94 protein-coding genes, 4 pseudogenes and 1 riboswitch (2 of these 99 cut by a window edge) are annotated in these 114,458 nt (G+C 74.0%); of the genes and pseudogenes, 68 read left to right on the forward strand and 30 right to left on the reverse strand.

The genetic code is table 11. From position 1 onward, the window contains the following. Positions 1 to 30, forward strand: the end of a protein-coding gene (locus IF45_RS0111835) for a ThuA domain-containing protein (RefSeq protein WP_030307245.1). It extends 3,099 nt beyond the left edge of the window; the window shows 30 of its 3,129 coding nt (coding positions 3,100–3,129); the start codon falls outside the window, past its left edge; it ends in the stop codon at positions 28 to 30. Between the two features lie 75 nt (positions 31 to 105). Here IF45_RS0111835 and IF45_RS0111840 read toward each other — a convergent pair whose 3' ends face one another. After that, a complete protein-coding gene (locus IF45_RS0111840) occupies positions 106 to 1,365 on the reverse strand; it encodes an MFS transporter (RefSeq protein WP_030307246.1) in 1,260 nt (419 codons plus the stop codon). A gap of 151 nt (positions 1,366 to 1,516) precedes the next feature. Between IF45_RS0111840 and IF45_RS0111845 the strand changes: the two genes are divergently transcribed. After that, positions 1,517 to 2,110 carry a TetR/AcrR family transcriptional regulator gene (locus tag IF45_RS0111845; RefSeq protein WP_018469829.1) on the forward strand — a complete coding sequence of 198 codons (594 nt, stop codon included), beginning with the start codon at positions 1,517 to 1,519 and terminating at the stop codon, positions 2,108 to 2,110. Here the strand turns inward: IF45_RS0111845 and IF45_RS0111850 are convergent. Continuing rightward, positions 2,086 to 3,825 carry a stealth family protein gene (locus tag IF45_RS0111850; protein ID WP_030307248.1) on the reverse strand — a complete coding sequence of 580 codons (1,740 nt, stop codon included), beginning with the start codon at positions 3,823 to 3,825 and terminating at the stop codon, positions 2,086 to 2,088. The genes IF45_RS0111845 and IF45_RS0111850 overlap by 25 nt on opposite strands. Positions 3,826 to 4,180: 355 nt before the next feature. Between IF45_RS0111850 and IF45_RS0111855 the strand changes: the two genes are divergently transcribed. Both IF45_RS0111855 and IF45_RS0111860 read left to right on the forward strand, forming a co-directional pair. Continuing rightward, positions 4,181 to 5,341, forward strand: a complete 1,161-nt coding sequence (locus IF45_RS0111855; RefSeq protein WP_030307250.1) for an alkaline phosphatase PhoX — start codon at positions 4,181 to 4,183, stop codon at positions 5,339 to 5,341. Between the two features lie 288 nt (positions 5,342 to 5,629). Further along, positions 5,630 to 7,546, forward strand: coding sequence for a right-handed parallel beta-helix repeat-containing protein (locus IF45_RS0111860; protein ID WP_030307252.1), 1,917 nt, complete (start codon positions 5,630 to 5,632; stop codon positions 7,544 to 7,546). Between the two features lie 68 nt (positions 7,547 to 7,614). On the opposite strand, the gene IF45_RS0111865 is transcribed toward IF45_RS0111860, so the two are convergent. Then, positions 7,615 to 7,803, reverse strand: a complete 189-nt coding sequence (locus IF45_RS0111865) for a hypothetical protein (RefSeq protein ID WP_010641463.1) — start codon at positions 7,801 to 7,803, stop codon at positions 7,615 to 7,617. A gap of 180 nt (positions 7,804 to 7,983) precedes the next feature. On the opposite strand from IF45_RS0111865, the gene IF45_RS0111870 reads away from it, so the two are divergent. After that, positions 7,984 to 10,248 carry a heavy metal translocating P-type ATPase gene (locus IF45_RS0111870; protein WP_030307255.1) on the forward strand — a complete coding sequence of 755 codons (2,265 nt, stop codon included), beginning with the start codon at positions 7,984 to 7,986 and terminating at the stop codon, positions 10,246 to 10,248. 76 nt (positions 10,249 to 10,324) lie between these two features. On the opposite strand, the gene IF45_RS0111875 is transcribed toward IF45_RS0111870, so the two are convergent. Continuing rightward, on the reverse strand, positions 10,325 to 12,526 hold the full coding sequence (locus tag IF45_RS0111875) for a discoidin domain-containing protein (protein WP_003951460.1): 2,202 nt from the start codon (positions 12,524 to 12,526) through the stop codon (positions 10,325 to 10,327). A 656-nt stretch (positions 12,527 to 13,182) separates the two neighbouring features. On the opposite strand from IF45_RS0111875, the gene IF45_RS0111885 reads away from it, so the two are divergent. Further along, a complete protein-coding gene (locus IF45_RS0111885) occupies positions 13,183 to 14,379 on the forward strand; it encodes an FAD-dependent oxidoreductase (RefSeq protein WP_030307258.1) in 1,197 nt (398 codons plus the stop codon). Positions 14,380 to 14,495: 116 nt separating this feature from the next. On the opposite strand, the gene IF45_RS0111890 is transcribed toward IF45_RS0111885, so the two are convergent. Further along, positions 14,496 to 15,476 carry an ArsR/SmtB family transcription factor gene (locus IF45_RS0111890; protein WP_030307260.1) on the reverse strand — a complete coding sequence of 327 codons (981 nt, stop codon included), beginning with the start codon at positions 15,474 to 15,476 and terminating at the stop codon, positions 14,496 to 14,498. A gap of 87 nt (positions 15,477 to 15,563) precedes the next feature. On the opposite strand from IF45_RS0111890, the gene IF45_RS0111895 reads away from it, so the two are divergent. The 3 genes from IF45_RS0111895 to IF45_RS0111905 all read left to right on the forward strand — a co-directional run bounded on the left by IF45_RS0111895 (position 15,564) and on the right by IF45_RS0111905 (position 20,912). After that, positions 15,564 to 16,850, forward strand: a complete 1,287-nt coding sequence (locus IF45_RS0111895) for an MFS transporter (RefSeq protein WP_030307261.1) — start codon at positions 15,564 to 15,566, stop codon at positions 16,848 to 16,850. A 139-nt stretch (positions 16,851 to 16,989) separates the two neighbouring features. Further along, a riboswitch (cobalamin riboswitch) is annotated at positions 16,990 to 17,182 on the forward strand. 175 nt (positions 17,183 to 17,357) lie between these two features. Further along, the gene (metE, locus tag IF45_RS0111900) at positions 17,358 to 19,676 is read left to right on the forward strand and encodes a 5-methyltetrahydropteroyltriglutamate--homocysteine S-methyltransferase (RefSeq protein WP_030307263.1); all 2,319 of its coding nucleotides are present in this window, start codon (positions 17,358 to 17,360) and stop codon (positions 19,674 to 19,676) included. 258 nt (positions 19,677 to 19,934) lie between these two features. Further along, entirely contained in the window at positions 19,935 to 20,912 is a 978-nt protein-coding gene (locus IF45_RS0111905) for a PRC and DUF2382 domain-containing protein (RefSeq protein ID WP_010641447.1), read from the forward strand. A 100-nt stretch (positions 20,913 to 21,012) separates the two neighbouring features. Here the strand turns inward: IF45_RS0111905 and IF45_RS0111910 are convergent, their stop codons facing one another. Next, positions 21,013 to 21,951, reverse strand: coding sequence for an oxidoreductase (locus IF45_RS0111910; protein ID WP_008414447.1), 939 nt, complete (start codon positions 21,949 to 21,951; stop codon positions 21,013 to 21,015). A gap of 193 nt (positions 21,952 to 22,144) precedes the next feature. On the opposite strand from IF45_RS0111910, the gene IF45_RS0111915 reads away from it, so the two are divergent. Both IF45_RS0111915 and IF45_RS0111920 read left to right on the forward strand, forming a co-directional pair. Next, complete coding sequence (locus IF45_RS0111915) at positions 22,145 to 22,696, forward strand: hypothetical protein (protein ID WP_030307266.1); 552 nt, start codon at positions 22,145 to 22,147, stop codon at positions 22,694 to 22,696. Positions 22,697 to 22,777: 81 nt separating this feature from the next. After that, positions 22,778 to 23,506 (forward strand): ArsR/SmtB family transcription factor, encoded by a 729-nt coding sequence (locus IF45_RS0111920; RefSeq protein WP_015506932.1) that lies wholly within the window; start codon positions 22,778 to 22,780, stop codon positions 23,504 to 23,506. A gap of 549 nt (positions 23,507 to 24,055) precedes the next feature. Here the strand turns inward: IF45_RS0111920 and IF45_RS0111925 are convergent. Further along, positions 24,056 to 24,796 (reverse strand): TioE family transcriptional regulator, encoded by a 741-nt coding sequence (locus IF45_RS0111925; RefSeq protein WP_015506931.1) that lies wholly within the window; start codon positions 24,794 to 24,796, stop codon positions 24,056 to 24,058. A gap of 69 nt (positions 24,797 to 24,865) precedes the next feature. Between IF45_RS0111925 and IF45_RS0111930 the strand changes: the two genes are divergently transcribed. The 4 genes from IF45_RS0111930 to IF45_RS0111945 all read left to right on the forward strand — a co-directional run bounded on the left by IF45_RS0111930 (position 24,866) and on the right by IF45_RS0111945 (position 28,606). Next, the gene (locus IF45_RS0111930) at positions 24,866 to 26,086 is read left to right on the forward strand and encodes an erythromycin esterase family protein (RefSeq protein ID WP_030307269.1); all 1,221 of its coding nucleotides are present in this window, start codon (positions 24,866 to 24,868) and stop codon (positions 26,084 to 26,086) included. Between the two features lie 81 nt (positions 26,087 to 26,167). Further along, positions 26,168 to 27,112, forward strand: a complete 945-nt coding sequence (locus IF45_RS0111935; protein ID WP_030307271.1) for a DMT family transporter — start codon at positions 26,168 to 26,170, stop codon at positions 27,110 to 27,112. A 108-nt stretch (positions 27,113 to 27,220) separates the two neighbouring features. Beyond that, positions 27,221 to 27,670 carry a PaaI family thioesterase gene (locus IF45_RS0111940; protein ID WP_030307273.1) on the forward strand — a complete coding sequence of 150 codons (450 nt, stop codon included), beginning with the start codon at positions 27,221 to 27,223 and terminating at the stop codon, positions 27,668 to 27,670. Between the two features lie 201 nt (positions 27,671 to 27,871). Further along, positions 27,872 to 28,606 carry a hypothetical protein gene (locus IF45_RS0111945; RefSeq protein ID WP_030307275.1) on the forward strand — a complete coding sequence of 245 codons (735 nt, stop codon included), beginning with the start codon at positions 27,872 to 27,874 and terminating at the stop codon, positions 28,604 to 28,606. 76 nt (positions 28,607 to 28,682) lie between these two features. On the opposite strand, the gene IF45_RS0111950 is transcribed toward IF45_RS0111945, so the two are convergent. From IF45_RS0111950 to IF45_RS0111960, 3 genes are all read right to left on the reverse strand, one after another. After that, positions 28,683 to 30,284 carry an alkaline phosphatase D family protein gene (locus IF45_RS0111950; RefSeq protein WP_037637943.1) on the reverse strand — a complete coding sequence of 534 codons (1,602 nt, stop codon included), beginning with the start codon at positions 30,282 to 30,284 and terminating at the stop codon, positions 28,683 to 28,685. 371 nt (positions 30,285 to 30,655) lie between these two features. Continuing rightward, positions 30,656 to 32,776 carry an SDR family NAD(P)-dependent oxidoreductase gene (locus IF45_RS34260; RefSeq protein ID WP_030307277.1) on the reverse strand — a complete coding sequence of 707 codons (2,121 nt, stop codon included), beginning with the start codon at positions 32,774 to 32,776 and terminating at the stop codon, positions 30,656 to 30,658. Positions 32,777 to 32,825: 49 nt separating this feature from the next. Further along, positions 32,826 to 33,557 (reverse strand): TetR/AcrR family transcriptional regulator, encoded by a 732-nt coding sequence (locus IF45_RS0111960; protein ID WP_015506927.1) that lies wholly within the window; start codon positions 33,555 to 33,557, stop codon positions 32,826 to 32,828. 56 nt (positions 33,558 to 33,613) lie between these two features. Between IF45_RS0111960 and IF45_RS0111965 the strand changes: the two genes are divergently transcribed. Then, positions 33,614 to 35,029 (forward strand): MFS transporter, encoded by a 1,416-nt coding sequence (locus IF45_RS0111965; RefSeq protein WP_030307279.1) that lies wholly within the window; start codon positions 33,614 to 33,616, stop codon positions 35,027 to 35,029. A 9-nt stretch (positions 35,030 to 35,038) separates the two neighbouring features. Here the strand turns inward: IF45_RS0111965 and IF45_RS0111970 are convergent, their stop codons facing one another. Together IF45_RS0111970 and IF45_RS0111975 are read right to left on the reverse strand one after the other, a co-directional pair. Further along, a complete protein-coding gene (locus tag IF45_RS0111970) occupies positions 35,039 to 37,069 on the reverse strand; it encodes a CocE/NonD family hydrolase (RefSeq protein WP_003951478.1) in 2,031 nt (676 codons plus the stop codon). Between the two features lie 59 nt (positions 37,070 to 37,128). Next, the gene (locus IF45_RS0111975; RefSeq protein WP_003951479.1) at positions 37,129 to 38,430 is read right to left on the reverse strand and encodes an ATP-grasp domain-containing protein; all 1,302 of its coding nucleotides are present in this window, start codon (positions 38,428 to 38,430) and stop codon (positions 37,129 to 37,131) included. A gap of 287 nt (positions 38,431 to 38,717) precedes the next feature. Between IF45_RS0111975 and IF45_RS0111980 the strand changes: the two genes are divergently transcribed. The 4 genes from IF45_RS0111980 (at position 38,718) to IF45_RS0111995 (ending at position 43,394) form a co-directional block, all read left to right on the forward strand. Continuing rightward, complete coding sequence (locus IF45_RS0111980; RefSeq protein ID WP_003951480.1) at positions 38,718 to 40,055, forward strand: bifunctional o-acetylhomoserine/o-acetylserine sulfhydrylase; 1,338 nt, start codon at positions 38,718 to 38,720, stop codon at positions 40,053 to 40,055. Positions 40,056 to 40,069: 14 nt separating this feature from the next. Next, positions 40,070 to 41,233, forward strand: a complete 1,164-nt coding sequence (gene metX / locus IF45_RS0111985; RefSeq protein WP_003951481.1) for a homoserine O-acetyltransferase MetX — start codon at positions 40,070 to 40,072, stop codon at positions 41,231 to 41,233. Positions 41,234 to 41,261: 28 nt separating this feature from the next. Continuing rightward, positions 41,262 to 42,533 (forward strand): sulfite oxidase, encoded by a 1,272-nt coding sequence (locus IF45_RS0111990; protein ID WP_030307281.1) that lies wholly within the window; start codon positions 41,262 to 41,264, stop codon positions 42,531 to 42,533. 90 nt (positions 42,534 to 42,623) lie between these two features. Further along, the gene (locus tag IF45_RS0111995; protein WP_030307284.1) at positions 42,624 to 43,394 is read left to right on the forward strand and encodes a class I SAM-dependent DNA methyltransferase; all 771 of its coding nucleotides are present in this window, start codon (positions 42,624 to 42,626) and stop codon (positions 43,392 to 43,394) included. A gap of 58 nt (positions 43,395 to 43,452) precedes the next feature. On the opposite strand, the gene IF45_RS0112000 is transcribed toward IF45_RS0111995, so the two are convergent. Next, a complete protein-coding gene (locus IF45_RS0112000) occupies positions 43,453 to 44,079 on the reverse strand; it encodes a TetR/AcrR family transcriptional regulator (RefSeq protein ID WP_030307285.1) in 627 nt (208 codons plus the stop codon). 133 nt (positions 44,080 to 44,212) lie between these two features. Between IF45_RS0112000 and IF45_RS0112005 the strand changes: the two genes are divergently transcribed. The 8 genes from IF45_RS0112005 (at position 44,213) to IF45_RS0112040 (ending at position 55,236) form a co-directional block, all read left to right on the forward strand. Further along, complete coding sequence (locus IF45_RS0112005; RefSeq protein WP_030307287.1) at positions 44,213 to 45,664, forward strand: amidase; 1,452 nt, start codon at positions 44,213 to 44,215, stop codon at positions 45,662 to 45,664. A 257-nt stretch (positions 45,665 to 45,921) separates the two neighbouring features. Beyond that, positions 45,922 to 47,544: an ABC transporter substrate-binding protein gene (locus tag IF45_RS0112010; protein ID WP_018469535.1), complete on the forward strand. Its 1,623-nt coding sequence runs from the start codon at positions 45,922 to 45,924 to the stop codon at positions 47,542 to 47,544. Positions 47,545 to 47,635: 91 nt separating this feature from the next. Continuing rightward, on the forward strand, positions 47,636 to 49,723 hold the full coding sequence (locus IF45_RS0112015) for an alpha/beta hydrolase family protein (protein ID WP_030307288.1): 2,088 nt from the start codon (positions 47,636 to 47,638) through the stop codon (positions 49,721 to 49,723). Next, a complete protein-coding gene (locus IF45_RS0112020; RefSeq protein WP_015506922.1) occupies positions 49,720 to 50,748 on the forward strand; it encodes an ABC transporter permease in 1,029 nt (342 codons plus the stop codon). The genes IF45_RS0112015 and IF45_RS0112020 overlap by 4 nt, the downstream gene beginning before the upstream one ends. Next, positions 50,745 to 51,575, forward strand: a complete 831-nt coding sequence (locus tag IF45_RS0112025; protein ID WP_003951488.1) for an ABC transporter permease — start codon at positions 50,745 to 50,747, stop codon at positions 51,573 to 51,575. Before IF45_RS0112020 ends, IF45_RS0112025 begins: the two co-directional genes overlap by 4 nt. Next, positions 51,575 to 53,446 carry an ABC transporter ATP-binding protein gene (locus IF45_RS0112030; RefSeq protein WP_030307291.1) on the forward strand — a complete coding sequence of 624 codons (1,872 nt, stop codon included), beginning with the start codon at positions 51,575 to 51,577 and terminating at the stop codon, positions 53,444 to 53,446. Before IF45_RS0112025 ends, IF45_RS0112030 begins: the two co-directional genes overlap by 1 nt. A 50-nt stretch (positions 53,447 to 53,496) precedes the next feature. Then, positions 53,497 to 54,096, forward strand: a complete 600-nt coding sequence (locus tag IF45_RS0112035; RefSeq protein ID WP_008413403.1) for a helix-turn-helix domain-containing protein — start codon at positions 53,497 to 53,499, stop codon at positions 54,094 to 54,096. Between the two features lie 120 nt (positions 54,097 to 54,216). After that, a complete protein-coding gene (locus IF45_RS0112040) occupies positions 54,217 to 55,236 on the forward strand; it encodes a sodium:calcium antiporter (protein WP_030307293.1) in 1,020 nt (339 codons plus the stop codon). Between the two features lie 22 nt (positions 55,237 to 55,258). On the opposite strand, the gene IF45_RS0112045 is transcribed toward IF45_RS0112040, so the two are convergent. After that, a complete protein-coding gene (locus tag IF45_RS0112045; RefSeq protein WP_010641404.1) occupies positions 55,259 to 55,687 on the reverse strand; it encodes a winged helix-turn-helix transcriptional regulator in 429 nt (142 codons plus the stop codon). Between the two features lie 410 nt (positions 55,688 to 56,097). Here IF45_RS0112045 and IF45_RS0112050 point away from each other — a divergent pair, with 410 nt between their 5' ends. The 4 genes from IF45_RS0112050 to IF45_RS0112065 are packed head-to-tail and all read left to right on the forward strand — an operon-like array spanning position 56,098 to position 60,161. Further along, positions 56,098 to 57,141: an iron-siderophore ABC transporter substrate-binding protein gene (locus tag IF45_RS0112050; RefSeq protein WP_008413408.1), complete on the forward strand. Its 1,044-nt coding sequence runs from the start codon at positions 56,098 to 56,100 to the stop codon at positions 57,139 to 57,141. Positions 57,142 to 57,157: 16 nt separating this feature from the next. Then, positions 57,158 to 58,198 carry a FecCD family ABC transporter permease gene (locus IF45_RS0112055; RefSeq protein ID WP_003951494.1) on the forward strand — a complete coding sequence of 347 codons (1,041 nt, stop codon included), beginning with the start codon at positions 57,158 to 57,160 and terminating at the stop codon, positions 58,196 to 58,198. Then, a complete protein-coding gene (locus IF45_RS0112060; RefSeq protein WP_030307296.1) occupies positions 58,195 to 59,277 on the forward strand; it encodes a FecCD family ABC transporter permease in 1,083 nt (360 codons plus the stop codon). Before IF45_RS0112055 ends, IF45_RS0112060 begins: the two co-directional genes overlap by 4 nt. After that, positions 59,274 to 60,161 carry an ABC transporter ATP-binding protein gene (locus IF45_RS0112065; protein ID WP_010641402.1) on the forward strand — a complete coding sequence of 296 codons (888 nt, stop codon included), beginning with the start codon at positions 59,274 to 59,276 and terminating at the stop codon, positions 60,159 to 60,161. Before IF45_RS0112060 ends, IF45_RS0112065 begins: the two co-directional genes overlap by 4 nt. A gap of 257 nt (positions 60,162 to 60,418) precedes the next feature. Here the strand turns inward: IF45_RS0112065 and IF45_RS0112070 are convergent, their stop codons facing one another. From IF45_RS0112070 to ctaD, 5 genes are all read right to left on the reverse strand, one after another. Continuing rightward, on the reverse strand, positions 60,419 to 62,041 hold the full coding sequence (locus tag IF45_RS0112070; RefSeq protein ID WP_051720690.1) for an MDR family MFS transporter: 1,623 nt from the start codon (positions 62,039 to 62,041) through the stop codon (positions 60,419 to 60,421). Between the two features lie 252 nt (positions 62,042 to 62,293). Then, positions 62,294 to 62,953 (reverse strand): TetR/AcrR family transcriptional regulator, encoded by a 660-nt coding sequence (locus IF45_RS0112075; protein WP_008413414.1) that lies wholly within the window; start codon positions 62,951 to 62,953, stop codon positions 62,294 to 62,296. A gap of 138 nt (positions 62,954 to 63,091) precedes the next feature. Continuing rightward, positions 63,092 to 63,256, reverse strand: a complete 165-nt coding sequence (rpmG, locus tag IF45_RS0112080) for a 50S ribosomal protein L33 (protein ID WP_030307300.1) — start codon at positions 63,254 to 63,256, stop codon at positions 63,092 to 63,094. A 25-nt stretch (positions 63,257 to 63,281) separates the two neighbouring features. Beyond that, positions 63,282 to 63,836 (reverse strand): hypothetical protein, encoded by a 555-nt coding sequence (locus IF45_RS0112085; protein WP_030307302.1) that lies wholly within the window; start codon positions 63,834 to 63,836, stop codon positions 63,282 to 63,284. A gap of 57 nt (positions 63,837 to 63,893) precedes the next feature. After that, positions 63,894 to 65,588 (reverse strand): aa3-type cytochrome oxidase subunit I, encoded by a 1,695-nt coding sequence (ctaD, locus tag IF45_RS0112090; protein ID WP_030307304.1) that lies wholly within the window; start codon positions 65,586 to 65,588, stop codon positions 63,894 to 63,896. 472 nt (positions 65,589 to 66,060) lie between these two features. On the opposite strand from ctaD, the pseudogene IF45_RS31360 reads away from it, so the two are divergent. Next, positions 66,061 to 67,878: pseudogene (locus tag IF45_RS31360) on the forward strand (sensor histidine kinase). Positions 67,879 to 67,914: 36 nt separating this feature from the next. On the opposite strand, the gene IF45_RS0112100 reads toward IF45_RS31360, so the two are convergent. Both IF45_RS0112100 and IF45_RS0112105 read right to left on the reverse strand, forming a co-directional pair. Beyond that, positions 67,915 to 68,628, reverse strand: coding sequence for a response regulator transcription factor (locus tag IF45_RS0112100; protein WP_003951502.1), 714 nt, complete (start codon positions 68,626 to 68,628; stop codon positions 67,915 to 67,917). A gap of 185 nt (positions 68,629 to 68,813) precedes the next feature. Further along, complete coding sequence (locus tag IF45_RS0112105; RefSeq protein ID WP_030307306.1) at positions 68,814 to 69,335, reverse strand: hypothetical protein; 522 nt, start codon at positions 69,333 to 69,335, stop codon at positions 68,814 to 68,816. Between the two features lie 217 nt (positions 69,336 to 69,552). Here IF45_RS0112105 and IF45_RS0112110 point away from each other — a divergent pair, with 217 nt between their 5' ends. Then, entirely contained in the window at positions 69,553 to 70,005 is a 453-nt protein-coding gene (locus IF45_RS0112110) for a pyridoxamine 5'-phosphate oxidase family protein (protein WP_030307308.1), read from the forward strand. Positions 70,006 to 70,014: 9 nt separating this feature from the next. Here IF45_RS0112110 and IF45_RS0112115 read toward each other — a convergent pair whose 3' ends face one another. The 3 genes from IF45_RS0112115 to IF45_RS0112125 form a co-directional block, all read right to left on the reverse strand. Next, positions 70,015 to 70,734, reverse strand: coding sequence for a chitinase (locus IF45_RS0112115; protein ID WP_030307309.1), 720 nt, complete (start codon positions 70,732 to 70,734; stop codon positions 70,015 to 70,017). 212 nt (positions 70,735 to 70,946) lie between these two features. After that, the gene (locus IF45_RS0112120; protein WP_030307311.1) at positions 70,947 to 71,777 is read right to left on the reverse strand and encodes an endo alpha-1,4 polygalactosaminidase; all 831 of its coding nucleotides are present in this window, start codon (positions 71,775 to 71,777) and stop codon (positions 70,947 to 70,949) included. Next, complete coding sequence (locus IF45_RS0112125) at positions 71,774 to 72,271, reverse strand: Lrp/AsnC family transcriptional regulator (RefSeq protein ID WP_010641391.1); 498 nt, start codon at positions 72,269 to 72,271, stop codon at positions 71,774 to 71,776. The genes IF45_RS0112120 and IF45_RS0112125 overlap by 4 nt, the downstream gene beginning before the upstream one ends. 199 nt (positions 72,272 to 72,470) lie before the next feature. Here IF45_RS0112125 and IF45_RS0112130 point away from each other — a divergent pair, with 199 nt between their 5' ends. Both IF45_RS0112130 and IF45_RS0112135 read left to right on the forward strand, forming a co-directional pair. Next, on the forward strand, positions 72,471 to 74,807 hold the full coding sequence (locus tag IF45_RS0112130; RefSeq protein ID WP_030307314.1) for a thiamine pyrophosphate-binding protein: 2,337 nt from the start codon (positions 72,471 to 72,473) through the stop codon (positions 74,805 to 74,807). Between the two features lie 121 nt (positions 74,808 to 74,928). Beyond that, entirely contained in the window at positions 74,929 to 75,672 is a 744-nt protein-coding gene (locus IF45_RS0112135) for a FadR/GntR family transcriptional regulator (protein WP_003951509.1), read from the forward strand. Positions 75,673 to 75,831: 159 nt separating this feature from the next. Here IF45_RS0112135 and IF45_RS0112140 read toward each other — a convergent pair whose 3' ends face one another. Then, entirely contained in the window at positions 75,832 to 77,505 is a 1,674-nt protein-coding gene (locus IF45_RS0112140; RefSeq protein WP_010641387.1) for an L-lactate permease, read from the reverse strand. A gap of 211 nt (positions 77,506 to 77,716) precedes the next feature. Here IF45_RS0112140 and IF45_RS0112145 point away from each other — a divergent pair, with 211 nt between their 5' ends. The 6 genes from IF45_RS0112145 (at position 77,717) to IF45_RS0112170 (ending at position 84,739) form a co-directional block, all read left to right on the forward strand. After that, positions 77,717 to 78,484, forward strand: coding sequence for a (Fe-S)-binding protein (locus tag IF45_RS0112145; RefSeq protein WP_010641385.1), 768 nt, complete (start codon positions 77,717 to 77,719; stop codon positions 78,482 to 78,484). After that, entirely contained in the window at positions 78,481 to 80,049 is a 1,569-nt protein-coding gene (locus tag IF45_RS0112150) for a LutB/LldF family L-lactate oxidation iron-sulfur protein (protein WP_018469517.1), read from the forward strand. The genes IF45_RS0112145 and IF45_RS0112150 overlap by 4 nt, the downstream gene beginning before the upstream one ends. Then, positions 80,046 to 80,675 carry a LutC/YkgG family protein gene (locus IF45_RS0112155; protein ID WP_030307316.1) on the forward strand — a complete coding sequence of 210 codons (630 nt, stop codon included), beginning with the start codon at positions 80,046 to 80,048 and terminating at the stop codon, positions 80,673 to 80,675. The genes IF45_RS0112150 and IF45_RS0112155 overlap by 4 nt, the downstream gene beginning before the upstream one ends. Positions 80,676 to 80,902: 227 nt before the next feature. Continuing rightward, positions 80,903 to 81,376, forward strand: coding sequence for a DUF6328 family protein (locus IF45_RS0112160; RefSeq protein WP_003951514.1), 474 nt, complete (start codon positions 80,903 to 80,905; stop codon positions 81,374 to 81,376). A 140-nt stretch (positions 81,377 to 81,516) separates the two neighbouring features. After that, positions 81,517 to 82,287, forward strand: coding sequence for an ATP-binding protein (locus IF45_RS0112165; RefSeq protein WP_030307318.1), 771 nt, complete (start codon positions 81,517 to 81,519; stop codon positions 82,285 to 82,287). A 70-nt stretch (positions 82,288 to 82,357) separates the two neighbouring features. Next, positions 82,358 to 84,739 (forward strand): phosphoketolase family protein, encoded by a 2,382-nt coding sequence (locus IF45_RS0112170; RefSeq protein ID WP_030307320.1) that lies wholly within the window; start codon positions 82,358 to 82,360, stop codon positions 84,737 to 84,739. A gap of 24 nt (positions 84,740 to 84,763) precedes the next feature. On the opposite strand, the pseudogene IF45_RS33880 reads toward IF45_RS0112170, so the two are convergent. Further along, positions 84,764 to 84,931: pseudogene (locus IF45_RS33880) on the reverse strand (plasmid stabilization protein); the annotation flags it as partial. Positions 84,932 to 85,116: 185 nt separating this feature from the next. Between IF45_RS33880 and IF45_RS0112175 the strand changes: the two are divergent. The 4 genes from IF45_RS0112175 (at position 85,117) to IF45_RS0112190 (ending at position 88,101) form a co-directional block, all read left to right on the forward strand. Beyond that, a complete protein-coding gene (locus IF45_RS0112175; RefSeq protein ID WP_010641374.1) occupies positions 85,117 to 85,503 on the forward strand; it encodes a cell division protein SepF in 387 nt (128 codons plus the stop codon). Between the two features lie 122 nt (positions 85,504 to 85,625). After that, positions 85,626 to 86,942, forward strand: coding sequence for an AAA family ATPase (locus IF45_RS0112180; RefSeq protein ID WP_030307322.1), 1,317 nt, complete (start codon positions 85,626 to 85,628; stop codon positions 86,940 to 86,942). An 11-nt stretch (positions 86,943 to 86,953) separates the two neighbouring features. Next, entirely contained in the window at positions 86,954 to 87,349 is a 396-nt protein-coding gene (locus tag IF45_RS0112185; protein WP_030307324.1) for a nucleotide pyrophosphohydrolase, read from the forward strand. A 272-nt stretch (positions 87,350 to 87,621) separates the two neighbouring features. Then, positions 87,622 to 88,101 (forward strand): DUF6099 family protein, encoded by a 480-nt coding sequence (locus IF45_RS0112190; RefSeq protein ID WP_008409669.1) that lies wholly within the window; start codon positions 87,622 to 87,624, stop codon positions 88,099 to 88,101. A gap of 86 nt (positions 88,102 to 88,187) precedes the next feature. On the opposite strand, the gene IF45_RS0112195 is transcribed toward IF45_RS0112190, so the two are convergent. Beyond that, positions 88,188 to 89,111, reverse strand: coding sequence for an LLM class F420-dependent oxidoreductase (locus tag IF45_RS0112195; RefSeq protein ID WP_008409671.1), 924 nt, complete (start codon positions 89,109 to 89,111; stop codon positions 88,188 to 88,190). Between the two features lie 133 nt (positions 89,112 to 89,244). On the opposite strand from IF45_RS0112195, the gene IF45_RS0112200 reads away from it, so the two are divergent. Continuing rightward, the gene (locus IF45_RS0112200; protein WP_008409673.1) at positions 89,245 to 89,754 is read left to right on the forward strand and encodes an NUDIX domain-containing protein; all 510 of its coding nucleotides are present in this window, start codon (positions 89,245 to 89,247) and stop codon (positions 89,752 to 89,754) included. A 65-nt stretch (positions 89,755 to 89,819) separates the two neighbouring features. Further along, a pseudogene (locus IF45_RS32280) lies at positions 89,820 to 90,146 on the forward strand (3' terminal RNA ribose 2'-O-methyltransferase Hen1); the annotation flags it as partial. On the opposite strand, the pseudogene IF45_RS0112205 reads toward IF45_RS32280, so the two are convergent. Continuing rightward, positions 90,131 to 90,370: pseudogene (locus IF45_RS0112205) on the reverse strand (ornithine cyclodeaminase family protein); the annotation flags it as partial. The pseudogenes IF45_RS32280 and IF45_RS0112205 overlap by 16 nt on opposite strands. 97 nt (positions 90,371 to 90,467) lie before the next feature. Here IF45_RS0112205 and IF45_RS0112210 point away from each other — a divergent pair. From IF45_RS0112210 to IF45_RS0112220, 3 genes are all read left to right on the forward strand, one after another. Further along, on the forward strand, positions 90,468 to 91,706 hold the full coding sequence (locus IF45_RS0112210; RefSeq protein ID WP_030307328.1) for an arginine deiminase: 1,239 nt from the start codon (positions 90,468 to 90,470) through the stop codon (positions 91,704 to 91,706). Between the two features lie 96 nt (positions 91,707 to 91,802). Then, entirely contained in the window at positions 91,803 to 92,831 is a 1,029-nt protein-coding gene (gene argF, locus IF45_RS0112215; protein ID WP_030307330.1) for an ornithine carbamoyltransferase, read from the forward strand. Between the two features lie 168 nt (positions 92,832 to 92,999). Beyond that, the gene (locus tag IF45_RS0112220) at positions 93,000 to 94,457 is read left to right on the forward strand and encodes an amino acid permease (RefSeq protein ID WP_018469506.1); all 1,458 of its coding nucleotides are present in this window, start codon (positions 93,000 to 93,002) and stop codon (positions 94,455 to 94,457) included. Here IF45_RS0112220 and IF45_RS0112225 read toward each other — a convergent pair. Continuing rightward, the gene (locus tag IF45_RS0112225) at positions 94,405 to 94,854 is read right to left on the reverse strand and encodes an ATP-binding protein (protein ID WP_018469505.1); all 450 of its coding nucleotides are present in this window, start codon (positions 94,852 to 94,854) and stop codon (positions 94,405 to 94,407) included. The genes IF45_RS0112220 and IF45_RS0112225 overlap by 53 nt on opposite strands. Positions 94,855 to 95,672: 818 nt before the next feature. Here IF45_RS0112225 and IF45_RS0112230 point away from each other — a divergent pair. From IF45_RS0112230 to mnhG, 12 genes are all read left to right on the forward strand, one after another. After that, the gene (locus IF45_RS0112230; protein WP_030307333.1) at positions 95,673 to 97,187 is read left to right on the forward strand and encodes an ATP-binding protein; all 1,515 of its coding nucleotides are present in this window, start codon (positions 95,673 to 95,675) and stop codon (positions 97,185 to 97,187) included. A gap of 2 nt (positions 97,188 to 97,189) precedes the next feature. Beyond that, on the forward strand, positions 97,190 to 97,600 hold the full coding sequence (locus IF45_RS0112235; RefSeq protein WP_010641347.1) for a roadblock/LC7 domain-containing protein: 411 nt from the start codon (positions 97,190 to 97,192) through the stop codon (positions 97,598 to 97,600). After that, entirely contained in the window at positions 97,597 to 97,959 is a 363-nt protein-coding gene (locus tag IF45_RS0112240) for a DUF742 domain-containing protein (protein WP_003951532.1), read from the forward strand. Before IF45_RS0112235 ends, IF45_RS0112240 begins: the two co-directional genes overlap by 4 nt. Further along, positions 97,937 to 98,551 (forward strand): GTP-binding protein, encoded by a 615-nt coding sequence (locus tag IF45_RS0112245; protein ID WP_010641345.1) that lies wholly within the window; start codon positions 97,937 to 97,939, stop codon positions 98,549 to 98,551. Before IF45_RS0112240 ends, IF45_RS0112245 begins: the two co-directional genes overlap by 23 nt. Continuing rightward, positions 98,548 to 99,804 carry a cytochrome P450 gene (locus IF45_RS0112250; RefSeq protein ID WP_030307335.1) on the forward strand — a complete coding sequence of 419 codons (1,257 nt, stop codon included), beginning with the start codon at positions 98,548 to 98,550 and terminating at the stop codon, positions 99,802 to 99,804. Before IF45_RS0112245 ends, IF45_RS0112250 begins: the two co-directional genes overlap by 4 nt. Next, positions 99,801 to 101,048, forward strand: a complete 1,248-nt coding sequence (locus IF45_RS0112255) for a cytochrome P450 family protein (RefSeq protein ID WP_030307339.1) — start codon at positions 99,801 to 99,803, stop codon at positions 101,046 to 101,048. The genes IF45_RS0112250 and IF45_RS0112255 overlap by 4 nt, the downstream gene beginning before the upstream one ends. A gap of 135 nt (positions 101,049 to 101,183) precedes the next feature. Then, positions 101,184 to 104,126 carry a Na+/H+ antiporter subunit A gene (locus IF45_RS0112260; protein ID WP_030307341.1) on the forward strand — a complete coding sequence of 981 codons (2,943 nt, stop codon included), beginning with the start codon at positions 101,184 to 101,186 and terminating at the stop codon, positions 104,124 to 104,126. Further along, positions 104,123 to 105,229: a Na(+)/H(+) antiporter subunit C gene (locus tag IF45_RS0112265; protein ID WP_030307342.1), complete on the forward strand. Its 1,107-nt coding sequence runs from the start codon at positions 104,123 to 104,125 to the stop codon at positions 105,227 to 105,229. The genes IF45_RS0112260 and IF45_RS0112265 overlap by 4 nt, the downstream gene beginning before the upstream one ends. Beyond that, entirely contained in the window at positions 105,226 to 106,890 is a 1,665-nt protein-coding gene (locus IF45_RS0112270) for a Na+/H+ antiporter subunit D (protein WP_030307344.1), read from the forward strand. Before IF45_RS0112265 ends, IF45_RS0112270 begins: the two co-directional genes overlap by 4 nt. After that, entirely contained in the window at positions 106,887 to 107,492 is a 606-nt protein-coding gene (locus IF45_RS0112275; RefSeq protein WP_003951538.1) for a Na+/H+ antiporter subunit E, read from the forward strand. Before IF45_RS0112270 ends, IF45_RS0112275 begins: the two co-directional genes overlap by 4 nt. Further along, on the forward strand, positions 107,489 to 107,818 hold the full coding sequence (locus IF45_RS0112280) for an MrpF/PhaF family protein (RefSeq protein ID WP_003951539.1): 330 nt from the start codon (positions 107,489 to 107,491) through the stop codon (positions 107,816 to 107,818). The genes IF45_RS0112275 and IF45_RS0112280 overlap by 4 nt, the downstream gene beginning before the upstream one ends. Further along, positions 107,815 to 108,264 (forward strand): monovalent cation/H(+) antiporter subunit G, encoded by a 450-nt coding sequence (gene mnhG / locus IF45_RS0112285; protein WP_003951540.1) that lies wholly within the window; start codon positions 107,815 to 107,817, stop codon positions 108,262 to 108,264. The genes IF45_RS0112280 and mnhG overlap by 4 nt, the downstream gene beginning before the upstream one ends. 39 nt (positions 108,265 to 108,303) lie before the next feature. On the opposite strand, the gene IF45_RS0112290 is transcribed toward mnhG, so the two are convergent. After that, positions 108,304 to 109,560, reverse strand: a complete 1,257-nt coding sequence (locus tag IF45_RS0112290; protein WP_030307346.1) for an arginine deiminase — start codon at positions 109,558 to 109,560, stop codon at positions 108,304 to 108,306. A 209-nt stretch (positions 109,561 to 109,769) separates the two neighbouring features. On the opposite strand from IF45_RS0112290, the gene IF45_RS0112295 reads away from it, so the two are divergent. From IF45_RS0112295 to IF45_RS0112315, 5 genes are all read left to right on the forward strand, one after another. Further along, a complete protein-coding gene (locus tag IF45_RS0112295; RefSeq protein ID WP_174905209.1) occupies positions 109,770 to 110,738 on the forward strand; it encodes a helix-turn-helix domain-containing protein in 969 nt (322 codons plus the stop codon). Between the two features lie 111 nt (positions 110,739 to 110,849). After that, the gene (locus IF45_RS0112300) at positions 110,850 to 111,569 is read left to right on the forward strand and encodes a GAF and ANTAR domain-containing protein (protein ID WP_030307350.1); all 720 of its coding nucleotides are present in this window, start codon (positions 110,850 to 110,852) and stop codon (positions 111,567 to 111,569) included. Between the two features lie 109 nt (positions 111,570 to 111,678). Next, the gene (locus IF45_RS0112305) at positions 111,679 to 112,812 is read left to right on the forward strand and encodes a GAF and ANTAR domain-containing protein (RefSeq protein WP_015506910.1); all 1,134 of its coding nucleotides are present in this window, start codon (positions 111,679 to 111,681) and stop codon (positions 112,810 to 112,812) included. Between the two features lie 139 nt (positions 112,813 to 112,951). Then, on the forward strand, positions 112,952 to 113,410 hold the full coding sequence (locus IF45_RS0112310; protein ID WP_015506909.1) for an STAS domain-containing protein: 459 nt from the start codon (positions 112,952 to 112,954) through the stop codon (positions 113,408 to 113,410). Between the two features lie 49 nt (positions 113,411 to 113,459). Continuing rightward, positions 113,460 to 114,458: the 5' portion of an ABC transporter substrate-binding protein gene (locus IF45_RS0112315; RefSeq protein WP_030307353.1), read on the forward strand. It continues 150 nt past the right edge of the window; the window shows 999 of its 1,149 coding nt (coding positions 1–999); its start codon is at positions 113,460 to 113,462; the stop codon falls past the right edge of the window.

Raw genomic sequence — 114,458 nt, forward strand, 5'->3', positions numbered from 1 at the left:
ATCGACTCGGTCACCTTCCACGCCCCCTGACCGGGCCGGCTCCCGCCGGCCTACGGCGGAGGGATGGGCCGTCCGTCCCCCCAGGAACGGGCGGCCCATCCTGTCTCAGGGACGGCCCGCGCCGTCGTCCACCGGGGCGGCCGTCGTGGCGTCCGGCCACGGCGGCACGGCCGTCGCGGCCACCCGGGGCCCGCGCGGCCGCAGCGCCGGGGCGAGCAGGGCGGCCACCACCAGCAGGCCCAGCACCACGCCCATCGTCGGCCGCAGCCCCACATGGTCGGCGAGGAAACCGAGCGAGGGCGGCCCCACCAGGAAGGCCAGATACCCGGCGGTGGCGACCGCGCTGACCCGGGCGGCCGCCCCCTCGGGGTCGTCGCCCGCCGCCGAGATGCTCACCGGGAAGCCGAGCGAGGCGCCGAGCCCCCACAGCACCACCGCCGCACCCGCCACCAGCGGGCTCGGCGAGAAGACCACCAGGGCGACCCCCACCGCCGCCACCGCCGCACTGGCCCGCACCACGGCCGCCCGCCCGAACCGCTCCAGGAACGGCCCGCCCGCGAACCGGCCCACCGTCATCGCGACGGCGAACGCCGTGTACGTCAGCGACCCGGCGGTGGCGCTCACCCCGTGCCCGTCGACCATCAGCAGCGGCAGCCAGTCGTTGGCGGCGCCCTCGGTGAACGCCATCACCAGCACGATCATCCCGATCAGCACCAGCCGGCCGTCCCGCCACACCCGCAGCGCCGCCAGCCGGTCCCTCGGCCCCGCCGCGGCCTCCGCCGCCGCCTCCCGGCCGGTCCCGGCGGGCACCGCACGCACCGCCCAGACCGTGGCCGCCGCCGTCAGCACCGCCACCGCCAGCAGATGGGCGCCGACGGGGAAGTGCGCCGCCGTCAGCGCCAGCCCGAGCAGCGCCCCGAGGACCGTGCCGAGGCTGAAGCAGCCGTGCAGCACCGGCAGCACCGGCCGGCCGATGCGCCGCTCGACGGCCGCGCCCTCGATGTTGACCGCCACCTCGGCGAGGCCCAGCCCCGAGCCGAACAGGGCGAGCCCCGCGAAGACCCCGCCCGCCAGCGACCACTGGGCACCGCCCGCGGTCACCGCGAGCCCGGCGGTCAGCACGGCCGCGCCGCCCCACATCACGGACCGCCCGCCGTACCGCCGCACCAGCGGCCCGGAGACCAGCACCCCCGCCATCGACCCGGTCGACAGCCCGAACAGCACCACGCCCATCCCGCCGGTACTCACCCCGAGCGCGTCCCGCACCGCCGGCGTCCGCGCCACCCAGGAAGCCATGCCGACCCCGGCGACCAGCATGAGGACGAAGAGGGCGGCACGCCAGCGGCGGGTGGCCTGGTCCAGCACGGCAGAATCCTCGGCAGACACGGGGCGGGAACGTACGGTCGTACGCCCCCGGAGTGTACGACCGTACGCCCGGCACCCGCACCCCGTCTCCGCGCCCGGCGCTACCGTGAGGCCCCGGCGGCGCACCCGCACCGCACGACCAGGAGGACCAGTGGCGACCGGAAAGACCGACCCCGACCGGCGGGAACGCATCCTCGCCGCCGTGCTGGACCTCATCGCCGAGGACGGCGTGGCCGGCGTCTCGCACCGCAAGGCGGCGGCGCGGGCCGGGGTGCCGCTGGGCTCGATGACCTACCACTTCGCCTCGATGGACGAACTGCTCCGCGAGGCGTTCACCCGCTTCTCCTCGACCATCGTCGCGGTCTTCGAGGAACGCCTGGGCGCCGCGACCACCGCCGACGAGGCCCGCGCCGCCGTGGTCGGCCTCGTCCACCACCTCTCCAGCGGCAACCAGCGCGACCTGATCCTCACCCAGGAGCTCTACACGCTGGCCGCCCGCCGCCCCGCCTACCGCGAACTGACCCGCGCCTGGATGGCCCGCAGCCGCACCATCCTGGAACGCCACTTCGACCCCGACACCTCCCGCCAGCTCGACGCCCTCATCGAGGGCCTCTCCCTCCACCGCGCCCTGGACACCGAACCCCACGAACGGGCGGTGACGGTGGAGGCGGTGGAGCGGATCACTGCCGGAGGCACCTCAGGCGGGCGCGAGGGTGCCGGTCAGGCCGGGCCGCCGCGCTCGTAGCGGCTGGGGAAGGGGAAGTACGTCTCCAGGAAGGTGTGGATCTTCCGGTTGATGGCGTCCTGCTCGTCGGCGGGGCTGTTGACGTCGTTGAGGCAGAAGAAGTCGAACCGGCGGTTGGCCACCAGCTCCTCCAGCCGCTCGCCGGCGTCCGGGCGGGCCACGTCGATGTACCGGGTCTTGTACGTGCCCGGCACGGCGCGACCGGTCAGGAACGCCTGGTGGTGGTGGAAGGAGGCGCCCATCGCGATGTCCGTCGGGGCGCGGAAGCGGGAGCGAGCGGTGCGGTCGACCTCTTCGGCGAACCGCTCCTCTATCTCCCGCATGACCGAGCGGATCTGCGGGTGCGGGGTGTGGGCGAACTTGTTGACGGTCATCCGCCCGTGTTCCTCGCGCAGCAGCCGCCGGACGTTCTTGCCCGCCGAGTTGGGCGCGGGCTCCTCCGGGTGCGGGGCGCCGAGGCCCAGCTGCGAGGGGGAGAAGGGCAGCTTGGCGATGCCGTTGCCGTGGAAGAAGTGGTTCGGGGTGACCGGGCGGCCGAGGAAGATGTCGTCGTTGAAGTACAGGTAGTGCTCGGACAGCCCGGGGATGCGGTGGAGCTGGGTGCCGATGGCGTGCGAGTTGAAGACCGGCAGGGCCTCGGGGGAGCGGAAGATGTCCTTGTGGTCGACGACGTGGACGCCCGGCGCGGAGGTGTCGAGCCAGGCCGGGGTCTGTCCGTCGGTGACGATGTAGATGTTCCGCAGGAAGGGCGCGTACATCTGCAGGGAGCGCAGTGAGTACTTGAGTTCGTCGTGGCTGGTGTAGCGGGAGGCGCCGGCCTCCCGGGAGGAGGCGCCCGGTGCGCCGCCGGTCCGGTGGGCCTCGCGCTTGGCGGCCAGGCCGGGGTCGTCGCCGTCCACCCAGGTGTAGACGACGTCGAGCGGGAAATCGACGGTGTCGATGACCGGCTCGACGAACTCGGCGAAGGTCGGGTGGCCGCTTCCGCCGATGGTGCGGACGGCGGGCGTCTGCGCCTGCGCGGGCACCACGTCGGAGACCGCGTTCTGCCGGGGACCCACGAGTGCCCCGGCCAGCAGCGCGGGCGGTGCCTGGTACCGCAGGCCCCGCAGCAGCTCCGTGGCGCGCTCGTCGCCCTCCTCCGCCCCGTCGAGCAGGTGCTGCCCGTCCCGCCAGAACTCCACGTCGCAGCCACGGACGAGCCCGGCGAGTATCTGGCCGGACGGGCCGAGCAGGATCTCCCCGAACCGGATGACGGTCCGGCGTTTCAGTTCGGCGGGCAGCGCGCCCTCGGCGTACAGCGCCGCCTCGTCCGGCCACGGGTTCCGGCCGGGCTCCGCCGCGTAGAGGGCGGTGGTCGCGAACAGCTCCCGCAGGGCACTCAGCAGAGCCTTGCGGTCCGAGAGGCGGACACCGACGACGTACCGCTGGACCGAGCGGCCCGGCACCATGAAGTAGTCGACGCCCGCGTGGCGCAGCGCCTGGGTGACCAGGCCGAGGTTGCGCTGGGCCGCCTCGGCCTCCTCCAGGCTGTGCACCCGGCGCCCCACCCAGACGCGTTCGCCGGCCTCGACCTCGGCCAGCTCCGGGTCGCCGGCCAGCAGCGCTTCGCGCCGCTTCGCCGCCTTCTGCGCCGCCTGTTCGGCCTCGTCGGCCACGGAGGCGCCGCGCCGCGTGTCACGGCGCAGACGGGAGAGGAGCGGCTTGGGCGTCGACATGAGCGTCCGATCTGATCAGGCCGACGGGGGAGGCGGTCTCTCGACCGGCCTGGCGAGGTGGCCGCTGCCTCGGCGCGTTCTCCGTACCTGCTCACACTGCCGTTCGACGGTGGACCGGCGCTACGCCCACCGGGCAAGCGTGAGGCGCCCGTGCCTCATTCGCGGCCGAAATGCATTCTTTTCCCGTACAACCTTCCGGTCCGGACCGCCATGCGGTGCTGAAAGCCGAGGTCGGACGGTGTGTCCGCTGTTCATTGGTTGTCCATGTTCGGTCAACTGCGGGGCTCTAGGGTTCCGGCCGAGCGGGACCCCCGGCCAACGGGCCGGGGGGCGGACTACACCCCACGGAGTGGCAGTGGAACGTCGAAGCTTCCTGCGCACCACGGTCGTCGGCACCTCGGCCGTCGCCCTCGGCGGCAGCCTGTGGGCCGGCACGGCCCACGCGGCCCCGGCCCAGCCCGGCCCCGGCCCCTACGGCCCGATCGGCTCCGCCGACGCCCAGGGCATCCGGCTGCCCGCCGGCTTCCGCAGCCGGGTCGTCGCCCGGACCGGCCGGCGAGTGGCGGGCACCTCGTACACCTGGCACCCCGCGCCGGACGGCGGCGCCTGCTACGCCGACGGCGGCGGCTGGATCTACGTGTCCAACTCCGAGGTGAGCCCGGACGGCGGGGCCGGGGCGATCCGCTTCTCCTCCTCCGGCGACATCACCGGCGCCCACCGCATCCTCTCCGGCACCCGCACCAACTGCGCGGGCGGCAGCACCCCGTGGCAGACCTGGCTCTCCTGCGAGGAGGTCGACCGGGGGTACGTCTACGAGACCGACCCGTGGGGCGTGAAGGCGGCGGTGCGGCGGGACGCGATGGGCCGTTTCAAGCACGAGGCCGCGGCCGCCGACCCGGTCCGCAAGGTGGTCTACCTGACCGAGGACGTCACCGACGGCTGCTTCTACCGCTTCACGCCCACCACCTGGGGCGACCTCTCCACCGGCCGCCTGGAGGTGCTGCGGATGGGCTCCGGCACCAGCGGCGCCGTCACCTGGGCCGCCGTCCCCGACCCGTCCGGCGCCGCCACCGCCACCCGGAACCAGGTCTCGGGCGCCAAGCGGTTCAACGGCGGCGAGGGGTGCCACTACGCCGACGACACCTGCTGGTTCACCACCAAGGGCGACAACCGGGTCTGGCGGTACGACGCCGTCGCCCAGCGCCTCGACCTCACCTACGACGACTCGCTGGTGACCGGCGGGGCCGCGCCCCTGACCGGCGTCGACAACGTCACCGGCAGCTCCTCCGGCGACCTGTACGTCGCCGAGGACGGCGGGTCGATGGACATCTGCGTCATCACCCCGGACGACGTGGTCACCCCGTTCCTGCGGATCGAGGGCCAGTCCGCCTCCGAGATCACCGGCCCCGCCTTCTCCCCGGACGGCACCCGCCTCTATTTCTCCAGCCAGCGGGGGACCAGCGGCAGTTCCTCCGGCGGCATCACCTACGAGGTCACCGGCCCGTTCCGCCGCTGACCCGCTCCCGCACCGCGCCTCGCCCAGGCCGTCCGGCCGCCCCGCCCCGGGGCGCCGGGCGGCCTTTCGGCGTGTGCGAACCGTTGACAGGGTCATGGCGTCGATGAAAACTCTCACTGTCCGCCCGCATGGCAGCGACTGAGCTACGCAAAAAGCTTGCATTGCTGACGTAAGAACGGGTGGATGGCTCACGTACCGCCCGTGCCGCCGGTAGCCCCCACGCCGCTCCACGCCCCCGACGTGCACGCCTGAATCGACTCTGTCGACCCCACGGAAACAGAGGACACCATGCAGTGGAAACACGTCACACGCCGTCTGGCCTGCGGGGTTCCCCTCGCCTGCCTGCTCGCGGCCGGCCTCGCCCCCAGCGCGGCCTCGGCCGCCGACCCGGAGGCGGCCCGGGGTGCGGAAGCCGCCCGGAGCGCCGCCGCCGACCGGGGCGCCGACCTGCCGTACACCGAGTACGAGGCGGAGGACGGCACGTACGAGGGGACGCTCCTCGAGGCCGACGAGAAGCGGACCTTCGGGCACACCAACTTCGGCACCGAGTCCTCCGGCCGCAAGTCGGTGCGGCTCGACTCGACCGGCGAGTTCGTCTCCTTCACCTCGACGGCGGCGGCCAACTCGATCGTGGTCCGCAACTCCATCCCCGACGCGCCCCAGGGCGGCGGCATCGACGCCACCCTCAGCCTCTACGCCGACGGTGAGTTCGTGCAGAAGCTCGAACTCTCCTCCCGGCACAGCTGGCTGTACGGCAACTCCGACGACCCGGAGTCGCTGACCAACACCCCGCAGGCCGACGCGCGCCGCCTCTTCGACGAGTCGCACGCGCTGCTGGAGCGGAGCTATCCGGCCGGCACCGAGTTCAAGCTCCAGCGGGACGCGGGTGACGACGCGGAGTTCTACGTCGTCGACCTGGTCGACCTGGAGGAGGTCGCGCCCCCGGCCGAGAAGCCCGCCGAGTGCACCTCGATCACCGAGTTCGGCGCCGTCCCCGACGACCAGGGCGACGACACCGACGCGCTCCAGGCCGCCGTCACCGCCGACCAGAACGCCGAGATCGACTGCGTCTGGGTCCCGGCCGGCCAGTGGCGCCAGGAGCGGAAGATCCTCACCGACGACCCGCAGGACCGGGGCGAGTTCAACCAGGTGGGCATCAGCGACGTCACCATCCGGGGCGCCGGGATGTGGCACTCCCAGTTCTTCACCCTGACCGAGCCGCACTTCGCCGACGGCATCAACCACCCGCACGAGGGCAACTTCGGCTTCGACATCGACGACAACGTCCAGATCTCCGACCTGGCCATCTTCGGCTCCGGCCGGATCCGCGGCGGCCCGGACGGCGCCGAGGGCGGCGTCGGCCTCAACGGCCGGTTCGGCAAGAACACCAAGATCTCGAACGTCTGGATCGAGCACGCCAACGTCGGTGTCTGGGTCGGCCGCGACCACAGCAACATCCCCGAGCTGTGGGGGCCCGGCGACGGGCTGGAGTTCACCGGCATGCGCGTCCGCAACACCTACGCGGACGGCATCAACTTCACCAACGGCACCAGCAACTCCACCGTCGCCGACTCCTCGTTCCGCAACACCGGTGACGACTCCCTCGCCGTCTGGGCCAGCCGCTACGTCAAGGACCCGGCGACCGACATCGGCAGCGACAACACCTTCACCCACAACACGATCCAGCTGCCCTGGCGCGCCAACGGCATCGCCGTCTACGGCGGCCACGGCAACACCATCGAGAACAACCTGATCTCCGACACGATGAACTACCCGGGCATCATGCTCGCCACCGACCACGACCCGCTGCCCTTCTCCGGCGAGACGCTGATCGCCGGCAACGGGCTGTACCGCACCGGCGGCGCCTTCTGGGGCGAGGCGCAGGAGTTCGGCGCCATCACCATCTTCCCGGCCGGGCAGGACATCACCGGCGTCACCATCCGCGACACCGACATCGAGGACTCCACCTACGACGGCATCCAGTTCAAGAACGGGGGCGGCGCCGCCCCCGGCGTCACCATCAGCGACGTCACCATCTCCCAGTCGAACAACGGCGCCGGCATCCTCGCCCAGGGCGGCGCCCGGGGCTCCGCCACCCTCACCGACGTCACCATCTCCGGCTCCGCCGACGGCGACGTGGTGATCGAGCCGGGCTCGCAGTTCCAGATCACCGGCGGCCCGGCAGGAGTGACGCCCCTGCGCTGACCCGGTACGGACGGACGACCGTGGCCCGGCCTTCCCGCGAGGGGGAGGCCGGGCCACGGTGTGTCCGGTCAGGAGGCCGGGGGAGCGTCGTGGTCCTGGCCGTGCTCCTCTCCCGCCCCGCCCTCCTGGTGCTCGCTGTGCTCGACCGGGGCGACCGGGGCGGGCTCCGGGCCGAACCGGTCCCCGACCCCGTACGCCGCCCCGAAGGCGACGGCCAGCCCGGCCGCGTACAGCCCGATCCGTACTCCTGTGTGCATGACCGCTCCCTCGTCCCCGCCGGTGCCGGCGCCTGCCGGGTGAAATCTGCCTCCAAGGTACCCCCTGGGGGTATCAAGTCAAGCGGTCAGAATCCCTTGCGATCGATACCGCTGGGGGGTATACCTGGCACCGAAGGGTACCCCCTGGAGGTATCCGGGACCGACGGAGAGGCAGTGGGTATGAGCGGCCGGACGACGACAGCGGGCAGCGCGGAGGTCGAACTCGCCATCGGCGGGATGACCTGCGCCTCCTGCGCCGCGCGCATCGAGAAGAAGCTCAACCGCATGGAGGGCGTCGAGGCCACCGTCAACTACGCCACCGAGAAGGCCAAGGTCTCCTACGCCGGACCGGTCGCGGTCGGCGACCTGATCGCCACCGTCGAGGCCACCGGCTACACCGCCCGCGAACCCGAACCGCCCCGCGCGGAGAGCGGACCGGCGGCCGGCGACGACGGCGACGCCCGCGCCGAGGAGGAGCTGCGGCCGCTGCGCCGGCGGCTCGTCACCGCCGTGGTGCTGGCCGTCCCGGTGATCGCCATGGCGATGATCCCGGCCCTCCAGTTCACCTACTGGCAGTGGCTCTCCCTCACCCTGGCCGCCCCCGTCGTCGTCTACGCCGCCTGGCCCTTCCACAAGGCCGCCTGGACCAACCTGCGGCACGGGGCCGCGACCATGGACACCCTGATCTCGGTCGGCACCTCGGCCGCCTTCCTCTGGTCCCTGTGGGCGCTCTTCTTCGGCACCGCCGGAACCCCGGGGATGACCCACCCCTTCGAGTTCACCGTCGCCCGCACCGACGGCGCCGGGAACATCTACCTGGAGGCCGCCGCCGGCGTCACCGCCTTCATCCTCGCCGGACGGTACTTCGAGGCCCGCTCCAAGCGCCGCGCCTCCGCCGCGCTGCGCTCCCTGATGGAGCTGGGCGCCAAGGAGGTCACCGTCCTGCGCGGCGGCCGTGAGGAGCGGATACCGGCGGGCGAGCTGCGCACCGGCGACCGCTTCGTGGTCCGCCCCGGCGAGAAGGTCGCCACCGACGGCACCGTGGTCGAGGGCTCCTCCGCCATCGACGCCTCCCTGCTCACCGGCGAGTCCGTCCCCGTCGAGGTCGGCGCGGGCGACTCGGTCACCGGCGCCACGCTCAACGCCGGAGGCCGCCTGGTCGTCGAGGCCACCCGGGTCGGCGCCGACACCCAGCTCGCCCGGATGGCCAAGCTGGTCGAGGAGGCGCAGAACGGCAAGGCCGCCGCCCAGCGGCTCGCCGACCGCATCTCCGCCGTCTTCGTGCCGGTCGTCATCGCGCTGGCCGTCGCCACCTTCGGCTTCTGGCTCGGCACCGGCTGGGGGCTGACCGCCGCCTTCACCGCCGCCGTCGCCGTACTGATCATCGCCTGCCCCTGCGCGCTGGGGCTCGCCACGCCGACCGCGCTCATGGTCGGCACCGGACGCGGCGCCCAGCTCGGCATCCTCATCAAGGGCCCCGAGGTCCTGGAGAGCACCCGCAAGGTCGACACCGTCGTCCTCGACAAGACCGGCACCGTCACCACCGGCCGGATGACCCTGCTCGCCGTGCACACCGCCGCCTCCACCACCGAGGAGGAGGCGCTCCGCCTCGCCGGAGCCCTGGAACACGCCTCCGAGCACCCCATCGCCCAGGCCGTCGCCCGCGCCGCCGCCGACCGCACCGGCCCGCTCCCCGCGCCCGAGGACTTCGCGGGCGTCGCCGGTCTCGGTGTCCAGGGCGTCGTCGAGGGCCACGCCGTCCTCGTCGGCCGGCCCCGCCTCCTCGCCGAGTGGGCGATCGAGCTCCCCGCCGGGCTGGAGCGCGCCCACGCCGGGGCCGAGGCCGCCGGGCGTACCGCCGTCGCGGTCGCCTGGGACGGGGAGGCCCGCGCGGTCCTGGAGGTGGCCGACGCCGTCAAGGAGACCAGCCCCGAGGCGATCCGCCGGCTGCGCGCGCTGGGCCTCACCCCGGTCCTGCTCACCGGCGACAACCGGGCCGCCGCCGAGTCGGTCGCCCGCGAGGTCGGCATCGACCAGGTCATCGCCGAGGTGATGCCCGAGGACAAGGCCGAGGTGGTCAAGGGGCTCCAGGCGGAGGGCCGTACGGTCGCCATGGTCGGGGACGGGGTCAACGACGCCGCCGCCCTCGCCCAGGCCGATCTCGGCCTCGCCATGGGCACCGGCACCGACGCCGCGATCGAGGCCGGGGACCTCACTCTGGTCCGGGGTGACCTGAGGGTGGCCGCCGACGCGGTGCGCCTGGCCCGGCGCACCCTCGCCACCATCAAGTCCAACCTCTTCTGGGCCTTCGCCTACAACGTGGCCGCCCTGCCGCTGGCCGCCGCCGGCCTCCTCAACCCGATGATCGCCGGCGCCGCGATGGCCTTCTCCTCGGTCTTCGTGGTCGGCAACTCGCTGCGGCTGCGCCGGTTCAAGGGGGCCTGACCCCCACCGCGTACGACGCCGGGAGCCGGCCCCCACCGCGGGGACCGGCTCCCTCTCCCTTGTGCCGCGGTGCCCGTCAGGGCAGCGGGAACTCGGTGATCGTCGACGGGATCGTGTCCGACCCCTGGGTGGGCTCGCCGACCTGGTTGATCACATGGTCGAAGTGCCCGTTGCCGCCGAGCGAGACGGTCAGCAGCCCGTGGAACTTCACCCCGGGCTTGACCGGTGCCTGGAAGCCGTGCTCCTGGCGGATGCTCGGGTCCACGTTGTAGTAGCAGTAGCTGCCGAGCCCCCATCCCTCGTGCGTCTCCACCGAGTCCTCGACCTTGTAGGCCGCGTACCCCCGGGTGTCGCCGTTCTGGATGGCCGCCTGGTTGGGCGCGTCGTACGCCTTCTCGTTCTGGAAGAAGATCGTCCGGCCGCGCTCACCGGCCCACACCACGTCGTACTTGTTGAAGTGCTCCACGAAGAGGCCGGTGGCCAGCACGTCGTCGCCATTGACCTGGACGCCGTAGTCGGCCCGGTTGGTCTCCCAGCCGACGCCCTCGCCGTGGTCGGCGCGCCAGATCCAGGTGTGGTCGATGATCGTGTCGTCGCTGTTGACGACGAGGCTGGTGGTGGCCTTGCCGGGACCGGCGCCGCCGATGCGGATGAAGACGTCCTGCACGGTCGTCGGGTTGGCCGCGTGGTCGGCGGAGGAGCCCTCCTCGCCGATCTCCACCAGCGTCTCGGAGTTCTGCGTGCCCGCGTCGATCAGGAGCCCGGCCAGCCGCACCCCGTCGACGTCGCCGACCTTCAGCGCGGTCACGCCGTTGTCCGGGATGATCGTGGCGTAGCCGAGGCCGAGGACCACGGTGTTCGCCCGGTCGACGTTGATCGCCTCGTCCACGTGGTAGATGCCCGGCGTGAACAGCAGGTGCAGCCCCTGGTCGACGGCGGCGTTGATGGTCGCCGCGGTCGCCCCCGGCTTCACCACGTAGAACTGGTCGAGCGAGAGCGACTCCCCCTGCTGGTTGCCCTCCCACGAGACGCCCCGCGCGTTGGTGCGCTTCTCGGGCACGAACACCTTGTAGTCGTCGCCGTCCAGGTACAGGAACGGCTTCTCACGGGAGATCGGCGTGGTCTCCAGCGTGGTGTACGGCGGCTCGGGGAAGCCCTGCGCCGGGGCGCCCTGCACGCCGGAGAAGACCATGTTCCAGACGCCGTTGGTCCAGCCGCCGACCGAGCTGTCGCGGGTGTACCACTGCTGCTGCGAGTAGGGGCCGACGGTGCCGTCGATCTTGGAGTCGGCGATGTAGCCGCCGCTGGCCCAGCCGTAGCCGTCGGGCGCGAGGTTGAGGCCGCCGCGGACGTGCATCCGGCGGAACGGCGCCGCCTGCGACACGGCCCAGCGGTTGGTGCCGTTGACCGGGCTGAGCGAGAGGTTCTCCGCCGAACGCCAGAAGTTCTGCGTGGCGTTGCCGTCGAACCAGCCGGCGTCGACCGTCACGTCCCCGTTGAAGTGGGTGTCGTCGGGGGAGAGGCCGAGCCCGGAGATCCCGGTGTAGAAGCCGATCTGCACATTGAGGTCGTTGTACGTGCCCGGCTTGAACATCAGGGCGTGGCGCCCCTCGCCGAACTGCGCCGACTCCTGCTCCTTGAAGATCTGGTCGACCGTGCCCTGGATGTCCGGCGTCGACGGGTCGAAGACGTGGACGTTGGGGCCGAGGTCGCCGCCGGCCTCGATGGGACCGACGCCGGTGCCCGTTTCGCCGTACACCTGGAACTCCCAGAGCGAGTAGCCGTACTGGGTGGCGCGCTCGGTGCCGGTCAGCCGGACGTACCGGGCGTCGCCGCTCAGCGGGACGGTCTCGGTGCCGCCCTTGCCGTCGGTGGTGGAGTGCGCGGTGCGCCAGCTCTCGCCGTCCTCGGAGAGCTCGATCTTGTAGCCCTTGGCGTAGGCGGCCTCCCACTGGAGGACGACCTTGGAGACGGCGGTCTTGGCCCCCAGGTCGACCTGGAGCCACTGCGCGTCGCTGTCGGCGCTGGACCAGCGCGTCGAGGTGTCGCCGTCGACTGCGAAGGTGGCGGGGGTGCCGTAGTTCTCCTGGCTGGAGGCGGTGACGTTCTTGTTCTGCGAGACGAGCGCGGGCGCCGCCTGCGCCGAGGTCGCCGGGAGCATGACCAGCGCGGTGGCGGTGAGCGCGCCCGCCACCAGCGCCGAGACGCTTCTGCGGTACCGGGCGCGGGGGCGTGGTCCGCCGCCCGGTCGTGGGGGCCGGAGGGACGTGGTGAGCATGTCGGCTCTCCTGAGCTGTCGGGGTGCGGGGGTGGACGCCCGCCGCCTCGTCCGGGCGGTGGGCGGCGGTGCGGGTGGGGCCGAGTGAGCACAGGGAAGGGCGGGAGAACGCCTGGGGAGCGCTCTCCATGGGGGCTGATGGTTCTCCCGGAAACCTGACGCGTCAAGAGTTGTCACAAGACGTGAAGGAAGTCCCGACGTGACGTCAGAAAGTGAAGCCTGTGGGGGAGTTGGGCCGGTGGAGGGTGGCGCGGGCGCCTGGCCTCCGCTTTTCCCTGGGCGGGGCGTGCGGTGACTCCGGCGTGCGCACGGCGGGTCCGGGGCGGCTGCCCGGCGAGGAGGCGTCTGCTGTGGCGAACGCGTTCGCGCTGAACTTGTTCGCAACGAACATGTTCGTTACGGTGAAGTGGTGACGGCGGGGACCCGTGCCCGGCGGCCGGGCCCGAGCCGTACGCCGCCGCCCTCGTCCCGTACGCGAACCGGTGAGGCGTCCACCTCTCCCTTCGCGACCGGCAACGCCACCGGACCGAATCTCCGGAGCCGCGCAGCCGGGGCGTGGTCAGTGTCTGCAAGGGTCTTCCGTCCCGGCCGACACCGCACCGCGCACCACCCGCACCCACCCCTTCACGCCCGCGAACATCGCCCCAGGAGCTCCCATGACCACCACGACCACAGCCATAGCCACAGGTGAGACCACGTCCACCACGCCCGTCCCCGAACACCACCCCCTCCTCGTCGTCGGCGCCGGACTCGGCGGGCTCACCCTTGCCCGGGTCCTGGCCCTGCACGGCGTCCGCTGCACCGTCCTCGACCTCGACCCCGCCCGCGACGCCCGCCCCCAGGGCGGCATGCTCGACCTGCACGAGGACGCCGCCCAGCGGGCCCTGCGCGAGGCCGGGCTGTACGAGGAGTTCCGCCGCCTGGTGCAGCCGGGCGGCGAGGCCACCCGCGTCCTGGACCGGCACGCCACCGTCCACCACGCCGACGACGCCGAGGGCGGCCGGCCCGAGGTCCACCGCGCCGCCCTGCGCGACCTGCTCCTCGACTCGCTGCCCGCCGGAACCGTCCGCTGGGGCGCCAAGGTCACCGCCGTCACCACGCTCGGCGACGGCCGCCACGAGGTCACCCTCGCCGACGGCACCCGCCTCACCACCGGCCTCCTCGTCGGCGCCGACGGAGCCTGGTCGCGCGTCCGCCCGCTGCTCTCCGACGCCGTCCCGGCCTACACCGGCATCAGCTTCGTCGAGGCCGACCTGACCGACGCCGACCGCCGCCACCCGCGCGCCGCCGCCCTCGTCGGCTCCGGGCTGCTCTTCGCCCTCGACCAGGGCAAGGGCTTCCTCGCCCACCGCGAACCGGGCGCGCGGCTGCACACCTGCGTCGCCCTGCGCTGCCCCGCCGGACTGCTGGACACCCTCGACCTCGCCGACCCGGCCGCCGCCCGCCGCCAGGTGCTCGCCCACTTCGACGGCTGGGACGCGGACCTGTGCGCCCTCCTCGCCGACGGCGACGGCCCGCTCGTCGCCCGCCCCATCCACGCCCTGCCCGCCGGCCACCGCTGGGAGCGCGTCCCCGGCGTCACCCTGCTCGGCGACGCCGCCCACCTCATGTCCCCGTTCGCCGGGGAGGGCGCCAACCTCGCCATGCTCGACGGGGCCGAACTCGCCACCGCCCTCCTCGCCCACCCGGACGACCCCGAACACGCCCTCACCACGTACGAAACGGCCCTCTTCCCCCGCAGCGAACGCTCGGCCCGCGACTCCGCCGAGAGCCTCGAACTGTGCTTCGGCCCGGACGCGGCGGGGCGGCTGGCGGCGATGATGGGCGGGGGGTGGGGGGACGGGGGTGCGTGAGGGTGTGCCGCCGCTTCCGTCCCGAGGCGCTGGGATGAGTTCCCGTCCAGGTCAGGGCGGGCGGCTTCCCACGACGTCCTGTGGGGCGACGGCGTACCCCGCGCTGTCGCCGGTTCTCAGCCCGAACCGGCGACCAGTGCCTCGCCGAGCGGGGTGCGGCGGTAGAGGACGGACCGTCCGGACCGGGCGCGCGTGAGCAACCCCGCGTCCCGCAGGACGGCGAGGTGGTCTCCGACCGCGCCGGGTGTCATGGCGAGGCTCCGGGCGAGATGGCTGGTGCTGGCCGGGGCGTCCAGCGCCGACAGCAGCCGGGCCCGGGACCGGCCGATCAAGGCGGTCAGCGCGTCCGGCCGGGGGGCTGTCTCCCGCGCACCCCACAGGGCGGCGGTGCCGCGGGCGCCGTAGATCAAGGTCCTGGGCCAGGGATCTTCCAGGTGCGTGGCGATGTTCGCGACGAAGACCGACGGGATCAGCAGGAGCCCGTCGCCGGCCAGACGGACTGTTCCGACGTCGCGGAAATGGCCGATCTCGATGCCGCCGGCTCGCCAGGCGATGCTCGGGTGCAGGCTCTCGACGGCGGTGACCCAGCCGTGTTCACCGATCACCCCCACCCGGTGTACGACGTCGCGCTCGCAGATCGCCCGCAGTTGAGGCCAGTCCGGGGCGAGCAGCTCGTGCCAGGCCAGATCCATCGCCTCGGCGATCCTGGAGACGGCGTCCGCCGAGTCCAGCACGGCGCGTACGCGGGGATCACGGGCGGACGGGCCGGTCGCGGCGGTAGAGATCTCGCGGCGGGCCGCTTCCAGTGGTGCGGCCCGGATCGTGACCAGGTCGTCCGCCCAGGTCTGGTGGAGGCCGCGTGGGGGCGGGGCGACGAAGTCCGGTCCGGATCGAGGGGTGTGCAGGGCGAGGAAAGCGTTCAGCTCGGTCTCGCGACGAAGCCGTTCAAAGGCCGGCCGGAGCCGGTCGGCCCAGGTTCGCGGCAGCGGCTGATCGCGGCCGGCGAGCGAACGGAGCAGGAAGCAGAGGTCCATCGCGGGCGACAGGGCGAAGCGGCTGCGCATCAGATTGTCGACGGAGACTTCGAAGCGGAGCACCGCGCCATGCTACGCGCGACGTTGTGCCGATTCGTCCAGCGACGAATCATTGGGGAGGGGCCCGGACGCGCGGCGAGGCTGCGCGTCATGACACCGACCGCCGGGCCCGCGCAGGGCAATCACCGTGCCACCTACCGGGAGGTGCTGGCCGAGCCACGGTTCCGGCTGCTCTTCTCGACCCGTGCCGTCTCCATCACCGCGGACGCACTGCGGATCACCACCTTCTCGGTCCTGGTCTACTCGTCCACCGGTTCCGCGCTGCTGAGCGCGGTGGCTTTCGGCACAGGCTTCCTTCCGCAGCTGTTCGGCTCGCTGCTGCTGGGCTCACTGGCCGACCGGCTGCCGCCCCGCGCGCTCATCACCGGCGGCTACGTGGTGACGTGCGCCGCCGCCCTGCTGCTCGCCCTGGTGCGGATGCCGATCGCGGCGAGCCTCGCTGTCGTGGCGCTGGTCTCCCTGGCCACGCCCGTCTTTCACGGCGCGTCGAGCCGCCTGGTCGCGCAGTCGCTGAAGGGGGACGCCTACGTCCTGGGCCGGTCACTGAACAACATCGCCGGGGCCGGCGCGCAGCTGTTCGGCCTGGCGCTGGGAGGTGCCGCGGTCGCGGCACTCGGACCACGCCGGGCACTCGCGGTCAGCGCCCTCCTCTACCTCGGCTGCGCGCTCGCTGTCCGCATCCGCCTGCCCCGGCTGCGGCCGACGGAGTGCGGCGGCACCCCCGGCGGTGCCGTGGGCGAGCGCGGGGCCGTCCGGGCAAGCCTGCAAGGCGCAGGCCTGCTGCTGCGCGGACGTACGGTGCGGCGGCTGATGCTGGCCCAGTGGCTACCGCCCGCGTTCGTGGCGGGCGCGGAAGGGCTCATCGTGGCCTACGCGGGAGAACGCCACTTCGCGCCCGGCTGGTACGCGGTGCTGATGGGCTGTCTGCCGGTCGGCATGCTCGTCGGCGACCTGCTGGTGGGGCGGCTTCTACGGCCACGCGGGCGTGAGCGACTGGTGGTCCCGTTGACCGTGCTGTCGGGGCTGCCGCTCATCGGTTTCGCCGCCCAGCCAGGGGTGGGCGTCTCGTCCTGCCTGCTCCTGCTCGCCGGTTTCGGGTACGCCTACGGCCTCGGCCTGCAACGGCCGTTCCTCGACGCCCTGCCGCCGGAAGGCCGGGGCCAGGCCTTCGGCCTGCTCGGCTCCGGCAGTATGACCCTCCAGGGCGTCGGGCCCGTCTGCCTGGGCTCGGTGGCAGCCGGCTTGGGAACAGGCGGCGCGATCGCTGTGGCAGGCGGCGCGGTGACGCTGACCGCCGGCTGGATGCTCACCTGGCACCGGGCCGGCCGCGAGCCGTCCCGCACCACCATCCCCGCCTCCACCACCGCGTCGTCCTGACGCCCACCACCCACGACGCCGCACCGGAGCCGGTGACGGTCCGGGAAGCGCACGCCACCTCCGCTCGTGGAGCCCCCGCGTCCCGCCATGTGAACACTCACCCCCGCGACCCGCCCGCCCCCCGCTAGGGTGGCCGGTGCAGCTGGTTCGCCCCGTCCGCCAGGCGGGGTGTCGTAAGAGGGAACCCGGTGGGAATCCGGGACTGCCCCGCAGCGGTGAGTGGGAACGAACGCTGTCATACGCACTGGGTCCGGGGAACGGGTCTGGGAAGCGACGGCCAGTAGGGGTCCGCCTCGGCGGATGTGCCCGCGAGTCCGAAGACCTGCCCGTTGCCCGCGCACGGCGATCCGTGTGCGGACATCCCGGTGACCTCGTGGGCGGGTCGGAGGAGCACAGAGCGGACGGACGGGGGCGCCCTCGGGCGTCGACTCGCCGTCCGGTCCGGCACCCCTTCGCGTCCGCGTCCTGTCGCCAGGATGCAGGAGACATCTCGCGAAGGAGAGTTCCGTGACAGCGAAGTCCGCAGCCGCGGCAGCACGGTCGACCGTGTACGGCTACCCCCGCCAGGGACAGCACCGGGAACTGAAGAAGGCCGTCGAGGGGTACTGGAAGGGCCGCGTCGGCGCCGACGCCCTCAAGAAGACGGCGGCAGAGCTCCGCCGCGCCAACTGGGCCCAGCTCGCCGAGGCCGGCATCGACGAGGTGCCCACCGGTGACTTCTCGTACTACGACCACGTCCTGGACACCAGCGTCATGGTCGGCGCCGTCCCGCCGCGCCACCGGGCGGCCGTCGACGCCGACCCGCTCGACGGATATTTCGCCATGGCGCGCGGCAACCAGGACGTGGCGCCGCTGGAGATGACCAAGTGGTTCGACACCAACTACCACTACCTGGTCCCCGAACTGGGCCCGGACACCGTCTTCACCGCCGACTCCGCCAAGCAGGTCGCCGAGCTGACCGAGGCGCTCGCCCTCGGCCACACCGCCCGCCCGGTCCTCGTCGGCCCCGTCACCTACCTGCTGCTCGCCAAGCCCGCCCCCGGTGTCGCCGAGGAGTTCGAGCCGCTCACCCTGCTCGACCGGCTCCTCCCGGTCTACGCCGAGGTCCTGGGCGACCTGCGGGCCGCGGGCGCCGAGTGGGTCCAGCTGGACGAGCCCGCGCTCGTCCAGGACCGCAGCCCGGCCGAGCTGAACGCCGCCGCCCGCGCCTACCGCGACCTCGGCGCCCTCACCGACCGGCCCAAGCTGCTGGTCGCCTCCTACTTCGACCGGCTCGGGGAGGCGCTGCCGGTACTGGCGAAGGCGCCGGTCGAGGGGCTGGCGCTGGACTTCACCGAGGCGGCCGCCGCCAACCTCGACGACCTCGCCGCCGTCGGCGGCCTGCCCGGCAAGCGGCTCGTCGCGGGCGTCGTCAACGGCCGCAACATCTGGATCAACGACCACGAGAAGTCGCTGGCCACCCTCGCCACCCTGCTCGGCCTCGCCGGCCGCGTCGACGTGGCCGCCTCCTGCTCCCTGCTGCACGTCCCGCTCGACACCGCGCCCGAACGCGACCTCGACCCGCGGATCCTGCGCTGGCTCGCCTTCGCCCGGCAGAAGACCGCCGAGATCGTCACCCTGGCCAAGGGCCTCGCCCAGGGCACCGGCGCCGTCGCCGCCGAGATCGCCGCCAACCGGGCCGCCCTCGCCTCGCGCGCCGACTCCCCGCTCACCCGCGACCCGGCCGTCCGCGCCAGGACCGCCGCCGTCACCGAGGCCGACGCGCGCCGCCCCCAGCCCTACCCCGAGCGGGCCGTCGCCCAGCGCGAGCGGCTGCGGCTGCCGCTGCTGCCCACCACGACCATCGGCTCGTTCCCGCAGACCGGCGAGGTGCGCGCGGCCCGCGCCGACCTGCGGGCGGGCCGGATCGACGCGGCCGGGTACGAGGAGCGCATCGCCGCCGAGATCGCCGAGGTCATCGCCTTCCAGGAGAAGGCGGGGATCGACGTCCTGGTGCACGGCGAGGCCGAGCGCAACGACATGGTCCAGTACTTCGCCGAGCAGCTCACCGGCTACCTCGCCACCCAGCACGGCTGGGTCCAGTCGTACGGCACCCGCTACGTCCGGCCGCCGGTCCTCGCGGGGGACATCTCCCGGCCCGCGCCGATGACGGTGGGCTGGACGACGTACGCCCAGTCGCTCACCGAGCGGCCGGTCAAGGGGATGCTGACCGGGCCCGTCACCATGCTGGCCTGGTCCTTCGTCCGGGACGACCAGCCGCTCGGGGAGACCGCGGCCCAGGTCGCGCTGGCCCTGCGCGACGAGGTGGCCGACCTGGAGGCGGCCGGCACCCCGGTGATCCAGGTCGACGAGCCGGCGCTGCGCGAGACGCTGCCGCTGCGCGCCGCCGACCGCCCCGCCTACCTGGAGTGGGCCACCCGCGCCTTCCGGCTCACCACCGGCGGCGTGGCGCCGGCCACCCAGATCCACACCCACATGTGCTACGCGGAGTTCGGCGACATCGTGCAGGCCATCGACGACCTCGACGCCGACGTCATCAGCCTGGAGGCGGCCCGCTCCCACATGGAGGTGGCGCACGAACTCGCCGCCCACGGCTACCCGCGCGAGGCCGGTCCCGGGGTCTACGACATCCACTCGCCGCGCGTCCCCGGCGCCGAGGAGGCCGCCGCCCTGCTCCGCGAGGGCCTGGCGGCCATCCCGGCCGAGCGGCTCTGGGTCAACCCGGACTGCGGACTGAAGACTCGCGGCTGGCCGGAGACCCGCGCCTCCCTGGAGAACCTGGTGGCCGCGGCCCGCACCGTCCGCGCCGCGCTCGACGCCTCCTGACCGGGCCGCGCCCGGGGACGTAAGGGCCATTCACCCGAATGGAGTAATGCCGTACGTCCCCGGGAGGCGGCTCCCGGCCCTCCCGGAGGCCCGCCGACGCCTTGCCGCACGCGAGGCGCGGGCCGCCGGTGGGGGAGCGCGGGCGGTCCCGGGTTGCCGCGAGGGCGTTCCGGGTGCGCGATGGAGGCGTGGGTGTGTGGGCCCATGGGGGTGCTCCCGGAATCCTCCGCCACGCGCCGTCCAAGGAGTGATCACGACATGACAGCAGGTGACAGCTTCCTCACCACCGACCAGCTGGTGGGGCTGACCGCCTACGACCGCGACGGCGCCAAGGTCGGCAGTGTCGAACAGGTCTTCCTCGACGACGCCACCGGGAAGCCCGAGTGGGTCACGGTCAAGACCGGCATGTTCGGCATGAAGGAGACCTTCGTGCCGCTGGCCGGGGCGGGCCACGACGGCGAGGGACTGCACCTCGCCTACGCCAAGGACACGATCAAGGACGCTCCGCGCGTCGACGCCGACGAACATCTCGACGCCGCCGAGGAGCGCGAGCTGTACGCCCACTACGGGGTCACCCGGGGCGGCAGCGGCAAGACCGGTGAGGAGATGAGCGGGCGGACGGACACGTCCGGCAAGGACACCGGCATGGACACCGGGACCAAGGCCGCGGCGGCGGGCACCGCCGGGGCGGCCGGGGCCGCGGGTGCGGCCGGTGCCGGTGGCCGCAGCCAGTCCGGCATGGACCGGCCCGCCGAGGACCGGCCGCTGGCCGGGGCCGGCATGAGCCGGTCCGCCGCCGAGACGGGCGACGACCGCGCCAAGTACGCCGACGAGATGGTCCGCTCCGAGGAGCAGCTGCGCGTCGGCACCGAGGAGCAGGAGGTGGGCCGCGCCCGCCTGCGCAAGGTGGTGGTGACCGAGGACGTCTCCACGACCGTCCCCGTCAGCCACGAGGAGGTGCATCTCGTCAGGGAGCCCATCGGTGAGGGCGACCGGACGCGCGGGACCGAGATCGGCGAGGCCGAGGCGGAGGTCACCCTCCACGCCGAACGCCCCGTCGTGCGCAAGGAGGCCGTCGCCGTCGAACGGGTGCGCCTGGAGACGGAGAAGGTCACCGAACAGCGCGAGGTCAGCGACACCGTCCGCAAGGAGGAGATCCAGTACGACGACGGCACCGGCAGCGCCTCCGGCGAGGAGGACGACTGGAAGGGCGGCCGCAGCGGCCCGACCCGCTGACGGCCTCCCGGAACCCGGGAGCCGTCCCGGAAGCCGGACGGCCGGCCGGACACCACCGAGGTGCCCGGCCGGCCGTCCGGCATGTCCGGGACCGGTGCGGTCAGGCCGGTTCCAGCCCCGGGTCGACACCGGTCAGCGCGGCCGAGACGTCCCACAGGCGGCGGGCGGTCACCGGGTCCTTGGCGCGCGCCGAGAGCCGGGCCGGGCCCGCGCCGCCCCGGCACTCCAGCGGTCCGGCCGGGCCGTAGTACGCGCCGCCGCGGGCCGCCGGGTCGGTGGCCGCCAGCAGCACGGGCAGCGCGCCCGACGAGGCCGGCTGGGTGAAGAGCCGGGTGGCCCGCTCCATCCGGGCCGCCCAGGAGTGGCCGGCCATCTTCGGCCCGGCCTGGCCCAGTTCGGTGGCGGCCAGCCCCGGATGGGCGGAGACGGCCGTCAGGTCGAGCCCGGCCGCCCTGGCGCGGCGGGCCAGTTCGGCGGTGAAGAGGAGATTGGCCAGCTTGGAACGCCCGTAGGCGGGCCAGGAGCCGTAGCCCCGCTCGGCGTTGAGGTTGTCGAAGTCGATGCGGCCCATCCGGTGGGCGAGCGAGGAGACCGTCACGACGCGCGCCGGGCCGTCCGTACCGAGGTACGGCAGCAGGTGGGCGGTGAGGGCGAAGTGGCCCAGGTGGTTGGTGCCGAACTGCATCTCGAAGCCGTCGGCGGTACGGCGTTCCGGCAGCGCCATCACGCCCGCGTTGTTGACCAGCAGGTCGACGCGGCCGCCGGAGGTCCTGCCGATCTCCTCGGCGGCCTCGGCGACCGAGGAGAGGTCCGCCAGGTCGAGCCCGACCAGCGGCACCTTCGCCTCCGGCACCACCCGCCGTACCGCCGCCGCCGTCCGCTCCGCCTTGGCGAGGTCGCGGCAGGCCATCACGACCCGCGCGCCGCCCTTGGCCAGCGCCAGTGTGGTCGCGGCACCGATACCGCTGTTGGCGCCGGTCACCACGGCGGTGGTGCCGGACAGGTCGGGCAGGGGGCGGGGTGTGGTGCGCGGAGCCATGGGTGTGCGTCTCCCGACAGGGGGCGTGGGCGTCAACTTGCGGTCCCCGGCCGCCTGCCCGTGGCGGGCGGCCTCACACAGGGGCGCACAGCCTACGGGGGCGGCCCCCGGGCGGGTCCGGGCGGCTGACGGAGTGTCCGGCGGGTGGGCGGCGGCTGGTGGCCCCACAGCTTCGTCGTCCATACTGCGGACCGTGGACGAGCGCATAGAGACCAAGGCCCCGCCCGTGTACGTCGCCACCACCTCACCGGCGCACATTCCGGGCATCACCGCCCCCTCGGCCGGCCCGGCGGAGAAGGACGGCGACGCCACGGGCGGCACCCCCGACGACGCGGCCCCCGCCGAGGACGCGGCTCCCGAGGAGGCGGCCCCCGAGGAGCGGGCCGCCGAGCCGGAGCCCGAGCCCGAGGCGGCCGAGGACGCCGCAGAGGAGGCCACGGAGCCCGAGGGCGGCGAGGCCCCCGCCGACGGCCCCGTCTTCGAGGCCGCCGACCGCCGCGCCGCCGTGACGGCCGACGCGGACGGCATACGGCTGCGCCTCGACGACCAGGAGGCCGAGTTCACCTGGGAGGAGGTGGCCGCCGTGGAGTCCTCGGTCTCCCGCTTCGGCCGCCGCCTCCTCGTCGCCGTCCACACCCCCGGCCCCTGGCGCTACCCCGCCGAGGTCGAGGCGGACGGCAAGGAGCAGGCCAAGGAGTGGCTGACCGCCCTGGACGCGGTCCTGGACGCCTACTTCGAGGAGTAGGAGCCGCACGCCCCCCGGCGCCCGGTGTCCGGCGGCGACGCTTCGGCGGCCGCCGAACCCCGGGCGCGGCATCCTGGTGCCATGGGAACCGAACCGGCGGCCCCCGGCTCCGCCGCCGAGCGGGTGGCCGCCCTGGCCGCCCTGCTCGCCGACGAGACCCGGGCCGTCATCTGCCTCGCCCTCCTGGACGGCCGCGCCTGGACCGCCGGGGAGCTGGCCCGCCGCGCCGGCGTCGCCGCCTCCACCGCCACCGAGCACCTCAACCGGCTGGTCGCGGGCGGCCTGCTCGCCCAGGAGCGGCAGGGCCGCCACCGGTACGTCCGGCTCGCCGACCCCGGTGCCGCCCGCCTGGTCGAGGGGCTCGCCGCCCGGGCGGCACCCGGCGGGGAGCGGCCCGTGGGCCTGCGCGCGGTCCGCGCGGGGAGCCGGCTGGCCCGGGGGCGTACCTGCTACGACCATCTCGCGGGCCGGATCGGCGTCGCCGTCACCGACGCGATGGTGGGGCGGGGCCTGCTCGCCCCGGACGCCGACCTCACCCCCACCCGTGCGGGCTGCACCTGGTTCGCCGCGCAGGGCCTGGATCTCACGCCGCCCGGGCGTCGCCCGGTCACCCGGGCCTGCCTGGACTGGACCGAACGGCGCCCCCACCTCGCCGGGCACGCCGGTGCCCTCCTGTGCCGCCACACCTTCGACCACGGGTGGTGCCGACGGGTCGGTACGGATCGGGCCGTCGAGATCACCCCCGAGGGGGAGGAGCGCCTGGGCGCTCTGCTCGGCATCGAGGCGGGAGCCTGGCGGCTGCCGGGCTGAGCCCGTCCCGGGGCCTGTTTCGGCCTCAGGCGCCGGCCGGGCTGTCTTGTGCCCGCGCTCCGGCTCGACCGTGCCGGTCAAAGATGGCCTCAAGCGCCGGCCGGGCTTGAGGGTGGCCTCAGGCGCCGGCCGGGCTCGAAGGTGGCCTCAGGCGCCGGCCGGGCTTGAAGTCAGGTGCCGGCCGGGCTTGAGGAGGGCCTCAAGCGTCGGCCGGGCTCGGAGGGGGACTCAAGGCCGGGCGGGTTCGCATGTGGGCTCAAGCGTCGGAGCAAGTTGTACGGGGCGAGGACGAGGCGTCAGGCCACCGGGGGGACCGCTCGCCGGGGATGCCGGCGGCCGGCGGCGTGATCCGGTCGGGCCCGGCGGCGGTCTCCTCAAGGTCCGGGCCGCTGTCCGGTCGCGACCACGTGGGTGCCCTCGGCTGCGAAGGCGCGGGCGGCGGTCCGGGCGGTCCCGGTGCCTGCTCCGGTCACAGCGACGACCCTGCTGCTCTGCTCCGCGGTGTGGTTCATGCCGGTGGTCGGGGAACCCTGCCGCCAGGGGCAAGGGTCAAGCGTCCCGGGCGGGCTCCTCGCGCGCCCGCAGGTACGCCTCCAGTTCCGCCGCCCCGGCCAGCAGGGCCCGGCCCCGGCCGGTGAGGCGGGCGTGCCAGGTGTGCAGGGTGTCCGCCAGGGGTTCCAGGCCGCCCGCCTCGCGTACCTGGGAGAGCAACGGTGCGATCTGGTGCAGCAGGTGGCCGCCGCGCCGGAGCTGGTGGGCCAGGCGGGCGTCGCGGACGGCGGCCTCGTCGTAGACGCGGTAGCCGGTGCGGGGGTCCCGGCGGGGGCGGACCAGGCCCGCCGCCTCCCACTTGCGCAGGGTCGCGGGGCGGACGCCGAGCTGGTGGGCGAGGGGGCCGACGAACAGGGTGCCGCCCTTCGGGGCCGGTACGGGTTCCAGGTCGCGCAGGGCCGACTCGACGGCGCGCAGGGTGCGGCGGTCCTCCAGGAGCTGGGCGTGGCTCGCGGCGATCAGGGCGAACGCCTCCTCGGGGGCGCCCCGGTGCACCGCCCGCAGGATCTCCGAGGCCGTCCGGTGGCCGTGGCCGGGCAGCAGGGCGAGGAAGGCGCCGAGGGCCGCCGCGTGCAGCGGGGTGTAGACGCGGTAGCCGCTGGGGGTGCGCCCGGCGGGCGGGAGGATGCCCGCCTCCTCGTAGTTGCGTACCGCCTGGGTGGAGAGTCCGTGGGCACGGGCCAGATCGACCGGCCGCAGCCGCTCGCCGGCCGCCCCTGTTTGAAGGTTCTGGCGCATGTACCCCAGCCTATCGGGGCCTTTCGGCGCGGAAGTTTCCACCAAAGGTTCAGCGATACGGTGAAAGCCATGCCCATCGACCTGAAGGAAATCGCCGCGCCGCTCGACGCCGCCGCCGTCTCCCGTCTGCTCCCGCACCGGCCCCGGCTCCTCGCCCTCGGCGAGCCCACCCACGGCGAGGACGCCCTGCTGCGTCTGCGCAACGCCCTCTTCCGCCGGCTCGTCGAGGAGCACGGGTACCGCACGATCACGCTGGAGACCGACTGCCTGGCCGGGCTGCTCGTGGACGCCTACGTCACCTCCGGCACCGGCACCCTCGACGCCGCCCTGGAGCACGGATTCAGCCACGGCTGGGGCGCCTCCGCCGCCAACCGGGACCTCGTCCGCTGGATGCGCGCGTACAACGCCCGCGCCGAGGAGGAGGGCCGGCCCGCCGCCGGCCGGCTCCGCTTCGCCGGGTTCGACGGCCCGCTGGAGATCACCCACGCCGCCAGCCCCCGGCCCTGCCTCACCGCCCTCCACGCCCACCTCGCGGCCCACCTGGACCCCGCGCTGCTGCCCTGCACCGCCGAGGAGCTGGACGCCCTCCTCGGCGAGGACGACCGGTGGACCGAACCGGCCGCCATGACGGACCCGGCCCGCTCCTGCGGCCGGTCCGTCGAGGCCGCGCGGCTGCGCCTGCTCGCCGACGACCTGACGGCCCTGCTCGACCAGCAGGAGCCCCACCTGCGCGCGGCCGCCCCGCCCGGCGAGCGCGAGACGGTCCGCCTGCACGCCCGCACCGCCACCGGCCTGCTCCGGTACCACCGCGCCATGGCCGACCCCTCACCCGCCCGGATGTCCCGGCTCTGCGCCCAGCGCGACCTGATGATGGCGGAGAACCTCCTCGCCCTCACCGCCCGCGGCCCGGTCCTCGCCCACGCCCAGAACGCCCACTTCCAGCGGCCGAAGAGCGCCATGCGGATGTGGCAGGGCCCCGTCGAGTGGTGGAGCGCGGGCGCGCTGGTGAGCGCCCGGCTCGGCGAGGAGTACGCCTTCCTCGCCACCGCCCTCGGCACCCTCCGCCACCAGGGCGTCGACACCCCGCCCCCGGACACCGTCGAAGGGCTGCTGTACGCCCGGCTCCCCGGGGAGAGCCACCTCGTGGACGCCCGCCGCCTCGCCGCCGTCCTCGGCGCCCCGCCGCCCGCGCCCCGGACCTCTCCCTGGTTCGGGTACGCCCCGCTCGACCCGGCCCACCTGCCGCACCTCGACGGCCTCGTCCTCCTCAAGGACGTCCCGGAGAGCTGAGCGGACCTGCCCGCAGGCCCGACGGCCCCGACGGCCTCGCTTCGGTGCCCGCCGAACGATCTTCCCGCTAGCGTCACCGCCATGAACACCTCATCCGGCACTCCCGAGCCCTGGGCCCGGTGGGCCGCGCCCGCCGCCGCCTCGGTCACCGTGGTCCTGTGGGCCTCGGCCTTCGTCTCCATCCGCAGCGCCGGCGAGGCGTACTCGCCCGGCGCGCTCGCCCTCGGGCGGCTGCTGGCCGGGGCGGCGGTGCTCGGGGCCGTCGCCGCAGTCCGCCGGATCGGGCTGCCGCCGCGCGGCGCCTGGCCGGGCATCCTGCTCTCCGGCGTCCTGTGGTTCGGTGTGTACATGGTGGTGCTCAACTGGGGCGAGCGGGAGGTCGACGCGGGCACCGCCGCGCTGCTGGTCAACATCGGGCCGCTGCTCATCGCCCTGCTCGGCGGCACCCTCCTCGGCGAAGGGCTGCCCAGGCCGCTGCTGGCCGGGGTGGCCGTCTCGTTCGCCGGTGCCGTCGTCGTCGGCCTTTCCACCTCCGGGGACGGCGGCGCCTCCGCCCTCGGCGTCGTCCTGTGCCTGCTCGCCGCCGGGTCCTACGCGGCCGGAGTGGTGGCGCAGAAGCCCGCGCTGCGCCACGCCGGGGCGCTCCAGGTCACCACGTACGGCTGCCTGGTGGGGGCCGTGGTCTGCCTGCCGTTCACCGGCACGCTCCTGACCGAGCTGCGCACCGCCCCGCTCGGCGCCACCCTCAACATGGTCTACCTCGGCGTCTTCCCGACCGCCCTCGCCTTCACCACCTGGGCGTTCGCGCTCTCCCGCACCACCGCCGGGCGGATGGGCGCCACCACCTACGCCGTGCCCGCCCTGGTCGTCCTGATGTCCTGGGCCCTGCTCGGCGAGGTGCCGGCCCCGCTCGCCCTGGCCGGCGGTGCCCTCTGCCTCGCCGGGGTCGCCGTCTCCCGGCGGCGCGGACCCGTCGCCGCCGCCCGGGCGGAGGGGCGGACGCCGGTGCCCGACGCGGCGGAGTGAGCGCGGTCACCCGGGGCGGATCTTGCCCCGGCGGTGGAGCGGGGCTTGTATGCGGGCGGGGGCGCCGGGCCCGGCATCCCCGCCCGACGACCGGAAGGACCCGCCGCCGTGACCGAGAAGAGCTCCGCCGCCACCCCCGAGGGAGCCGTCGCCGAGGGTGAACTCACCGCGCTGCTCGGCACCATGCCGTACGCGGTGTCCCTCGGCGTCGAGCTGGAGGCGGCCTCGCCCGCCGAGACCCGGGGGCACCTGCACTGGGCGCCCGAGCGGTGCACCATCGGCGGGGCGCTGCACGGCGGGGCGCTGATGTCGCTGGCCGACGCGGTCGGCGCGGTCTGTGCCTACCTCAACCTGCCGCCCGGCGCGGCCGGCACCACCACGGTCGAGTCGAAGACCAACTTCTTCCGCGCCCTGCGCGAGGGCACCGTCCGCGCCGTCGCCCGGCCCCTGCACACGGGCCGCTCGTTCGTCGTCGTCCAGACCGACCTGTACGACGACGAGGGGCGTCGACTGGGCCAGACCACCCAGACGCAGGCCGTGCTGCTGCCGCGTACCTGACCCTCTCGAACGTGTTGCCCCCTCTGGTGCGTTCGGTCGATTTGCCCGTCAGTTGGCTGAAAAGCGGTGTTGACGCGCATTGCGTCCCAATTCACCCTTAAGTCCTCGGGGATCTCCCGAGCCGCACCACGCACCATTGGGGGAACTTTGGCTTCCGTACGACGAGCGCGCACCCGGGCCGGACTGGTCGGTCTGCTGGCGATGGGTGTGCTGGCCACCTTCACACCGCAGGCGGCCGCCGACGCGCACAGCCCGTGGGGCTACTACGGCCCGGTCAAGGGCATCAAGTACAAGAACCGCGCGACCATCGCCGACAGTTCGCGGCTCTACGCGTCGACCACCGCCGCCAAGAACGGCAGCGGCAACGTCCCCTCGGGGTACCTGGGGGCACTGGCGCGCCTCTACAAGGGCAGCACGCTCTGCGCCTCGAACGGGTACTCCTACACCAGCGGCCCCGCCAACAGCCTGAGCGTCCCGACGCTCGGCAAGGGCTGCGGAAAGGGCACGTACCACAGCTACGGCGTGACGAAGGCGTACACCGGGAACGGCTACAAGGCCGTCTACACCTTCAAGTCGCCCAGCGTGAACCACCGTTCGCTCACCGCCGGGCCGGCCGCGCCCGGCCACGGCACCGCGCCCGCCTGGCCGAAGAACGCGAAGGGGGAGACGTACGGCTCCGGCCTGGAGGCGACGTCGCCGGGGAACGCGCCCGATCTGATCCGGGCCTACACGACCGGGGGCGAGGTCGGCTACGTGAAGCGGGCGGAGCTGGAGGACGAGCCGGCGCCCGCCTCGCCGCGCGAGGCCGTCGCCCTCCAGAAGCGGCTGGCCGGTGCGGACCGCCGCATCGCGGTGTACGACGCCGACGGGACCACGGTGCTCGGCGACTTCGTGGTCCGCCGCGCCCCGGCGAGCGCGCTGACCCAGGGGCGCTGACCCCGGCCCGACGCGTCAGGAGGGGAGCCGTGCCGCACCGGCGGCACGGCTCCCCTCGCGTGTGCGGCCCTCGGGGTCAGGCGGGCTTCAGGCCGGGGGAGCGGCGCTCGGTGACGAACGATCCGGCGGTGGTGAGCGGGGCGCCGGGCACGGTGACGGCGGAGACGGTGCGGAAGTCGGCGCGCGCCGACTCCTCGCCGAGGCGGACGGTGAGGTAGCCGCGGCGGCCGTTGTAGAACTTCAGGTGCGGGTTGGCCGCGTGGTACGTCTCCCAGTTGGCGGGCCGGTCGGCGCCGTCCTTGCCGCTGGCGATCGAGGTGGCGACCAGTTCGGTGCCGACGGTGCGCGAGCCCTGGTCGGCGAAGTCCCGCTTGATGTCGAAGCCGTAGCCGACGTGCACGTCCCCGGTGAGGACCATCAGGTGGTCGACGCCCGCCTGTTCGGCCCCGGCGAGGAGCCGCTCGCGGGAGGCCGGGTAGCCGTCCCAGGAGTCCATCGAGAGCTTGTAGGCGGAGCCGGTGGCGTTGCGCCGCTCGGAGAAGGTCACCTGCTGCGGGACCACGTTCCAGCGGGCCCGCGAGGTGCGCCACCCGTCGAGCAGCCACCGCTCCTGGGCCCCGCCGGTCATGGTGCGCGCGGGGTCCTCGGACTCGGGCCCCGGCGTCTTCCAGCCGTCGCCGTACGCCTGGTCGGAGCGGTACTGGCGGGTGTCGAGGATGTCGAACTGGGCCAGGTCGCCCCAGTGCAGCCGCCGGTAGAGCCGCATGTCGGGGCCGGTGGGGCGCTGCGGCAGCCGCAGCGGCTGGTTCTCCCAGTACGCGCGGTAGGCGGAGGCCCGGCGGAGCAGGAACTCCTCCGGGTCCACGTCGTTCTCCGGCTGGTCGCCCGCGTAGTTGTTCTCCGTCTCGTGGTCGTCCCAGGTGACCACGAAGGGGTGGGCGGCGTGGGCGGCGATCAGGTCCGGGTCGGATTTGTAGAGGCCGTACCGCAGCCGGTAGTCCTCCAGCGTCATGGTCTCCCGGTCGAAGACGGCCGGCAGCACCCGGTCGGTGTAGTTGCGGGCCCCTCCGGCGCCGTTCACGGCGTACTCGTAGAGGTAGTCACCGAGGTGCAGGACGACGTCGACGTCCTCGGCCGCGAGGTGGCGGTAGGCGGTGAAGTAACCGTCGTGATACGCCTGGCAGGAGACGGCGGCGAGGGCCAGTTCGCGGGTCCTGGCGCCCTGGCGGGGCGTGGTGCGGGTGCGACCGGCGGGGCTGGTGAACGCTCCGGCGCGGAAGCGGTAGTAGTAGACCCGGTCCGCGTCCAGGCCGTCCACCTGCACGTGGACGCTGTGGTGGAACTCGGGGTGGGCAGTCTCCCGGCCGCGTCTGACGACCCGGCGGAACCGCTCGTCGCGGGCCAGCTCCCACTCCACGGTGATCCGCTGCGCGGGCAGCCCGCTGTCCGGCTCGAAGGGGCGCGGCGCGAGCCGGGTCCACAGCAGCACCGAGGACGGGTGCGGGTCGCCGGAGGCCACGCCGAGGGTGAACGGGTCCTCGCGCAGCCGTCGCGCGTCGAACCCGGCGGCCTGCGCCGCCCCCGCCGCCGGCAGGTTGGTGGCGAAGGCCAGCGCGGCGGCGGCCCCGCCCAGCGTCAGCAGCCGCCGCCGGTCCAGGCCCCGGGCGGCCGCCCGCAGGGCGGCATCGTGGCGCGCGGACCGGGAGGGCGCGGCGGACGGTGCGGGAACGGTACGGGGGGTGGGGGAGTCAGGCAGGGAAGCGGTGGGCACGGGGGCACTCCTCAGCTCTCGACGGCGTGGCGCCGAAGGGAATTGGAGTGGCGGGGGACGACGCCGGAGGGGCGCGCGGGCGACCGGGGCATGGCGGGCTGATGAGGGTTGGGGGTGGCCGGATCGCGCCGGTGGGACAGGGGGCCGGGCGGGGACGGGGGACGGGCCGACGCGGACGGCGTACCCGAGGCGCGACCCTAGACCGAGAACTGACGCAGCGTCAGGCGACGCACCGGGGCGCCCGGTCATGCCCCCCGGCCGGGCGCCCCGAACCTGCCCTACCCCCGGTGCCGCCGCACCAGCCCCGCCGCCAGCGGGGCGTCGCGGAAGGCGCCGGCGGTGACCCGGGCGGCCACCGTGCGGCGGACCACGCGGTCGGCGAGGGCGGGGGCGTGGCGGGCGAAGGCCATCTCCAGGCGGCCCCGGCGCGTCGTCGCCACGTCGCGCGGGGCGCGGGGCGCGGTGGCGGCGGCCACCACCGCGTCGACGACGCCCTCGACCGGCTCGGGGCGGGAGACGCCGTCCAGGGAGAGGCCGGCGGCCCGGGTGGTGTCGTGGATGGGGCTCGCCACCATGCTCGGGTAGACCGTGGTGACGCCGACGTGGGTGCCGACCTCCAGCCGCAGCGCGTCGGCGTAGGCGGCCAGCGCCCGCTTCGACACACCGTAGGCGGCGGCCAGCGGGAGTGGCAGGACCGCCATCCGGGAGGCGATGAAGACCACCCGGCCCCGGGCCCGTTCGAGGTGCGGCAGCGCGGCGGCGGTCACCTCCCAGGCGCCGACCAGGTTGAGCCGCAGCTGGGCGTGGACCTCCTCGCCCGGCGCCTGCTCGGCGGGGGCGGGTCCGCCGCGTCCCGCGTTGTTGACCAGCAGGTCGACGCCGCCGAGCAGCCCGGCCGCCTTCGCGACGGCCGCCCGGGCCTGGTCCGGCTCGGTCAGGTCGCAGGGGACGACCGGGACGCCCAGGTCGCCCGGGTCGGTGAGGTCGAGCCCCACCACCTCGGCGCCGAGCGCCGTGAACCGGGCCGTCATCGCCCGCCCGAAGGTGCCCGCCGCCCCGGTGACCAGCACCCGGCGCCCCGCCAGCGGCCGGCCGGCGCCCGCGCGGGCCAGCTCGGCCCGGACGGTCCGCAGGTACTGGTCGATGTCGATCCGCAGGTGCGGGCGGCTCTCGCCCCACCGGGCCCGGGCGGCCCGCAGCTCCGCCAGGGCCGTCCGCCGGGCCACCGCCCGCTCCGGCAGCCGCCAGAGCCCCGCCCGGTACGCCGCCACCAGCCGGGCCTGCGCCTCCACCACGGGCAGCGCGGAACCGGTCGACTGCATCAGCCCCACGAACGACAGCGAGCCGTCCCCGGGCACGAAGACGTGCCGGTACAGCAGCAGCCGCGCCGGATCGGCCACCACGTCGCGGTCGAGGAAGGGCGTGGTCGCGCGGTAGCCGGTGCACCAGACGATGTGGTCGAACTCCTCGGTGGTCCCGTCGGTGAACCGCACCGCCCCGCCCTCGAACCGCTCGATGCCCGGCCGGGCGTCCAGGTGTCCGGCGGCGACCAGCGAGGGCACGGTGTCGCTCAGCGTCGGATGGTCCTGGAGCACCCCCCGCCGGGGCGCGGGCAGCCCGGGCCCGGCCGGGCGCCGGTCGGCCAGGCGCAGCACGGTCTGGGAGACGGTCTGCCGCACCCGCCACGGCAGGACGGCGGCGAGGGCGCCGTTGAGCTGGTCGGAGGGGCGGCCCAGCAGCCGCTTGGGCAGCACCCACACCCCGCGCCGGGTGGAGAGCGCCACCCGGCGGGCGTGGCCGGTCAGTTCGGTGGCGATGTCCATCGCCGAGTTGCCCGCGCCCACCACCAGGACCCGGTGCCCGGCGAACTCCCCGGGCACCCGGTACGCGTGGGCGTGCGACTCGGTGCCGGTGAACCGGCCCGGCGGGCGCGGCGCGGGCAGCTTCGGCGTGTGGTTGTGCCCGTTGGCCACGACCAGGTGGGCGACGCGCTCGGTGTACGGGCCGGCCGGTCCCTCCAGCTCCAGCGCCCAGCCGTCCCCGTCCCGCCGGGCCCGCACCAGGGTGGTCCCGAACCGGTAGTGCTCCGTCACCCCGAACCGCTCGGCGTACGCCTCCAGATACTCCAGGAGCTGGGCGCGGCCCGGGTAGTCCGGCCAGTCGGCGGGCATCGGGAAGTCGGAGAACTCGGTGCGCGGGCGGCTGGTGTTGAGCCGCAGCCCCTCGTAGGCGGCGGTCTCCCCGGCCAGCCGCCACAGCCCGCCCAGCGCCTCGGCCCGCTCCAGGCCGAGCACCGGCAGCCCGGCCTCGGCCAGCGCCTTCACCGCCGCGATCCCGGCGGCCCCGCCCCCGACCACCGCCGTCACGCCCGCCCGCGCCGTCCCGCTCCCGCCGCCCATGCCGCACCCTTCCCCGAATCCATCGCCTGATGGATTTACGTGGCCCGGATTATCGGCCACCGGTCCCCTCGGCGCCAGGGGCCGGGTACATCCGGTCCAGGAAGCGGTGCGCGTACGCCCGGAACTCGTACCGCTCGCGGGCCGCCGCCACCGGGTCCCGCTCGGCCGCCGCCAGCGCCGTGATGTGGCCGTGCGCCGCCCACACCAGGCTGCGCACCGTCACGTGCGGGGTCGGTTCCAGCAGCGTGCCGCCCGCCGCCGCGCCGAGCAGCACCCGCTCCACCCGCTCGTAGATCGGCAGCGCGTAGGCAGCGTCGAGCGCCGAGTCGCGGGTCGGCTCCAGCCAGCGGCGCAGCCACAGGAAGGTGGTGTGCGGATGCTCCTGGAGGAAGTCCACGAAGCCGTCGGCCAAGTGGTGCATGGCGGCCGCCACTTCCCCCCGGTCCCCGGTGGCGACGGCTGCGGCGAGCCGGTCCACCAGCGGGGCGAGGGCGCGCTGCTCCCGCTCGTAGACCCGGGCGAAACAGGCGTCGTACAGGGCCGTCTTGGTGGCGAAGTGGTGGTGGACGCTGGAGACGTCGATGCCGACCCGGGCCGCCACGTCGCGCATCGAGACGCCCTGCGGGCCGCCCCGCGCGAAGAGCGCGGTGGCCTCGGTGAGGATGCGCTCCCGGGTCGGCGGCGCGCCGTCCGCGCCGCGCGGCGGCCGGCCGGGCCGTCTCGCCCGCGCCCCGCCCGCCGCCTCGTCCCCGCCGTCCGCCCGGTCCTCGCTCTTTCTCATTCGGCCCAGTGTGGCTACGATCCGGTCCACCCGCAATCAAGCATCTGGTGGATTAGATGAGTCTGCCCGCCCCGTCCGGCGCCCCCGGGGAGCTCCCGGCCCCCGCCACGAGCCCCGGCACCCCCGCCCTGGTGCGCTACGCCCTGGGTTCGGCGGGGATGGGCGTGTACGTCACCGTCCCCGGACTGCTGCTCCTGTACTTCCTCACCGACACCCTGGGCGTCTCCCCGTGGCTGGCCGGGCTCGTCCTGCTCGTCCCGAAGGTCGTCGACGTCGTCCTCCACCCCTTCGTCGGCTTCCTCTCCGACGCCGACCGGGTCCGGCGCGGCAGCCGGCTCCGGCTGCTCGCCGCCGGCTGCGCCCTCGGCCCCGCCTTCGTCGCCCTCTTCGCCGTCCCCGGCCCGGTGGCGGACCGCCCGTGGGCCGCCGCGCTCTGGGTCGCCGGCTGGTTCGTCGTGGGCAACACCCTCTTCGCCGCGTACCAGGTGCCCTACCTCGCCACCCCCACCGACATGGACGTCGACTACGACGGCCGCACCCGGGTCCTCTCCTTCCGGATGGTCGTGCTGACCCTCGGCATCCTCGTCGGCGGCGCCGTCGCCCCGCTCCTGGTCGGCGACGGCGAGCCGACCGTCGCCGCCTACACCCTGATGGCCCTCGTCCTCGGCGCCTTCACCCTCGCCTTCCAGCTCGTCGGGGTGGGCGGCGTGCGCCGCCTGGTCCCGCCGCGCGCACCGGCCGGGCCCGCCGCCGCAGGGGAGCGGCGGGCCCGGCCGGTCCGCGACACCCTCGCCGACGTCCGCTCGGTGCTCCGCGCCAACGCGCACTTCCGCGTGCTGGCCGCCTCCTACCTGCTCGCCTCCACCACCACCCACCTCGTCCTCGCCGGACTGCCCTACTACACCCGCTACGAACTGGGCCGCCCCGGCTTCACCACCGTGCTGATGGCGGCCTTCGTGGCGCCCGCGCTCATCGCCACCCCGCTCTGGTTCCGGCTCTCCCGCCGGGCCGGCAAGCAGCGCTGCCTGCTCGCCGCCCAGTCCGGGTTCGCCCTCGGCGCGCTGGGCCTGGCGGCGGGCGACCGGCTGGGCCTCGCCCCCGTGGTCGCCGCGACGCTGCTGCTCGGTGTCTCCTTCGCCGGCATCCAGCTCTTCCCGTTCTCCATGGTCCCGGACGCCATCCGCGAGGCCGGTCCGGGCGAACTGGCCCGCACCGGCTCGTACCTGGGCGTCTGGACGGCGACCGAGGCGATCGGCTCGGCCGCCGGTCCGTACGTCTACGCCGGTGCGCTCGCCCTCGGCGGCTTCGTGGCCAGCCGCGCCGGGGACCAGGTGACACAGAGCGCCCAGGCGCACTCCGCGATCCTCACCGGCTTCACCGTGGTCCCGGCCGCGCTGATGGTCGTTTCGCTGCTCCTGCAACTCCGCTACCGCCTGGACGCGCGGGCCAGGAGCGGCCGCACGGCGGGGTGACCGCGCGGCTCAGGTGAGGTCGCGGTCGACGCTCACCTTCCAGTTCCGCGAGAAGACCCGCTCCTCGCCCTCGTAGGCGTCGAGCGTGGCGTACACGTGGAACTGCTTCTCGTCGCAGGTCAGCACGGTGTCGGTCTCGGTACGGGTGGACCAGTCGCCACGGGTGAACCGCATCGTCCAGGCGGAACGCCCGCGCACCGAGCCGAAGTCGTCGGCCACCCAGTCGTACCGCTCCACCGCCCGGCGGCCCACGTCGAGGCCGATCTCCTCGTACCGCGTGACGCCGCTGTCCTTCACGATGTCCAGCGCCGAGCGGTAGTCGACCAGGTCACGCGAGACCTTCCAGCTCTGCTCGGGCGCGGCCAGCTCCCGGGTCGCCAGGGGCTCCACCGCCTCGGGCTCCTCGAAGGAGATCCCCTCGTCGGGCTCGCCCACCGGCCGGACCGGCAGCGTCAGCGTGCTCGCCCCCGGCTCCACCGAGAGCAGCACCGGCTCCGGCGGCGGCCAGGCCAGCGGCCAGTACGAGGTGGAGAGCGAGAGGCGGACGCGGTGGCCGGGCGGGAAGGCCTGGGCAGTGCCGTTGAGCCGGACCACGGCCCGGTAGCGGCGCCCCGGGACCAGCGGTTCGGGGTCGCCTCCGTCCAGGTGGGTCAGGTTCAGCACGCCGTAGGTGACGCGGGTCGACGCGCCGTCGGGCGCCACGTCCGAGAGGCGGGCGGCGACCTGCGCGACCGGGCGGTCCACGGTGAACTCCAGCTCCACCGTGGGCGATCCGAGGATCTCGACCCGCTCCGGCAGCGGTTCGCTGTCGAAGACCAGCGAACCGCCGTCCTCCTCCCGCTGGTCGTAGGGGAGGTCCGGCGGCGCGTTGTACGAGGCCCACTTGCCGGCGAACTGCCCCACCGACAGCGGCGAGCGCACCGTCAGCGGCTCACCCGCGCCGGGCCCCTGAGGCTCCGCCTCGCCCGGATGCCCGATCCGGTGCGCGAAGAGCGGGTGCGAGACCGGCTCGATGCGCGGCGAGGGCAGCGAGGGCTCGCCGACCCAGCGGCCGGGCCGCTCCTCGTAGGAGGTGGACGGCGGCACGCTCTCCTGCATCCAGGAGCGGAGCATCGGGCCGTCCATGACCCCGTTCTCCTCGCCCTTGAGCCAGTGGTCCCACCAGCGCACCACCTCCTGGAGGTAGCCGATCGCCGGACCCGGCTCGCCCAGGTGCGGGAACTTGTGCGACCACGGGCCGATCAGTCCCTTGCGGGGCACGTCGACGTTCTCCAGCAGCCGGGTCACCGCGTTGGAGTACCCGTCGGCCCAGCCGCTGGAGGCCAGCACCGGCACCTGGAGCGCGGAGTAGTCCTCGCAGACCGAGGCGTGCCGCCAGTAGGCGTCGCGCCGCTGGTGGCGCAGCCACTCCACGACCCACGGCCCGCTGCCCTCCAGCCGCTCGTGCCACAGCTCGCGCCAGCTCTCCCCGACGACGGCCGGGTCGGGCGGGCAGGTGGCGTAGGCGAACATGGTGCCCGCCTCGGCGAGGTTGTCGGAGAGCATCGCCCCGCCCATGTAGTGCATGTCGTCGTCGTACCGGTCGTCGGTGAACGAGGCGAGCACCACCGCCTTCAGGCTCGGCGGGCGCCGGGCCGCCGTCTGGAGCGCGGCGAACGCGCCCCAGGAGATGCCCATCATGCCGGTGGCGCCGTCGCACCACGGCTGGTCGGCGATCCAGGCCAGCACCTCCTCGGCGTCCTGCTGCTCCCGCTCCAGGTACTCGTCGCGCAGCACCCCCTCCGAGTCACCGGTGCCGCGCAGGTCCACGCGGAGACAGGCGTAGCCGTGACCGGCGAGGTAGGGGTGGTGCATCGAGTCGCGGACCGAGCTGAGGTCCCGCTTGCGGTACGGGATGGCCTCCAGGACCGCCGGGACCGGATGCTCGTCGGAGGAGACCGGCCGCCAGATCCTGGCCGACAGGCGCACCCCGTCCGACATCGGGATGCGGACGTGCTCCTCCTCCTTGACGGGATGGGGCAGATTGCTGACGAAACGCATACGGGGGCAGCACCCTTCCTGTGCGGGGTCGTGCGGGCGGCGCGGGGGAGCGGCCGCGCTCAGGCGGCGTCGTCGATCACGAACTCCAGCGCCTCCACCGCGCGGTCGTACTTGGCCTCCAGCTCCTTGTCGCTGTCGGCGCCCACGTAGATGTGGGCCAGCTCGGCGCTGTAACTGTCCTGGCCGGGCATCTCGGAGAGCCGGACGCCCTCCTCGGGGACGATCTGGACCTTCACCCCCGGTATCTCACGCTCGATCCGGGCGACCTCGTCGGGCGTCGGAATACGGCGCACGACACCGTCACGGAATACCCGGTAGTACCACTTCGCGCCGTATTCGAAAGGCCCGTCGCCCCGCTTCACCCGCGGATCGCGGCCGAGTGCCAGCGAGATCATCCGGTGGTGATTGGGAACGCCGTCGACGTGCTCGAACATCTCGGCGTGCGACTGGGAATGGCGCGGATTGATTTCCAGGATGTTCACGGCGCCGGTCTCGGGGTCGTAGAAGAATTCGATGCTGAACGTCACCGATTCCATGCCCACCCGCCCGATGACGCGCCGCGAGATGTCCACGATCCGCTCCACCGTCTCCTCGGGCAGCTCCGCCGGGTACTGGTGGCGCAGGAAGCAGGCGCTGTTGGGGTACGTGTGCGAGTCCAGCACGCCGTACACCACCACCTCGCCCTGGTGCACGAACCCCTCGACGGCGACCTGTACGCCGGTCAGCGCCTCCTCGGCGAGGCAGGCGGCGCCGCCCGCCTCGGCGACCTCGTCGGGGAGGTCCAGCCGGTCCAGGATGTGCTCGAACGGGCCGCCGACGCGGTCGATCCCCTGCCTGATCTCGGCCACCGCCTCGCGGAACTCCGCTTCGTCACGGACGCCGAAGGCCAGTTCCGAGGAGAAGGACTTGACCGGCTTGAGCCACATCGGGAACGACACGCCCTCGGGCGGCCGGGGCGTCTCGGCGTTCAGGTCGACCAGGCCGAACCCCGGCACCGCCTCCGGCGCGACCTCGCGCTGGACCAGGCGGCTCCAGTACTTGTGCTCGCAGCGCACGATCGACTCCAGGGAGCTGGAGCGCAGCCCGCGCTCCTGGGCCAGGATCGGCACCAGCGTGCTCACCGGGAAGTCCCAGTAGCCGACCACCGCGTCGACGGTGCCCTCGAAGGCGTCGAGGGTGGCGCGTGCCTTGCGCAGGAGTTCCGGGAAGTCGATCTCGCCGTGCTGGAGTTCGTCCTTCGACAGCAGCGGATGGAAGGTGAATTCCTCCGCGCCCGGCACCGCGCAGAGGGTGTCGAGATTGTCCTCGTCGAGTCCGACGACGAATATGTTGAGGCCCTGGTTCTCCTGAGAAACGGTCATGGAAAAAACTCCTCCGGCAGTCGTTCGGTGATCGGCGTCTCCCTCGTGTGGGCGCCTGTTCGGCGCGGTTACCCGTGGCCTTGTCCAGCAAACTGGGGCGCGAATTCAGCGGGCGTGCGCCACGTCACCCGGCCCGACTGTTGCGCCCGCGTTGCGGGTTCGTGGCCAGTCGCCCGAACCGCTGTCGCCCCGCCCGCCAAGGCCCATAGCGTCCGGGCAGGCGGCGGGCCCGGCATGCTCCCGGCCCCCGCCGTGCCACCACCCGGACGACCCGTGCGAGGCCAGACATGAGCCAGCCCACCGACGCCACCCCCAGCACCGAACCCGCCGAGCCCGCCTGGTCGTTCGAGACCCGGCAGATCCACGCGGGGGCCGTCCCCGACCCGGCCACCGGCGCCCGGGCGGTGCCGATCTACCAGACGACCTCGTTCGTCTTCGACGACACCCGGCACGCCGCCGGGCTCTTCTCGCTCGCCGAACCGGGCAACATCTACACCCGCATCCACAACCCCACCCAGGACGTCCTGGAGCAGCGCGTCGCCGCCCTCGAAGGCGGGGTCGCCGCCGTCGCCCTCGCCTCCGGGCAGGCCGCCGAGACCCTCGCCCTGCTCACCCTGGCCGGCGCCGGCGACCACCTCGTCTCCAGCACCTCCCTGTACGGCGGCACCTACAACCTGCTCAGGCACACCCTGCCGCGCCTGGGCATCGAGGTGACCTTCGTCGACGACCCGGACGACCTCGACGCCTGGCGCGCCGCGATCCGCCCCACCACCAAGGCGGTCTTCGCCGAGAGCCTCGGCAACCCGCGCGGCAACGTCCTCGACATCCGGGGCGTCGCCGACGTCGCCCACGAGGCCGGCGTCCCCCTCGTCGTCGACAACACCGTGCCCACCCCGTACCTGCTGCGCCCCGCCGAGCACGGCGCCGACATCGTCGTCCACTCCGCCACCAAGTTCCTCGGCGGCCACGGCACCACCCTCGGCGGCGTCGTGGTGGACGCGGGCAGCTTCGACTTCGGCGCCCACCCCGAGCGCTTCCCGGACTTCACCGCGCCCGACCCCAGCTATCACGGCCTGCGGTACTGGCCCGACCTCGGCCCCGGCGCCTTCGCCGTCAAGCTCCGCGTCCAGCTGCTCCGCGACCTCGGCCCGGCCCTCTCCCCGCACAGCGCCTTCCTGCTGCTCCAGGGCATCGAGACGCTCAGCCTGCGCCTGGAGCGGCACACCGCCAACGCCCTGGCGCTCGCCGAATGGCTCCAGGCCCGCGACGAGGTGGCCGTCGTCCACCACCCGGGACTGTCCTCCAGCCCCTGGTACGAGGCCGGGCAGCGGTACCTGCCGCGCGGCGCCGGGGCCGTGGTCTCCTTCGAGCTGCGGGACGGTGTGGAGGCGGGCAAGCGGTTCGTGGACGCTGTCTCCCTCTTCAGCCACCTCGCCAACATCGGCGACGTGCGCAGCCTGATCATCCACCCCGCCTCCACCACCCACAGCCAGCTCGACGAGGAACAGCTCGCCGCCACCGGCACCGCCCCCGGCCTGGTCCGCCTCTCCGTCGGCCTGGAACACCTGGACGACCTCAAGGCCGATCTGGAGACCGGCTTCCGCGCGGCCAAGGGCGCGTCCTGACCGCCGTACCCGCCCTGCGGCCCCTCCCTCCCGCCACCGGCGCGTGGCGGGAGGGCGACCCGCCGGGCCGCCGCTCCTGGCACCACGCCGAGACCCCGCTGCCCCTGGAGAGCGGACGCCACCTGCCCGGCGTACGGATCGCCTACGAGACCTGGGGGCGCCCTGCCCCCGACCGGTCCAACGCCGTCCTGGTGCTGCACGCCCTCACCGGCGACAGCCACCTGGCCGGACCCGCCGGACCCGGCCACCCCGCCCCCGGCTGGTGGGACGCGCTCACCGGCCCCGGCCGCCCGCTCGACACCGACCGCTGGTTCCTGGTCGTCCCCAACGCCCTCGGCGGCTGCCAGGGCACCACCGGCCCCGCCTCACCCGGACCGGACGGACGGCCCTGGGGCCCGGACTTCCCGCACCTCACCATCCGCGACCAGGTCGCCGCCGAACTCCTCCTCGCCGACGCCCTCGGCATCGACCGGTGGGCCGCCGTCGTCGGCGGGTCGATGGGCGGCATGCGCGCGCTGGAGTGGGCCGTCGGCCACCCGGAACGCACCGGCGCCCTGCTCGTCCTCGCCGCGCCCGCCGCCGCCGGTGCCGACCAGATCGGCTGGAGCGCCGCCCAGGCCGCCGCGATCCGCGCCGACCGGGGCTGGCGCGGCGGCCGCTACCACGACGCCGCCCCCGGCGAGGGCCCCCACCTCGGCCTCGGCGCCGCCCGCCGCATCGCCCACCTCACCTACCGCGCCGGGCCCGGACTCGAAGCCCGCTTCGGCCGCGCCGCCCAGCCCGGCGAGGACCCCGCCGACGGCGGCCGCCACCAGATCGAGTCCTACCTCGACCATCACGCCGACAAGCTCACCCGCCGCTTCGACGCGGGCAGTTACCTCACCCTCTCCGCCGCCATGGACAGCCACGACCTCGGCCGGGGCCGGGGCGGCACCGCCGCCGCCCTCGCCCGCTACCGGGGCCCCGCCCTGATCGCGGGCGTCACCACCGACCGGCTCCACCCCCTCCACCAGCAGCGTGAACTGGCGCGTGCCCTGCCCGGCGCCGACCCGCTCGCCGAGATCGACTCACCCCACGGCCACGACGGCTTCCTGGTCGAGACCGGCCAGGTCGGCCGCCTGATCCGCGAACTCCTCGGCCGCGCCCTCGCCCAGCACCCCGCCCCGTCCGCCCCCTGACCACCCGTCACCCCGAAACGGAGACCCCATGCCGCCCCGGCCGTCCCACCCGTACCAGGCAGAGGCCACCTACGACCGCGCCCGCCTCGCCCAGTTCCTCGACGGCCGTGCCCGGGGCGCCGGGACCGACCGCCGCACCCTGCTCCGCCTCGCCGCCGCCGCGACCGCCACCGCCCCGCTGGGCGCCCTCGCCACGGCCACGGCCGCCGTGGCGGACCCGGCGCCCGGCATCGTCAAGCCGCTCCCCGCCGACCTGTTCACCGTGCGCGGCACCAACGCCGAGACCCGCTTCGCCGCCCTCGCCGGCACCGGCCACCTCACCCCCGCCGGCCACTTCTTCGTCCGCAACCACACCCGCACCCCGCGCATCGACGCCGCCACCTGGCAGCTCACCGTCCACGGCGACGGCCTCACCGGCGGCCCGCTCCGCCTCGGCCTCGACGAGCTGCGCGCCCTGCCCGCCGTCACCCGCACCGCCTTCCTGGAGTGCGCCGGCAACGGCCGCAGCCACTTCGCCACCCAGCAGGGCCAGCAGGTCAGCGGCACCGCCTGGACCCTCGGCGCGATCGGCCAGGCCCGCTGGCGCGGCGCCCGCCTCGCCGACGTGCTGCGCCGCGCCGGACTGCGTCCCGACGCTGTCGACGTGCTCCCGCGCGGCCTCGACGACGAGGTGGTCACCGACGGCGTCCCGCTCGGCCGCGTCCGCCGCCCGCTGCCCGTCGCCAAGGCACTGGACGACGTGATCCTCGCGTACGAGATGAACGGCGAGCCGCTGCCGCCCGACCACGGCCATCCGGTGCGGCTCCTGGTGCCCGGCTGGATCGGCATCTCCTCCGTCAAGTGGCTGGGCGACATCGAGGTCTCCACCCAGCCCCTCTACACGCCGTGGAACACCGACCTCTACCGCCTCTTCGGCCCCGGCCACCCCGAGGAGGGCAGCGCCCCGCTCACCCGGCAGACCCTCAAGAGCGCCTTCGAACTCGACGTGGACGCGCCCCTGCCCGCCGGCCGGATCACCGTGCTCACCGGCCGCTCCTGGTCGGGCGCGGCCCCGGTGCGCCGCGTCGAGGTCTCCACCGACGGCGGCCACCGCTGGCACCGCGCCCTGCTCCGCGACACGCCCGCCCGCAACAGCTGGGTCCGCTGGTCCTTCCCCCACCTGCCGCGCCACCGGGGCCCCGCCGAACTGCTGGCCCGCGCCACCGACGCCACCGGCCGCACCCAGCCCGCCACCACGCCCCACAACACCCAGGGCTACCTCTTCGACGCCGTCGTCCGGCACCGCGTACAGATCGTCTGAGCGGGCGGGCGGGCGGGCCGGGCTCTCGCCACCTCGCCGCGAGAAAAACCCTTCGCGCCCGGCCCCGCCCCGCCACTAACCTCGCCCGACGTGACGGAGACCACACGGCATCACCAGGAGCTCACGGACTACTTCGGCGAGCAGATCGCCGCCACCTACGACGACCCCACCTCCGAGATGTTCCAGCAGTCAACGGTCGACGCGACCGCCGCCGTACTCGCCGAACTGGCCGACGGCGGCAGGGCGCTGGAGTTCGCCGTCGGCACCGGACGGATCGCCCTCCCGCTCAGCGGGCGCGCCGTCCCCGTGCACGGCATCGACCTCTCCCGCGCCATGGTGGCCCGCCTGCGCGAGAAGCCCGGCGGCGAGGGGATCGGCGTCGAGTTCGGCGACTTCGCCACCACCCGCGTCCCCGGCGGCGAGGCCGCCTTCCACCTCGCGTACCTCGTCTTCAACACCATCGGCAACCTCACCACCCAGGACGCCCAGGTCGCCTGTTTCGCCAACGCCGCCCACCACCTCCGCCCCGGCGGCCGCTTCGTCATCGAGGTCGTCGTCCCCGAACTCCGCAAGCTCCCGCCGGGCCAGGACACGATCCTCTTCCAGCAGGGCCCCGCCGTCTGGGGCTACGACGTCTACGACACCGCCACCCAGGCGATGTCCTCCAACTACGTCACCCTCGACGGCCCCCACAGCCGCTTCCGCTCCATCCCCTTCCGCTACGTCTGGCCCGCCGAACTCGACCTGATGGCCCGCCTCGCCGGTATGCGCCTGACCCACCGCTGGTCGGACTGGAACCGCGAGCCGTTCACGGCGGAGAGCGGGAAGCACGTGTCGGTGTGGGAGAAGGAGAGCCGGTAGCGCTTCGCCGCCGCGCCGGCGGTTGAGCGCGGCGACCGACAACAAGGCCGGGAGGATGTCAGCCGACGGCCGGCCGGGGTGCGTCGAGCGGGGAGCCGTGCCGGTCCACGATCCCCTCAACGATGCTCATCAGGCGTTCCCCCGCCCGGTCGATGCTTCCGTTCTGCGTGCTGACCTGCGCGCCTTCGAGTACGAAGGTGATCTCGGCCGCGGCCTGCCCGGGGTCGGGCAGTCCGGCCTCGGCGCACATGCCCACCAGCCTGCGGGTCTGGTGGGCCTTGTGCTCCTCGATCACCTGCCGCGCGGGGTGGGAGCGGTCGGGCAGTTCGGCCAGGGAGTTGATGAACGGGCAGCCCCGGTGCGAGAGGGCCGGCAGTCCTTCGGCGATGAAGCGGGCCAGGCCCACGATCTGCTCCCTGGGCCGGCCGGGGTGTTCGGCCTCGACGCGGTCGAAGGCCGCCTGATAGTCGGCGGCGACGATCCGCATCCACTCCGCGACCAGCGCGTCCTTGGTCTCGAAGTGCCGGTAGATCGCCATTTTGGTGGTCGCGGCCTTCTCGGCGATCGCCTGGACGCTCACCCGCCGGATTCCCTCGCTCTGGAAGAGCTCTTCCGCCGCGTCGAGGATGCGCTCGCGGGGCGGCAGTCTCGCCACCCTGCCCGGCCTGCCGGCGGTCGATGTCATGGCTGCTCCGTGACGTCCGCCCGCGTGCGGGACCTCTTGCCTCATGGCCCCCACGGTACCAGTCAGGCCCATGCGATACCGTGCGGTATCGCATGAGACTCATCGGTATTGTTCCTTCCGTCAGGAGTGAGAAGTGAGAGTTGCCGAGTACGTGCACCACGACGCGGTCGGACTCGCGAAGCTGGTGGCCGACGGGGAGGTGACCGCCGCCGAACTGCGAACAGCCGCGCTCGAAGCCGCGCGGGCGGTCAATCCGCGGATCAACGCCATCGTGGAGACCTGGCCGGCCGACGGCGGGCCCGGGCCCGCCGGTGCGCCACTGGCCGGGGTCCCTTTCCTGATCAAGGACATCGGGGCCGCCATGGCCGGGCGGCGCACGGAGCTGGGCAGCCGCCTCGCGGCCGGCAACGTCGCACGCGCCGACTCGGCCCTGATGCGGCGCGTGCGCCGCGCCGGACTGGTGACGTTCGGACGTACCGCGACATCGGAGATGGCGTACAGCATCACGACGGAACCCGTGCTGTACGGCGCGACCCGTAACCCGTGGGACCCGGAGCGGAGCGCGGGGGGATCCAGCGGGGGTGCGGGCGCGGCCGTGGCTGCCGGGGTCGTACCGCTCGCCCACGGCACCGACGCCGCCGGCTCGCTCCGTGTCCCCGCCGCCTACAACGGCCTCTTCGGGTTGAAGCCCACCCGGGGCCGGGTCTCCCTGGGCCCCGACTTCGACGAGCTGTTCAGCGGTCTGGCCGTGGCCGGCGGTGTCAGCCGCACGGTGCGCGACAGCGCGGCCCTGCTCGACCAGGTCAGCGGTCCGGAGCCGGGCGACCCCTACTTCGCCCAGCAGCCGTCCCGGCCGTACGCGGAGGAGGTCACCCGCGACCCGGGCCGGCTGCGCATCGGTGTCCTCGCCCAGGCGTGGGGCGGACGCCGCACCACCGCACCGGTGGCCGACGCCCTCTCCCGTACCGTGGCTCTGCTCGAATCCCTGGGCCACCGGGTGGAGGAGGCCGAGGCCGGCCTCGGCGTGGGCTGGGAGGAGTACGTCCTGGCCAACGCCCGTCTGTTCACGGCGAACCTCGCGGCCACGGTCGACGAGCTGGCCGCCGCCTTCGGCCGGCCCGTCGATTCCTCCACCCTCGAACCGGCGACCCTGGCCGGCTACCACTACGGGCAGCGGGTCGGCGGCGCCCAGCTCGTCGCCGCTCTCGCGGTACGGAACCGTGTCTCCCGCAGCCTGGCCCGGTCCTTCGGTACCTACGACATCCTGCTCACGCCGACCGTGCCGGAGCTTCCCGTGCCCTTGGGCGCCTATGCCGAGGGCGCGCGGACGCTGGACGGCCTCGGCTGGATCGGCACCGTGTTCGACCGCGCGCCGTTCACCATGCCGTTCAACATGGCGGGCACGCCCGCCATGTCCGTGCCGTTGGCGGCCGACGCGGAAACGGGGCTTCCGATCGGTATGCAGTTCGCCGCCGGACACGGTCTCGAAAGCCGCCTCTTCCGCCTCGCCGGCCAGTTGGAACAGGCGAGCCCGTGGTCGGGCCGCGTCCCCGCGATCTGGGCGGGGGATCGCACGGGCCGCTGAGCGGCGCCCCGCGGCCGGGAGCCGGCGAGCGGGTAGCTGATGCGCCGTCAAGGTGACTGCCGACGCGCGGAGATGGTCACTCCGGCGGCATCTCCGCCGCCCCCTGCTCCTGTCGGCGTCCCACCCCGCCCCGCCCTCACCCCCGTCCACCCCTCGGACACCCATAAGCCCACCTTTGACCTCCTCCAACCTCGTCGGATACTGTCCCGGCCCAGTTGGGTCGTACTGATGGACATAGGCGGGGTGGGTGGTTCCGGATGGAGCGGGAAAGTGGTGGGATCGGCAGACGCCGGCTGCTCGGGCTGACGGGGGCGGGGCTGGGGGCGCTCGCCGCCTCCGGGCTGCTGGCCGCCTGTGCTCCGCCGCGCCGCGAGGAGGACGAGGGCGGGCAGGGCGGGGCGAGCCCGGAGAAGGTCACCCTCGCTCTGCCCTCCTCGCTCAGCAGCCTCGATGTCGGCCGGGAGTCGGGGACGCTCAACTACGCCGTGGCCTGCCTGGTGCAGGAAGGGCTGCTCTCCGTCAGCCCGGACGGTGAGCTGCGGCCCGGCCTCGCCGCCAGGTGGACCCAGCCGGACGAGCGGACGTACGTGTTCACCCTGCGCCGGGGTGTCACCTTCAGCGACGGCACCCCGCTCACCCCGGACGACGTGGTCGCCTCGGTCGAGGCGATCCGCGACCCGAAGAACACCAACGCGCTCGCCTACCTGTACGCCCACGTCACCTCGGTCAAGGTCACCGGCGACCTGGAGGTCACCGTCCGGCTGAAGAAGCCCGACGCGCTCTTCCTCTGGACGGTGAGCCCCAGCGGGCTGCTCGTCTCCAGCCGCGCCTTCCTCAAGCGCCACCGGGGCGAGGTCGGCACCGGGAAGACCCTGCTGCTGGGCACGGGCGCGTACCGGGTCACCGGGTTCGCCGCCGACGACCATGTGCTGCTGGAACGGAACGACGCCTGGTGGGGCGAGAAGCCCGGGGTGCGTACGCTCAAGCTGGACTTCGTCCCGGACGCGGGGACGCGGCTGGTCGCGATGAAGTCCGGGGCGGTCGACGGCGCGCTCGGGCTCGCCTCGGACGAGGCACGCGGCTGGGAGTCGGCCGCCGAGGTGACGTACACCGAGGACCGCTCGGTGGTCGCCCTCGCCTTCGACACGGGCAAGGCACCCTTCGACGACCCCCGGGTGCGCCGGGCGGTGGCGCACGCCGCCGACCGCGCGGGGATGGCCGAGGGCATCCTGCACGGGAAGGCGCAGGTGGCGGCCGCGCTGCCGTCGCCCGGCATGTGGGGCGACCTGCTCCCCGCCGAGCAGGTCACCGCGGCCTACGACCGGATCGCGCTGCCCGCCCACGACCTGGCGGCGGCCCGGAAGGAACTCGCCGCCTCCGGCCACCCCGACGGCTTCACCGCCGAACTCCACTACCCGGGCAGCGGCCCCCAGCTCGGCAAGGCGGCCCTCGCCCTCGCCGCCGAGCTGAAGAAGATCGGCGTCACGCTGAAGGTCGAGGAGATCACCCTGGAGCAGTGGATCGCCGAGCTGGGCTCGGGGAAGTTCCCGCTCCAGTTCCTCTGGTACTTCCCCACCACCGGCGACCCCGCCGAACTCCTCGACGCGTACCTGCACGGGGAGGCCGAGGCCACCAACATCGCCCGGTACGACCAGGCGAAGGTGACCGGGGCTCTCAAGGCCGCCACCACCGAGACCGACAGCGGGAAGCGTGGCGCCCTGCTGCTGGAGGCGGTCACCGAGGCCGCCGGTGACCTGCCGTACCTCCCGCTGTGGTGGGCCTCCACCGCCACCGCGCTCTCCGGCCGGCTCGCGCTCGGCGGCGGTGACGGGCCGTTCGCCCTCACCGGCCCCTGGGCCGCGCGGCTGCGGAGTTCCTGACGCCGGGGAGGGCGGGTTCCGCCGATGACCCGCCCTCCCCGGCCCCGCCCGTCCCCTCCTCACCCCGAACACGACAAGGACCCGCCCGCCGATGACCGTCGCAGCAGCTTCCCCCGCGCCCCCGAGGCGGACCGCCGACACCGTCCGGCGCGTCCTCGGCGAGGCGCTGCGGCTGACCCGGCCCGTCGAGGCGCGGATCAGCCCGGACGGGCGCCACGTCGCCACCGCCGCGGCCACCCCGCACGGCGCCCGCCTCGTCCTCACCCCGGCCGCCGCCTCGCCGGACGGCGCCCCGCACGGACCGGGACCCGGCGCGCCCGCCGCCGAACGCCACACCCCGCGCTGGCTCCCGGACTCCCGCACCCTGCTGCACGTCGCCGAACCGCCCGGTGGCGGACCGGCCCGCCTGGACGCCCTGGACACCGGGGACGGCACCGTGCGGACCCTCGCCCAACTGCCCGGCGCCGTCGAGGAGCTGCACGTCTGCGACGACGGGCGCGAGGCGCTCGCCCTCTGCGCCGCCGACGGCGCCGAACGCGACGGTATGCACCTCGGGCTGCCCGTCCGGCTCGGCCCCGCCCCGGCCCCGGAACGCTTCGCCCCCGGCCTCGGCGCCCGCACCCTGCACCACGTCGACCTCGCCGACGGCCGCCGCACCGAGGTCTCCCCGCCCGGCCTCACCGTCTGGAACGCCGCCTGGCGCGGCGGCACCCTCGCCGTCGCCACCGTCGGCGAGGACCCCCTGCCCGGCGGCTACTACGAGGCCCGCCTCGCCCGCCTCGACCTCGCCGCCCGCACCGCCACCACCCTGTACACCCCGGCCGGGCAGCTCGCCGCGCCCTCCCTCAGCCCCGACCTGCGCACCGCCGCCGTCGTCGAGGGCATCTCGATCGTCTCCGGACGCCCCGTCACCGTCGACCTCACCACCGGTGCCGTCGGCCGCCCGGCCGGGACCGAGGACGCCACCTGGCTCCACCACGCCGCCGACGGCACCCTCTGGTACGCGGGCTGGGACACCCACGGCTCCCGCGTCGGCCACGCCGGACCCGAGCCCCGCGTCCTGTGGCGCGACACCGTCACCCTCGGCGGGCCCGCCTTCCAGCCCGCCCTGTCGCTGAGCGCCGACGGCCGGCTCGCCGCCACCGTCCTGGACGCCCCCGGCCGCGCCCCCGAGACGGTCCTCGCCCCCACCTCGGGCCCGGGCGCCTGGCAGTGGCGCCCCGTCACCGCCCTCAACCCGGACCCCGGCCCCGGACTCGCCGCCCTCACCACCGAGGAGACCCGGTGGCACGCCCCCGACGGCACCGAGGTGCACGGCCTGCTGATGTACGCCGGTCCCCGCGCGGCAGGCCCGCGCCCCCTCGCGCTCCTCGTCCACGGAGGCCCCGCCTGGCTCTGGTCCGCCGGGTACGCGCCCGGCGACGTCCTCGGCCTCGCCCCGGCCCTCGCCGCCGCCGGCCACCTCGTCCTCCTCGCCAACCCGCGCGGCAGCAGCGGCCGGGGCCTGGACCACGCCCGTGCCGTCGTCGGCGACGTCGGCGGCGGCGACCTCGACGACCTCCTCGCCGGGGTCCGCCACCTCACCGCCGCCGGCCTCGCCGACCCGGACCGCACCGCCGTCCTCGGCCACAGCTACGGCGGCCACACGGCCGCCCTCCTCGCCGGCCGCACCGACGCCTTCCGGGCCGCCGTCGTCGTCTCCGCCCCCACCGACTGGCTCAGCTTCACCCACACCAGCAACATCGGCGGCGGCTACGACCGTGCCTACGCCCTCGGCGACCCCACCACCCCCGCCGGCCGTGAAGCCCTCCTCGCCCGCTCGGCCGTCCTCGCCGCGGGCGGCCGGGGCACCCCCACCCTCCTCCTGCACGGCGAGGCCGACCGCGTCACCCCCGTCGGCCAGGCCCACGAGCTGTACCGGTCCCTGGTCCGCGCCGGCCGCGCCCCCGCCGAGCTGTACGTCTACCCGGGCGAGGGCCACGAGTTCACCGACCCGGACCACCTCCTCGACGCCGCCGCCCGCGCCGCCGACTGGCTCGACACCCACCTCGGCGGCCCCGCCCCCGACCCGGCGCACCCCGCCGCACCGACCACCCCTCCCAGGGCCGCGCCCGAGGACGACGTCCCCCGTGAGTCCTCCGGCGCGGCCCGCCCCCTCCCCGTACAGGAACGCCCGTGAGCACCCCGCCGCCCCCGGTCCCGCCCGCGCCGGGCGTCGCCGCGCGGCTCGGCGCGGCGCTGCCGCCCCGGTACGTCGCCCGGCGGCTGGCCGGGACCGCCGTGCTGCTGGTCGTCCTGTCGGCCGCCGTCTTCGCCCTGCTCCAGCTGGCCCCGGGCGACCCGGCCCGTACCCTGCTCGGCGCGCGTGGCGCCACCCCTGAGGCACTCGCCGAGGTACGCGCCCGCCACCACCTCGACCAGCCGGTCCTCGTGCAGTACGGGCACTGGCTCGGCGACCTGCTCCGGCTCGACCTCGGCACCTCCATCCGGACCGGCGAGTCCGTCGCCTCCGCCCTCGGCGACCGGGCCTTGCTCACCTGCCAGCTCGTCGGCCTCGGCTTCGCCACCGCCCTCCTGCTGGGTCTGCCCCTCGGCGTCCTCGCCGCCTTCCGCGAACGCCGCCCCACCGACCGCGCCGTCCAGGGCCTGGGCGTCGTCACCCTCTCCACCCCGGCCTTCGCCAGTGGCCTCGCCCTCATCTACGTCTGCGCGCTGATGCTCGGCTGGTTCCCGGCGTACGGGGCGGGGGAGGGCGGCCTCGACCGGCTGCGCCACCTGGTGCTGCCCGCCGTCACCCTCGGACTCGCCGTCATGGCGGTGCTGCTGAAACTGACCCGCGCCGCCGTCGTCCGCGAACTCGCCCGCGACCACGTCACCTTCGCCCGAGCCCGGGGCGTCGGCCCCCGCACCGTCCTGTTCCGCTACGTCCTGCGCGGCGCCGCCGTGCCGGTCACCGCCGGGGCCGCCCTGGTCCTCGCCTACCTCCTCGCGGGCACCGTGATGGTGGAGACGGTCTTCGCCCTGCCCGGCCTCGGGCCGCTCCTCGTCGACTCCATCACCTTCCGCGACCTGCCCGTCGTCCAGGCCGTCGCGCTCGCCGTCGCCACCCTGGTCTGCCTCGCCAACCTCGCCGCCGACCTCGCCCAGCCCCTCCTCGACCCCCGCCTGCGCACCCCCGCGCCCACCCCGAAGGCGGCCCGATGACCCGCGTACGCCGCTCGCGCCGCCCCGGCCGCCTCCTCACCGCCGCCTGCGCCACCGTGCTGGCACTGCTCGCCCTGGCCGCCTGCTTCGGCACCGCCCTGCTGCCCGGCTGGGACCGGCAGGACCTCGCCCTCGGCGCCGCCATGCCCGACGCCACGCACTGGCTCGGCACCGACGCGCTGGGCCGCGACATCGCCCAGCTCCTGGTCGCCGGGGCCCGCTCCACCCTCGCCGGCGCCGCCCTGGTCGCCCTCGGCGCGATGGTCCTCGGCAACGCCCTCGGCCTGCTCGCCGGTTACCTCGGCGGCCGCGTCGACGCCGTCGTCCACCGCCTCGCCGACCTGCTGCTCGCCCTGCCGGCGCTGCTGGTCACCCTGGTCGTCGCGGGCATCGGGGGCGGCGGGTACGCCCTCGCCGTCGGCGTGCTGGTCGTCCTCACCTCGCCCGGTGACATCCGCCTGGTCCGCTCGGCCGTCCGCGAACAGCGCCACCTGCCCTACGTCGAGGCCGCCGAGACGCTGGGGCTCTCCCGGGCGACTGTGGCCGTCCGGCACATCTGGCCCAACGTCCTGCCGGTGGTCGTCGCCAACACCCTGCTCAACTTCGCGGGCGCCGTGGTCTCCCTCAGCGCCCTCTCCTTCCTCGGCCTCGGCGTGCCGCCCGGCGCCCCCGACTGGGGCCGCCTCCTCGCCGACAACCGCACCCTCCTCTACGACAACCCCTCCGCCGCCCTCGCCCCCGCGCTGCTCATCGTGGTCGCGGCCGTCGCCCTCAACCTCCTCGGCGACCGGCTCCACGAGGCGTTCACCGACCGTGGGAGGTCCTGATGGCCGTGTCCGCCCCCGTCCCCGCCACCCCGCTCCTCGCCGTCGAGGGGCTGCGGCTGGCCGCCACCGCCTCCGGAACCCCCGTCCCCCTCCTCGACGGCGTCTCCCTCACCGTCGGACGCGGGGAGTCCGTCGCGATCGTCGGCGAGTCCGGCAGCGGCAAGTCCCTCACGATGCGCGCCGCCATGGGGCTGCTCCCGGACGGCGTCGAGGTCACCGGCGGCACCGTCCGCCTCGACGGCACCGACCTGGGCACCCTGCCCCCGCGCGAGCGCGCCGCCCTGCGCGGCCACCGGATGTCCCTGCTCCTGCAGGACCCCTTCACCATGCTCCACCCGCAGCTGACCTGCGGACGGCAGATCGCCGACGGCCTGCGCCCCGGCTTCGCCGCCCCGGGCGGCGGACGGGCCCGCCGGGCCGCCGTCCGGGCCGAGGTGGTCCGGCGCCTCGCCGAGGTCGGCCTGGACGCGGCGGTCGCCGACCGCCACCCGCACGAACTCTCCGGCGGCATGCGCCAGCGCGTCGCCACCGCCGCGGCCCTCGCCGGCGACCCGGACCTGCTCATCGCCGACGAGCCCACCACCGCCCTGGACGCCGCCAACCGGCGCGCCGTCCTCGACCTCCTCGGCGAGCTGCGCGCCCGCCGCGGCATGGGCCTGGTCCTCGTCACCCACGACCTGCGCGCCGCCTTCTCCGCCGGTGACCGCGTCCACGTCCTCTACGCCGGGCAGATCCTCGAACAGGGCCCCGCCACCCGCCTCCACACCGTCCCCGGCCACCCCTACACCGCCGCCCTCCTCGCCGCCGAGCCCTCCCTCACCGAGCGGTACGCCGAACTCCCGGCCCTGCCCGGCTCGGTGCCGCCCCCGGGCAGCCGGGGCTCCGGCTGCCCCTTCGCCGACCGCTGCCCGCACACCGCCGGCCTCTGCCGCACCACCCCGCTCCTGGCCACCCCCGTACCGGGCGCGCCCCAGGACCCGCCGCACCTCACCGCCTGCCTCCGCGCCGCCGAACTGGGCCCCGGCCTCGCCCCCGTACGCCGCACGGTCGTCGAGCGGGGCGGCGAGGAGGAGGGGGACCCGGAGCCCGCGCCGGAGCAGGCGGCCCTGCACCTGCGCGGGCTGCACCGGGTCTTCCGCTCGCCCGCCGGGGACCACACGGCCCTGCACGAGGTCGACCTGACCGTGCGGCGGGGCCAGATCGTCGCCCTGGCGGGCGAGTCGGGCTCCGGCAAGACCACGCTGGCCCGGATCGCCGCCGGGCTGGAGAGCGCCGACCGGGGCACCTGCGTGGTCGGCGGTGTCCCGCTGACCGCCGGGCGCAGGCCCACCACCGCCGAACGCCGACGGCTCGCCTCCCGGGTCCAGATCGTCTTCCAGGACCCGTACTCCTCGCTCAACCCGCTGCGGGACGTGGGCGCCACCCTCCGCGAGGCGCTGACCGCGACCCGGGGGCGGCTCCCGCGCGCCGAGGCCGACGCCGAGGTGGCCCGCCTCCTCGACCAGGTCCGGCTGCCCGCCTCCTACGCCCGCCGCCGGCCGGCCGCCCTCTCCGGCGGTGAACGCCAGCGGGTCGCCGTCGCCCGCGCGCTGGCCGCCCGGCCCGAACTCCTCATCTGCGACGAGGCGGTGGCCGCGCTCGACGTCTCCGTACAGGCGCAACTCCTCAGCCTCCTGGGGCAGTTGCGGGACAGCGAGGGATTCGCGGTCCTCTTCATCACCCACGACCTGGCCGTCGTCCGTCAACTCGCCGACCGCGCCGTGGTGATGCACCGGGGCCGGGTGGTCGAACAGGGCCCGGCCGCACGCGTCCTGGACCGCCCCGAGCACCCCTGGACGCGGCGGATGCTCGACGGCCACCTGACCCCGTGACGCCGCCCGGTACAGTGCGCGGGCGCACCCCGAGCGATCCGAGGAGAATCGTGGACGCCAACGGCACCGAGACGCCCACCCTGGTCCCCGGCCCCCGGACGGGCCCCGGCGCGGCCCGCGAGGCGCTCGCCCAGAACGTCCGCCGCCACCGCCTCGCCCGGGGCTGGAGCCTGCGCGAACTGGGCGCCGCCACCGGCATCAGCAAGGGCCTGCTCTCCCAGATCGAGCGGGCCGAGGCCAACCCGACGCTGGAGATCCTCACCCGCCTCGCCGACGTCCTCGCCACCACCTGCACCGACCTGCTGCGCCGCCCGCTGCTGCGCCCGGAGATCGTCCGCGCGGCCGAACCGGCCGAGGAGCCGGGGGAGACCTCGGTCCACTTCCTCTTCGCCCAGGGCGAGCTGGGCCGCGCGGAGTTCTACCGCTCGCGCCTCCACCCGCACGCCCAGAGCCAGGTCTCCTCGCACGGCACCGACTCGGTGGAGTACGTGACGGTGGTTTCCGGCCGCGTCGTCCTCGTCGTCGACGGCGAGCGGTACGCCCTGGACCAGGGCGACACGGCCCGCTTCTCCGGCCTGAGCAGCCACCACTACGAGACCGAGGAGTCGACGGCGGTCACCCACACGGTGGTGGGGTACCCGCGCGACTGACCCCGCGACACGGCCCGCCGCCCCACCGCGCCTGACCGCCCCGGCGCCCACCCCCGGGCAGAATCCCGGGTGGCCGTACCCGGCCGCGAACCGTGGCACCGGGAAGGCCGGGCGGTCAGTGTGATCCCTTTCGTTCTGCTGGTGGTCTGCGCGGTGGCGATCTACCTCTCGTGCGAGTGGTTCGTCAACGCCGTGGAGTGGCTGGGACGCCGCCTCGACGTGGGGAAGATGGCGGTCGGCACGATCCTGGCCGCGTTCGGGACGGCCCTGCCCGAGTCGGTGGTGACGCTGGTCGCGGTCACCACGGGCGAGAGCGCCGAGGCCCGGAACATCGGCGTCGGCGCCGCGCTCGGCGGCCCGCTCGCCCTGGCCACGGTCGCCTACGGGGTCACCGGAGGCATGCTGCTCCTCGAACGCCGCCGGCACCGCGAGCGGTCCGCCGCCCCGGGCGGCCGGGCGCTCGGTGACGAGCAGGACATGCGGCGGCTGGCCAAGGACCAGAGCTGGTTCCTGCCGGTCTTCGCCGTCAAGATCGCCCTCGGCCTCGTCGCCTTCGCCGTCAAACCCGTCCTCGGCCTGCTCTTCTTCGCCGTGTACGCCGTCTACTTCTGGCGCGAGATCCGCAGCGGCGACGACGGCGGCGACGACGGGGAACTGGAGCCGCTCAAGCTCCAGCCCTCGGCCGCCACCCCCGCCACCTGGGCGGTGGTGCTCCAGACCCTCGCCGCGGTGGCCGTGATCTTCGGCGCCTCGCAGCTCTTCATACGGCAGCTCGACGCCATCGGCCCGATGCTCGGCCTCTCCTCCGCCGTCACGGCCCTGCTGCTCTCCCCGGTCGCCACGGAGCTGCCCGAGATCATGAACGCGGTCATCTGGGTACGCCAGGGCAAGACCCGACTGGCCCTGGCCAACATCTCCGGCGCCATGATGATCCAGGCCACCGTTCCCAGCGGCCTCGGCCTGCTCTTCACCGACTGGGAGTTCGACGGCGCCCTGCTCTGGGCCGGGCTGGTCACCATGGCGGCCGTCGTCTACCTGCTGCTGACGATGCGCGCCCACCGGCTCACCCCCGGGCGGCTGGCCTTCGCCGCGTTCTTCTACCTCGTCTTCGCGGTGGGGCTCGTCCCGATCCTCGGCTGAGTGGCCGGCGCGGGCATCCGGGTCACTTCCCGCCCCGCCCGTCGTAGGTCTCCCGCGCCGCCAGCACCTCGGGCATGCGGTCCTCCAGGAGGGTGATCAGGCCGAGCAGGCGGGTGGAGACCTCGGCGCCGAGCGGGGTCAGCCGGTACTCGACGTGCGGGGGGTTGCCGGGCCGGGCGTCCCGGACCACCAGGCCGTCGCGCTCCAGGGCGTGCAGCGTCTGGGAGAGCATCTTCTCGCTCACCCCGTCCACCCGGCGGCGCAGCTGGTTGAAGCGGAGGGTGTCCTCGTGCAGCGCGCCCAGCGTCAGACCGCCCCAGCGGCCGGTGACGTGCTCCAGCGTGGTGCGCGAGGGGCAGCTGCGGGCGAAGACGTCGAAGGCGTCCGGAACTCCGGAGGGGGCGGCCGGGGCGCTCTCCTCCGCGGTGGTCCGCGCGGATGACTCGGTCATACCCTCAGCCTACCAAGCCACAGCGCTTTCGCTTGGTTTGCGCTTTCTGTCGGTAAGTGCTCATGGCGGGGTCCCCCTGGGGCCTTTCGGGGGTCGTTCCGCACGTCACCCCGCGATCGCCGCCTCCCGCCGCCCCGGCCGCGCTGGCGGGTTGACGGTGCGTCATGGCCTGCCGCGCGCACCTGCGTAGGGTGCACTCCGGACGTAACCGGGCAAAGCGTGGGACGGGTGGGGAGTGTGATCCCCGTCGGGCCCGAGGGCGATTGAAAGCCGCCAGGGCCTAAGCTTAGGCTTGCCTAACGTCGCACGGTCCCCGCTGCGACCAGCTCCCCGTTTCCCGGTTCCTGGGCTCGCCCCGGCCCGGACGGCGGGGCTCGGCTCCGTAGTTCTTCAGACCTGAGGAAACGTCCATGTCATCGCTGTTCTCCCGGGCGCGCCGCAAGGCGGTCGCCGCCTCGGCCGCGGCCACCGCGCTCGTCGTCGTCCTCGGCGGCTGCTCCTCCTCCTCGGACGAGGGCAAGCCGAGCGCCTCCGCCAAGAGCGACGGCGCGTTCCCCGTCTCCATCAAGAGCAAGCTCGGCACCGCCGAGATACCCGAGGAGCCGAAGAAGGTCGTCACCCTCGGCCAGGGCTCCGCGGAGACCGCGATCGCGCTCGGCACCACCCCGGTCGGCATCGAGAGCTACGAGTGGGGCAGCGACAAGTCCGGCTACCTCCCGTGGATCAACGAGGCGGTGAAGGAGAAGGGCGACAAGCTCCCCAAGCAGTTCGCCGGCGGTGAGGACATCGACTTCGAGACCATCACCGAGCTGGAGCCCGACGTCATCCTCGCCCCCTGGTCCGGTGTGACCGAGGAGCAGTACGACATCCTCAAGGACATCGCGCCCACCGTCGCCTACCCCGAGCTGCCCTGGTCGACCAACTGGGACGAGCAGATCGAGATCATCGCCAAGGCGCTCGGCAAGAGTGACGAGGGCCAGGGCCTGATCAAGGACATCAAGAAGCAGCTGGCCGACGCCGCCGCGACCCGTCCGCAGTACAAGGACGTCAAGTTCTCCTACATCTACACCGACGGCCCCGGCTCGCTCGGCGTCTTCCTCCCCGAGGAGCAGCGCGTCGAGATGCTGACCGGCCTCGGCCTGACCGTCGACCCGGTGGTGAAGACCTTCAAGGAGGTCGAGGGCACCGACTCGGCCATCATCGGCCTGGAGAACGCCGAGAAGCTGAAGGACAGCGACCTGCTCTTCACCTTCTACACCGACAAGAAGACCCGCGCCGAGATCGAGAAGCAGCCGCTGTACGCCGCCATGCCGGCCGTCAAGCGCGGCTCGCTCGTCACCAGCGAGGACACCTCCTTCGTCACCGCCTCCTCGATCATCAACCCGCTCACCGTGCCGTGGGTCATCGAGCGGTACCTGCCGATGATCGACGACGCCGTCAAGACCCTCGACTGAGGCACCGCTCTCCTTCATGGCCACGACCACCGTCGCTCGCCCGAGCGGTGCCGGCACCTCGCGTGCCGGCACCGCTCGGCGGGTTTCCGCCCTCCTCGCCGGCGTCGCCGTCCTCGCTCTCGCGATGGCGGCCAGCGTCATGTTCGGCAGCCGCACCACCCCGCTCGGCGACGTCCTCGACGTCCTGGCGGGCCACGGCGACCCGTACGTCACCAGCGTCATCGAGAGCCGCTACCCCCGCACCGTCCTCGGGGTCCTCGCCGGCGTCTGCCTCGCCGTCGCCGGCACCCTCATGCAGGGCATCAGCCGCAACCCGCTCGCCGACCCCGGCATGCTCGGCATCAACGCCGGAGCCTCCGCCAGCGTCGTCACCGCCACCGCCTTCCTCGGCGCCACCTCCGGCGCCGAGACGGTCTGGTGGGCGCTGCCCGGCGCGATCCTCGCCGGCGTCGCGGTCTACGCCATCGGCGCGGCCGGCTCCCGCAGCGGCGGCCTGGTCCGCCTCGTCCTCGCCGGAGCGGTGCTCTCCGCCGTCCTCTACGCCTACATCCAGGCCGTCACCCTCAGCCTGCCGAAGGTCTTCGACAGCTACCGCTACTGGGTGGTCGGCGCGCTCGCCGGACGGGACATGGAGGTCTTCTGGGCCGTCCTGCCGTTCGCCGTCGCCGGTCTGCTGGTCGCGCTGCCGCTCGCCCCGGGCCTCAACTCGCTCGCCCTGGGCGACGAATCCGCCTCCTCGCTCGGCGCCAACCCGGCCGTGATCCGCGCCGCGGGGCTGCTCTCCGCCACCGTGCTGTCGGCCGCCGCCACCGCCGCCGTCGGACCGATCGCCTTCGTCGGCCTCGCCGTCCCGCACGTGGTCCGCGCCGTCGTCGGCGTCGACTTCCGGCTGCAACTGGTCTTCTCCGCGCTGCTCGGCCCGGCGCTGCTCCTCCTCGCCGACGTCGTCGGCCGGCTGGTGCTGCGCCCGCAGGAACTCATGGTCGGTGTCGTCACCGCCTTCCTCGGCGCCCCCGCCCTGCTCTACGCCGTCCGCCGGATGAAGGGGACCTCATGACCACCCCCCAGCTCCGGGACCACCCCGCCCCGGCCCCCGCCGCGCCCGTCCGCACCGGCGGCCACCTGCGGATCGGCTCCGCACTCGCCCTGCCGGTGCGGCGGATCTCCGTGGTCGTCGCCCTCGTCCTGCTGGTCCTCACCGTCCTGGGCGCCGTCGCCACGCTGAGCCTGGGCCGCCTCGGCATCCCGCTCGACGAACTCCCGGGCGCCGTCTTCGGCAGCGCCGAGGGCAAGAACCGCTTCGTCCTGGGCCGGCTGCGCGGCCCCCGTCTGGTCACCGGCATCGGCGCCGGAGCCGCCCTCGGCCTCTCGGGCGCCCTCTTCCAGTCGGTCACCCGCAACCCGCTCGGCAGCCCGGACGTCATCGGCCTCGCCTCCGGCGCCGGGGCGGGCGCCGCCTTCTTCGCCCTCTTCCTGCCCGGCAGCCCCGTCTGGCTCGGCGCCCTGCTCGGCGCCGCCCTCGCCATGGCCGTGGTCTACGTCTCCACCGGCACCGGCTTCCGCAACCCCGGCCGCCTGGTCGTCGCGGGCATCGGCGTCGCCGCCCTGGCCACCGCCTTCACCCAGTACGTCGTCTACGCCGTCGAGCGGGACAACGCCACCGCGCTGACCGCCTACATCAACGGCAGCCTCGCCGCCCGCTCCTGGGACCACGCCGTCACCATCGGCCTGGTCCTGCTGGTCGCCGCCCCGCTCACCGCGCTGGTCTCCCGGCGCCTGGAGATGGGCGAGATGGGCGACGAGCTGGCCGCCGGACTCGGCGCCGAACCCCGCTCCACGAAGACCTGGGCGGTGCTGCTCTCCATCGTGCTGTCGGCCGGGGCGGTCAGCGTCGCCGGGCCGATCGCCTTCATCTCGCTGACCGCGCCGCAGATCGCCCGCCGGCTGACCCGGGGGACCGGGCCGCACCTGTTCCTCTCCGCGCTCACCGGCGCCCTGCTGCTGGTCCTCGCCGACCTCGCGGCCCAGCAGGTGCCGTGGTTCGACAACCTGCCCGTCGGCATCTACACCATGGCCATCGGCGGCCTCTACCTCGGCTATCTGCTCACCCGCGAATGGCGGAAGGGAAACCTGTGAAGACAGCGGCGAAGAACTCCGCGGCCCCCACCCCGGCCTCCCCGGGCGGCGTGGGCGCGCCGCCGGAGAAGGGGCTCGGCGCACGCGGGGTCACCCTCTCCTACGGCGGCGAGCCGGTCGTCCGCGACGTCACCCTGGACCTGCCGCACGGCGGCCTCACCGTGATCATCGGCCCCAACGGCTGCGGCAAGTCCACCCTGCTCAAGGGGTACGGCCGCATCCTCAAGCCGGAGCAGGGCACCTTCCACCTGCACGGCACCGACCTGCACGCCTACCGGGGCAAGGAGGCCGCCCGGCACGTCGCCCTGCTGCCGCAGAGCCCGGTCGCCCCCGAGGGCATCACCGTCCGCGACCTGGTCCGCCGGGGCCGCTACCCGCACCACACCCTGCTGCGCCAGTGGTCGCCCGACGACGACCGGGCCATCGCCTTCGCCCTGGACCGCACCGGCCTGACCGAGCTGGCCGAGGAGCAGGCCGGGCAGCTCTCCGGCGGCCAGCGCCAGCGGGCCTGGATCGCCATGGTGCTGGCCCAGGAGACCGACCTGCTCCTCCTGGACGAGCCGACGACCTTCCTGGACATCGCCCACCAGTACGACCTGCTGGAGCTGTGCGCCGAGCTGAACCGGGAGGGCCGCACCATCGTCGCCGTCCTCCACGACCTCAACCAGGCCGCCCGCTTCGCCTCGCACCTGGTCGTGATGGACCGGGGCGAGGTGTACGCGCAGGGCGCCCCCGAGGAGGTCATGACGGCCGAGCTGGTCCAGAAGGTCTTCGGCCTGGCCTGCGACATCGCCCCCGACCCGCGCACCGGCACCCCGATGGTCGTCCCGCACGAGCGCTACCAGGCCCCGGCCTCCGCCGAGCCGGAGCCCGCGGAGGCGTAGCGGCGGCGGCCCCAGGGCCCCCGGGAACACGGAAAGGGCCGGATTCGTCGACACGAATCCGGCCCTTCCGCATACGTCGCCGCTGAGCGGGCACCAGAGCAGAGACCCGAGCAGCCCGGCCCCACCGCTCACCCCCTCCTCAGGCGGTCGGACCCCGGGCCCTCCAAGGCGGCCCCGCCCTTCACCCCCGAAGGCGGGGCCGCCTCCTTTCCGGGGGCGGCCCCGCCTCCGGGTGCCGTACGTGTCGCGGGGGCGGGTCAGCGGCCCGCGGGCTCCTTGTCGGCGACCGGGGCACCGCCGGTGCCCTCGTCGCCGGGGCCGTCCTTGGCGAACTCGACGCCGGCGCCGGACTCGGCCCCGGCCTCGGCCTCCGCCTCGGCGAGGCGCCGCTCCATGCCGCTGGTGGTCTTCAGCGGCTTCTCCTTGATGAAGAGGACGACGATCAGCGCGACCACCGCGAAGGGCGCGGAGATCAGGAACAGGTCACCCGTGGCGACCCCGTAGGCGTTCTCCACGATGGGCCGCAGCGCGTCCGGCAGCTGCGTCATGTCGGGCACGGCGTGGCCGCCGCCCTCCGGGGCGATGCCCGCGGCGCCGAGGCCCTTGGTCATCTCGCTGGCGACCCGGTTGGCGAGGATCGCGCCGAGGACGCTGACGCCGACGGTGCCGCCGAGGCTGCGGAAGAAGGACAGCACCGAGGTGGCGGTGCCCAGGTCCTGCGCGGGCACGTCGTTCTGCGCGGCCAGCACCAGGTTCTGCATCAGCATGCCGACGCCGATGCCGAGGATCGCCATGTAGAGGCTGAGCAGCCCGAAGTGGGTGTCGGCGCCGATGGTGGAGAGCAGCGCCAGACCGACGGTCATGGTGACGCCGCCTCCGACCAGGTACCCCTTCCACCTGCCGGTGCGGCTGATCAGCTGCCCGGCGACGGTGGAGGAGACCAGCAGACCGCCGATCATCGGCAGGCTCATCAGGCCGGCCACCGTCGGAGACTTGCCGAGGGCGATCTGGAAGTACTGCGAGAGGAAGACGGTGCCCGCGAACATCGCCACACCGACGAAGAGGCTCGCCACCGTGGTGAGGGTGACGGTGCGGTTGCGGAAGATCGACAGCGGGATGACCGGGTCCTTGGCGCGCGCCTCCACGAAGACGGCGGCCAGCAGCAGGGCGGCACCGGTCAGGGTCAGCGCGGCGGTCTGCCAGGAGGCCCAGTCGAAGGAGTTGCCGGCCAGCGAGGTCCAGATCAGCAGGGCGCAGACACCGGCGACGATGAGGAAGGCGCCGAGGTAGTCGATGGTCACCTCACGGCGGACCGTGGGCAGCTTCAGCGTGCGCTGGAGCAGGATGATGCCGAGCAGCGCGAACGGCACGCCGATGAAGAAGCACCAGCGCCAGCCGAGCCAGGAGGTGTCGACGAGGACACCGCCGATGAGCGGGCCCGCCACGGTGCCGACGGCGAAGACGGCACCGAAGATGCCCGCGTACTTGCCGAGGCGGCGCGGCGGGATGATCGCCGCCATCACGACCTGCGCCAGCGCGGTCAGACCGCCCGCGCCGATGCCCTGGACGACGCGGCTGAAGATGAGCAGCCCCACGTCGTGGGAGAGGCCCGCGACGAGCGAGCCGACGATGAAGAGGCTCAGCGACAGCTGGAGCAGCATCTTCTGGTTGTAGAGGTCGGAGAGCTTGCCCCAGAGCGGCACGGTGGCCGTCATGGCGAGCAGCTCGGCGGTGACCACCCAGGTGTAGGAGGACTGCGAAGCGCCGAGGTCGGCGATGATCCTCGGCAGGGCGTTGGCGACGACCGTTCCGGCGAGGATGGCGACGAACATGCCCGCCATCAGGCCGGACATCGCCTGGAGTATCTGTTTGTCGTTCATCGGGCCCGGCGCGTGGCCGGGCTCCGTCTCGCTGGCACTCTGCACGGTGTCCTTCTCGGGTCAACGGGTGCTACGGGCAGTGGCGGGCGCCGGGCGGGGCGAGCCGTCCGGCGGGTGGCGGGACCGGCGTCCTGACGGGGACGGGCGGCTCGCCGTAGGACTCCGGCCGGTGGCGGCGTCGCCGTGGGCGGGAGTGCGATGGGAAGGGAGGCGGGGCGGGTCAGGCGCGGCCGGCGGGCGCGCGAGGCGGCCTCACCGGCCGGCCCCGGCCGGTGCGAGCGGGGCGGTGAGGCCGGCCGCGAGCTGGTCGAAGACCTCGTGGAAGACCTCGGCGAACGGTGTCTCGGGGTGGGAGCACCAGTGCCCCACCGAGACCCGTACGGCCGTGCCGGCGACGCCCGCGAGCAGCTGGGCGTAGAGCCCGGTGTCCTGCCCGCCGCACACGTCCACGGGGGCCTCGGGCACCTCGCGGCCCAGCCGGACCGCGATGGCCCGCGCCAGCTCCTGTTCCTGGCCCGCCTGGGCCGTCATGACCCGGGCGAAGAGCCGGGGGGAGCGCTCCAGGACGACCGGGAGGAGGGTCCACACCTCCGACTGGCTCTCGACGTCCGCCAGCTCGGCGGCGAGCGCGGCGCGCAGCGCCTCCAGCGGGGAGAGCGCGGCGGGGGCCGCGAGAACGGCGCGGGTGACCCGGGGTCCGAGGTCGGCGTCGATCATCGCGAAGGCGTCGTCGTGCGAGGCGAAGTAGTTGAAGAAGGTCCGTGGGGAGACCCCGGCGGCTTCGCTGATCATCTCGACGGTGACGTTCTCGGCGCCGTGTTCGACCGCGAGGCGGACCGCCGCCTCGCCGAGGGCGGCACGGGTCGCCCTCTTCTTGCGCTCACGGAGGCCGAGCGCGGCACCTGACTCCATCACGCGCTGCACTCTACGCAAAAATGCACAGCCTGCAAAATTCACCCGCGCGTGCGCCGTGCGCGGGCCCCGTCCGCGCCCCGGCATGACGAAGGCCCGCACGCCGGTGGGGCGGGCGGGCCTGAGGGGGCGGGTCGGTCAGCGCTCCTCGTGGAACTCCACGTGGCGGCCGGCGACCGGGTCGAACTTCCGCAGGGTGATCCGGTCGGGATCGTTGCGGCGGCTCTTGGTGGTCACGTAGGTGAAGCCGGTCCCCGCCGTGGAGCGGAGCTTGATCACGGGGCGTGTGTCGGTGCGTGCCATACCCCCGAGGGTACGACAACCGTTTTCAGCATCGGTAGGGACTTTGGTCCCGAGCCTGCCCGGAGGCCGTCCGCCGCCCCGGCAGTCCCGCGCGCACCCCGCCGGCCACCAGGGCCGCCAGCGCCACCGCCCCCGCCGCCGAGACGGCGGGCCACACCCCGGCCCCGCGCGCCGCCACCCCCGCCGCGAGGGCGGCGCCGAGCCCGGCGAGCAGCCACCCGAGCAGCGCCCGCCGGGCCCGCGCCGGGGCGGGGTCCGGGGCCGGGGCGCCCAGCAGCTCCCACCCGGCCGCCGCCTCCCGGCGTTCGCGGACCGCCCGTGCCCGGGCGGAGAGCGCGGTCCCGCCCGCCCCGAGCCCGGTGGCCACCGCGCAGGCCAGCGCCGCCCGGGGCCCGGCCCAGGCGAGGGCGGCGGTGGCGGCCGAGGCTCCGGCCCACAGCAGCAGGACCGCCGTCGCGGCCAGCCGCCGGGAGGCGGGCCGGTCGGGTCCGGCCCGCAGGTCGGCCCAGGCGGGCACGTACCAGACGGAACCCGACAGGCACAGGGCGGCGCCGCCGAGGGCGAGCACTCCGTGGGACATCGCGCGTCACCTCGCAGAGGGGCAGATCAGGGAGGGGGGGGAGGGGAGCCGTCCGGCTCAGAGGGCGTCGGTCTTCTCGCGTGCGGCGATCTCCGGGTGGTGGAGGTCGAAGGCGGGGGACTCGCTGCGGATGCGCGGCAGGGCGAGGAAGTTGTGGCGCGGCGGCGGGCAGGAGGTGGCCCACTCCAGCGAACGCCCGTACCCCCACGGGTCGTCTCCGGTGACCTTCTCGCCGTAGTGGGCGGTGCGCCAGACGTTGTAGAGGAAGGGCAGGAAGGAGAGGCCGAGCAGGAACGAGCCGATGGTCGAGACGGTGTTGAGGGCGGTGAAGCCGTCGGCCGCCAGGTAGTCCGCGTACCGGCGCGGCATGCCCTCGGCCCCCAGCCAGTGCTGGACCAGGAAGGTCAGGTGGAACCCGGCGGTCAGCGTCCAGAAGGTGATCTTCCCGAGCCGTTCGTCGAGGAGCTTGCCGGTGAACTTCGGCCACCAGAAGTGGAACCCGGCGAACATCGCGTACACCACGGTGCCGAAGAGCGTGTAGTGGAAGTGGGCCACCACGAAGTACGAGTCCGAGGTGTGGAAGTCCAGCGGCGGCGAGGCCAGGATGACGCCGGTCAGGCCGCCGAAGAGGAAGGTCATCAGGAAGCCCGTGGTCCACAGCATCGGTGTCTCGAACGACAGCGAGCCGCGCCACATGGTGCCGATCCAGTTGAAGAACTTCACCCCGGTCGGCACCGCGATCAGGAAGGTCATGAAGGAGAAGAACGGCAGCAGCACCCCGCCCGTGGTGTACATGTGGTGGGCCCAGACCGTCACCGACAGGCCCGCGATGGCGATGGTGGCGCCGACCAGCCCCATGTAGCCGAAGAGCGGCTTCCGCGAGAAGACCGGAATGACCTCCGAGACGATCCCGAAGAACGGCAGCGCCAGGACGTACACCTCGGGATGGCCGAAGAACCAGAAGAGGTGCTGCCACAGCAGCGCCCCGCCGTTGGCCGCGTCGAAGATGTGCGAGCCGAACTTCCGGTCGCACTCCAGCGCCAGCAGCGCCGCCGCCAGCACCGGGAAGACAAGCAGGATCAGTACGCCGGTCAGCAGCACGTTCCAGGTGAAGATCGGCAGCCGGAACATGGTCAGGCCGGGGGCGCGCATGCAGATGATGGTGGTGATGAAGTTGACGGCGCCGAGGATCGAGCCGAAGCCGGAGAGCGCCACCCCCATGATCCACATGTCGGAGCCGATGCTCGGCGAGTGGACCGCGTCGGAGAGCGGCGCGTAGAGGAACCAGCCGAAGCTCGCCGCGCCCTGCGGGGTGAGGAAGCCGGCCGCCGCGATCAGCGAGCCGAAGAGGAAGAGCCAGTAGGCCAGCATGTTCAGCCGGGGGAACGCCACATCGGGGGCGCCGATCTGGAGCGGCATGATCCAGTTGGCGAAGCCGGTGAAGAGCGGCATCGCGAAGAGCAGCAGCATGATCGAGCCGTGCATGGTGAACGCCTGGTTGAACTGCTCGTTGGAGATCAACTGCGTTCCCGGGCGCGCCAGTTCCGCGCGCATCACCAGGGCGAGCGCCCCGCCGAGCAGGAAGAAGACGAAGGCCGTCACCAGGTAGAGCGTGCCGATCTTCTTGTGGTCGGTGGTCGTCAGCCAGTCGACGACGACCCGCCCGGCGCCCGCGCGCCGCCCCGGCAGCGCCCCCGGCCCTGACGCCCCGTCCGCCGCCGTCCCGCGCTCCCGCGTCCCTACCGTGTCCACCGGACCCTGTCCTCCAGCCGTGCAAGTGCGTGCGCCGCCCCCGTGCCGCCGGGCCCCGCGCAGCGGCGGGGCCCGGACACCACGGCCGCGGTCTCTGGTCCGGGAAGGGCGCGGTGGATGCGTGCGTGCCCTGTGCTAGGGGGTGTGGTCACCCCCGGCGCTTCCCGGCCGCACCATGCTGCTGCGGCGGCGCTCCCCGTACCGAGGGCCGCCCGGCCCCCGCCGCTCGGGCCGCCCGGCCCCGCCCGCGCCCGCCGCCCGGGACCCCCGGCACCGGCCGGACCGCCGCCCGGCCCCACCGGGCGCCGCCCCGGCGCGCACCGTGCTGCCGTACGCTCTGCTGCGGGCCGGGGGGCCGTGCGCCAGGGGCGCGAGGACCCCGGGACGGGACGCGAGGAGTGGTGGAACGACAGTGACCGAAGCAGCGCCGAGCACGGTGGCCGGGTGGCCGCAGCCCAGCACCCCCGACCGGATGACCAGCCTGCTGGACGCCGTGATGGGGCTCGGCCGGGGACTGGAACTCCCCGAGGTGCTGCACGGCATCGTCCGCGCCGCCGTCACGCTGACCGGTGCCCGCTACGGCGCGCTCGGCATCATCGACGACGGCCGCAGCCTCTCCGAGTTCCTGCCGGTCGGCATGGACGAGGAGACCGCCGCCCGGATCGGCACCTACCCGTGCGGCCGGGGCATCCTCGGCGAACTCATCCAGCACCCCGAGCCCTTGCGCCTCACCGACCTCTCCCAGCACCCGCGCAGCTACGGCTTCCCCGCCCACCACCCGCCGATGCGGACCTTCCTCGGCGTCCCCGTGCGCGTCCGCGACAAGATCTTCGGCAACCTCTACCTGACGGAGAAGCAGGGCGGCGGCGACTTCGACGCCGACGACGAGGCGGTCCTCACCACCCTCTCCATCGCGGCGGGCGTCGCCATCGACAACGCCCGGATGTACGACGAGAGCCGCCGCCGCGAACGCCGCCTGGAAGCCCTCGGCGACATCACCCGCTCCCTGCTCTCCGGCACCGGCGCCAGCGAGGTCCTGCACCTCATCGCCGAACGCGCCATGGCGGTGGCCGGCGCCGACAGCGCCGCCGTCCTCCTGCCGTCGGGCGACGAGGAGCCGGCCCGCGGCGGGGCCGCCCGGACGCCGGCCGACGCCCCCGCCGCCGGGGAAGCCGCCGACGGTGCCGCGCCCGCGCCGCCCGCCGCCCCCGCCGGGGTCTGCCCGGTCGCCCACGGCGGCCCCGCCCCGCAGGCCGCCCCCGCGTAGCCGGAGCCCGGCGGCCACCTCGCCGCCGGTTCCCTGACCGTGGACGTGGCCGAGGGGTACGGCGCCTCGCGCATCCTCGGCCTCACCGTGCCGAAGCGGGGCTCCCTCGCGGGGCTGGCCGCCGTCACCGGCAGCCCGGTCTCCACCTCGGACATCCGCACCGACCCGCGCGCCCACCCCTTCGACGCGATACCGGTCACCGGGACCGACGGCCCGGACCCGGCCATCGGGCCGGTCGTCGCCGTCCCGCTCCAGGTCGGCTCAGGACGGCAGGGGGCGCTGCGGCTCGGCCGGATCGCGGGCCGCGCCTCCTTCGACGACAGCGATGTGGAACTGGTCTCCGGCTTCGCCGACCAGGCCGCCATCGCCCTCGAACTGGCCCGCAGGCGCGCCGAGTCGGAGGAGCTGGTGGTCCTCCACGACCGCGACCGCATCGCCCGCGACCTGCACGACCTGGCCATTCAGCGGCTCTTCGCCACCGGCATGACCCTCCAGTCGACCACCCGCGCCATCGCCGACCGGCCCGCGGCGGCCGAGCGCGTCAGCCGCGCCGTGGACGACCTGGACACCACCATCCGCATCATCCGCTCCACCATCTTCGACCTGCGCGCCGCCGACGAACCCGGCCACCCGGGGCTGCGCCGCCGCCTCGCCGAGACGACGCAGACCGCCGCCCACGCCCTCGGCTTCCGCCCCTCCCTGCGCATCGACGGGCCGGTCGACACCACCGTCCCCGACGACCTCGCCGAGCAGCTCCTCGCGGTGGCCGCCGAGGCCCTCTCCAACGCCGCCCGGCACGCGGCCGCCACCCGGATCGACGTCACGGTCACCGCGACCGACGACGCCCTGACCCTCACCGTCACCGACGACGGCAAGGGCATCGACCCGGCCGGGCCCGCCCGTCACACCGGCGGCCTCGCCAACATGCGCCACCGCGCCGAGAGCCACCGCGGCACCTTCACCCTCACCGACTCCCCGTCGGGCGGCACCCGGGTCCGCTGGCGGGTACCGCTGCGGGCCTGAACCGCCGGAGCCGGGCGGCCGCGCGGCGGAAGCTCCTTACGAGGACCGCTCGCGCAGCCGCCCCGCGATCATCGCCGCCTGGATACGGCGGCCCACGCCGAGCTTGGAGAGGATCGCCGAGATGCGGTTCTTGACCGTCTTCTCGGCCAGGTAGAGGCGTTCGGCTATCTCGCGGTTGGTCAGGCCCTCGCCGATGAGTTCGAGGATCTCGCGCTCGCGCGGGGAGAGCCGGTCGAGGACCGAGGGCTGCTCCGGCTCGGCGGGCTGCGAATCGGCGGGGCCGCCGCGCAGGCGGGCCATCACGCGGGCCGTGGTGCGCGGGTCGAGCATCGAGGTGCCGGAGGCGACGGTGCGGACGGCGGAGACCAGGTCGGCGCCGTTGATCTGCTTGAGGACGTACCCCGAGGCACCGGCCATGATCGCGTCGAAGAGGGCTTCGTCGTCGTCGAAGGAGGTCAGCATCAGGCAGACCAGTTCCGGCATCCGGGCCCGCAGTTCGCGGCAGACCTCGATCCCGGCGTGGTCGCCGCCCGCGTCGTCACCGAGCCGTACGTCGAGCACCGCGACCTGCGGGCGGGTGGCCGGGACGCGGGCCAGCGCCTGACGGGCGTCGGACGCCTCGCCGACGACGACGATGCCCTCCTCGGCCTCCAACAGGTCGCGGACGCCCCGCCGGACCACCTCGTGGTCGTCGAGGATGAAGACGCGGATGGGCTCGCTGGCCGTGGACGGTGCGGAAGTGTCGGACACGAAGGGCTCGCTCGGTCGGCAGGGCGGTGGCGGAACCCGCGCCCCGCCACCCGGGACCACCCAGTATGGGCACGCCCGCGCGGGACGCTCCCGACCGGGTGCACCGGCAGTGCACACCGCCGCGCCGCCTGCCCGGCAGGGCCGAAGGTCCCGCCCCGGGAGGGCCTTACGTCCCGCCTCTCGGGTCAGCGCGTGCCGACCGGCCGCCCGCGCCGCGCCGCCCGGGGAGCCCGGCCGGTGCGGGCCGCCCCGGCGGGCCAGACCACCTCGACCGGGACCGCGCGGGCCCGGGCGTAGGCGACCAGGTGGGCGGTGGCGTCCGTCCCGTCGGTGGGGGAGCCGTCCCAGACGGCGAGGAGCGCCCCGGCGGCCCCCACCAGCCGTTCGTCGGCGGCGACCACCGCGTCACGGTCGGCGGGGTCGTAGGGGAGCAGCCGCACCTGCTCGGCGAGGAGCAGGAGTTCACCGGCGGCGGCCCGGTCGGCGGCGGGCAGCGGCGCCGGCACCTTCCCCTCGGCGGGCAGCACCACGGTCAGCGGCCGCCCCGCCTCCCGCGCCGCCCGGCCGTACGCCTGGGGCAGCCCCCGGGCCGCCCGCACCAGGGCGCCCATACCCTCCGGCGCCCGCTCCAGGCGCCTTCGGAGCGCCTGACCCACGGCCTCCTGCGCGTCCTCGGTCAGATCCGTGTGCCCCACGACCGCGATCACCGCGTGCCCTCCCGTCGTCTGCGGGGCCGCCGCGCCCCGCCCTGGTGCGTCCCCGCCACCGGGCCAAAACCGTGCTGTCCGGCGGTCCCGGAAGGCGGCGGCGGGGACGCGAAGGCAGTGAAACCGGGACCGGCCGCCCCGCACCAGGGCCTTTCGACCCTGGTGCGGGCCGGCCCGCCGGGGCTTGACTCGGCGGCGTACGAAGGGACGGCACGCCATGACCAGCACCGATCACCGCACCCCGCCCGCCCGGCAGGAACGCCACACCGTCGAACTGGGCCGCACCGAGGCCCTGGCCCTGCTCGGCCAGGTCTCGCTCGGCCGGGTCGTCTTCACCCAGCGGGCGCTGCCGGCCGTCCGGCCGGTCAACCACCTGCTCGACGGCGACGACATCGTGGTCCGCACCCACGACAGCTCGGCCCTGCTCGGCCAGGCCCGCCCGCACGGCGCGGTCGTCGCCTACCAGGCCGACGCCCTCGACCCCGTCACCCACCTCGGCTGGAGCGTCGTCGTCACCGGCTACTGCCGGCCCGTCACCGACCCCGCCGACCTGGCCCGTTACGCCCGGCTGCTCCGGCCCTGGCCCCGGCTGCCCGGCCAGGTCATGGACAGCGCCGTGCGCATCACGCCGCATCTGGTCAGCGGGGTGCGGCTGGTCGAGGCCGGGTGACGGCCCGGTTCAGCAGGTCAGGGCGCGCCCGCGCGGGGTGTGCAGGACGCGGGTGAACTCCTTGTACAGCTCCACCCGGTGCTCCATCTGGGCGGGGTTGCCGCCGTCGCACTCGGCGCTGCCGTTGAGGCTGCGGATGGTCTCGCCGAAGCCGTGGCGCCCGGTCATCGCGTCGTGGCCGGTCATGGTGCCGGGGCCGGACTGGGTGTTCCAGTACCAGAGCGCGGTCATCCAGGCGACCGCCGGGTCCTCCTCGACCAGCCACGGGTTGTTCAGCAGGTCGAGCCCGAGGTGGTCCCCGGCGGCCTTGTAGTTGAAGTTCCAGCTCAGCATGATCGCGCCGCGCCCGTAGTACGCGTCGGTCCCGGCCGGGCAGCCGTACGGCTGGGTGGTGTCGCAGAAGATCGGGTACGTCTCCTCGTTCTGCGCGACCTTGTAGAAGAGCCCGCCGGTCTCGTGGCTGACGTTGGCGAGGAAGGCGGCGGCCTCCTGGCGGCGGACCACGGGGCTCCCGGTCCGCGCGAAGGCGGGGAAGGCGTCGGCGGCCTCGCGCAGCCCCTCGTAGGTGAAGAACGGGTCCCGCTCGGGGAACATCCGCTCGAACTGCCGCTCGCTCACCGGGAAGGCGGGCTTCGGCGGGTGGTGCGGCCGGTGCCGGTCGTGGGCGGCGGCGGGTCCGGTGAGCAGGGTCAGCACCAGTCCGGTGACGGCGGCCAGGACGGCGGCCACGGTGGGGGTTGCTCTGCGCGACACGAGGTCATCACTCCTTGCGTGTGGGGGAGTTGCGGAGTTCCGGGCAGGCGCGGCCACCTGGCGGGAACCGGGCGGAGCCGCGCCGCACGCGACGATACGACGACCGAGCCGATTGGTCTGGTCCATTCACCGAATTGGTCTGTACCGGTGCCCGGAGCCGTCGGCTCCGCTCCCCGCCCCCGCCTGCCTCAGCAGGCCCCCCGCACGTACCCCTCCTCGTCCTCCGGCAGCACGTCCCGGTCGCGCAGGACCACCGAGAGCCGCCCGTCCGCCGCCTCGCAGGCCCGCTCCAGCCCCTTCTCGGTGTACTCCACGACCAGGACGCGCCCGTCGAAGGCCCGGTCGTACACCCCGCACTCCTCGTACTGGCCGCACTCCTCGGCCACCGCGAAGTCCAGCCCCAGCCGCTTCCGGTCGGCCGCCAGTTCCGCGGTGTTCTTCTGCGCCACCGCGAGCCCCCGGGAGTGCGCCCGCTCCACCAGCAGCGCCAGGTACGCCTGGGCGTCGGCCGCGTCGAGCAGGCCGTCCGAGCGGGTGAAGCTGTCGTAGTTGTCGGGCTCGACCGCGTCGAAGCCCCGCTGCGCGCAGCCGTCGATCCAGCGGCCCACCCGGGCGGCCGCCGCCCGCCGCAGCTCCTCGGTGGAGAGGTCGAGCAGCACCTCGTCCCAGTCCTCGTCGATCACCTCGCGCCCGCCCGAATCCCGCAGCAGCAGTTCCTCGGGCCATCCGCGAGCGCCGGGCTGGGCCTGGAAGGCGTTGACGTAACAGACGTTGTAGAGCCCCCGGGCCGGCCGCGCCCCGTGGTCGCGGACCACCACCTGGACGTCGTCGTCGGGGCGGTAGGCGCCGCCGAGCTGGTAGTCGAGGCCGGCGTCGAGCGGCGGCGGCTTCGGCTTTCGCGCGGGTGACGCGCTCTCGGCGGGTTCCGCCCGCTCGCCCCCGGAGCCGGAAGTCCCGCAGCCGGCGAGCAGTAGCGGCAGGGCGGCCAGGCCGCACGCCAGGCGCGTACGCCGGTTCATCCGCGCCGCCTTCCCGTGCCCTCGGCGGCCCGCTCCAGGAGCGGGGTCAGCCGGTGGGGGACCAGCTGGTTCATGGCGAGCGAGGTGCTGCTGCGCTCGACCCCGGGCACGGCGTGCAGCCGGCCCGCGATCCGGTACAGGTCGTCCGCGTCCGCCGCCACCACCCGGGCCAGCAGGTCGATGTCGCCGCTCAGCCCGTACACCTCCACCACCTCGGGGATGTCGCCGAGTGCCGCCCCCACCTCGGTCAGCCGCAACTGGTCGACGCGCATCGTCACGAAGGCCGTCAGCGGATAGCCCAGCGCCGCCGGGTCCACGCGCCGGGCGAACGGGCCGAGCGCGCCGTCCCGCTCCAGCCGGCTCCAGCGGGCCTGCACCGTGTTGCGCGACAGGCCCAGCCGCTCCGTCAGCGCCACCGCGGTCGCCCGTGGTTCCTCGTCGAGCGCCAGCAGGATGCGCGCGTCCGTCGCGTCGACCGCCCCACCGTGGTTCACCGTGCTCAGTCGACTCACCTCCCCGAACCCTGTGGTTGAGCAGATTGCTCAACCGGAGAGTCGTATCTTGTGCAATCGGAAGGAGGAATGTCTACTGACGAACCACAACGACAACCTGGTGCCCGCAGCCTCGGCGACCGGCCGCAGCCAGCCCGCCGCCGGACCCCGGACCCGCGCCACCCGTCCCGGAGGTTCTGTGATGGTCCCGGACACGACGACGTCTCCGCGTACCGGCCGGCAGGAGCTGCTCACCGCCCTCGGCGAGATCGAGCAGCGCGTGCTCTGGCTCTCCGCCGCCACCATCGACCACGCCAACCGTATCCGCCCGAACCCCACGGGACTGAAGGTCGGCGGCCACCAGGCCTCCTGCGCCTCGATGGTGTCGATCATGACGACGCTCTGGTTCCACGAACTGACCGCCGACGACCGGGTCTCGGTCAAGCCGCACGCCTCCCCGGCCCTGCACGCCGTCAACCACCTCCTCGGCGAACTCCCCGCCGAGACCCTCACGACCCTCCGCTCCTTCGGCGGCCTCCAGAGCTACCCGAGCCGCACCAAGGACCCCGACCCGGTCGACTACTCCACCGGCTCCGTCGGCATCGGCGCCACCGCCCCGATCTGGGGCGCCCTCGCCCGCCGCTACGTCGAGGGCCGCTTCCCCGGCGCCGGCACCGGACGCCAGTACGCCCTCCTCGGCGACGCCGAACTCGACGAGGGCGCCTGCTGGGAGGCGGTCCAGGACCCGATGGTCGCCGGGCTCGGCGAGGTCGTCTGGATCGTCGACCTCAACCGCCAGTCCCTGGACCGCGTCGTCCCCGCCCTCTCCGCCGAACGCCTCGCCGGCATGTTCGAGGCGGCCGGCTGGCAGGTCCTCACCCTCAAGTACGGCGAGCAGCTCACCGAGCTCTTCTCCCGCCCGGGCGGCGAGGCCCTGCGCACCCGCCTGGACACCATGGGCAACCCGGAGTACCAGCGCCTGCTGCGCTGCACCCCCGCCGAGCTGCGGGACCGCCTGCCCGGCACCGGCTCCACCCGCGAGCCCCTGGAACGGCTCGTCGCCACCCTCGACGACGACGCCCTGCACAGCGCGGTGCGCAACCTCGGCGGCCACGACCTCGGCGCCCTCCTCGACGCCTACGCGGCGATCGACGACACCCGCCCGACCGTGATCCTCGCCTACACCGTCAAGGGGCGCGGCCTGCACAGCGAGGGCCACCCGCAGAACCACTCCTCGCTCCTCACCCGCGACCAGCTCGCCGACCTCGCCACCCGCACCGGCGCCGACCCGGACGACCCCTGGCGCCCGCTGCCCGACGGCGCCGCCGCCCGGCTCTGCGCCGAGCGCGCCGAGGAACTGCGCCGCCCGCCCGTCGAACGGATCGCCCCGCCGCCGGTCCCCACCGACTTCGGCCGCACCCCCGGCGGCACCGGCACCACCCAGCAGGCGTTCGGCCGCGCCCTGCTCGACCTCAGCCGCAGCGCCCCCGAGGCCGCCGCCCGCGTCGTCACCGTCAGCCCCGACGTCTCCTCCTCCACCAACCTCGGCGGCTGGCTCAACAAGGTCGGCGTCTGGTCCCCGACCGAGCGCGTCGACTGGTTCGCCGACGACGCCGAGACGATCCTGCACTGGCGCGAGAACCCCACCGGCCAGCACGTGGAACTCGGCATCGCCGAGACCAACCTCGTCGGCCTCCTCGGCGAACTCGGCGCCACCTGGAGCCGCTGGGGCCAGCCCCTGCTCCCCATCGGCATCATGTACGACCCGTTCGTCAACCGCGCCCTGGAGCCCTGGCAGTTCGGCATCTACGCGGGCGGCCAGTCGCTCCTGGTCGGCACCCCCTCCGGCGTCACCCTCGCCCCCGAGGGCGGCGCTCACCAGTCGATCACCACGCCCTCGCTCGGCCTGGAGCAGCCCGGCTGCACCACCTGGGAGCCGGCCTTCGCCCAGGACGCCGAGTGGTGCGTCCTCGCCGCCCTCTCCCTCCTCGGCCGGCCCGACGGCGGCTCCGCCTACCTGCGGCTCTCCACCCGCCCGGTCGACCAGTCCCTGGCCGCCGTCCCTGCCGACCCGGCCGCCCGCGAACGCCGCCGCCGCCAGGCCGTGGCCGGCGCCTACGGCCTGCGCCGCGCCGAGGGCACCCCGGACGTCACCCTCGCCGCGATGGGCGCCATGGTCCCCGAGGCGCTGGCCGCCGCCGACCGCCTCGCCTCCCTCGGCGTCGCCGCCGACGTCGTCTGCGTCACCAGCCCGGGGCTGCTCTTCCGCGCCACCCAGGCCCGCCGGGGGCTGGACGACGCCCTGCAGTGGGTCCTCGACCAGGCGTTCCCCGCCGACCGGGCGGCCCCGCTGGTCACCCTCCTCGACGGCCACCCGCACACGCTGGCCTTCCTCGGCACGGTCCACAACACCCCGGTCACCCCCCTCGGCGTGACCCACTTCGGCCAGTCCGGCGCCCTGGACGAGGTCTACCGCCACCACGGCATCGACACCGAGAGCGTCGTCCGCGCGGCCCTGGACCTGACCCACCGCCCCTGACCCCGCACCCCGCACGACGGCCCGCGCGTACCCCTCGCGCGGGCCGTTGTCATGTGGTCGGACCATAACGAAGGTGTGACATAGTTTCGGTGCGAGAGGCCCAGCGACCCCGGGAGGTGCCATGGCCGCCGAATGGCGCCCCGTACGCCAGTCACGTACGCATGAACTGGTACTGGAGCGGATCGAGGAACAGGTGGTCGCGGGCGAGCTCAAGGCCGGCGACCGGCTGCCCCCCGAGCGCGAACTCGCCCCCGTCCTCGGCGTCAGCCGCTCCGCCCTGCGCGAGGCGCTGCGGGTCCTGGAGACCATCGGCGTCCTCGTCGCCCACGCCGGACGCGGCCCCGACGCCGGTGCCCGCATCGTGCGCAACCCCGACGACGCGCTCGGCCGCCTCCTCCGCCTGCACGTGGCGCTCGGCAGCTACAACCTCCACGACGTCCTGGAGGCCCGCGTCGTCCTGGAGCGCTCCAGCTTCGAGGCGGCCGCCACCCACGCCTCGGCCGAGGACCTCGCCGAGGCCGAGGAGACCCTGCGCCGCATGCAGGAACCGGACGTCACGGTCCCCGAGTTCAACGACCTGGACACCAGCTTCCACGTCCAGATCGCCCGCAGCTCCGGCAACCAGCTGACCTCCACCCTCACCTCGGCGGTCCGCGAGTCGGTACGCCCCCTCATCCTCGAGGCCCTCGAAGCCGCCGAGGACTGGCCCGCCACCGCCGCCGCCCTCAACGCCGAACACACCGCCCTCCTCACCCTCGTCAGAGAAGGCAACGGCCCCGCCGCGGCAGACCTCGCCGAACAACACATCCGAGGCTTCCACGGCACCTTGGTCCCGGACACCGACCCCAGCCCGTCCGGCGACTGAGGCCAGAACAGCCCGGCCGGCGACTGAGGCCAAAAACCAGCCCGGCCGGCGTTTGAGGCCACTCGGTGACCGCACCCGACGACTGCGGAAAGCCGTCCCCACCCCCGCGCAGACGAAAGCCCCCAGCCCGCCGCAGGCGAACCGGGGGCCGACCCCTGCCTAGGGCAGCATCCAGGACAGCACCGGCAGCGACTGCAAGTACACGAGGACACAGAGCACGGCGAGCATCGCCACGCTGTACCCGGCCACCTTGCGCAGCAACACCCGCTCACTGCCGGGCTGCTCGACGGCAGTGGCAGCAATCGTCAGATTCTGCGGACTGACCAGCTTCCCCACCACCCCACCGGAGGTGTTCGCCGCGACCAGCAGCGTCGGATCGATCCCCGCCTTCTGTCCGGCGGTCTGCTGAAGCGTCGCGAAGAGCGCGTTGGCCGAGGTGTCGGACCCGGTGACGGCCGTCCCCAGCCAGCCCAGGCTCGGCGAGAGCAGCGCGAAGATCCCGCCGGCGGCGGCGAGCCAGGTCCCGATGGCGACGGTCTGCCCGGACTGGTTCATCACGTAGCTGATGGAGAGCACGGTGGCGACGGTCGCGATGGACACCTTCATGTTGTTGAGGGTGTGGCCGGCGGCGCCCAGCGCCATCCGCCCGGTCATCGGGAACCGCTCGTCGCGGGTGAACCGGTAGACGAGCGTGACCAGGAGGCCGGAGAGGATGAGGAGCGTGCCGGGGTTGCCGAGCACGTCGAGCTTGTAGACGGCGCTTCCGGCGGGCGACCCGTCGGGGGCGAGCAGCGAGCCGTACAGGCCCGGCCACTGGAGCTCGATGTTCCAGACGCCGAGGATCTTCGGCATGTCCAGCCCGCCGAGGTTCAGCTTGGCCAGCGCGAAGATGACGATGACCAGGACGTACGGCAGGACGGCGAGGTTGACGCGGCGCAGGGTCAGCGGCTCGGCCTCGACCTTCGAGCGCTGGTCCTCGGGGGTCGCCGGCTTCCAGAAGCGCAGCATCAGCACGGCGGCGGCGAAGCCGGCCAGGGCGGCGACCACGTCGGTCAGCTCGTAGGCGAAGTGCGAGGAGCACCAGAACTGGGCGACGGCGAAGACGGCGCCGGTGACCAGGGCGATGGGCCAGAGCTGGCGCAGCCCGCGCGTACCGTCCACCAGGAAGAGCAGAAGCAGGGGGACGAAGAGGGCGAGCACGGGGCTCTGGCGGCCGACGACGGCGGCGATCTCCTCCGGCGGGATGCCGGTGAGGTTGCCCGCGGTGGTGATCGGGATGGCCATGGCGCCGAAGGCGACGGGAGCGGTGTTGGCGACCAGCACGGTGACGGCGGCGCGCAGCGGCGGCAGTCCGAGCGCCATCAGCATGGCGGCGGTGATGGCGACCGGCGCGCCGAACCCGGCGAGCGCCTCCAGGAGCCCGCCGAAGCAGAAGGCGATCAGCATCGCCTGGACGCGCAGGTCACCCCGGCCCACCGCGCTGAAGGAGCGCCGCAGGTCCTCGAAACGGTTGCTGACGACGGTGAGTTCGTAGAACCAGATCGCCGCGACCACGATCAGCATGACGGGGAAGAGTCCGAAGACCAGGCCCTGGCTCGCGGAGAGGAGGCCGAGCTGCACCGGCATCCCCATGCCCAGAACGCCCACCAGCAGGGCGACGACGAGCGCGCCGACCGCCGACTGGAGGGCGGACCGCTTGGCCCACATGAGCAGGAGGAAGAAGGTGGCGAGGGGGACGAGCCCCAGGAGTGCCGTGCCCGCCAGACTGCCCCCGACAGCAGTCGAATCCGGTGTGTACGTGGCGGCGAGAGCGGCCGGTGGTGCTGGGGCCACGAGAGTGCTCCTCATCGAGTTCCGCGCCCAGGGTCCGAGGTCCCGCCTCTGGAGCTGCTGCGACGCGTGTGGCTGAACGATCCAACTCAGTACCGCACCGGAGATGTCGCATGTCAATAAGGTCGGACCAAACTGTTGTACGTCTCTTCAGTACCGTAAGGCCAGACGCTAGTATGGTCTGACCGTAAATATCGATCGTGGAGGTCGTCCCATGCGTATCGGACTCTTCGCCACGTGCCTGGGAGACACGCTCTACCCCGACGCGGTGAAGTCGACCGCGGTGCTGCTCGCCCGCCTGGGACACGAGGTGGTCTTCCCGCCGGGGCAGACCTGCTGCGGCCAGATGCACGTCAACACCGGTTACCAGCGCGAACCGGTCCCGCTGGTCCGCAACTACGCGGAGCAGTTCGGGGACGCCTCGATCGAAGCGGTGGTGATGCCCTCGGGCTCCTGCGCCGGTTCGGTCCGCCACCAGCACGAGATCATCGCCGAGCGGTACGGCGACGCCGCGCTGCGCTCCGGCGTGGCCACGGTGAAGGCGAAGACGTACGAGCTCTCCGAACTCCTCGTCGACGTCCTGGACGTCACCGACGTCGGCGCCTACTTCCCGCACCGGGTCACCTACCACCCCACCTGCCACTCCCTGCGGATGCTGCGGGTCGGCGACAAGCCGCTGAAGCTGCTGCGCGCCGTGGACGCCATCGACCTGGTGGAGCTGCCCGAGGCCGACGCCTGCTGCGGCTTCGGCGGCACCTTCGCGCTCAAGAACGCCGACACCTCCTCGGCGATGCTGAAGGACAAGCTGGCCCACGTCACCGGCACCGGCGCCGACGTCTGCACCGCCGGCGACTCCTCCTGCCTGATGCACATCGGCGGCGGCCTCTCCCGCATCAAGGCCGGCACCCGTACGCTCCACCTCGCGCAGATCCTCGCCAGCACCCGTACCGCGCCCCACGTCCTGACGGAGGCCGCCCGATGAGCAGCACCTTCCTCGGCATGCCCGCCGCCCCGCCCCGCTCCCCGTACGGCTCGGGGAACCTGCGCGGCGACGAGAAGTTCCCGAAGGCCGCCCACCACGAGCTGCGCAACGACCAGCTGCGGCGGAACCTCCGCAAGGCCACCCACACCATCAGGGGCAAGCGGCTGAACGTCACCGCCGAGCTGCCGGACTGGGAAGCGCTGCGCGACGCGGGCTCGGCCATCAAGACCGACACCATGAACCGCCTGCCCGAACTGCTGGAACAGCTGGAGCGCAAGGTCACCGAGGCCGGCGGCACGGTCCACTGGGCCCGGGACGCCGACGAGGCCAACGCCATTGTCACCCGGCTCGTCGCCGCCACCGGCAGCGAGGAGGTCATCAAGGTCAAGTCGATGGCCACCCAGGAGATCGGCCTCAACGAGCACCTGGAGAGCCAGGGCGTCAGGGCGTACGAGACCGACCTGGCCGAGCTGATCGTGCAGCTCGCCGACGACAAGCCCTCGCACATCCTGGTCCCGGCGATTCACCGCAACCGCGACGAGATCCGCGAGATCTTCCTCAAGGAGATCCCCGGCGTCGACCCGGAGCTGAACGCGGTCCCCGCCGAACTGGCCGCCGCCGCCCGCGCGTACCTGCGCGAGAAGTTCATGACCACCAAGGTCGCGATCTCCGGTGCCAACTTCGGCATCGCCGAGACCGGCACCCTCTCGGTGGTCGAGTCCGAGGGCAACGGCCGGATGTGCCTGACCCTGCCCGAGACCCTGATCACCGTCATGGGCATCGAGAAGGTCCTGCCGCGCTACGAGGACCTGGAGGTCTTCTTCCAGCTGCTGCCGCGCTCCTCGACCGGCGAGCGGATGAACCCGTACACCTCGCTGTGGACCGGTGTCACCCCCGGCGACGGGCCGCAGGAGTTCCACCTCGTCCTGCTCGACAACGGACGCACCGCCGCCCTCGCCGACTCCGTCGGCCGCGAGGCGCTCAACTGCATCCGCTGCTCCGCCTGCCTCAACGTCTGCCCGGTCTACGAACGGGCCGGCGGCCACGCCTACGGCTCGACCTACCCCGGGCCGATCGGCGCCGTCCTCACCCCGCAGCTGGCCGGTATGCACGCCGCCAAGGACGACCCGAACAGCTCCCTGCCGTACGCCTCCAGCCTCTGCGGGGCCTGCTTCGACGCCTGCCCGGTGAAGATCGACATCCCCTCGCTCCTGGTGGAGCTGCGCCACCAGAACACCGAGCAGTCCGGGCGGACCGTCGAGCAGGCGGCGATGAAGGCGGCGGCCGCCGTGATGGCGCGGCCGGGGCTGTACACCACCGCGCAGAAGGCGGCCGGGCTCGGCCGGGTCGTCGCCGGGCGGGACAAGAAGATCACCCGCCTGCCCGCGCCCTTCGACGGATGGAGCGAGAGCCGCGACCTCGCCGCCCCGCCGAAGCAGACCTTCCGCGACTGGTTCGCCTCCGACGAGGGCCGCGCCACCCTCGGCGCCGCCGCCCGCGAGGGCGCCGAGTCGCGGGCCGAATCCGCCACGCCCGCCACCGACGACAGCGAGGAGCAGCGGTGAACGCACGAGAGACCGTCCTCGGCCGCGTCCGGGACGCCCTGACCCTGGCGCCCAAGCCTCCGGCCGAGGTGCCGCGCGCCTACCGCACCGGCCGCACCCTGCCCGACGCCGACCGGCTCGCCCTCTTCGTCGACCGCCTCGTCGACTACAAGGCCGAGGTGCACACCTGCGCCGCCGACGAGACCGCCGCCACCGTGGCCCGCGTCCTCGCCACCCGGGGCGCGCGGCACATCGGCGTCCCGGCGGGGCTCGACCGCGACTGGCTCGCCCGGTTCGACGGCACCGTCCAGGAGGACCACGCCGACATCCCCGCGCCCGGCCTGGACCAGCTCGACGGCGTGGTCACCGCCTCCCGGGTGAGCTGCGCGGAGACCGGCACGATCTTCCTCGACGGCGCACCGGACCAGGGCCGCCGCGCCCTCTCCCTCGTCCCCGACCTGCACGTCTGCGTGGTCGACCTCTCCTCGGTCGCGGTCGGCGTCCCCGAGGCGCTGGCCCGGCTCACCCCGCACCGGCCCACCACGCTGATCAGCGGCCCGTCGGCCACCTCCGACATCGAGCTGGAGCGGGTCGAGGGCGTCCACGGCCCCCGCACCCTCGACGTGATCATCCGCACCGACGCCTGAGAGGCACCGGCCGCACGGCCGGACCCACGGGACCGACAGCCCCCGGAAGGTGCTCCCCGGGGGCTGTTCCGCATCCGGCCGGGCCCGGCCACGGGCCCGGCGCCGTCGTACCGCTGACTCGGCGCCGAGCGGGCATACGGTGGTCAGACGTACGGGAATCGGATGCCTGTACCCCTGCCGAGAGGACGCCGGTGTCGACTGCAGCGCGCGGACCGGAGCCCGTACCCGTGGAGACGGGCCGCACCGAGACCCGCGAGGAGCGGGCGGACCGTCAGTGGGGCGAGCTGCTGCAGGAGCTGAGGGTCGCCCAGACAGGTGTCCAGGTGCTGTTCGCCTTCCTGCTGGCGGTCGCCTTCCAGGAGCGCTTCGAGGACCTGGGCCACACCGACCGCACCATCTACCTGGTGACCGTCGTGCTCGCGGCGGCCACCGCCGCCGCCCTCATCGGGCCGGTCTCCTACCACCGGCTCCTCACCGGCCGCCGCCTCAAACCCCAGACCGTCGTCTGGGCCTCCCGGCTGACCGTGCTGGGGCTCATCCTGCTGCTCTGCACGATGTGCGCCGCCCTGCTGCTCGTCCTCCGGGTCACCATGCACAACTCCCTGGCGTTCTGGCTGGTCGCCGCGATGGCGGTGTGGTTCGTGCTGTGCTGGTTCGTCTTCCCGGTGCTCGCCCTGATACGGGACACCCGGGCCGGCTGACGGCTCCCGCGCTCCGGTTGCGGCGCACCACGCGCCGGGTGACCCTGTGGGTGACCCAGAAGAGGCAATAGCTCACGCCGCGTGGTCGGGGGTGCCGGTTCGAAGGGGGAGCGCGTGAGCCTCGTACAGGAGCCGCGACCATGTCCCTGTCCTTCGACAGCACCGAGCCCACGGCCGAAGCCGTACTCACCACCGCCGCCGGGGCCGCGCCCCCGGTGCCGGTCCCGGGCCCCGGCACCCTCGCCGCCCCGGAGGCACTCGCCCCGCCCGTGGCGCCCGAACGCCCGCGCCCCGCGCCGCCCGCCGGACGTACCGCGCCCGAGGCGGCCCGGACCGTCTCGCTCCCCGGGGCGTCCCCGGCGGGGGAGGACGCCGGGCACGCCGTCCGCGTCACGCGCGCCGAACGCCCGGCCGAGCCCTCCGCCCCCACCGGGACGCTGACCTTCGACACCGGCCGGGCCGACCGGATCTACCGCCTCGACCTGCGGATCGGCACCGACCGGATCGACCGGGTCCGGCGCATCGCCGCCGCCTACCTCGGCCACTGGGGCCTGGAGCGCCAGACGGGCCCGCTCGGCAAGGCGCTCACCGAACTCCTCGGCAACGTCGTCCGGCACGTCGGGGAGGACGCCCCCTGCACGGTCGAACTGCGGCTCGCCGGAAGGCGGCTGACCGTCTCCGTCGCCGACACCTGCACGACGATGCCGCGCCGCCTGGAGCGGGGCGGCGGACTCGCGCGGATCGGTGTGCTCTGCGACAGCTGGGGCAGTTGTCACACGGAGAGCGGAAAGGTCGTCTGGTGCACCCGGCGCGTCGACCTCCCGCAGGGCGCGGCCGGCCTGCCCGGCACCCCGCAGCCTCTGCTGACCGGGGCGTGCCCCTGCCCGCCGCCCGCCGTCAGCGTGGGCTGAACGACGTCCGCGCGGCCCCCGTCCGGCCCGTCCGGCGGGGGCCGCGCCCCGTTCCCCCAGGAGATCCCGCATGAGCCAGGCCCCCGACCGTACCGGCGGACCCTCCGCCGAGGAGATCGCCGCCCTCGACGCGCACTGGCGCGCCGCCAACTACTTGGCCGTCGGGCAGATCTACCTGATGGACAACCCCCTGCTCACCCGCCCCCTCACCCCCGAGGACATCAAGCCCAGGCTGCTCGGGCACTGGGGCACCTCGCCGGGGCTGAACCTCGTGTACACCCACCTCAACCGGGTGATCAAGGACCGCGACCTGACCGCCCTCGCCGTATGGGGACCCGGCCACGGCGGCCCGGCCGTCGTCGCCAACTCCTGGCTGGAGGGCAGCTGGAGCGAGGTCTACCGGGACGTCCCGCGCGACGCCGACGGCATGGCCCGCCTCTTCAAGCAGTTCTCCTTCCCCGGCGGCGTCCCCAGCCACGTCGCCCCCGACGTCCCCGGCTCGATCCACGAGGGCGGGGAACTGGGCTACGCCCTCACCCACGCCTACGGCGCCGCCTTCGACCACCCCGATCTCTTCGTCGCCTGCGTCATCGGCGACGGCGAGGCCGAGACCGGGCCGCTCGCCGCCTCCTGGCACTCGGACAAGTTCCTCGACCCCGTCCACGACGGCGCCGTCCTGCCGATCCTCCACCTCAACGGGTACAAGATCGCCAACCCGACGGTCCTCGCCCGGCTCCCCGAGGACGAACTCGACGCCCTGCTGCGCGGCTACGGCCACGACCCGCTCCACGTCGAGGGCGACGACCCGGAGACCGTCCACCGGGAACTGGCGCTCGCCCTGGACACCGCGCTCGACCGGATCGCCGTCATCCAGGAGCGCGCCCGCGTCCAGGGCGCCGTCGAACGCCCCTCCTGGCCGATGATCGTCCTGCGCACCCCCAAGGGCTGGACCGGCCCCCGCGAGGTCGACGGCCTGCCCGTGGAGAACACCTGGCGCGCCCACCAGGTCCCGCTGCCCGGCGTCCGCGAGGACGACGACCACCGGCGCCAGCTGGAGGAGTGGATGCGCTCCTACCGCCCCGAGGAACTCTTCGACGAGGACGGCCGCCCCCGCCCCGAGGTCCTGCGCTACGTCCCCGAGGGTGACGCACGCCTCGGCGCCACCCCGTACGCCAACGGCGGCCGGCTCACCCGCGACCTCCCACTGCCCGGCCTCGCCGGCCACGCGGTGGAGGTCCCGGCGCCCGGGCAGAGCACCAGCGAGCCCACCCAGGTACTCGGCGGCTGGCTGGAGGAGCTGATGGCCGCCACGGCCGCCCGGCGCGACTTCCGCCTGGTCGGCCCCGACGAGACCGCCTCCAACCGGCTCGACGCCGTCTACGGCGCCACCGGCAAGACCTGGGAGGAGAAGACCTACCCCACCGACGAACACCTCTCGCGCGACGGCCGCGTCATGGAGGTCCTCTCCGAACACCTCTGCCAGGGCTGGCTGGAGGGGTACCTGCTCACCGGCAGGCACGGCCTCTTCTCCTGCTACGAGGCGTTCGCGCACATCGTCGACTCCATGGTCAACCAGCACATCAAATGGCTGCGCGCCTCCCGCAGGCTCGACTGGCGGCGCCCCATCGCCTCCCTCAACTACCTGCTGACCTCGCACGTCTGGCGCCAGGACCACAACGGCTTCTCGCACCAGGACCCCGGCTTCGTCGACCACATCCTCAACAAGAGCCCCGAGGCGGTCCGCGTCTACCTGCCGCCGGACGCCAACACCCTGCTCGCCGCCGCCGAACACGTCCTGGGCAGCCGCGACTACGTCAACGTCATCATCTCCGGCAAGCAGCCCACCTTCGACTGGCTGACCCTGGAGCAGGCCCGCGCCCACTGCGCCCGCGGCGCCGGGACCTGGGCGTGGGCCGGGACCGAGGACGGCACCCGGGAACCGGACGTGGTCCTCGCCTGTGCCGGAGACGTCCCCACCCAGGAGGTGCTGGCCGCCGCCGGCCTGCTCCGCCGCCACCTGCCCGAACTGAGCCTCCGCGTGGTCAACGTCGTGGACGTGGCGCGGCTGCTGCCCCAGGGCGAGCACCCGCACGGCATGCCGGACGCCGAGTACGACGCGCTGTTCACCCGCGACAAGCCGGTCATCTTCGCGTACCACGGCTATCCGTGGCTGATCCACCGTCTCGCCTACCGGCGGCACGGCCACGACCACCTGCACGTACGGGGCTACAAGGAGGAGGGGACCACCACGACCCCCTTCGACATGGTGGTCCGCAACGACCTCGACCGGTACCGGCTGGTCATGGACGTCATCGACCGGGTCCCCGGGCTCGGCGTGCGGGCGGTCGGACTGCGCCAGGCGATGGCCGACGCCCGCTTCCGCCACCACCGGTGGATCCGCGAACACGGCAGCGACATGCCGGAGGTCGCCGACTGGCGCTGGGAGGGCTGAGACGTACGGCGGGCGGGCCCCGGCGGAACTCCGCCGGGGCCCGCCCTTCGCCTCGCCGGCACGGGCCCGCGCCTTGTTCACGGTGCGCGCCGCGATCTGCTCGGCGCGCTTCTCACCCACGCCGCGCTTCTCCTCGCTCTCCTTGATGTCCTCGTACTGCCGCTCCCGCTTGGCGTTCGATCCGCGTGGCATTCCTGGCGTCTCCCTTCGGGCCGGCCCCCTGGTTCACCAGTCTGGCAAGGGGTACGCGTACCCGCACGACGGCACCGACGCCACTGCCGCTCCGTGCGGACCGTGTCGCAGTTGGGCCGATCGGGTGAAGCGCGTCAGAATTACGGAATGCAGACAACCGAGCGAGCCCGGACGGGGTGGGGGCAGTGAACGGCCACGACGTCACCGATGAGCAGTGGGAGGGCCTCGCCCAGGTCGTCCCCCTGCGGGGCCGCGACGCCTGGCCGTCCTGGCCGGGCCACCGCGCCACCCCCGAAGCCCGGACCGAGCCGAGGCGCCGGTTCGTGGTCATGCGGGTCAACGTCTTCTCCGACGCCCGCGACGTCGCCGAGACGCTGATGACCCGCGTCCCCGTCCTCCTCGACCTCAGCGGCGCCGAGACCGACGTCGCCAAGCGCGTCCTGGACTTCAGCAGCGGGGTCGTCTTCGGCCTCGGCAGCGGCATGCACCGCGTCGACCGGAACGTTTTCCTCCTCGCCCCGCCCGGCATGGAGGTCCAGGGCCTGGTGGAGAGCGTCACCCCGCAGGGCTGACCGGAACTCCCCGGCGGCGGCCCGCCGCCGGGGAGTTCCGGGGCTCCCTCGGTCCCCCGATCGTAGGAACGATTCCGGGGTAAAACGGTTCAGCTCCGACACCGTTGTCTACGGTCCGCTGCATGACGGTCCCCCCGCAGCTCACCCCCGGCAGCCGCCGCCCGCGCCCCTCCGCCCCGCCCTTCGGCGCCGCCTCCGTGCGCCGCTCCGGCGACACCGTCCCCGAACCGCGCCGCCACCCCTCGGACCCGCCGCCCCAAGCGGCCCCCGAGGACGAGGCCGCCGCCCCGGCGAGACCGCGCCCCGCCGTCACCGAGCTGTACCTCTCCGCCTACGCGGGCCTGCGCCGCACCCGGATTCCGGTCGGCCCCCTCACCCTCCTCGCCGGACCCAGCGGCAGCGGCCGCTCCACCGTCCTCGGCGCCTACGCCGCCCTCGCCGCCCTCGGCTCCGGGACCAGCCTGGAGAAGGTCTTCCCCGACCCGGCCGCCTGCGTCCCGGAGACCGCCCGCCCCGACGCCCAGCAGCGGCGCGGCTTCCGCATCGGCTGCACCGTCGACGGACCCGTGGGACCGGTCCGCCTCGACCTCGCCGTGCAGGTCGAACCGGCCCTGCGCATCGTCGGCGAACGCCTCACCTGGCAGGGCACCACCCTGCTGGAGACGGCGCTGAGCAACCCCGGCCGCCGCTTCGTGCACGCGGCCTGGCACACCGCCGGAGCGGCGCCGGTCACCCGGGGCGCCCTCTCGGACGACCGGCTCACCACCGCCATGCTGCCGCTGCGCGTCGGCGGGCGGACCCAGGGCGAGCAGCGGGTCCTGGCCGCCGCCGAACAGGTCGTCGTCGCCCTGCGCTCCGTCTACGCCTGCGAACCCCGGCCCGCCGCGATGCGCGCCCCGGTGCCGGTCTCCAGCGGACGGCTGCTGTCGGGCTGCGACAACCTCGCCGACGTGCTCCTGCGGACCCGCACCGAGTGCGCCATCCGCCACGGCCTGCTCGTCTCCGCCGTGCGCGAGGCCGCGCTCCGCCCGGTCCACGACGTCTTCGCCGAGGTGCGCCCCGGCGGCCTGGTCGAGGCCCTGCTCGACCGGGGCGCGGGCCGGCACACCCCGCTGGCCCGGCTCGGCGACGGCGAACTGCGCCACCTGGCGCTCTGCCTGGTCCTCCTCACCGGGCCGGGTGTGCTGGAGTTCGACCCGGCCGCCGAGGTGCCCCACGCCTACCAGAGCCTCACCGTCCTCGCCGACAGCCTCGACCGCGACCTGGACACCCGGCAGTTGCGGGGGCTGGTCACCCTGGCCGGGCGGGCGGTGTCGCGCGGGCACATCCGGCTGATCGGGACCGTCCGCGACGCCGGGGAGGCGCTCGGGGCGGACGGGGCGGCGGTCGAGGGGCTGACGGTGGTAGACCTGACGCCGGACGGGGCCGGGAACGGATGAGGAGCGGGGCAGTGGACGCAGCGGAGCGGGCGGGGCAGGGGCCACAGGCGGAGCGGCCGGCCGGGGCGGGCGGGCTCACCGCGGAGGAACTCCAGAAGCGGCTGGCCCGGTTCGCCGCCGCGCGGGAGTGGGGGCAGTACCACACGCCCAAGAACCTGGCCGCGGCGCTCAGCGTCGAGGCCGCCGAACTCCTGGAGATCTTCCAGTGGCTGACGCCGGAACGGGCGGCGGCCGTCATGGACGACCCGGAGAGTGCCTTCCGGGTTCGGGACGAGGTCGCGGACGTGCTCGCCTACACGCTCCAGCTCTGCGAGGTGCTGGGGATCGACGCGCTGGAGGCGCTGGCCGCGAAGATCGACCGCAACGAGCGCCGCTTCCCCGCCGGGCCGTATCCGCTCGACCGCTGAACCCCCGGCCGCACGGGAGCACTCCCAGTCCTCTTCCGCGCCATCTCACTCTCCGGAGTGATCGAGTTGTCCACAATCGATCCTGTGTCCACAGATTTCCGATTTCCTCTGGTGTTTCGGCGCGCAGTACCTCACTCTGGGTAGTGGACTGTTGCGCTCGGGGTCTCCGCCGGGCGCCCGGCGCCACCGCTCCATGCCCGCCCGCGGGTGCGTGGCGGTGAGCGCCGGGCGCCGGCGGCTCCCGGGGCGCGGTGAGCGAACGGGGGAGCGGCATGGACGCGTTGCGACTGATCACCATGAACCGGCAGGCGCTGCTGCACGGCCACAGCCTGGAGACCATCACCGCGGAGGTGTGGGAGGCGCAGGCGCTGAGCCGGGCCGTCGGGGCCCTCCTCGCCGAGGAGGGCCCGCGTGAACTGCGCGAGGCCGCGCTCGCCTTGAGCAGCCCCGGCGGCCGGGCCGCCGAGGCGACGGAGCTGCCGGTGCCCTGCCGCGGCGACCCGCGAGCGGTCCGGCTCACCCGCGCCCCGGACGTGGAGGCCACCCTGCTCGCCCTCGCCGAACTCCTCGGCGAGGTGGGCATCGCCCTGGTCGGCCTCGCCTGCGGGGTGTACCAGGAGGCGCTGTACTGGGCCTCGGTCGAGGCGATCGACGCGGCCGACGAGGCCCGCGACCGTGTCCTCGACATGCTCCGCGCCCTCGGTGAGAGTTCGGGCCACTCCGGGCGCGGCTCCGCCGCCGAGCTGCGATGAGGGGCGCCGTGCGGGCACCGGACAGCGGCTGGGGCCCCGCCGGGCTCCCGCCGGCGCGCGTGCGGCGCGGGAGCCCGGCCCGGGGGTCAGGAGAGCTGCGGCATGACCTCGGCGGAGATCAGCTCCAGCTGGTCCAGGTCGTCGAGGTCGAGCATCTGGAGGTACATGCGCTGCGAGCCGACCGCCTCGAAGGCCGCGATCCGCTCCACCACCTCGGCCGGGGAACCGGCCAGCCCGTTGGCCTTCAGCTCGTCCACGTCACGGCCGATCACCTCGGCGCGCCGCTTCACCTCGGCGTCCGTCCGGCCGACACAGGCGACCAGGGCGTTGGAGTACACCAGGCTGTCGGCGGGGCGCCCGCGCTCCTCGGCGGCGGCCCGCACCCGGCCGAACTGCGTCGCGGTGTCCTCCACCGAGGCGAACGGGATGTTGAACTCGTCGGCGTACTGCGCCGCCAGCGCCGGCGTCCGCTTGGCGCCGTGGCCGCCGATGAGCACCGGCACCCGCTCCTGGGCGGGCTTCGGCAGGGCCGGGGAGTCCTTCAGCTGGTAGAAGGTCCCGTCGAAGTCGAAGCGGTCGCCGACCGGCGTCTTCCACAGCCCGGTGACGATCGCCAGCTGCTCCTCCAGCCGCCCGAACTTCTCCTTGGGGAAGGGGATGCCGTACGCGCTGTGCTCCTCCTCGTACCAGCCGGAGCCGAGCCCGAGCTCCACCCGGCCGCCGGACATGGCGTCGACCTGGGCCACCTCGATGGCGAGGACCCCGGGCAGCCGGAAGGTCCCGGCCGTCATCAGGGTGCCGAGGCGGATCGTCTCGGTCTCCCGGGCGAGGCCGGCGAGGGTGATCCAGGCGTCCGTCGGTCCGGGCAGGCCGGAGACGGAGCCCATGTGCAGGTAGTGGTCGGAGCGGAAGAAGGCGGAGTAGCCCAGCGACTCGGAGGCCCGCGCGACGCGGAGGAGCGTGTCGTAGGTGGCGCCCTGCTGGGGTTCGGTGAATACGCGAAGATCCATGACTCCATCTTGCCTCCGCCGCCCTCGCGGCGCGGACGCCCCACCGGACCCGTCCGCCGCGGATGCGCACCTTCGAGTGGTCGTGCGGCGAACCCCCGGTGCCCGGCCCGCCGCACGGTCCAGGGTGGGAGCCATGACCGACACCACCCTGGCCGACTCCCCGGCCCGCCTCTCCCGCGCCGACTGGCTCGCCTCCCTGCCCCGCAACACCGCCTGTTCGGCCCTGGTCCTGCACGACGCGGAGTACCGGCTGCTCCTGGTCCACGCCACCTACGAGGACAGCTGGCAGTTCGTCGGCGGGGTCAGGGACGCCCAGGACGACCCGTGGACCACCGCCGTCCGCGAGGCCCGCGAGGAGATCGGCTACGAACTGGTGGGCCCGCCCCGGCTGCTGGGGTACGACTGGGTGACCTTCGAGGACAGCGAGCCGGCCGTCCAGCACTTCTTCCGTGCCCCCGTCCTGGAACCGGAGCGGCTGGACAGCATCCGCCTCTCGGAGGAGCACGACGACTGGCTCCTGCTCTCGGTCGAGGAGTGGACACGGCACCTCGGTCCGCACCGCGCCCGGCGGCTCCGCCCGGTCCGCGACGCGCTGCGCACCGGCCGTCCCCTCTGCCTGCGCGACGGCTACCCGGTGACCTGACCGGCCCGCCGCCGGCCCCGGAAAACAGCTCGCCCACCGGTGCTCACCTGGCCATAATCGGCCTGGTGTTCCTCACCCTGACCACCCAAGGCCGCCCCGGACGTCCCGCCTCCGACCTCGGATTCCTGCTGCACAAGCATCCGGAGAAGGCGCAGGCGTTCACCACCTCGCACGGCACCGCGCACGTCTTCTACCCGGAGGCGTCGAACGAGCGGTGCACGGCCGCCCTGCTGCTGGAGGTGGACGCGGTCGCGCTGGTCCGCGCCGGCAAGGGCAAGGGACGCGGCGGCGCCCCGGACTCGTCCCTCGGCCAGTACGTGAACGACCGGCCCTACGCCGCCTCCTCGCTGCTGGCGGTGGCGCTCGGCGCCGTCTTCCGCAGCGCGGGCCGTGCGCCGGGGAACTTGGCGTTGACCTTCACCGTGTACGCCTCGACGCCCGGCAGGAGCCCGGGGAGCAGCGCGGTGGCCGTACCGGGGAACGGCAGCCCGGTCACGACACGCTGCCCGGGGACGGGGGAGGCGCCGGCGGTGCGGAAGGCCCCGCGCAGCGCGGCCAGGCAGTCCGCCGGGGCCAGCAGGGTTTCCAGGTCGTTCCTGGTCAGCAGGAGAGTCACCCGGCCATGGTCGGGGAGACGGGGAGACGGGGAGTACCGGCGTACTCGCCCCCCGTTCGCCGAGTGAACCGCTCGCCGGCCGGTGAGGATGAGGGGCATGGGATTCCATGTCGACTCCGAGGTCGGGCAGCTGCGCCGGGTCGTCCTGCACCGGCCGGGGCTGGAGCTGAAGCGGCTGACGCCCACCAACAAGGACGCGCTCCTCTTCGACGACGTGCTCTGGGTGCGCCGGGCGCAGCAGGAGCACGACGGGTTCGCCGAGGTGCTGCGGGACCGGGGGGTGCACGTCCACCTCTTCGGCGACCTGCTGCGGGAGAGCCTGGAGCTGTCCCCGGCGCGGGAACTGGTGCTCGGGCGGGTCTTCGACGAGCGGGAGTTCGGGCCGCTCGCCACGGGCCATCTGCGGGCCGCCTTCGAGACGATGGAGTCGGGGGAGCTGGCCTCGGTCCTGGTCGGCGGGATGACCAAGCGCGAGTACCTGGCCCTGCACCCGGAACCGCTCTCGGTCCGCTTCCATGTGATGGAGCAGGACGACTTCCTCCTCCAGCCGCTGCCCAACCACCTCTTCACCCGGGACACCTCCGCCTGGATCTACGACGGTGTCTCGGTCAACGCCATGCGCTGGCCGGCGCGGCAGCGCGAGACGGTCCACTTCGAGGCGGTCTACCGCCACCACCCGCTCTTCGCCACCGAGCAGGCCCGCCCCTTCCACACCTGGTCCGAAGGGCAGGAGTGCTACCCCTCGACCATCGAGGGCGGTGACGTGCTGGTGCTGGGCAACGGCGCCGTGCTGATCGGGATGAGCGAGCGGACCACCCCGCAGGCGGTGGAGATGCTGGCCAGACGGCTCTTCGCGGCAGGCTCGGCCCGCACCATCGTCGCGCTGGACCTGCCGAAGCGCCGGGCCTTCATGCACCTGGACACGGTGATGACGATGGTCGCCCCGGAGGTCTTCACCCAGTACGCGGGGCTCGGCATGCTGCGGTCGTACACCATCGAGCCGGGTGTCGGGACGCACGATCTGAAGGTCACCGACCATCCGCCGGAGCACATGCACCGGGCGATCGCGGCGGCGCTGGGGCTCGGGGCGATCCGGGTGCTCACCGCCACCCAGGACGTGCACGCGGCCGAGCGGGAGCAGTGGGACGACGGGTGCAACGTGCTGGCGGTCGAGCCGGGGGTGGTGGTCGCCTACGAGCGGAACGCCACCACCAACACCTACCTGCGGGACGAGGGGCTGGAGGTCATCGAGATCCAGGGCAGCGAGCTGGGGCGCGGGCGGGGCGGGCCGCGCTGCATGAGCTGTCCGGTGGAGCGGGACGCCGTCGGGGGGTAGAGGGGGGTAGAGGGTCGGCGCGACGGCGGTCGTATATTCATGTGGGTGGTCGTATAGACTTCCATGGTCATCGTATTCGCACCCCAGGAGCGCCCCATGGCGACAGACCTCACCGGTCGCAGTTTCCTCAGAGAGCTGGACTTCACCGCCGAGGAGTTCCGCTCACTCGTCGCGCTGGCCGCCGAGCTGAAGGCGGCCAAGAAGGCCGGGACCGAGGTCCAGCGGCTCCGCGGGCGCAACATCGCGCTGATCTTCGAGAAGACCTCCACCCGCACCCGGTGCGCCTTCGAGGTGGCCGCCGCCGACCAGGGCGCCTCCACGACCTACCTGGACCCGTCGGGCTCGCAGATGGGGCACAAGGAGTCCGCCAAGGACACCGCGCGGGTGCTGGGCCGGATGTTCGACGGCATCGAGTACCGGGGGGACAGCCAGGCCACCGTCGAGGAGCTGGCCGCCCACGCGGGCGTGCCGGTCTTCAACGGGCTGACCGACGACTGGCACCCCACCCAGATGCTCGCCGACGTGCTGACCGTCGTCGAGCACACCGCGAAGCCGCTGGAGCAGGTCGTCCTCGCCTACCTGGGCGACGCCCGCTTCAACATGGGCAACTCCTACCTGATCACCGGCGCCCTGCTCGGCATGGACATCCGGATCGTCGCCCCGCGCGCCTACTGGCCCGCCCAGCACATCGTCGACGAGGCCCGCCGCCTCGCCGGCCGGAGCGGTGCCCGGATCACGCTGACCGAGGAGGTCCACGTCGGGGTGCGGGACGCCGACTTCGTCGCCACCGACGTCTGGGTCTCGATGGGCGAGCCCAAGAGCGTCTGGGACGAGCGGATCGCCGCCCTCGCGCCGTACGCGGTCACCAGTGAGGTGCTGGCGGCCACCGGCAACCCGGACGTCGTCTTCCTGCACTGCCTGCCCGCCTTCCACGACCTCGGCACCGAGGTCGGGCGGCAGATCCACGAGAGCCACGGCCTGACCTCGCTGGAGGTCACCGACGAGGTCTTCGAGTCGCCGCACTCCGCCGTCTTCGACCAGGCGGAGAACCGGCTCCACACCATCAAGGCCGTCCTCGTCGCCACCCTCGCGGGCCCGGCGGGCGGTGCCGGGGTGAGTGGATAGTCATACGCTCGGTGGTAAATATGCGCATAACCATCCGTTAGGGTGGTCGTGCGACTGCGTGGGGGCCCGGACCGACCGTCCGGGCCCTCGCCCGTTGCGCCCGCGGCCCGCGCCCCACCCCGGAGGCGGGCCGTCCCCCCACGCACCACCGAAAGCGAGCACCACCCCATGCGCCCCACCGCAGCGCGCGTCAAGTCGCCGGAACTGCTGGTCGCCGAGTCCGGCGCCGACCTGGAGGGCCACGGCCTCAAGCGGACCATGGGCCTGTTCCAGCTGGTCTGCTTCGGCATCGGCGCCGTGGTCGGCACCGGCATCTTCGTCGGCCTCTCCGACACCGTCGCCGAGGCCGGTCCCGCCGTCGTGATCTCCTTCGTGCTCGCCGCCGTGACCTGCGTCTTCACCGCCTTCTCCTTCGCGGAGCTGGGCGGCGCCATGCCGGTCTCCGGCAGCTCGTACTCCTTCGCCTACGCCAGCCTCGGCGAGCGCGCCGCCTTCCTCACCGGCTGGTGCCTGCTGCTGGAGTACGGCGTCTCCATCTCGGCGGTGGCCGTCGGCTGGGGCCAGTACCTCAACGAACTGCTGCACAGCCTGGTCGGGCTGCGGCTGCCCGAGGCGCTCTCCAACCCGCCCGGCGAGGGCGGTGTGGTCAACCTCCCGGCCGTCGTGGTGATGCTGCTGGCCGCCGTCCTGCTGGTGCGCGGCGTGCGCGAGAGCGCCCGGGCCACCGCGATCATGGCGGTGCTGAAGATCGGCATCCTGCTGCTCTTCTGCGTCATCGCCTTCAGCGCCTTCCAGCAGGACAACCTCGCCGACTTCGCGCCCGCCGGGGTCGCCGGTGTCACCTCCGGCGCCTCGCTCGCCTTCTTCTCGTACATCGGGTTCGACGCCATCACCACCGCCGGCGAGGAGGTCAAGAACCCGCGCAAGAACATCCCGGCGGCCGTGCTGATCTGCATCGGCGTCGTCACCGTCCTGTACTGCCTGGTCGCGGTCGCCGCCATCGGCGCGCTCTCCGCCGACGACGTGGCCGACCAGCCGGCCGCGCTCTCGCTCGTCGTCAACCAGGTCACCGGCTCCGCGATCGGCGGCGGCGTCATCGCCTTCGGTGCCGTGGTCGCCATCGCCTCGGTGGTGCTGGCCGTGATGTACGGCCAGACCCGCATCCTGATGTCGATGTCCCGGGACGGCCTGATCCCGCGCGTCTTCGAGCGGGTCTCGCCGAAGACCTCGACGCCGGTCGCCAACACCTGGATCGTCACCGCCGTCTTCGCGGTCCCGGCCGCCGTGGTCCCGCTGGACGTGGTCATCAACCTGACCACCATCGGCACCCTGGCCGCCATGGCTGTCGTCAACGTCGCCGTGATCGTGCTCCGCCGCACCCGCCCCGACCTGCGCCGCAGCTTCCGGGCCCCGCTCTTCCCGCTGACCCCGCTCGCGGGCATCGCCTTCTGCGCGTACCTGATCTACGGCACGGGGCCGCTGACCTGGCTCCAGTTCGCGGTCTTCCTCGCGGTCGGCGTCCTCGTCTACTCGCTCTACGGGCGGCGGCACTCCACGCTCGCCGCGCGAGCGCTCAGTGAGGCCCCGGCCGGGCCCCGTCAGGACGGTCCGCCGTCGGCAGGGTGAACCAGATCGCCTTGCCGGTCTCGGTGGGGCGGTGCCCGCACGACAGGCTGAGCGTGCGGATCAGCAGCAGCCCGCGGCCGCCCTCCGCCCACACGTCGGGCGGCTCGGGCGGCAGCTCGCCCACGAGGCTCGGCGGGGTGGCGCGGCTGCGGTCGTGCACCTCCACCTGGCACCGCTGCTCCAGCAGGTCGACCACCAGCTGAATGGGGTCGTCGCCCTCGGTGTGCTCCACCGCGTTGGCGACCAGCTCGGCGGTGAGGAGTTCGGCCGTGTCGCTGTCCGCCGACGGCTGGATCTCGGCGAGCGCCTTCCTGATGAGCGCACGCGCGATCGGCACGGCCGCGGTCGAGTGCGGCAGCGAGACACGCCACGACGTGGTGGCGGGGGCTTCGGACACGGGCGTAATCCGTTCAGCGGGGTACGGCTCCCAGGCCGTGGCTCTTCGGGTGGTGCGCCGCCCGGGGTGGTGCTGTGCAGTCTTCAACCACGGGCTTGCTCCAGCGTACGAAGACGCGGCCGGTCCCTGGAAAGTCTCCCGCCCGGGCGGGGCGCGGGCCACCGGAGTGCGGCGGAGGGCTCACGGCCACTCCCACCGGGACTTTTGCGGATTCCGCGGGTCCCGCCCGGGCCCCGTCGGCGCCCCTCGCGTGTGACGCGCCTCACGTCCCCCATTCTTCGTCATACGCCCCGATCATTCCTTTCTGTCCCTCTCTGTCGCCTCCTGTGCGCATACCGTTCCCGCCGGTGCGGCCCCGGGGAGAACCGGGGCGCGCCCCACCCGTCCCGTCCGCCCCACCGGTCACCGGCCGTCCGTCAGGTTTGAGACCGCCTGGCGCGGTGATACGCGCCCGGTCGGGCCCCGGAGGGCGAGGAGGTTGCCGCAGGTGTGCGCAGAGGCACGGAGCCGCGCCGCGGCGCCCCCTTCTCCGTACCGGGCGCTCGTTCCCGGAGGAACCGGGCCAAGTGGTGCCCACGCTGGGTGGCCTGATCGTGACGGTGTGCGCGAACGGGTGCGGGGGCACTGCTTCCGCTTTTCGCCGACAAGGTTACGATCAGTCAAGATCACTTGCTGGCAAGGCAGTTCGCCCTTGTCGGCGCGGTCCGGCCGTCCCGTGGGACGGACCGGCGCCACGGGAGCGGCCGCACGGAGCCGCGGCTGACCCTCCGGACCCGTACACCCGCCGGCCGACACGATCCACCCTGCGAAGGTTCTCCATGGCTCGTTCCCCCCTGCACGCCCCCGGCCCCGGCTCCGGCCGCGCGGCGCGCACGGCCCGGCTGCTGTGGCCCCTGGCCCTGACGCTCGCCCTCGCCACCTTCCTCACCGGCGCCGCCCTGATCGCCCGGTACGGCCCGGTCGCCCCCGCGCTCGGCACCGGCGTCGCCGGAGTGGCCGCCCTCGCCCTGCTGGAGCGGCTGCGCCGCGACCACCGGGCCGCGCTCGACGAGGCGCGACGCCAGGCCGGACTGGTCGCCGCCCGCGACGAGGAGGCCGTCCGCCGCGACGCCGGCTGGCGCGCGTACACGGAGGAACAGGCCGGGTACGTCCGCGACGAGCTGGTGCACCTGCTGAAGGAGCGGCTGCCCGCCGCGACCTCCGGGACCGGGGGGATCCCGCCCGCCGGACCGGCCGCCGCGGCGCTGGCCGGGACGATGCCCGAGGTCCCCGGCCTCCTCGACCGGCTCCTCGCCGAGGTCGCCCAGGAGGCCGCCGACCAGGCCGAGTCGCAGCGGCTCTCCCTGGTGGAGCTGGCCAGCCGGGTGCAGACCTCCGCCCACCGCATCCAGGCCACCGTGACCGGCCTCGCCGAACGCTTCCCCGGCGACACCGACCTGCTCGAAGCCACCATGCAGGTCGACCATGCCGCCACCCAGCAGGCCCGCCACGCCCAGAGCCTCAAGGTGCTCTGCGGCGAGTGGCCCGGCCAGCAGTGGCAGAAGCCGCTCGCCCTGGTCGACGTGGTGCGCGCCGCCTCCGGCCGCATCGTCGCCTACCGCCGGGTGACCGTCACCGGAGAGCCCGACCTCGGCGTGCACGCCTCGGTGGTCGAGCCGCTGATCCACCTGGTCGCCGAACTCCTCGCCAACGCCACCGAGTACTCGCCGCCGCGCACCAGCGTGCTGGTCACCGTCCGCGCCGTGCAGCGCGGCGCCGTGATCGAGGTGGACGACGGCGGCCTGGGCCTCGACGAGTACCGGCTCGGCCACGCCCGCGAGATCGTCTCCGGCCGCCGGCTCCTCGGCGTCGGCGAGGTCGGCGAGATCCCGCAGACCGGCTTCGCCGTCGTCGGCCGCTTCGCCGACCGGCACGGCTTCCAGGTCGACCTCGGCCCCTCCCCGTACGGCGGTGTCCGCGCCGTCGTGCTGATCCCGCTGGAGCTGCTGGAGACCCTGGAGCCCGCCGGGTCCCGCTCCGCCCAGCCGCCCGCCGCCGCACCGCCCGCCCCCGCGCCGGCCCCCGCCGCCGAGCCGCCCGCGCCCCGGGAACGCCCCCGGCGCGCCCCCGGCTCCCGCCTGCCCCAGCGCCGCTCCCGGCGCGGGGAGGGCCCCGGCCCCGCCGGTGAGGCGCCCGCGGGAGCCGCGGCCCCCGCCCCGGGCACCCCCGAGGAGGCCGGCGACTGGATGGACGCCTTCTTCGCCGGCGGCCGTGGCGAGCCGGACCCGCCGCCCGCCGGGCCCACCGACCCCCACCCGCACGATTCCGCCGATCCCCCCGAAGGACAGCCCTGACCATGACTTACGTGGAGAACCCCGAGCAGCGGGCCTGGATGATCGCCGACGTCGCGACGGTGCCGGGCGTGCGCCAGGTCATCGTCTTCAGCGGTGACGGGCTGCTGCTCGCCAAGTCCGACTCCATGGACCGGGACGCCGCCGACCGGCTCGCCGCCAACTGCTCCGGCCTGCAGTCCCTCGGCCGGAGCCTGGGACGGGAGCACGGCGCGGAGGGCGGCGCCGTCCACCAGCAGATGGTCGAGTTCGAGGGCGGTTTCCTCTTCATGCGCAGCGCCGGCGGCGCCCACCTCGCCGTCCTCACCGGGCCGGTGGTCGACCCCAAGCAGGTGGCTCGCCAGATGCAGGCCCAGGTCCTGAAGATCGGCGCGGGCAACCTCAGCAGTCCGCCCCGCCAGGAGCCCACCCGGTGACGGCCCCGGGGGAGCAGCCCGAGCGCGCGGTGCGCTCGTACGTCATCACCAAGGGCCGGGCCCGGCCCAGCCGGAACACCATCAACGTCGACACGCTGCTGGTGGCCGCCGACCCGGGCCGCCCGCTGCCGGTGACCGCCTCCCGCGAGGAGACGGCCCTGGTGCGGATGTGCGCCCGGCTGCTCTCCCTGGCCGAGGCCGCGGCCCACCTCTCGCTCCCCGTGAGCCTGGTCAAGGTGGTCGCCTCGGACCTGGTCGACTCCGGCCATCTGGCCGCCCGTTCCGGCATCCCCGAGGCCGCCGGGCCCGACACGCAACTGCTTCAGGAGGTACTGGATGGGCTCCGCCGGCTCCGCTGACCGCTATCTGCCCGACACGGTCCAGCAGGCCGTCAAGATCCTCGTCGTCGGCGCCTTCGGCGTCGGCAAGACCACCCTGGTCGGCTCCGTCAGCGAGATCGAGCCGCTGCGCACCGAGGAGCACATCACCGAGGCCAGCGCCGGCGTGGACGACCTGGCGGGCGTCGGCACCAAGCACACCACCACCGTCGCCATGGACTTCGGCCGCATCACCCTCAACCCCCGCATCGCCCTCTACCTGTTCGGCACCCCCGGCCAGCGGCGCTTCTGGGACCTGTGGGAAGGGCTGGCCGAAGGCGCCCTCGGCGTCCTCGCCCTGGTCGACACCCGCCGCATCGAGGACAGCTTCGACGTGCTGGAACAGCTGGAGCTGCGCGGACTGCCGTTCGCCGTCGCCGTCAACGAGTTCCCGGACAGCGAGACGTACGAGATCGGGGAGATACGTTCCGCCCTGGACCTCCTCGACGAGACCCCGGTGGTCCTCTGCGACGCCCGCGACCCGCGCTCCTCCGTCGAAGCCCTCATCACCCTCGTCCAGTACGTCTTCGAGCGCGCGGCCCGCCCCGCCGCCCCGCAGGAGCCCGCCGTATGACCGCCGCCCCGCCTCCCGGCTGCCCCGCCCACGCCTCCACCGGCCTCGTCCCCCTCACCGCCGCCACAGGCGCCCCCGACCACCGCGAGGTCTACCGCAGGCTGCGTGCGGAGTGGGGCGACGTCGCCCGCGTCGAACTGGAACCGGGCGTGCCCGCCTGGCTGGTGATGGGCTACCGCGAGATGCTCACCCTCACCCGCAACGAGCAGCTCTTCTCCCGCGACGCCCGCAACTGGCGCGACCTGCGCGAAGGCGTCGTCTCCCCGGACTCCGGGCTGCTGCCCATGATGGGCTGGCGGGCCAACGTCATCGGCGCCGACGGCCCCGAGCACCGCAGGCTGCGCGCGCCGCTCGACGACGGCGTCGCCCGCATCGACCAGCGGCGCGCCCGCCGCCAGGTCGAGGCGCTCTGCGAGGAGCTGATCGCCGAGTTCGCCGCCCGCGGCAGCGCCGACCTGGTCGGCGAGTACGCCACCATCGTGCCGATGCTCGCCCTGGCCTCCCTCTTCGGCCTGGACAGCGCCGGCGGCCACGAACTGCTGCGCGCCCTGATCGCCCTCTTCGGCAGCGCCGACGACTCCCAGGCGGGCAACCGCCAGTTCGAGGAGATCCTCCTCGACACCCTCCGCGAGCGCCGTGCCCGCCCCGCCGACGACCTCACCACCGCCTTCCTCGACCACCCCGACCTGCACAACGAGGCCGAGCACCTCCAGTCGGTGGTCGTCATGATCTCCGCGGGCAACGAGACCGTCACCGCCTGGATCGCCCACACCCTGCGGCTGCTCCTGTGCGACCCGCGGTTCGCCTCCCGGCTGCACGGCGGCCGCCTCGGCATCGACGACGCCCTCGACGAAGCCCTCTGGCGCGACCCGCCGATGAACAACATGCCCGCCCGGTACGCCCTGCGCGACACCGAGCTCGGCGGCCACCGCATCCGGCAGGGCGACTGCCTGATCCTCGGCATCGCCGCCGCCAACGACGACCCGCTGATCCGCCCCGAGGACGAGCTGACCGAACCGGGCAACCGCGCCCACCTGGCCTTCTCGGCCGGCCCGCACGTCTGCCCCGCCCAGGTCCCTGCCCGCCTCATCACCCGTACCGCCGTCAAGACCGTGCTGCACCGGCTCCCCGGGCTCCGGCTCACCGTGCCCGCCGAGGAGATCGGCTGGCGGTCCTCGCCCTGGACCCGCGTCCCCACCGCGCTGCCCGTCGCCTTCCCGCCCGCGCCCCGACCGTCCAAGGAGAACCGGTGACCACCACCCCCGACGCCGCTGTCCCCGAGATCACCCTCGACCCGTACGGCAGCGACCACCACGGCGAGGCCGCCCGGCTCCGCGCGCTCGGGCCGGTGGTCCGCGTCCGCCTCCCCGGAGACGTACGGGCCTGGGCCGTCACCCGCCACGACCTGCTGGCGGAACTGGTGGCCGACCCGCGCATGAGCAAGGACTGGCGGAACTGGAACGCCATCCGCCGCGGCGAGATCGAGGACGGCTGGCCGCTGATCGGCATGGTCAAGGTGACCAACATGGTCACCGCCGACGGCCAGGAACACCGCAGGCTGCGCAAGCTCGTCATGCAGACCTTCACCCCGCGCCGGGTGGCCGAGCTGCGGCCCCGCGTCGAGGCGATCGTCGCCGGACTGCTGGACGAGCTGCCCTCGCACGCCGACGCCGACGGCGTCGTGGACCTCCGCCGGTACTACGCCAACCCGGTCCCGATGCGGGTCATCTGCGAACTCTTCGGCGTCCCCAGCCACGAGCAGCCCCGCCTCAAGGAGCTGATGGACAACATCTTCCGCTCCGACCTCGGCCCCGAGGAGGTGACGGCCAGCCAGGTCGAGCAGTACCAGCTGCTCGCCCGCGTCGTCGCCGCCCGCCGCGCCGAGCCCGGCCCCGACCTGACCAGCGCCCTGATCGCCGCCCGCGAGGCCGACCCGGACGCGCTCAGCGAGGAGGAACTGGTCGGCACCCTGCTGCTGATGCTCTCGGCCGGGCAGGAGACCACCCTCAGCCTCGTCACCAACGCTGTCCGCGCCCTGCTCACCCACCCCGACCAGCGCGCCCTCGCCGAGGCGGGCGGCGAGGAGGTCTGGGAGGCGGTGGTCGAGGAGACCCTGCGCTGGGACGCGCCGATCGGCAACTTCCCCTTCCGCTACCCGCTGGAGGACGTGGAGATCGCCGGGGTCCCGATCGGGAGGGGCGAGGCGATCATGGCGCCGTACAGCGCGGTCGGCCGCGACCGGGCCCAGCACGGAGAGGACGCCGACCGCTTCGACCTGACCCGCGAGCAGAACCGCCATCTCGCCTTCAGCCACGGCCCGCACTTCTGCCTGGGCGCGCCGCTGGCGCGCCTGGAGGCGGCCCTCGCCATCCCCGCCGTCTTCGCCCGCTACCCCGGGCTCTCCCTCGCCGTCGACCCCGCCACCCTCACCCCGGTGCCCTCGATGTTCTCCAACAGCTCCGCCACCCTCCCCGTCCGGCTCGCCCATGACACCTGAGCACCACCGGTCCCACCCCCGTCCGGCCCGGCGCCCGGCGCGCCGGGCCCGGAACCCGAGGAGCGCGATATATCACTATCGGGTGCATTACGTTCCCTCTGTGACCTGTAGGCGACCCGAGCGACCCGGCGCCCTATGATCGCGCTCGTCGCCGCCCACTTCGTCCTCGCCATGTGCGCCAGGCCGCTGGTCCGGTGGCTCGGCACCAGGGCGTTCCTCGTCCTCGCGCTCCCGCCGCTCGCCGCCACCGTGTGGGCCGTCGCCCAGCTGGGGGACACCGCCGACGGCGCCTCCACGGACTGGAACTGGGAGTGGATCCCCGCCTACGAGGTCTCCCTCGCACTGCGCCTGGACGCGCTCTCCGAGCTGATGGTCCTGCTCGCCGCCGGCATCGGCACGCTGGTCCTCGTCTACTGCGTCCGCTACTTCCACGACGGCACCCGCGGCCTGAGCCGCTTCGCCGGCACCCTGCTCGCCTTCGCCGGCGCCATGCTCGGCCTGGTCCTCGCCGACGACCTGATCCTCCTCTACGTCTTCTGGGAGATCACCAGCGTCCTGTCGTTCCTGCTCATCGGCCACGGCAGCGAGTACAAGCAGAACCGGCGCTCCGCCCTCCAGGCGCTCACCGTCACCACGCTGGGCGGACTGGTCATGCTGGTCGGGTTCCTGATGCTCGGCCACGTCACCGGCACCTACCGGATCTCCGAGATCCTCGCCTCCCCGCCGCCCTCCTCCACCCTGCTGGAGATCGCGGCGGTGCTCATCCTCTGCGGCGCCTTCTCCAAGTCGGCGATCTGGCCGTTCAGCATGTGGCTGCCGAACGCCATGGCCGCCCCCACCCCGGTCAGCGCCTACCTGCACGCCGCCGCCATGGTCAAGGCCGGCATCTACCTCGTCGCCCGCCTCACCCCCGCCTTCGGCGACCTCTCCCTGTGGCGCCCGCCCATCCTGGTCCTCGGCTGCGCCACCATGCTCCTCGGCGGCTGGCGCTCGCTGCGCCTGCACGACCTGAAACTGGTCCTCGCCTACGGCACGGTCAGCCAGCTCGGCTTCCTGATCGTCCTCGCCGGCGACGGCAAGTACGACGTCGGGCTCGCCGCCGTCACCATGATCCTGGCCCACGCCGTCTTCAAGGCCCCGCTCTTCCTCGTCACCGGGATCATCGACCACGCCACCGGCACCCGTGACCTGCGCCGCCTCTCGGGGGTGGGCCGCACCCTGCCCTGGGTGGCCGGCACCGCCGTGGTCGCGGCCCTCTCCATGGCCGCCCTCCCGCCGATGCTCGGCTTCGCGGCCAAGGAGGCCGCCTTCGAGTCGCTGCTGGAGGGCGACACCCCCGACCTGTGGGCGCTCGGCGTCATCGTCGTCGGCTCCGCGCTCACCACCGCGTACAGCCTCCGCTTCGTCTGGGGTGCCTTCGCGCGCAAGACCGGTGTCCCCGACACCGCCGCCCAGAAGGTCGGCTGGCTCTTCCTCGGCCCGGCCGCGATCCTCGCCGTCTGCGGGCTGGTCCTCGGACCCGGCGTCAGCTCGGCCGAGGACCTGTTCGCCACCTACGCCGCGCAGTACACGGTCCCCGCCAACCCCTACCACCTCGCCCTCTGGCACGGCTTCGGCACCGCGCTCGGGCTGTCGGTCGTCGCCTGGGTCGCCGGTGTGCTGCTCTTCCTCGCCCGCAAGGAGGTCCGCACCCTCTCCCGGCGCATCGCCTGGCCGACCGCCGACGCCGTCTACGGGCAGGTCCTCCTCGGCCTGGAACGCGTCTCCCTCCAGGTCACCGGCTTCGTCCAGCGCGGCTCGCTCTCCGTCTACCTCGCCGTCACCCTGCTGGTGATGCTGGCCGGACAGCTCGCGGTCCTCGTCACCGACCAGCCGTGGGACGGGGCCCGCGCCCCCGCCCGCTGGGACTCCCCGCTCCAGGGCGCCATCGCCGTCCTCACCTGCGCCGCCGCCCTGATGTGCCTCACCGTCAGCCGCCGTATGAAGGGCGTCGTCCTGGCCGGACTGACCGGGTACGGGGCGGCGCTGCTCTTCGTCCTCCAGGGCGCCCCCGACCTCGCCCTCACCCAGTTCGGCGTCGAGACCGTCTCGATGATCGTCTTCATCCTGGTGCTGCGCCGGATGCCGGTCCACTTCGAGGAGTCCTTCAGCCCCTGGCGCCGCTGGGCCCGCATCCCGGTCGCCCTCGCCAGCTCCCTGGTCGTCGCCGTCGCCGTCTGGGTCGCCGCCTCCGCGCGCACCGCGCGCCCGGACGGCGAACCGATGGTGACCGAGGTCGCCCACCACGGCCTGAAGAACGTGGTCGCCACCATCCTCGTCGACCTGCGGTCCTGGGACACCATGGGCGAGTCCGCCGTCCTCGCGGCCGCCGCCGTCGGCGTCACCAGCCTCATCTTCCTGCACCGCCGCACCGACAGCGCCGGCCAGGAGATCCCGTACGACCGGACCATCTGGTCGCTCTCCTCGCGCGGCGTGGGGCGCCCCGGGCCCGGCCCGGACAGCACCCGTGAGCGGACCTGGCTGGCCGCCGGGCGCTCGCTCGCCCCCGAGCACCGCTCGGTCGTCTTCGAGGTGCTGGCCCGGCTGATCTTCCACCCGATCCTGGTGCTCTCGGTCTACCTGCTCTTCTGCGCCGAGAACCTGCCCGGCGGCGGCTTCATCGGCGGCCTGGTCGCGGGTGTCGCCCTGATCGTTCGGTACCTGGCGGGCGGCCGCTTCGAACTGGCCGAGGCCGCGCCGCGCCAGCCCGGCCTCTTCACCGGGCTCGGGCTCTTCGTCATGACCGCCGTCGCCCTGCTCGGCCTGATCGACGGAACGGTCCTGCACGCCTTCGAGTACCACGGCCACCTGCCGCTCTTCGGCGAGTACCACCTCGCCACGCCCGTCCTCTTCGACTTCGGCGTCTACCTGCTGGTCCTCGGTGTCGTCCTCGACATCGTCCGCGCCCTCGGCGCCAAGGTCGACCGCCAGATCGAACGGGCCGCGGCGGAGGGGACCGCCGGGGTCAGGGGCGTCCTCTCCACCCGGAGCGGCGAGGACCCGACCGACCCCGCCACCGGAGGAGGAGACGGCCGATGACCATCAGCCTCGCTCTGCTCGTCACCGCCACCGTGCTGATCGCGGTCGGCGGCGTCCTGCTGCTCACCCGGCCGCTGACCCGCATCCTGCTCGGCGCGGTCATCACCTCCAACGGCATCAACCTGCTGCTGCTCGCCGTCACCGGCCTCTCCGGGCCCGCCCCGCTGCTCTACCCGGGCGTCGACCCGGCCTCCGTCACGGACCCGCTGCCGCAGGCCATCACGCTGACCGCCATCGTCATCACCCTCGCCACCACGGCGTTCATCCTCGCCATGGCCTACCGCTCCTACCAGCTCACCGGCACCGACGAGGTCCACGACGACATCGAGGACCGCCGGGTCGCCCTCCGCAGCGAGGTCTACGACCGGCGCAGCGAGCTGCGCAGCCGGTACCGGGAGGCCGACCGCGACCCCGAGGTGCGCCGCCGCTACCGCGCCGAACGCCGCCAGCTCAGCGCCCGCCTCCGCGCCGACCGCGCCCTCCAGGCACGCGGCCGCGACGCCTCCGGCGACCTCTGGAACGACATCCTCGGCGCCGACCCCGCCGACTACCCGCAGGGTCCCGAGAGCGGCGAGGAGGGCGGCCCCGAGACCCCGGGCCCCGGTGGCAACGGCCCCTCCGGCCCGGACACCGGCCCCTCGGGCGCCCCCGACACCTCCGCCCCCGACGAACCGGCCGCCGCCCCCGCCGAACCCGGCGCCACCGGCCAGGAGGCCCCCGAGTCCACCGGCCCCCAGGCCACCGACACCACCACCCGCCCCGAACCCCCCACCCCCGGCGGCCAGGCCCCCGGGTCCGGGGGCGCCACCCCGTCCCGCCCGGGCGAGACCCCGGTCCCGGGCGACGACAGCGGGGCCACCGCGACCCGGCCGCGCCGCGTCGTACCGCCCCCCGACGCCCAGCACCCCCCGGAGGACCCCGTCCCCGACGGCCATCCCGAGGCGGTCCGCCGCCGGCCCCGCCCCCAGGACCACCCCGCTCCCGACCCGCACCCGGGCCCCGCCCCCTACCCCTCGACCCCGCCCGGTCCTGAGAGCGCCCGCAAGCCGTACCCCCGCCCGGGCCGGGCCGACCGCCCGCAGCCCCCAGGAGACCTCAGGTGAACGCACTCGTCCCCCTGCCGGTGCTGCTGCCGCTCTTCGCCACCGGCCTCAGCCTCGCGGCGGGCATCCGGCTCAAGCGGTTCCAGCGGTTCATCAGTGTCGCCGTGCTCACCGCGGTCGTGGTGATCTCGGTCGTTCTGATGATCGCCGCCGACGACGGCCCGCTCTCCGTCCACCTCGGCGACTTCGCCCCGCCGCTCGGCATCACCCTGGTCGCCGACCGGCTCAGCGGGCTGATGCTCACCGTCTCCTCGCTGGTCACCCTCTGCGTGCTGGTCTACTCGCTCGGCCAGGGCATGGCCGACAAGGACGACGAGACCCCGCTCGCCGTCTTCCACCCGGCCTACCTGATCCTGGTGGCCGGGATCGCCTGCACCTTCCTCGCCGGCGACCTCATGAACCTCTTCGTCGGCTTCGAGATCATGCTGGTCTCCAGCTTCGTCCTGCTCACCCTCGGCGGCACCGGCCCCCGGATAAGGGCCGGTTCGACCTATGTGATCATCTCGCTGCTCTCCTCGATGATCTTCCTGGTGGCCATCGCCATCACCTACGCGGCCACCGGCACCGTCAACTTCGCGCAGCTCGCCGAGCGGTTCGACGACCTCTCCCTCGGCGTCACCACCCTCATCCAGGCGATGCTGCTGACCGTCTTCGGCATCAAGGCCGCCGTCTTCCCGGTCGCCGCCTGGCTGCCCGACTCCTACCCGACGGCGCCCGCCCCCGTCACCGCCGTCTTCGCCGGCCTGCTCACCAAGGTCGGCGTCTACTGCATGCTCCGCACGGAGACCCTGCTCTTCCCCGGCAACCGGCTGGGCAACCTGCTCCTGGTCGTCGCGCTGGCCTCGATGATCATCGGCATCCTCGGCGCCGTCGCCCAGACCGACCTGAAGCGGCTGCTCTCCTTCACCCTGATCAGCCACATCGGCTACATGGTCTTCGGCATCGGCCTCGCCGACCGCGAGGGCATCGCCGGAGCCATCGTCTACGTCGTCCACCACATCACCGTGCAGACCACGCTCTTCCTCGTCGCCGGGCTGATCGAACGCCGGGGCGGCACCACGGAGCTGACCCGGCTCGGCGGCATGGCCCGCAGCGCGCCCCTGCTCTCCCTGCTCTTCTTCGTCCCGGCCATGAACATCGCGGGCATCCCGCCGTTCTCCGGCTTCATCGGCAAACTCGCCCTGATGCGGGCCGGCGTCGACAACGGCTCGGTCCTCGCCTGGGTCCTGGTCGGCGGCTCCACCCTGACCAGCCTCCTGACGCTCTACGTCATCGTGAAGGTCTGGAACCTCGCCTTCTGGCGCAGCGAACCGCCCGGCCAGGCCGCGGAGGGCACCGTCATGGAGTCCCAGGAGGACGACGCCGACGCCGACGACGCCGACGACGAGGCCGACGTGGGCGGACCGGCCGTCACCCCGCAGGACGACCAGGGCATCCCGGTGCGGCCCGGCGGCGGCCAGGTCGTCGCCACCAGCATCACCGGAAAGGCCGTCACCACCACCAAGCGGCCCCCGCGCACCATGCTCGCCGCGACCGCCGCCACCGTCGTGCTCGGCCTCTCCTACACCGTGCTCGCCGGGCCGCTCGCCGCCTACACCGACCGCTCGGCGCAGGAACTGCTGACCCGGACGCCGTACATCGAGGAGGTGCTCAGGCCGTGATCACCTGGTCGGCCCGGTCTCCCGAACTCCCGCCCTACTCCGTGGCCTTCGGCCACGGGCGGCACCGCAGGGTGCTCGACCTGCCCCTCGTCGTCTGGCTCGCCGTCATCTGGGTGCTGCTCTGGGGAACGTTCTCCTGGGCCAACCTCGTCAACGGCGTGGTCGTCGCCGTCCTGCTCTGCCTGGCCTTCCCGCTGCCCCCGGCCGACCTCGGGCTGCGGCTGCACCCCTGGGGCATCCTCAAGCTGCTGCTGTACCTGCTCTGGGACATGTGGATCTCCGGGGTCCGCGTCACCAAGCAGATTTTCGTGGACTACCCGCACCGCGCGGCCGTCCTCGCGATCCCGCTGCGCTGCCGCTCCGAACTCATGCTCACCGCCACCGCGGTGGCCGTCTCCAACGTGCCCGGCGGCTCGGTGATCGAACTGCGCCGCGCCACCGCCACCCTCTTCGTCCACGTCCTGGACGCCGACGATCCCAAGGCGCTGGAGACCGCCCGCCGGTCCGTCTGGCGGACCGAGGAACTGACCGTCCGGGCCTTCGGCAGCCGCGAGGAGATCGCCCGCGTCTCGGCCGACCCCCGGCAGGAGGATGCGACATGACCGTCTTCGAGTGGATCGACCGCGTCCTGCTGACCGCGGCGGTCGTGATGATCCTGCTCGCCGGAGCCCTGCTGCTGGTACGCCTCTGGCTCGGCCCCTCCATGCTCGACCGCGCCATCTGCCTGGACGTCACCGCCGCCCTGATCATCGCCGGCCTCGGCGCCCAGGCGGCCTTCAGCCGGGACCCGTTCTACTTCCCGATCATGCTGGTGCTGGCCTTCCTCGGCTTCACCGGATCGGTGGCCATCGCCCGGTTCATCGCCGTACGCGACCGGCCCACCGCCGCCGGGCGGGAAGCCACCGTGGAGGAGGACCGCAGCGCATGAACCCCACCCCCTGGGCCCAGGCCGCGGACACCGTCGGCGCCTTCCTCGTCTTCCTCGGCGCGGCCATCTGCCTGCTCGGCTCCATCGGCCTGGTCAAGCTCCCCGAGGTCCTCTCCCGCAGCCACGCCGCCACCAAGCCGCAGGCCCTCGGCATCCTGCTGGTCCTGGTCGGCGTCGCGCTGCGGCTGCGCACCGGCATCGACGCCGGCACCCTCGCCCTCATCATCTTCTTCCAGCTGCTGACCGGTCCCGTCGCCTCCCACCTGGTGGCCCGCTCGGCGTACCGCACCGGCGGCGTCCACGCCGACCTCCTCTTCGACGACCTCGACGAACAGCTCAGCGAGGAACCCGACATGCCCCGGAGCCACCCCCGCCCCGACCCCGACCGCGAGGACGCCGCCCCCAAGGACGGGCCGGAGGACGGGCACACGCCGGGCGGGGGCTGAGGGGGCGGGCGTCGCCCTCCGTGGGGACGGGCGGCCCCGTCAGAACGCGACCGCGTCGCGGATCAGCGGGCAGGTCATGCAGTGGCCGCCGCCGCGTCCCCGGCCCAGCTCCGCGCCGACGATCGGCAGGACCTCGATGCCGGCCTGGCGCAGGAGGGCGTTGGTCTGGGTGTTGCGGTCGTAGGTGAAGACGACGCCCGGTTCGAGGGCGACGGCGTTGTTGCCGCTGTCCCACTGCTGGCGTTCGGAGGCGTAGACGTCGCCGCCGGTCTCGATGGCCCGCAGCTGGGGCAGGCCGAGGGCGCGGGCCACCACCTCGGTGAACGGGCGGTCGCCCTCGTCGGTGATCTCCAGGCCCGGCGCCCGGTCGGCGGGGCGCAGCGAGAAGGTGTGCACCGCCTCCATGATCTTCGGGTAGAGGGTCACCACGTCGCGGTCGGCGAAGGTGAAGACGGTGTCCAGGTGCATCGCCGAGCGCAGCCGGGGCATCCCGGCGACGATCACGTGCTCCGCCGCGCCCCGCGCGAAGAGGGCCGTCGCGACCTGCGTGATGGCCTGGCGCGAGGTGCGTTCGCTCATGCCCATCAGGACGACCTTCTCGCCGACCGGCATGATGTCGCCGCCCTCGAAGGTGGCCTGCCCCCAGTCGCGCTCCGGGTCGCCCCACCAGACGGTCGCGCCGGCGAAGTCGGGGTGGAAGAGGTAGACGGCCTTCATCAGCATCGTCTCCGCGCGCCGGGCCGGCCAGTACAGCGGGTTGAGGGTGACCCCGTCGTAGAGCCAGCACGTGGTGTCGCGGGTGTAGAGGGTGTTGGGCAGCGGCGGCAGCAGGTAGGCGTGGCCGCCGGTCGACTCGCGGGCCAGGGCGACGAATCCGGTCCGGTACTCCTCGGGGAGGTCGGTGGTGGCCAGGCCGCCGATGAGGTGGTCGGCGAGGCGCCGGTCGTCCAGGGTCTCCAGGTAGGCGAGGGTGGAGTCGATCAGGCCGATCCCCACCTGGTCGGCGGTGACCTTCCGCTCCAGGAGCCAGTTCCGCGCCCCGGGCACGGCCATCGTCTCGGCGAGCAGCGCGTGCAGCTCCACCACGTCCACCCCGCGCCGGCGCAGCTCGGCGACGAAGGCGGCGTGGTCGCGCTGGGCGTTCTCCACCCACATCACGTCGTCGAAGAGCAGGTCGTGGGAGTTGGTCGGGGTGAGCCTGCGGTGGGCGAGCCCGGGGGAGCAGACCAGTACCTTGCGCAGGCGGCCCACCTCGGAGTAGACGCCGAGCGCGCTGCCGGGCGGGGTGGTGGACATGGCGCGCTCCTCCTCCGCTCGCTCCCCGGCGCGGGCGCCGCCGACATCCGGAACGTACCCGCTCACCCGCCCGGGCGCCTGTCCTGCGGGGCCGCCCGGTGGAGAACCCGGAGGCCACCCGGGTGGCCCGATCCGGCTGCGGGCTGTTGTGCGGGACCGGCCGGGGGCGGCACCCTGCCGGTAGCCACGCGCGGGGGAGAGGGCGGCTGATGCACCTGCTGTTCAGCAGCGACGAGGTGGCGCCGGGGGAGGGCCTGGCGGTCCTGGACGAGCTGTACACGACCAGCGAGCATCCGATGCGCATGTTCGCCCCGGCCCCCGAGAAGTTCCGGGCCACCGTGCGCTCCCTGGACCTTGCCGCGGTGAACGTGGTGGAACTGACCGCCTCCCCCTCCGAGGTGGTCCGTACGCCACGGCTGGTCCGGCAGGCCGACCCCGAACTCTCCAGCGTGCTCGTGCCCCTGCGCGGCCGCGTCGGGCTCGGCCAGGCGGGCCGGGAGGCCGTCCTCGGGCCGCGCGAACTGGCGCTCTACGACAGCTCCCGCCCCTTCGAGCTGCGGCTCGCCCCCGGCGGGGAGAGCGCGGCCCTGCTCCGCGCCCACGTGCCCCGGGCCCTGCTGGATCTGCCCGCCGGCCGCCTCGACGGGCTGCTGGGCACCGCGCTCGACGGGCGGGCCGGGGTCGGCGGCCTGCTGACCCAGTTCCTGGCCGGGACGGCCGCCGGCTCCGCCGCGTACTCCACCGGGGACCTGGCGCGGCTCGGCACCGTCGCCCTCGACCTGCTGCGCGCGGTCCTCGCCCACCACCTCGACGCCGAGGACGCCGTACCGGAGGACTCGCACCGGCGCGCGCTGCTGCTGCGCATCGAGGCGTTCGTCCAGCGGAACCTGCACGAGCCGCAGTTGTCGCCCGCGGCCATCGCCGCCGCCCACCACATCTCGTTAAGCCACCTGCACCGCCTCTTCGCGGGCCGCGACACCACGGTGGCCGCCTGGGTCCGCGGCCAGCGCCTGCAACGGGCCCGCCGCGACCTGGCCGATCCCGCGCTCGGCGCGGTCCCGGTCCACCACATCGCGGCCCGCTGGGGCTTCCGCGACCACTCCACCTTCACCCGCGCCTTCCGTGGCGCCTACGGGATGGCCCCCAGGGAGTACCGCCGGAGCTACACCCCCAGGTGAGCGGGCAGGATCCCCTCTGGACCGGTCCGGGCGCCCCCGCGTCCCCCCGGCGTGCGAGTGTGGGGGAGAGGAGCCCCGCCGGCCCGGCCCGCAGAGCCGAACGGAGAAGCCATGGAAGACCCATCCCCCTTCGACGCCCAGTCCCTCCTGGTGGAGAGCGAGACCCTCGACGCCTTCCTCGCCGAAGTGGCCGCCGAGGCCAAGCGCCGCATGCCCGGCGCCAACGGCTGCGGCGTCACCCTGGAACGCGACGGGCGCCCCTACACCGTCGCCAGCGCCGGCAGCAGTGCCCCGCCGCTCGACGAGATGCAGTACACCATCGACGACGGGCCCTGCCTGGAGGCGCTGCGCCACGACAAGGAGGTGTACGTCACGGACATGGCGGAGGAGACGCGGTGGATGCCCTACCCGCCGTTCGCCGTCGATCGCGGCACCCGCTCCTCCCTGTCCCTCCCGCTGAAGGAGCGCCACGGCATGGCGGGCGCCCTCAACCTCTACGCCGAGCGGCCCGGCGCCTTCGCCGAGGCGGACAAGGAGCGGCTGCGGCTGATCGCGGCCCAGGCGTCCGGCGCCCTCGTCCTCGCCGTCCGCATCGCCGACGCCCAGCAGTCCGCCGCCGACCTCCAGGCCACCCTGCGTTCGCGGACCGTCATCGACCAGGCGATGGGCGTGATCATGGGGCAGCAGCGGTGCGGCGCCGACGACGCCTTCGCCTTCCTCCGCGCCGCCTCGCAGAACCGCAACATCAAGCTCCGGGACCTCTGCGTCCAGCTCATCCAGAACGTCACCGGCGAGCCACCGCAGGAGGGCGCTTTCCAGCCGCGCAAGTGAGGAGGGCCACCGGCGCCCCACCTGGCACACGCGACCCCGGGTGATCCTCTAGGGTGGACCCGGGTCCAGCAGCGTGGCCCGTCGCTTCGCGCTGCTCAGGAGATCTTCCGTGGCCCCCACTCCCTTCACGCTGTCCAGTACCACGCGGTCGTGGCCGTCCGCCCAGGTGACGACGGTGCGCCTGACGGGGCACGTGGACGCGGAGACCTGGCCCCGGCTCGCCGCCTGCCTCGAACAGGCGCTGGCCATCTCGGCCGGTCCCTACGTCGCGGTCGAACTCGGCGCCGGCGCCGAACTCTCCGACGCCGCCGCCCGCAGACTGATCCGCCTCGTCCTCGACGGCGCGGGCAACACGCCGCGCCTCGTCCTCACCGGCGGATGGAGCTCCGCCGAGGAGACGGCCCCGGGTCCGGAGCGGACGCCGGCCGGCGCCGGGAGCCAGAGCGAGGCCGAGGTGCACGACCTGCGCGCCAGCCTCCGCACCCGCCCGCTCATCGCCCAGGCCCAGGGCATCCTCCAGGAGCGCTACGGACTGCGCGACGCGGAGACCGCCTTCGACCTGCTGCGCGACAGCTCCCAGCAGCACAACGTCAAACTCCGCACCCTCGCTTCCGTCTTCCTCAGCGCCCCCCGCCCGGCCGACGGCCCCCAGTGGTTCCCCGGGCGCACCCGCGCCCCCGCCCCCGAACTGAACTTCGCCCCCTGGCTGAGACGCAGCCGGGTGCCCCGGAGCGCCTTCGCCGAGGCGGTCCTGAGCACCGCCCTGCGCTGCGTACGGAGTTCGCGCGGGCTCCTGCACGTCGCCGACCCGCTCATCGGCCCCCAGCTGGAGGCCCATCAGGGCATCCCCGACGCCCTCCTCGACCACCTCACCCGGGGCCCGGACGGCGCGGGCCGGGGCCCCGCCACGGACGCCATGCGCGAAGGCAGACGCGGGGCCCTGACCGACGGGCTCGCCGACGCCCGGCTCACCGAGGAGACCCGCCAGGCGCTGCGCGCGGCGGGCATCGGCCACGCCTGGTACGCCCCGCTGCGCTCCGCCTCCGGCGAGAGCTCGGGCGTCATCACCCTGTACGGCCCGCCGCCGGGCCCCGCCCCGACCGAGACCGAGTGGAAGGCCCTGGACCTGGTCGTGGCCCAGGCGGGGGAGTGGCTCGACTGGCACCGCCGCACCGTCATGCTCGACGCCCTGGAGCAACTGCACGGGCAGGGCCGCGCCCTGGCCGGGAAGGGCCGCGGCTGACCGGGCACCGGGTCCGCTGCGGAAGACGGCCTTTCTTTCCCGCATGGTCCGCGAGGTCCGGGGCAGGTTCGACCTGAGGTCAGGCAGCGGCCCACAAGGAGACCACCCGTATCCGGAGGGTTCCATGAGGGATTCCGCCATGTCCGCCGACCGCACCCCTGTGACCGTCGTCCCGCTCGACGTCATCGTCGACCCCGAGAACGAGGAGGCCGTCGAGGCGGAACTCCGCGCGTTGCAGGCGGGTGCGGGAACGAGCGTCGTGGTGGTGCACGTGCGGGCGCGGGTGGTGACACCCCGTGCGCTGCACCTGCTGCTGCGCGCCAGGGAGCGTGCCGCCGACGCGGGCGGAATCCTCTGCGTGGCGGCCCCCGGCCCGGCGGCCCGGCGCGTTTTCCACCTGACCGGGCTCAGCCGCGTGCTGCGCGTGGCGGCGACCGTCACGGGTGCGGTCCGGCGTAACGCCGGTGCGGGCTGCGGTCATCCGGGCAGCGCCTCTCCCCGGAGCCGGGCCATTCCCTCCCCGCGCCGCCCCGGCCCGCCGCGCCCGGCCCGTTCACTGAGCCGACTCGCCCGGCCGGACCGTACGCGCCGCCCCTGAAGGACCGCCGCGACAGGAGCATCACACCCCCCGCACGCCACCCGAAGGAATGATCGATTCCGCGCCGCGCCGCACCGTCCTGCGCGGACTCGGCGCCGGCGCGGCCGCCCTGGCCGGGGCCGGTGCCCTCGGCGCCTGCTCCTCCCGCGAGCCACGGCAGGAGGTGAAGGCGGGGGCCGCCGGATTCACCCTCACCGACCAGCGCGGCCAGAAGATCCGGTTCGACGGTCCGGTCGAGCGGATCGCCACCGCGATCATCCCCGCGCCCTCGATGATCGCCGCCGTCGACGGCTCCCACGCCCGCATCGTCGGCATCAACGAATCCACCCTCCAGGCCAACAAGGAGGGCATCTTCGGCACCCTCTTCCCGGAGTCGAGGAAGACCGCCACCATCGCCGGCGCCGACTTCCTCCCCAACGTCGAGACCGTCGTCGACCTCGCCCCCGACGTGGTCGTCCAGTGGGGCGACCAGGGCGAGGAGGTCATCGCGCCCCTGGAGAACGCCGGGTTCAAGGTCATCGGCCTCACCTACGGCACCCAGGAGCAGATGGAGACCTGGATCAACATCTTCGGCACCCTCCTCGGCAAGGAGAAGCGCGCGAGCGGACTGGTCGACTGGATGCACGAGGAGGACGCGGCCGTACGCAAGCTCGTCGCCTCCCAGGACCGCGCCGGCGACCCCGTCCCCGTCCCCGTCCCCGTCCTCTACCTGCGCACCGCCGCCGACGGCTGGACCACCGCCAACAAGACCCAGTACATGAACCACTGGACCGAGCTGGCCGGCGGCGTCAACGTCGCCCGCGACGAGGCCACCGGCACCCCGCAGGTCTCCGTGGAGCAACTGCTCGCCTGGGACCCGGAGGTCGTCCTGCTCTCCGGCTTCGACCCCGCCACCCCGGCCGCCTTCTACGCCGACAAGCGCCTCGCCGGTCTCCGCGCCGTCCGTGAACGCCGCGTCTACAAGATCCCGCTCGGCGGCTACCGCTGGGACCCGCCCTGCTGCGAGTCCCCTCTGATGTGGCGGTGGACCGCGCAGATCCTCCACCCC

It is taken from the genome of Streptomyces albidoflavus (assembly GCF_000719955.1).
Taxonomy (GTDB): domain Bacteria; phylum Actinomycetota; class Actinomycetes; order Streptomycetales; family Streptomycetaceae; genus Streptomyces; species Streptomyces albidoflavus.

What these genes read in the sequence shown, in the direction of transcription:
- IF45_RS0111850 (WP_030307248.1), bottom strand. Translation starts at nt 3,825, where the DNA reads ATGTCGACGCCCAAGCCGCTCCTCTCCCGTCTGCGCCGTGACACGCGG.
- IF45_RS0111860 (WP_030307252.1), top strand. Translation starts at nt 5,630, where the DNA reads ATGCAGTGGAAACACGTCACACGCCGTCTGGCCTGCGGGGTTCCCCTC.
- IF45_RS0111865 (WP_010641463.1), bottom strand. Translation starts at nt 7,803, where the DNA reads ATGCACACAGGAGTACGGATCGGGCTGTACGCGGCCGGGCTGGCCGTC.
- IF45_RS0111870 (WP_030307255.1), top strand. Translation starts at nt 7,984, where the DNA reads ATGAGCGGCCGGACGACGACAGCGGGCAGCGCGGAGGTCGAACTCGCC.
- IF45_RS0111875 (WP_003951460.1), bottom strand. Translation starts at nt 12,526, where the DNA reads ATGCTCACCACGTCCCTCCGGCCCCCACGACCGGGCGGCGGACCACGC.
- IF45_RS0111885 (WP_030307258.1), top strand. Translation starts at nt 13,183, where the DNA reads ATGACCACCACGACCACAGCCATAGCCACAGGTGAGACCACGTCCACC.
- IF45_RS0111895 (WP_030307261.1), top strand. Translation starts at nt 15,564, where the DNA reads ATGACACCGACCGCCGGGCCCGCGCAGGGCAATCACCGTGCCACCTAC.
- IF45_RS0111905 (WP_010641447.1), top strand. Translation starts at nt 19,935, where the DNA reads ATGACAGCAGGTGACAGCTTCCTCACCACCGACCAGCTGGTGGGGCTG.
- IF45_RS0111910 (WP_008414447.1), bottom strand. Translation starts at nt 21,951, where the DNA reads ATGGCTCCGCGCACCACACCCCGCCCCCTGCCCGACCTGTCCGGCACC.
- IF45_RS0111920 (WP_015506932.1), top strand. Translation starts at nt 22,778, where the DNA reads ATGGGAACCGAACCGGCGGCCCCCGGCTCCGCCGCCGAGCGGGTGGCC.
- IF45_RS0111925 (WP_015506931.1), bottom strand. Translation starts at nt 24,796, where the DNA reads ATGCGCCAGAACCTTCAAACAGGGGCGGCCGGCGAGCGGCTGCGGCCG.
- IF45_RS0111930 (WP_030307269.1), top strand. Translation starts at nt 24,866, where the DNA reads ATGCCCATCGACCTGAAGGAAATCGCCGCGCCGCTCGACGCCGCCGCC.
- IF45_RS0111935 (WP_030307271.1), top strand. Translation starts at nt 26,168, where the DNA reads ATGAACACCTCATCCGGCACTCCCGAGCCCTGGGCCCGGTGGGCCGCG.
- IF45_RS0111945 (WP_030307275.1), top strand. Translation starts at nt 27,872, where the DNA reads ATGGGTGTGCTGGCCACCTTCACACCGCAGGCGGCCGCCGACGCGCAC.
- IF45_RS34260 (WP_030307277.1), bottom strand. Translation starts at nt 32,776, where the DNA reads ATGGGCGGCGGGAGCGGGACGGCGCGGGCGGGCGTGACGGCGGTGGTC.
- IF45_RS0111960 (WP_015506927.1), bottom strand. Translation starts at nt 33,557, where the DNA reads ATGAGAAAGAGCGAGGACCGGGCGGACGGCGGGGACGAGGCGGCGGGC.
- IF45_RS0111965 (WP_030307279.1), top strand. Translation starts at nt 33,614, where the DNA reads ATGAGTCTGCCCGCCCCGTCCGGCGCCCCCGGGGAGCTCCCGGCCCCC.
- IF45_RS0111970 (WP_003951478.1), bottom strand. Translation starts at nt 37,069, where the DNA reads ATGCGTTTCGTCAGCAATCTGCCCCATCCCGTCAAGGAGGAGGAGCAC.
- IF45_RS0111975 (WP_003951479.1), bottom strand. Translation starts at nt 38,430, where the DNA reads ATGACCGTTTCTCAGGAGAACCAGGGCCTCAACATATTCGTCGTCGGA.
- IF45_RS0111980 (WP_003951480.1), top strand. Translation starts at nt 38,718, where the DNA reads ATGAGCCAGCCCACCGACGCCACCCCCAGCACCGAACCCGCCGAGCCC.
- IF45_RS0111990 (WP_030307281.1), top strand. Translation starts at nt 41,262, where the DNA reads ATGCCGCCCCGGCCGTCCCACCCGTACCAGGCAGAGGCCACCTACGAC.
- IF45_RS0112000 (WP_030307285.1), bottom strand. Translation starts at nt 44,079, where the DNA reads ATGACATCGACCGCCGGCAGGCCGGGCAGGGTGGCGAGACTGCCGCCC.
- IF45_RS0112010 (WP_018469535.1), top strand. Translation starts at nt 45,922, where the DNA reads ATGGAGCGGGAAAGTGGTGGGATCGGCAGACGCCGGCTGCTCGGGCTG.
- IF45_RS0112015 (WP_030307288.1), top strand. Translation starts at nt 47,636, where the DNA reads ATGACCGTCGCAGCAGCTTCCCCCGCGCCCCCGAGGCGGACCGCCGAC.
- IF45_RS0112025 (WP_003951488.1), top strand. Translation starts at nt 50,745, where the DNA reads ATGACCCGCGTACGCCGCTCGCGCCGCCCCGGCCGCCTCCTCACCGCC.
- IF45_RS0112030 (WP_030307291.1), top strand. Translation starts at nt 51,575, where the DNA reads ATGGCCGTGTCCGCCCCCGTCCCCGCCACCCCGCTCCTCGCCGTCGAG.
- IF45_RS0112045 (WP_010641404.1), bottom strand. Translation starts at nt 55,687, where the DNA reads ATGACCGAGTCATCCGCGCGGACCACCGCGGAGGAGAGCGCCCCGGCC.
- IF45_RS0112050 (WP_008413408.1), top strand. Translation starts at nt 56,098, where the DNA reads ATGTCATCGCTGTTCTCCCGGGCGCGCCGCAAGGCGGTCGCCGCCTCG.
- IF45_RS0112055 (WP_003951494.1), top strand. Translation starts at nt 57,158, where the DNA reads ATGGCCACGACCACCGTCGCTCGCCCGAGCGGTGCCGGCACCTCGCGT.
- IF45_RS0112060 (WP_030307296.1), top strand. Translation starts at nt 58,195, where the DNA reads ATGACCACCCCCCAGCTCCGGGACCACCCCGCCCCGGCCCCCGCCGCG.
- IF45_RS0112070 (WP_051720690.1), bottom strand. Translation starts at nt 62,041, where the DNA reads ATGAACGACAAACAGATACTCCAGGCGATGTCCGGCCTGATGGCGGGC.
- IF45_RS0112075 (WP_008413414.1), bottom strand. Translation starts at nt 62,953, where the DNA reads ATGGAGTCAGGTGCCGCGCTCGGCCTCCGTGAGCGCAAGAAGAGGGCG.
- rpmG (WP_030307300.1), bottom strand. Translation starts at nt 63,256, where the DNA reads ATGGCACGCACCGACACACGCCCCGTGATCAAGCTCCGCTCCACGGCG.
- IF45_RS0112085 (WP_030307302.1), bottom strand. Translation starts at nt 63,836, where the DNA reads ATGTCCCACGGAGTGCTCGCCCTCGGCGGCGCCGCCCTGTGCCTGTCG.
- IF45_RS0112110 (WP_030307308.1), top strand. Translation starts at nt 69,553, where the DNA reads ATGACCAGCACCGATCACCGCACCCCGCCCGCCCGGCAGGAACGCCAC.
- IF45_RS0112120 (WP_030307311.1), bottom strand. Translation starts at nt 71,777, where the DNA reads ATGAACCGGCGTACGCGCCTGGCGTGCGGCCTGGCCGCCCTGCCGCTA.
- IF45_RS0112130 (WP_030307314.1), top strand. Translation starts at nt 72,471, where the DNA reads ATGGTCCCGGACACGACGACGTCTCCGCGTACCGGCCGGCAGGAGCTG.
- IF45_RS0112135 (WP_003951509.1), top strand. Translation starts at nt 74,929, where the DNA reads ATGGCCGCCGAATGGCGCCCCGTACGCCAGTCACGTACGCATGAACTG.
- IF45_RS0112145 (WP_010641385.1), top strand. Translation starts at nt 77,717, where the DNA reads ATGCGTATCGGACTCTTCGCCACGTGCCTGGGAGACACGCTCTACCCC.
- IF45_RS0112150 (WP_018469517.1), top strand. Translation starts at nt 78,481, where the DNA reads ATGAGCAGCACCTTCCTCGGCATGCCCGCCGCCCCGCCCCGCTCCCCG.
- IF45_RS0112165 (WP_030307318.1), top strand. Translation starts at nt 81,517, where the DNA reads ATGTCCCTGTCCTTCGACAGCACCGAGCCCACGGCCGAAGCCGTACTC.
- IF45_RS0112170 (WP_030307320.1), top strand. Translation starts at nt 82,358, where the DNA reads ATGAGCCAGGCCCCCGACCGTACCGGCGGACCCTCCGCCGAGGAGATC.
- IF45_RS0112180 (WP_030307322.1), top strand. Translation starts at nt 85,626, where the DNA reads ATGACGGTCCCCCCGCAGCTCACCCCCGGCAGCCGCCGCCCGCGCCCC.
- IF45_RS0112190 (WP_008409669.1), top strand. Translation starts at nt 87,622, where the DNA reads ATGGACGCGTTGCGACTGATCACCATGAACCGGCAGGCGCTGCTGCAC.
- IF45_RS0112195 (WP_008409671.1), bottom strand. Translation starts at nt 89,111, where the DNA reads ATGGATCTTCGCGTATTCACCGAACCCCAGCAGGGCGCCACCTACGAC.
- IF45_RS0112200 (WP_008409673.1), top strand. Translation starts at nt 89,245, where the DNA reads ATGACCGACACCACCCTGGCCGACTCCCCGGCCCGCCTCTCCCGCGCC.
- IF45_RS0112210 (WP_030307328.1), top strand. Translation starts at nt 90,468, where the DNA reads ATGGGATTCCATGTCGACTCCGAGGTCGGGCAGCTGCGCCGGGTCGTC.
- argF (WP_030307330.1), top strand. Translation starts at nt 91,803, where the DNA reads ATGGCGACAGACCTCACCGGTCGCAGTTTCCTCAGAGAGCTGGACTTC.
- IF45_RS0112220 (WP_018469506.1), top strand. Translation starts at nt 93,000, where the DNA reads ATGCGCCCCACCGCAGCGCGCGTCAAGTCGCCGGAACTGCTGGTCGCC.
- IF45_RS0112230 (WP_030307333.1), top strand. Translation starts at nt 95,673, where the DNA reads ATGGCTCGTTCCCCCCTGCACGCCCCCGGCCCCGGCTCCGGCCGCGCG.
- IF45_RS0112235 (WP_010641347.1), top strand. Translation starts at nt 97,190, where the DNA reads ATGACTTACGTGGAGAACCCCGAGCAGCGGGCCTGGATGATCGCCGAC.
- IF45_RS0112245 (WP_010641345.1), top strand. Translation starts at nt 97,937, where the DNA reads ATGGGCTCCGCCGGCTCCGCTGACCGCTATCTGCCCGACACGGTCCAG.
- IF45_RS0112250 (WP_030307335.1), top strand. Translation starts at nt 98,548, where the DNA reads ATGACCGCCGCCCCGCCTCCCGGCTGCCCCGCCCACGCCTCCACCGGC.
- IF45_RS0112260 (WP_030307341.1), top strand. Translation starts at nt 101,184, where the DNA reads ATGATCGCGCTCGTCGCCGCCCACTTCGTCCTCGCCATGTGCGCCAGG.
- IF45_RS0112265 (WP_030307342.1), top strand. Translation starts at nt 104,123, where the DNA reads ATGACCATCAGCCTCGCTCTGCTCGTCACCGCCACCGTGCTGATCGCG.
- IF45_RS0112280 (WP_003951539.1), top strand. Translation starts at nt 107,489, where the DNA reads ATGACCGTCTTCGAGTGGATCGACCGCGTCCTGCTGACCGCGGCGGTC.
- mnhG (WP_003951540.1), top strand. Translation starts at nt 107,815, where the DNA reads ATGAACCCCACCCCCTGGGCCCAGGCCGCGGACACCGTCGGCGCCTTC.
- IF45_RS0112290 (WP_030307346.1), bottom strand. Translation starts at nt 109,560, where the DNA reads ATGTCCACCACCCCGCCCGGCAGCGCGCTCGGCGTCTACTCCGAGGTG.
- IF45_RS0112295 (WP_174905209.1), top strand. Translation starts at nt 109,770, where the DNA reads ATGCACCTGCTGTTCAGCAGCGACGAGGTGGCGCCGGGGGAGGGCCTG.
- IF45_RS0112300 (WP_030307350.1), top strand. Translation starts at nt 110,850, where the DNA reads ATGGAAGACCCATCCCCCTTCGACGCCCAGTCCCTCCTGGTGGAGAGC.
- IF45_RS0112310 (WP_015506909.1), top strand. Translation starts at nt 112,952, where the DNA reads ATGTCCGCCGACCGCACCCCTGTGACCGTCGTCCCGCTCGACGTCATC.